Below are 113,589 nucleotides of genomic sequence, written 5' to 3' on the forward strand. Positions count from 1 at the left end.
TTGGGAGGCGTTTTCTTTGCTTCTGTTTCTTTTTCGCCGTTGGAAAAAGAAATGACGTGCCGCCACGCACAGTGGCTAATAGTGATAAATAGAATAACTAACTTAAACCGACCGCAGGCCTAAGCAGCAGCAACCCAGCATCCCCCCGCCCCTTACGCCCCAAAACCCCACCAACCAGCCCCCCGAGTGCGAACGAAAAGAACCTCGTTCATGCACGGACCGCTATCGACCTCAACCGCCCCTTGCCCGCAAACTCTTCAAACCCTTCAATAGGCAACGGCCGACAAAAATAGAAACCTTGATAGGCATGACAACCCGCGCTGGCCAAAAAGTCGCGTTGGGCTTCAGTCTCCACCCCCTCGGCGATCACCCCCAAACCGAGGCTCTGCGCAAGCGCCACAATAGTCCTGGCAATCGCGGCATCATTCGGATCGACAAGCACGTCGCGCACAAACGACTGATCGATTTTCAACTGATCCAAAGGCAGGCGCTTCAAGTACGAAAGCGACGAATAGCCGATACCGAAATCGTCCAGCGAAAAGACCACGCCCCGTGCCTTGAGCGCGACCATCTTTTCAATGATGTCCTGCACATTGTCGACCAGCACGCTCTCTGTGAGTTCCAGCTTGAGCCGGTTCGGGTTAGCACCTGTTCGACTGATCACCATCAGCACCTTGTCCACGAAATCAGGTTCGCGGAATTGCTGCGCGCTGACGTTGACTGCAATCGTGAGATGGGCCATGTCCGGCCGGACGGCCCATAACGCCAGTTGAGCACACGCGTTTTCCAGCACCCAATTTCCCAACGCAAGAATCAGCCCGGTCTCTTCAGCCAGGTGAATGAAATCGGCAGGCGGAACGAGACCGCGCTGGGGATGCTGCCAACGCACCAGTGCTTCGGCACCCATGACCCGGTCGCCGTCGATCACCTGAGCCTGGTAATGAAGCACGAACTGATTGCCCTCGAGAGCCTTGCGCAGACCCGCCTCCATCGCGGCTCGCTCCACCACGACGGTCTGCATGGCCGGGTCGAAGAAACACAGCGCGTTGCGCCCCAGTTCCTTCGACTTGTACATGGCGAGGTCGGCCTGCTTTAGGAGCTCGTCGATGGGCGTCTGATATCCCCTGAACACGGCAGCACCAATACTCGCGGTACTGCGGTAGTCGATCTCGTCGAGCTGATACGACTTGCCAAGCACCGCGAGGATTTTTTCACCCACGGCCTCAGTCTGGCTGGCAGCCTCTTGCCAGGTGTCGTGCAAGCTTCCCAGCACCACCACGAACTCGTCGCCGCCCACCCGCGCCACGGTGTCGCCATCGCGTACGCTGGCCGCGAGACGCTGCGCCACCTGTTGCAGCAGCAAGTCGCCTTTGTCGTGACCCAGCGTGTCGTTCAAAGTCTTGAAGTGATCCAGGTCGATGAACAGCAACGCCCCGCACGCACCGGTTCGAGCGCTGACCGTGATGGCCTGCGTCAGCCGATCCAGCAGCAAGGTGCGGTTGGGCAAACGGGTCAGGGCATCGAAGAAGGCCAGTTCCTTGATTCGTTCTTCCGCGATCTTGCGTTCGGTGATGTCGTGGTGCGTGCCCACATAGTGGCTGACGACCCCGCCCTCTCCCGTGACCGCCGAGATCGTGAGCCATTTCGGATAGACCTCGCCATTCTTGCGCCGCCCCCATATCTCGCCCTGCCAGCCACCCATGCGGTGGATCGTCTCCCACATCCCGGTGAAGAAAGCTTCGTCGTGATGGTGCGAGCGGAGCAGTCTCGGGGTCTGGCCCACCACTTCTTCAGCCGTGTAGCCGGTACATTCGGTGAAGGCCGAATTAACCCGCAGGATGGTGTTGCTGGCGTCGGTGACCATCATGGCTTCGAGCGAATCGAAGGCGACCGCGGCAATACGCAGTTCAGCCTCGACTTGCTTGCGATCGGTAATGTCGCGCCCGCTGGTCCGAAAGCCTGTGAACACGCCTCTCGCATCCGTGATCGGAACCCAGGAAACGGACAGCCAGACCAGCGAGCCGTCCTTGCGGACACAGCGGAATTCAAGGTCCTCGCCGCGAAAGCCCTGAAGGCCCTTCAGGAACTCAGGGGCAACACGAGGCATGTCCTCGGGGTGAATCAGCGTGCCGGCAAAGTCCGGCATGGCCATGCATTCCTCGACGGTATATCCGGTGTAGTGCTCGACCGATGGATTGATCCAGCGTGGCTTGCCGTCCGGTCCCCACCAGACTTCCCAGTTGACCGTACAGTCGGCAATGGCGCGGAATTTTTCCTCGCTCTCGCGCAATTCGCGGGTCATCGTGGAAGCCAGCCGCATGGCGCGGCCGCGGCCAGTCACCATCAACCAGGCAAGTAGCGCCAGCAGCAGGCTCAGGCCCGTACCGGTGACGGCGATCAGCATCTCGGCGTTACGGCCGAAACGGCCCTTGAAGTCGTCCTGGGTGCTCATCGAGAGCGTCCAGTTGTGCCCGGGCACAACCAGGTACTCAACGGCCGAAATGGCCGGAGGCAGGTGCTGCTCGCCTGTGTCGGGGGATCGGTACAGCAATGCCGCCTCGGACGGTTCGACGCCATCGTAAATGGCTAAAGCGAGGCCGGGCAGCGGATCGCCGTAAAGGCTCGCGATGACGTCGTGCATGCGAAACGAGGCGTAGACCCAACCGGCCAGATGCGCCCTGCGCTCGGCGACGCTGTCGTGCGGCTGGCCCCGGGCGTAGATCGGCAGGTACATGATGAAAGCCGGTTTCGCGTCCGGCCCGGTATCCACGCCCAGGCGGACCTTCCCGGACACCGCCACCATGCCGGAATCACGCGCCTTCTCCATGGCGAGCCGCCGCACAGGGTCGGCCCAGGGGTCCACGCCAAGCGGGATGCGATTGCCGCCAATAGGCGGTTCGCGCTGCACGATCGGGGCGTAGTTTTCACGCGAGCCACCCGGCCGGATGGTGTAGCCGGTGAAACCCAGCTGGTGCATCGCGGTGACATGCGCGTCCTTGCGCGCCGCCGGCACCCATTGGACGACCCCGATCGCCTGAATGCCGGAAAAGTTGGCATCGAGATTGAGCGCACGGACGTAGTCGCGAAAGTTGTCTCGGTCCATCATGCCGGTGGCGGCGAACAGGCCCTGCACGCCGCGCAGCATCTGCTCGTAGGTCGACATGCGCTGTTCGACGCGACTCACCGCGTCGCCCAGCGAAAAATTGAACTGGGAGAGCAACTCGTTGCGGGAGGCTTGCCGTTCGTGATCCCAGACAATCCAGGTAACGCCGAGTGCGGCGGACAAGATCAGCAAGGGCAGCAAGACCAGACGCGCCCAGGTCACGGGGGTGCCTGGAAATCGACCATGGATTTAGCCAGGTCGGGTTTGAAGTACTTCTCGAAAATGCGGAGAACGGTTCCATCCGCGCGCATCTCGTTCACCAGCGCACGCCACTCATCCTGCTCGGCCGGCGACAGCGCCTTCTTCGACATGATCAGGCCATGCGGAATGGCGGGATCGTTGAACTCGATGATGGTGGTGACATCGCGGATCTTCTTTTCATCGAGCGCCGGGTAGTCGAACGGCTCCATGATCATGCCCTGGATGCGGCGGTGGATCAGCGCCTCATACAGCGGTGCCAGACCACCCGCCTGGCTGACGCGGTTTTCAGCCGAGAGTGTGTCGACCAGCCGGTTCGCAGAGTCGCTATAGCGAAAGCTGCGGATCACGCCCAGTTGAAACTGGTCGCTACGCTCGAAATCGGCCAGCTGATGCATGCCCGCGTCCTTGCGCACCAGCAAATAGTATTTGTTGCTGAAATACCAGGCGAAGGAGGCAAAGCGGTTGCGATCGGCGTTGGCAATACCGGACAAGCTGAAATCAAGCGCGCCGGATTCGATCAGTTGCCAGATACGAGCGCGCGACATGAGGCTGACGCCAATTTTGCAGCCGCTTCGGCGGATCAGTTCGTCGGCGAAGTCCTTGTCGATGCCTGTGTCGGTATCGGCGGAATAGAGCAGGCCGTGATCGTGCAGCGCGAGCGTAAAGGGGCGTGAGCAATCGGGCCCTGCGGCGACCGCGCGGCCCAGACATGACATCGCCAGCAGCAAGCCGCCCAGAATGTGTCGGATCACAGCGTCGCCGTGGTGGTGGAAGTGACTAAAATACAGCCCTCTTTTTATTAACACCGGTCTCAAAGGCATGTTTAGTCATTTTTGCCTTCGACGACGGGTTATGCAGGGAGACTTTTTATGACGCACCTAATTGCGTACCCGATCTGTCGCTCGGAAAAACGACAGCAAATCCCATCAATCGGGCGGTTCCGGCAGCTTGTTAGTTTGGTAAAAAAATGATACGCCTCGTGAATTAATGGTACCGGACGTGTATTAAAACTGCAACCAAGGCCAAACGTTTGCAAGTCGTGAGGCCGCAATCATTTCATATGCGGCCGTGGGCGCGCTGCCGCGCACTGTACTTGGCGCAGGTGACAGATCCGTGTGGCTGGCAGCGAGCTGGAAAATTCTTATTTCGCGTCTCTCTATCCTCTGATTAAACGCGTGGCCATCATGACGGCAAGGGGCGTTACTCATATAGGAAATACCGTTTGCCCTCGAAATGGAATTAAGCGTTGACTCACATCGGCATATCCGCCTAATGACGTTCGACAATTGATTCTGAAGGAATTTGGCCGATTAGAGCGCCGCAGCAGATATGCGCCCTTGCATGCGCAGCGCCTGCTCTTTGCAGCGAATTTCGATGAAAAGCAATGCAATTGCAATAACAAAAGTTATCGCAATTGCATAAGGCGCGCGGCCCTCACGCGTGGGTGGAAGTGATCGCGCGCCGTATAGACGTCAGGGCGTCAGTTGCCGATTTTCAGCAGCTCGACTTCAAACGTCAGCGTGCTGTTCGGCGGAATCGGACCTACGCCACGGTCGCCGTATGCCGTCGCCGGCGGGCATACAAGCTTGGCCTTGCCGCCAACCTTCATCTTCTGGAGGCCTTGCGTCCAGCACGGGACGACTTGGCCGAGCGGGAATGATGCGGGCGTACCGCGCTTGTACGAAGAGTCGAATTCGGTGCCGTTCGCGAGCGTGCCGCGATAGTTGACGGTCACGGTATCTGCCGCAGTAGGCTGCGGCCCGGTACCTTCTTTGATTTGCGTCACGGTGACGCCGGAAGGAAGCGTTTCTGTCGCTCCCGTAGCGGCATAAGCAGATGACGAAGCGATAAAAGCAAAAGTGAGCAGCAGCGAAACTTTTTTCATAAAGCGTCCAGAGCGTCCCGAAAGTGGGGTGTTGTTAGCAAAATGCGATGTCGATGAAGCCAAGCGCCGAACACATTAGCACGGACGCGCGACGGTATGGCAGACCCTTACTTCGAGGCGGCCTGATGCAGCCGGGCCTTGATGAAATCGATGAACAACCGGGTTCTCGCCGGCAACAGGCGAGTATCAGTAATCGCATGTACCTGGACAGGCGCAAGACTCCAGTCTGGCAGCACCCGCCGCAGCCGGCCCGATGCCACCTCCTCGCGCGCGAGCTCCGTATCGAGTACCGCGATGCAATCACCCAGAATTGCCAACGCGCGGCTTAGCCCGACGCTATTCATCCTGAAGCGGGGCGCAATCGTTACATTGACCACTTCGTCGCCCCGATAAAAGGTCCTCAGGACCTCCTCCTGGTTTTTCGTCCCCTGCACGATGCACACCACGTGATGAATTAGGTCATCGGGATGGAGCAGCGGCGGCGCAGCCTTGAGATAACCGGGCGATGCATAGAGATAACGCGGCAACAGCCCGATCTGGCGTGCGACGAGCGTTGAGGGCGCCGTCGGCGGTGGACCGATGCGAATGGCGAGGTCGAACGGCTCGCTCTGCAGATCCACGCGGCGCGGCGTCAGGTCGAATTCGAAACTGATCAACGGATAAGCCTGGGCGAACTCGCTGAGGATCGGCGCGAAATAGCCAATAGCGAGATCGACCGGCATCGACACACGCAGCGTGCCGCTGGGCCGCTCCACCACATCGACCAGGGATTCGTGCGCCATACGCGCTTCCTCGACAATGCTCTGGCAACGCTTGAAATACACGTCGCCCGCAGCGGTGAGTTCGACCTTGCGTGTAGAGCGATGAAGCAGCTGCAGGCCAATCGTCTTTTCCAGCTCCGCGATATGGCGGGACAGCGTCGAATTGGGCATATCGAGCGCTTCCGCTGCGCGCCTGAAGCTTTTGGTTCGAGCCACCTCCACGAACAAACGCATATAGCTCAACACTTCCACGATGATTGCTCCACTGGTGGATTACTGTTTCCAAGTATAGCTATTTATCCCTTATATGGATCAATGCACTATATCGATACCCCTTCACAAACAAGGAATCGACATGAACCCGCTCTTCAGCACTACCCGAATCGGCCGCTACACGCTTCGCAACCGCCTCGTCATGGCGCCAATGACGCGCTCCCGCGCGGACGACGCCACCGGCGTGGTCGCAGACATGGCGGCGGCTTACTACGGACAGCGCGCCGGCGCTGGCCTGATCATTACGGAAGGCACCTATCCCGCGCCGATGGGCAAGGGTTATGTGCGCACGCCGGGCATTCATTCCGAGTCCCAGATCGAGGCATGGAAGCGCGTCACCGCCGCCGTTCACGCCAAGGGCGGAGTGATCTTCCTGCAGCTCATGCATACCGGACGTATCTCCCATCCGAGCCTCTTGCCGGGCGGCGCAACACCTGTTGCCCCTTCGGCGATCCAGCCGGCCGGCACGGTGTTCACGGCGACGGGACCGCAGGAACTTGTGCGGCCGCGCGCTCTGGAGACTGGTGAGGTGGCGGACATCGTCGAGGAATATCGGCTCGCCACGCGTTACGCGTTGATGGCCGGCTTCGACGGCGTTGAATTGCACGCGGCTTCCGGGTATTTGCCGGAGCAGTTCCTGTCGTCGGGAACGAATCAGCGGACTGATGCGTACGGCGGCTCGCTTGCCAATCGCGCGCGCTTCATTGTGGAAGTGTTGAGTGCGATGTCTCAGGAAGCGGGCAGTGACCGCGTCGGTATCAAGATCGCGCCTGAAATGGGCTTCAACGATGTAAGCGATGCATCGCCGCAGGAGACCTATCACTATCTCGTGCAGAAACTCAACTCGCTCAAGCTCGCGTATCTCCATGTAGCCATGACGGGGAGCAAGTTCGACTATCGCGCGCTGCTGCGGCCGTTGTTCGATGGCCCATTTTTATCGGGCGGCGGGCTGACCAACGAGACCGCGCAAGCGCTGATTGAACAAGGTCACGCCGATGCCGCCGTATTCGGGAGCCTGTATCTCGCCAATCCGGATTTGCCACAACGTTTCCTCGCCGATGCACCGTCCAACACGCCAGACCGGAACACGTTCTTCTCGCCCGGTCCGAGCGGGTATATCGACTATCCCGCACTGGAGAGTGCTCAATGAACCGCGCCCTTCGTATCAACGCCTATTAGAAGCACCGTCGTCCTTCAGCTACGGGCCATCGCCTTGCCGACATGCTCGGCGAATGCTTTGACCTTGGCTGAATGCCGGCGCGCAAGCGGGCTCACCACATGGATCGGGATAGGGATCGTTTCCCAGTCCGGCAACATCCGCTGTACTTCGCCACTGGCCAGTTCATCATCGAACAGCCAGGTCGGCGAATATCCGATACCCATACCCGCGAGCACCGACGCCCGCATCACCTCACTGCTGTTGGTTTGCAAATTGCCTTTGACGCGCACAATGCGCGCAGTTCCCGCCGGATCCACCGCGCCGGGCCCTGCCGTAAAACTCCAGGCGTTGCGCATCGCCAGTTCGGTGTAGACGATGCAATTGTGATCGGTCAGGTCGTCAGGAACGCGGGGCACCTTCGTTCCTTTGGGCAGTGAGCGCACGTAGCTGCGATGCGCCATCAGCATCCGCTGGGTCGTTCCCACGCGACGGGCAATCAGGCTGCTGTCCGGCAGATCGCCGATGCGCACCGCGACGTCGATCCCCTGCTCCACGAGATCGATAAAACCATCGCTAAGACGCAGGTCGATCTTCACGCCGCGATGCTCCGCCAGAAACGACTGAACCAGCGGCATGAGCTTCAGGCGCCCGAAGCCGACCGAAGCCGCAATCCGCAGCCAGCCCGTCAGTTGCTGCTCGCCGCGTCGCAACGCGCCTTCGGCCTCCGCGATCTCCGCAAGCAGGCGCCGCGCCTTTTCGAAATAGTGTTCACCTTCTTCCGTCAGTGCGAGCGAACGCGTGGTTCGCGTCAGCAGTCTTGCGCCCAGCTCGCGCTCCAGCGCCGCGACCTGTTTGCTCACTGCGCTCTGCGTTGTGTCGGACTCGTGCGCGACCGCGGAAAAGCTACCCGCCTCCACCACGCGCACGAAAGTCTTCATTGCCTGAAGCTTGTCCATTTTGCTCAATATATTCCTGCGGGGAATTAGTTATATGAGCATACACCGTCTATATCGTTAATTCGGAATCAGTCAAAGTTCAGTCATCGCTCACGCGATTTCACCCAACCTGAAGGAGCACTGATATGAACCAACCTGTCGTCCTTATCACTGGCGCGCTGACCGGCATCGGCCGCGCCACCGCCCTTGCCTTCGCCCGCGAAGGAAACCGCGTCGTCGTCAGCGGCCGTCGCGAGGAGGCAGGCCAGGCGCTTGCCGCCGAACTGCGCGCCCTCGGCGCCGAAGCCGAATTCCTGCGCGCCGATGTGCGCTTCGAAGCCGAAGTGCGCAGCGTGGTCGAGCAGACCGTCGCGCGTTTCGGCCGCATCGATGTGGCGGTCAACAACGCCGGCACTGAAGGTCAACTGGCGCCGATCGTCGAGCAGACAGCGACCAACTACGAAGACACGTTCTCAGTCAACGTGCTCGGCACGCTGCTGTCGCTCAAGCACGAGATGCGCGTGATGCTGGCGCAGGGTGCGGGCTCGATCATCAACCTCTCGTCGATCGCGGGCCAGGTCGGCATCGCGGGCGCGTCGGTCTACGCGGCCAGCAAGCATGCGGTCGAAGGCCTCACGAAAAGCGCGGCGCTCGAAGGCGCTGCCGCAGGCGTGCGCGTCAACGCCGTAGCGCCGGGTCCTGTCGCCACCGAAATGCTCGACCGCTTTGCCGGCGGCAGCGAAGAGGGCAAGGCAAGCTTCCTTTCCACGATACCGGCACGACGCGCCGCCACCCCGGACGAGATCGCCCAGACGATTGTCTTTCTTGCGAGCAACAAGGCGCGCTACCTCACCGGACAGAACATTGCGGTCGACGGCGCCTACACGGCGCAATAACGCCCGGATTTTTTCAATCAACTTTATTCATCTTTTTTGCCAAGGAGTATCACCATGACCATGATCAATGTCCCGATGCGCGAAGAAGTCTCCCCGGCTAACCAGGCCATCTTCGACAAGCTCAAGAGCAGTCTCGGCACTGTGCCCAACCTGTACGCAACGCTTGCTCATTCGGAGCATGCGCTCGGCAGCTACCTCGCGTTCCAGAACGCGAAGAGCAGCATTAGCGGCAAGGCACGCGAAGTCGTCAACCTCGTGGTCAGCCAGGTGAACGGCTGCGAATACTGCCTGGCGGCCCACACCGTCATTGGCAAGATGAGCGGTTTCACCGACGAGCAGATCCTCGAGATCCGCAGCGGCAGGGCGAGTTTCGATGCGAAGTTCGACGCGCTCGCACGGTTGGTGAAGAACATCGCGGTCAACCGCGGGCACGCCGATCAGGCACTGGTCGATGCGTTCCTCGCCGCGGGCTGGACGAAGGCCAATCTGGTCGACGCGATCGTCGTGATCGGTGACAAGACGGTGACCAACTATCTGCACGGGACAACTCGCGTACCGGTCGACTTCCCCGCTGCTCCTCAACTTCCCGCCTGATGGTTGCAACCGGGTGAGCCACGGACGTAACGCGATGAGCGCGACGTCCGCCTCACCCGGCTAACTGAAACCGACCAATCGGGCGTCTGGTTCAGTTGGGGAAATGCTCGCCGAACATAGGCAGGCCACTAGCAGAACCTTCAGGGGTTGCTTCATCCTGGAGCACGTCCCAATGCTCGGCCAGGATTCCATTCTCAAGCCGGACGATATCTACCGCGACGAAAGCCACCGCACGGCCGTTGCCCGAAAAGCGGCCATGAACCATGACAAAATTACCTTCGGCCATGATGATGCCGTGTTCATAGACCAGTGTGTCAGGCAGGTTCTTGACGAGTTCGAAAAGACCCTCGCGGCCCGGAGCGATGTGCGCACTGTGCTGGACGTATTGAGGCGACCAGAATTTCGCTGCGGCGGCATAGTCGCGCTGGTTGAAGAGCGTGTCGAATGCTTCAAGGACGATGGCCTTGTTTTCCTCTTGAATGTTCATGGTGTTTCCCTTGGCTTGAGTTGATTGGTTCCTGCCCGTTCAGCAAGTCTTTGTCATACCTGACTGGCAGCTGCCAGCCTCGGATAGTCCGTATAACCCTGCGAGCCTCCCGCATAGGCTGTAGCCCGATCGAACCGGTTCAGCGCAGCGCCCCCTCGAATACGCTCTGGCAGATCGGGATTGGCGACGAACATCCGCCCGAACGCGACGGCATCGGCCAGCTTCGACTCGAGCACCTGGACCGCGGCCTCGGGGCTGTAGCCGCCGGCGGTGATCATCGGTCCATCGAATGCATGACGGAACAGCGCGGCGTTGTTGGCGTTGTCGACGCTCGCGTCGTCTCCAAAACCGGCGGACGACGCACGCGGCTCGATCATGTGGAGATACGCAAGCTCGCGTTTACCGAGTTCGCGGATGACGTAGATGAAATGAGGCACTGTGTCGCTGTCGCTCAATCCCCCCAGGTTGCCGTGTGGCGAGAGACGCACTGCGGTGCGATCGGCGCCGATGACGTCGATGATTGCGTCGACGACCTCAAGCAATAGCCGGGTCCGGTTTTCGATCGAGCCGCCATACTCGTCGTTGCGATGATTGCTGCCGTCCTGCAGGAATTGATCGAGCAGGAAGCCGTTCGCGCCATGGATCTCGACACCGTCGAAGTTGGCATCGAGTGCATTCCTCGCGGCGTTCCAGAAGGCCTCGACGATCTCCGGTATCTCATCCGTTTCCAGCGCATGCGGCGTCTCGAAGGGCGCCTGCTGAAACGCTGGCGTATAGGCGAGGCCCGGAGCGGCGATAGAAGAAGGCGCGACGGGCGGGCTGCCGTCGGGGTTGTAACTCGAATGCGACCAGCGCTCATGGTGAACGATCTGGAGTACGATCAGGCCGCCCTTGGCATGGACGGCTTCCGTGACACGACGCCAACCGGCTATCTGGTCCGGCGAATAAATGCCGGGCATCTGCGGATACCCGTGCGCATTGGCGCTGATCGCTGTCGCTTCGGTCACGATAAGTCCTGCCGAGGCACGCTGCGCATAATATTCGGCGCTGATGGGCAACGGCACGCCACCGGGACCTGCACGCATACGGGTAAGCGCCGGCATCACGATACGGTTGGGCAGCGACAACGCGCCCAGTTGGAGCGGCACAAAAAGATAGTCGGCAGACATGGCGAGACTCCCGGTCGAATGCGGTACGGCGCTAAAGACGCGTGGTCTGTCAGCTGAAGGTCAACTGGCCGAAGTCCAGTGAAACGAGCAAGGGCTCGGGCACCTTCTGCATGTTCTCGTCATGGGCGTAGATGCGCCGCTTGGTCGGCATCTTGATGCCCTGGAATTCGCGATAGTCGCTGACGTAATTGGCGCCGCTCGCGCCGCCCAGGATATCGACGGTGTAGTCGTGGCGCCGCATCAGTCCGTCGGGGCCGAAATGGGTGATCTGCGTTTTTGTATGACTATGGATATGAGCGGGGAATGTCACCTTGAGGCGGCGCCATTCCTCGCCATTCTCGTGCCACGGCTCGATCTCTTCGCTCTCGAACCCCGGGTAGGTGTAAAGGAAGGGCGACGTGAGATACGTCCACAGCGCCTCGCTGGCGAAATAGGTGGCGTGGAACTTGTCCCACGGCGTCTCTTGTACATGGCCGGCGTAAGCGGCCTCGGGATCGTAGCGGCTATCGAGCAACTCTCCATCCAGCGTTTCGAGCGACATGCGGCCCGGAACGAACACGCTACGCTGACCGGGTGCCGGGAACGGCGTGATCGTCAGCAACTGCTTATGCGTGTCGATCTCCAGGACCTTGTCCTTGAATACGCCGGGTTGCTGCTTGACGTGCCAGATCGCGCCGTCGATCGATACTTCGGCCTTGAGGCGGGTAAACATGTTCCAGCGATCCAGGCCGCCATGGGCGTCGATAGCGAAAGCAAGCAGGTCGTTCATGGTGGGCAATCTCCTGTGTAAGAGAACAGCATGTAAAGACGATTTGGATTCGTGCTGTCGATGGATGCAGATTACGGCGATCGCCTTCGCACCAGTAGCCGGTCTTTTTCGCTATCACTTATGTGATTTACACACGAGTCCAGTTGAATGCCGCCCGAGGGATGAGTAACGGCCGCCGTGACTTGCGGCAGGTCGATTGGATGGCTGCGCGACCGGTAGCCGATGATTTCGGCTATCTTTTATGTCCGTGGCGCATTAATTACCCTGCCCCGATAGCCAACGCCGGTGCTGCTATTCCGTTCCAAGAGAACCTTGATGAAAGACATATTCGCACTCAAGCTCTACACCCGCGTCGCCCGGCTGGGGAGCTTCTCGGCCGCAGCCCGCGAATGCGGCCTGTCTCAGTCGCAGGCATCGCGCATCATCGCCGAGCTGGAAGCGGGGCTCGGCGCCCGGTTGCTCTCACGCACGACGCGAGCGGTCGTGCCAACTGAAGCGGGTTCCGAGTTCCTCGCCCGAATGGAGCCAATCCTCGCCGCTCTGGACGAGGCGGAACATAGTGTTCGCGAAGGGGGTGAGCTGCGCGGGTTGCTGCGGATGAGCATGCCGACGAGCGTAGCAATCCGGGAAGTGATCCCGCGCCTTACAGCGTTCACCGCGAGGCATCCTCACCTGCAACTCCAGCTTCTGCTCGAGGACCGGCGGCAAGATCTGATTCGCGATGCCGTCGATGTCGCGATCCGGCTCGGCCAACTCCCGGACTCTGGCGCGACAGCGAGGCTCATCGCAACAATTCCCCGCATGATCCTTGCGGCCCCCAGCTATCTCGAGCGCGCAGGCATACCGGTTACACCTGACGATCTCGTTGGACATCAGATCGTGGGGGGGCCTGCAGCATCGGTACCTGGGGCGTGGAAGTTCGAACGCGATGGCGAGACGGTGGTCGCGGACGTCCAGCCGTATTTCACAACGAACGAGAACGAAGGTGCCGTTGCCGCCGCGGTGGCCGGTTTCGGCATCACGTCCACCACTGGATGGGCGTGTCGTCGCGAACTGGACGACGGGTCTCTTGTCCCGCTACTTGTGGACTGGGAAACCGCTGATATTCCCGTACACGCCTACTTCCCAATGGGCCGTGCGACGCGCGCAGCCGGTCGCGCCGTCGTCGAGCATCTCATTGCCGACCTCCGGGCGAATGCGGAAACCACGTGCTCCGTTTCCTGAATCCGGCATGAGTAATTGCATCGGATTCCTCAAAACTTTTACTCTTCGCGTTCAAGTTTTTCCTACATCGCGTCAGATGACGCGATGTAGGAAATGAGACAGGTTAAGGGCACATCAAGGGAACAGCCCGGCCGCCCGATATGCCGTAACCGCCCGGTCGAACAGTGCGATGTCGTCCCGGCCTCTTGCAATGAGCTGAGCACCTTCGATCGCAGCGAAGATTGCAAGCGCCTGGTGTTGAATTGCATCCTTTCCTGCTTTCGATTTTCGAAGCGCAAGGACTTCAGTCAACCATTTAACGTTCACGTTGATGAATCGGTCCACCTCTGCTCGCACTTCCACGGGCAAGTCGTCGTATTCGGCAGACATGAGTCCAACAAGGCACATTCGATTGTCATTGAGCAACACCGAGCGAAAGATGGCCGTATAACCGGTCATGCATTTGTGAGCATCTTTGGAGGTGGCAAGCAATTTTTCGAGTGCTGCGCTTCCATCGTCTGTATAGCGTTGCGCCAGGGCGGCGCCAAGATCACCTTTTGTAGGAAAGTGGTGATGGATGCTCGCGCTGGACACGCCCACCTCTTTTCCGATTTCACGAAAGCTCAATGCGTTGTAGCCGTGCGCTTGCACCATGAGCCGCGCCACACTCATGATTCGTTCTTTGGTGTCTGTGGTGGTCATCGGACGCCTTCATCTACCAATTGAGAGTTGTTGAAAGGTAAGTAGTTTTTTTGAGTATATCTCTACCGATAGATAAGCACAATCGTGCTGCTTAGCTATCGATAGATAGTTATTGACATCGTGACTTTCGCGCTCCATGCTTGGTCCCACGCTTTACCTATCGATAGATAACATGAAGGAATTGATCATGAAAATTTACGACACCCCTGGCTTCCCGAATCCAGCCCGCATTCGCATCGTCCTCGCCGAGAAGGGACTGGATTCCCAAATCGAATTTGTGAAGGTGGATCTGTTTGCGGCCGAGCACAAGCAAAGCGCTTTTCTTGCCATCAATCCGACGGGAACGGTCCCCGTCCTCGAACTCGACGATGGCACGTTTATCTCGGAAGGCGTCGCGATTACCGAGTATCTCGACAACCTGGACGCAAACCCCACACTCACCGGAAAGACACCGAAGGAAAAGGCGGTCATCCACATGATGCAGAAGCGGGCTGATGATCAACTCATCGATGCCGTCGGCATTTATTTTCACCACGCAACACCTGGACTGGGTGCTCGCCTGGAAGCCTACAAAAGCCCCGAGTGGGCGCACAGGAAGGAATGGGGCGACCGGCACCATGAGAAGTTCGTGCGCGGCATGAAGTACTTCGACGGCGTTCTTAAAGTACAGCCCTATGTGGCTGGCGACGATTTCTCGATGGCCGATATCACGGTCTATGCCGCGCTCATGCACGGCAGCGCAGCAGGCATTGCGATTCCGGACGACTGTTCAGCCTTGTCTGCCTGGCACGCAAAGATGTCATATCGGCCGAGCGTGAAGAATCGAAGCGGACAAGTGATGGAACTGCCGGCCTGACACAGCCCGATGCCCTTGTGTACCGGGGCATTGCGGCCGCTAGTTCCGATCGCTGCATTGCTATTCCACGGTGACTGGAGAACTACCATGAAGCATTTCAGCAAGGTGTCCGGCTTTCGTTTGAGTCTTATCGTGGCTGCTTTCGCAAATTACTTATAACTCTTTATTTATCGTTATCATGAAAATCATTAATTATCGAAAATTGTCGGCGGACTCTACTCTGTAATCATCCCCGCCGCACCGTGTGTAGGTCAATGCACTCGATCCTCAAGCGGGGCGAGGGATGAGGTCGAGGAAAGGACCATGAACACCGCCGAGAAGTCCCTGCATTATCTGGTCGAAAAGTGGCTTGCACCCGATCCGACGGCACGAATCCGAGTAGTCCGGTTTGGTCATATACGCGAAGACAGGACCCGCTACGTGCATGTCGAGGCATCAGCTTCGAGCGGTCCGCGTGCAATCTTTTTCTTTCGGCACGACGACGGCTGCTGGTGTGTATTTCCGCCCCGGATCGCGCAACCGTCAATGACCGGTTATCGGCTTGCCGCTTGAGCGGCATCACAGACCCGAAAATTCGTCAGAGAACGCGGTCGAATGTCCGTAGATGCGCCGGCCACCGCCTGTCGACGCTCGATCATTTTTGGCAATGTGCAGACCAGTCGATGAGTGCCGCGAGCGCAATGCGCACGCGAAGTGACGACGAACTCGTCGGGTACTCGAAGAGCTTCATGTCTTCCCTTTTCTTGAAAGGCGCGCACGCGCTGCGTGTGCACCTCGTCGCCCTGCACGAACACGCGAATCAGAAGTAATGCTGCAAGCCGATCCGCAACGAGAGCTGATGATCATTCGACGAAGGCGACAGCGAAGGCAAGTCTGCCAGCGCACCGCCATTCGTCTTCTGGAACGTGACTTCGGCATAAGCCAATGTCCGCTTGGACAGTTGGTACAAATTTGCGAGGCCCACGGTGCTGTATCCCTTGCCCGCAAGCTCGGTGTGGAAGCCACCCAAACTCACGGTGTTGGCGATGCTCGTCTGATAATCCACGCCGAGTTCTTCGGTCAGCGCAGTCTCCGTATCCTGCCGTGTCTGCAGATGCACCTGATCGATCAGGCCGTGAATGCGCCAGCGATCGCCAAGCTTGTAGGTTCCCGCCACGCCGATGATCCGCGTATTGTCCGCCACGAAAGACGCTCCGCCGGCCAGGTTCTGCCCCATGAAGCTCGTGTAGCCCAGCTGCGTATTGAAAGCATACGTGCGATGGTTCGTGTCGCTATAGACGGCGCCGAGCTGCAGCGGTCCCGTCGCATAGAGCACCGCCGCGCCGATGTACCGGCCGAGCGCGGTGTTGGCATCGCTGAACGAATACATGGTGCGAATGCCGAAGCCGCGATAACCCGGGCTCGCATACTTGATCGAATTGCTGATGGGCGTCACCGCCGCATTGTCGATATTGCCCGGGTGATACATGAAGTTGTTGAACTGCACCGCGCCGTTCGCGCTCGGCGTAAAAACTTCGTTTGTCAAATCCCACTGCCGGCCGAGCGTCAGCGTGCCCCACCGCTGGCTGGCAAGACCCACATAAGCCATCCGGCTGAACTGATAACCCGATATCGCAAAGCGGCCGTTGTTCGAAAAGTAGCCGTTCTCCAGCTTGAAGATGGCGCTCAAGCCACCGGCAAGATCTTCCGAGCCGACGAAGCCGAACTTGTCCGGCACCGCGATCGGTCCCATGACGACCGCCTTGCCGCCATTCTGATTGCTGACATAGCCCATCCCTTCGTCGATACTGCCGTACATGGCGAGGCTACTGGTCTGCGCTTCGCATCGATCGATATAGCCGATGCAAATAGCCATCGCAGCAATGAGACTAATATTCTTTAGCATTACTAATCCTGTGGAATATATCAAAAATCGGTCAGTTTTAAACACCGGCCAATGGCGACCTGATCAAGGTTGAATGTCTGATGCCAAACTGGATTGGATCGGCCGTCGCCAAGCGCACGTGGAAGCTCAACGTCCTGCGCAATGCGGTTACGTCAATGGTTCATGCGTCGAAAGCGCCTTCCAGCAGGCTTCCATAGTGCTTCGGCTTTTGCGCGACGTTCAGCGTTTTCAGGCAGTACCAGAGCAATGCGGCATTGCTGGCAATCACGGGCTTGTTCACGAGCGCTTCAAGCTTTTCTATGACATCGGCGAGCCGGATTCCCGCGCAACTGATCACGAGCGCATCGAACGGTCCTTTGAGCGTGGCTGCCAGTTCAAGCCACCGTTGTGGATGCAGCATCCCCTGATCGAACGGCGTATTCTGCGGCAAGCTTTTTTCTGAAACGACACGCAGACCCTGTTTCTCGAAGAACGCAATCTCCGCTTCCACCACTTCACGCCGATAGGGCGTCATCAGCGCGATGCTACTGGCATTCGCCGCCGCCAACGCCGCCATGACCGCCTGAATTGTCGTGACCGACCGGATGCCGGTCGCAGCCTGCACGCGGCGGTTGATCTCATCCGGTCCGGCAACGACGCCCGCCGCGGTGCAGTTGAGCGCAATCAGATGCACGCGGGCATCGGCGAGCAGCATGGCGTGCGATCCGAGATCGTCGATCAACGACTTGTCCGACGCGATCGACGTATCGCGAAACGGCAGCCGCGTAGTAAGAAACTGCACGCCGCCGCGCGCCATCATCTGCACTTCATGGTCGCAAAGACCACCCGATGGATACAGATGCCCAATGCGCACCACTTCGCCCAATCCACAACTCATGGAACGTCCTGTGATGACAGTTTGACTTCGAAGGCACGCATGGCGCAGCGCGCGGTACGGTCAGCGAAGACGCTTCAGCTTTTCAGCGATACTGCGCCGGGCGTCATCGAAGGGCTGCTCCAGTTCGGGTTGCGCGTGAGCGCAATGGCCGCGGCTGCCACCAGCGCCGCGCCGGCGAACGCGTAGAAGTTCCACTGGACATCGGCGCCTTGGGAAGCCAGGTACGCACCGACCATCGGACCGCTCATTGCGCCGAATCGGCCGACGCCCACTGCCCAGCCCGTGGCGCTCGCCCGGGCATGCGCACGGTAATAGTTGGCGATAAAACCAAGCTGCACCATCGCCACACCAATGCTGCCGAAACCCGCGAGCGCCACCAGCACGTAGTTCATGATGAGACCGCTCTTGATCGCGAGACCGGAGATGGCGATTGCACCCACCACGTAGCCGCCCATGATGGTCTTGCGCGTGCCGAGAAAGTCGCTGATACGCCCGATCAGAATGCCGCCCAGCGCTGACGAGAGCATGAACACCGCGAGGAACGAGAGGCTCGGACCAAGCTCGTAGCCCATCTTGCGCATGAGTTGCGGCAGCCACGTGCCGAGGCCGTAGATCACCATGACAGCGGCGACCTGCGCCACCCACAAGCTGACGGTGGCGAGCGCGTTCTGCTTCGAGAACACTTCGCGGAACACGGCGCCAACCGTCGGTTTGGGCAGCGGGTCCTTGACGCGCTGCTCCAGTTCGACGGCCGCAATGCCGAGCTTCCTGGCAAGCGTCGCCGCTTTCGCATGACGGCCGCGTGCAATCAGGAAGTCGAGCGATTCGGGCAGCATATAAAACAGGAACGGCACCGCTAGCAGCGGCGCGGCGCCGAGCGCCACAACGAAGCGCCAGCCATGCGAGCCGAGAAACGCCATGCCCATCACCGCCGAGAGCAACGCGCCGAACGAATAGCCCGAGTACATCAGCGCGAAGTTGAGGTTGCGCTTTTCAGGCGGCGAAAACTCGATCGTCAATGCCGCCGCCGCCGAAATCACGCCGCCAAGGCCCAGTCCGCCGATAAACCGTGCCACCGAAAACACGAAGGGTGTGGGCGCGCAGCCAGCGCCGATCATCGAGAGCGAGAAGAGCGTCACGCAGCCAATCAGCAACAACTTGCGCCCGACCAGATCACTGACCACGCTGATGAAATACGACCCGATGAGCGTCCCGAAAAGCGCGGCGCTGCCCATCGCGCCGATCTCGATGGGCGTGAGTTTCCAGTTGGCGTCGGCGAGAAGGGCGGGAACGATCGTGCCCATCACACCAATGTCGTAGCCTTCGGCCACGATGGTGAGAAAGCACAGGATGAGCACCAGATACGTAGTTCGCGCCGGGGGATGGAACGCGTGGGACGCCGCAGTATCGGATAAAGCCGCCATGAAGGCACCTCAATATTTAGCATAGCAGATGATGTGGACCAGGATCTGCAGGCGCGACCGTTCCGCACGCCCAGACCGGACGCGCCGGATTTCGGGCCGTCGCGAGGTCAGGAACATCGGGTCGATCCGCGTGATGATCTAAATACAGAATGGCATTCTTTATTCGAGCATGTCAAAAGATTTTCAAAAATCCGTTCTGTTTCTTTTTGACGACGCTGAACATGCAACGCGTTCAATGTGCACGACCGCATTGCAGCAAAAAATCAGCGCGTGCGCGGCTCGGTGTCGGGTTCAGTACCGCCCAGCAGGAGATCCGCCATCATGCTGGCGATCTGGTCGATGTCGCGCACGTCGCCAATCCGGTGATTGATCACGAAGCCGTCGAACGCCATCCAGATCACGTGCGCGAGCATGTCGCCCTGCACCACCGATAACCGCTCCGGCGGCAACGAGTCGCGCAGCAATGCGCCGATAAAGGCATCGACGGTATCGATCAGCTTGAACGGCTTGCCCTGGTTCGGCGGCGCGCTTGCGAGTGCGTCGATCAGCGCGTTGGCGAACGTATGGTCGGTGGACGGAATGTCGGACCAGAGGCCGACCAGAATGCGCTCGATGCGCGCCCTCGGCGTATCCAGGCTCATCACCTCGTCGCGCAGCAGGTCGAGCTGCTTCGTCAGCCAGGGCTGGTAAATCTCATAGAGGATGACGAGCTTCGAGTCGAAGTAGACGTACAGATTCGCGACGGTTGTTTTGGCGAGACGAGCGATCTCGGTCATGGTCGTCGCCGAATAGCCCTTGCTGCTGAACGCCGAAAATGCGGCCTTCAGGATGGCCGCCCGCACTTCTGGTTTCTTGACCTGCGGCACTGGGTCTCCTCAAACAGGATGATCTGCGGGTATAGCGGGTATCACCAGACACCGGCGTCCCTACTTTTTCGCCCGCCAAGCCATGCGCGGGTGCTCGCCATTCTAGCAATCCCCCCGTTTCGATCGACAAAGAACGCGTGACGCATAACGCTTGACAAGCCATTTTTTTGAAAACAGAATGCCATTCGTTATTGACGAACATCTGCTTCCCTTTCGAGGACGATCGCATGACTAACATTCCCGCCCCTGAAGGCACGCTCACTGGACGCTACGCCGAACTGGGCTCTGGACTGATTCCTGTCGAGCCGTACATCTCGGCCGACTACTTTGCACGCGAGAAGGCGCACATCTTCAAGAAGACGTGGCTGCAGGTCGGCCGCGTGGAAGAAATTCCGGAAGCCGGCGACTATTTCGTCAAGACGCTGGCCGCGTGCGATACGGAAGTCATCGTCGTACGAAACAGGCAGGGCCAGATTCGCGCGATGCACAACGTCTGCTCGCATCGGCTCAATCAGATTGCTTACGAGAAGACCGGCCACACGCGCAAATTCTTCTGCAAGTTTCACGGCTGGGCGTACGACCTCGACGGCAACCTCACCGGCGTGCCCGACGAAAAATGCTTCTTCGGCCTTTCGCGCGCGGACTATGCGCTCACGCGCGTGTCGTGCGACGTGTGGCAGGGATTCATCTTCGTCAACATGGATCCGAACCCCGCGCTCTCGCTGGACGAATTCATGAAGCCGATGTACGGCGACATCGAAGGCTATCCGTTCGACAAGATGACGGTTGGCTTTGCGTGGGAAACGGTCGTCGATTGCAACTGGAAACTCGCGCTCGACGCGTTCCAGGAGGCGTATCACGTGGCCTACGTGCACGGCAATTCGATTGCCGATGCGATCGACAAGAGCGAAGGCGGCAGCATGCCGCCGCTCGACGCGCTGTGCGGTGACTTTCATCGACGGCTCTCGCTCGCGGGCAACCAGAAGTCCGTCTATGGCAACCCGAAGGCGGTCACCTCGGGCGGCGCGGCGGCGAGCGAAGCCTTGTCCGATGCGAGCGCGAAGCGGCCCATTGCATCAGCGGCGTTGCGCGCGGGCATTGGCAGCGCGCGCCATGCGTTCCCGCTCGACGCGCTGCCCAAGGGCGTGAACTGGACCAAGAGCCCGAACTGGCTCTTCGACATCAATGTCGTCTTCCCGGACTTCTATCTCTCGCTACGCCCGAATTATTGCCAGGCGTACAACTTCCGCCCGATCGCGCACAACAAGACGCTGCTCGAAGCGCGCGTCTATTACCCGGAGATGACGACGCCCGGCGGCCGCTTCTTCCTTGAATACATGAAGGTCGCGTTGCGCGATGTGCTGCTCGAGGATCTGAGCACGCTCGAGCGCACGCAGCGCGCCGCCGAAACCGGCGTGAAGAAGTTCATGGTGCTGCAGGATAACGAACTGCTCGTGCGCCATAGCTATCACGTGATCGAGCGCCTGCTGGCCGAAGCCGAGACGAAGGAACAACCCGTGGCGGCGGCCGACTGAGGAGCATGAACATGGAAGAAAAAATCATCGTAATGGCCGGGCGCAGTCAGATTTCAAGCTCGACGCCCGCAACTTTGCCCGACGCGTTTGCCAACCTCCAGCCGTTCGTCGAACGCTGGGCGCTGGCAACGGAAACCGAGCGCAACACGCAACGTCATGCAGTGGGCATGGACGCGATTCTCGCGTTCAAGGACGCCATGCTGCCGCGCGTGGATGCCGTGATGCAGTGGCTCGACACGTTTCCGCTCAACGCGTTGCCCGATGCAGCGAAGCCGCTGATGTACCTGCTGCTCTCGTTCGCGGAAGTCGCGCCCGCGGTTGAGTTCTACAAGCAGCCGGCGGTCATCGATGGATACGATCCGCGGCGCTTCGTGGCCGACGAAACGTTCACGATGCGGCCCGCCATCTGACGTTGTGCAGCATTCATACAGGAACAGCACCATGCCCAAGTGCCGCATTTTTGGTATCGACGACGGTCTCAAGCAGGTCGTCGCCAACGGCCTTTATATGAAGACCTATATCGGCGAATCGATCAGCGTTGCGGTGATCAAGTTCGTAGAAGAGGCAGGACGCGAACTGCCGGCGAAGGCTCACGACCACGGCGAGGAAGCGTCGTTGCAAGTGAGCGGCGGCTGCTCGATCTTCGAAGTGCGGCCTGGCGAAGCCGATGTCGAGCACGTCATGAACGCGGGCAGCGCGGTGATCATTCCCGCCGGCCTCAGCCACTACGGCGTGAACCGCTTCGAACCGGCTGGCATCAGCATGCGACTGAACGTGGTCACGCCGCCGCGCGCCGAGTATGGCAGCGGCGACGAAACGCCTTACTATCCGCTCGCGGACCGGGAAGGCGCGCGATGACCACCATCAACACGATGCCCTGCCAGCACGTCTCAAGCGACGATCGCGTGGACGGCGCCGCACTCTCCGCCGGCATCCAGACGCTGCGTCAAGACGAAATCATCGATATCGAAGCGGGCACGCTCGGCGAAGAAGTCGGCGCGATTCTCTCGGGCCGCATCGACGTTGTTGCCGCGGGCGAACACTACGTTCTCTGCGCAGGCGAAGCCATCGTGATTCCCGCCGGCGAAGCGCGGCGCTTCACGTGCCTCACCGAGCGCGGCGAGTTGTATCGCGTCACCGTTCGTGCGTACGACAGCGTGCACGGCAACGTGCCGGTGCGAGCATGAACACGCATTCGCACGTGGCGATCGTGGGCGCGGGTCACGCGGGCGGACGCGTGGCGCAACATCTGCGCGCGCTCGGCCATAGCGGCCGCGTGACGCTGATCGGCGCCGAAGCGCATGCGCCTTACGAGCGGCCGGCGTTATCGAAGGAAATGCTGCTTGGCACGACAGCCGGCGAAAACCTCGTGCTCGCGCCGTCGGCATTCTGGATGGACAATGCGCTCGCGGGCATCGGCATCGAACGGGTGCATGCAACGGTTGAATCGCTCGACGTCGATGCACGCCGCGTGCGCCTTCATGACGGATGTTATATCGGCTTCGATCAGCTCGTGGTGGCAACAGGCGCGGCGGCGCGTCGCCTGCCGGTGCCTGGCTGCGACCTGCCGGGCGTACACGTATTGCGCACGCTCGATGACTGCATCGCGCTCAAGGCCGCGTTTCCGGCGTGCCGCGAACTCGCGATCATCGGCGGCGGCGTGATCGGCATGGAAGTCGCGTCGAGTGCAACGAAGCTCGGCATGCGCGTAACTGTGCTCGAAGCGGGCGGCGCGATCATGAACCGTTGCCTGCCGCCGCTCGTGTCCGCGTGGCTCGAAGCGCAGCACGCGGAACACGGCGTCGCGGTAAAGAAGAACGTGCGCGTGGAGAAGATCGTGAAGACGGGCGAGCGGCTGCAGATCGTCGCCAGGTCCGGCGATGGACGCCTGCTGACTGATGCCGATTGCGTGCTGATGGCAACTGGCGCCGACTGCCATCCCGCTTTCCTGCACGGCACGGGCCTGGCGGATACACAAGGCGTGCACGTCGATGCCCATTGCCGCAGCCCGCTCGCCCCGTGGCTTTATGCAGCCGGCGACGTCGCCTGCCTGCGCGACGCTGAATCCGGCGTCGCATTGCGCCAGGAAACGTGGCGCAATGCAGAGAGCCAGGCGCGCGCCGTCGCGGAAATGTTGCTTGGCCGCAGCGAGCCGTATCGCGAAACGCCGTGGATGTGGACCGATCAGCACGGGCACTCCATTCAGGTGACCGGCACGCCCGACGCCGCGCACGAATGGATCGTGCGCGGCAGCCTGGAAGCGGCGAGCGCAACAGTCGTGGGTCTGCGCGACGGCTGCGTGCATGCGGGCGTGACGATCAACCAGAGCCGCGACCGGCGTCACATCGAAGCGCTCGTGACAGGCCGCCAAGCGGTGGACACGCTGCGTATCGCCGATACACGGCATGCACTGAAAACGTTCCTCTGATCATGACGACTACACCGGCTTTGCTTTCACTCGAAGAACGCGTGGCGCGGCTGGAAGCCATCGACGCCATTCGCCGCCTGAAAGCCCGCTACGCCGCGCTCGCCGATGCCAAGTACACAAACGACTACACGCGTCAGCCCGACGCCGTCATGCACGACATCGCGCGGCAACAGGCCGAGTGCTTCACGCACGACGCGGTCTGGGCCGGCGGCTCGGGCTTCGGCAACGATCTGGCAGGACGCGAAGCGCTGCACGACTGGTTCCGTCGTTCGCCTTGGCGCTTCGCCATGCATTACTACATGAGCGAATCGATCGATGTCGACGTTCGCGCGGGCACGGCGCACGCAACCTGGCGGCTCTGGCAACTGGCATTGCGCGACGACGACGCTCACGCCGTTCTCCTCGGCGCGATCACGGAGGAGAAATACGCAGTCGATGGCGCGGGCCACTGGCTCTTGAGCGAGATGCGCTTCGTGCAACTGAAGATGATGGAGCCGAGTGCGATTCCCTTGCCCATCGCTAATGATTTTGGCGCGCTCGCGGCCATGCGAACGCGCGGTACAACCCTCACGGAACGAACATGAACGATTCCCCCACGGCGAGCAAAGTCATTGCGTTTGCGCCGGCCGGCCACGAAACGCACTACGCGTGCCACGTGTGCCACGACGAGGCCTTGCCGATTGCCGAGAACATCTGCACCGTGCGCTCGAACGACTGGGTCAACCCCGAATACAAGCATCTGGTGCTGAGCGCGCCCGCCACGGCGCTGACAGCTGTTGCCGGCCAGTTCTTCCATCTCGCGTGCCCGCCTTCTACCGATGAAGCCGCGTACCTGCGCCGCCCAATGAGCATCTATCGCGTAGAAGCGGACGATGAACGCATCGAGTTCCTCTACAAGGTGCAGGGCGTGGGCACGCGCGGTCTCGCGCGTCTGGCTCCGCGCGACACGCTCGACGCGCTCGGCCCGCTCGGACAGGGCTTCAGGTTGCCGGCCGTCGCGCCGGGCGAACGCGCGCACGTGCTGCTGCTCGCACGCGGCGTGGGTCTCGCGACCATGGCGCCGCTCGCGCAGGAAGCCATCCGCAGCGGCGCGCGCGTGACCGCGATCCTGAGCGCGCGCAGCGCGTCGCTCGTGATGTCGGTGGATTATCTGCGCGAAACGGGGGCGGATGTTTTGGTCGTCGCCGACGACGAACAAACCAGCGACGTCGTCCAGATCGAACGCATGATCCGCCGCGTTCACGCCGGGCAGGCAATCACGTTCGCCACCACGTGCGGGTCGAACCGCCTGCTCTCGACACTGCAGCACCTCACCGCCGAGTTCGGCATTCCCGGCGAGATCGCGCTCGAGCAGCACATGGGCTGCGCGATCGGCGCCTGCTACGCGTGCGTGCGTCCGTTCAGAAAACACAGCGGCTCGGATGAACTCACCTACCGGCGCGTGTGCTGGGACGGTCCCGTCTTCGATCTTCAGGAAACGACATCATGGTAGACCTCAGCGTCAACATCGGCTCGCTTGCGCTTGCGAATCCGGTCATGCCCGCGTCGGGCACGTTTGCCGAAGGCACGGCGCAGGTCTTCGACCTCAACTGCCTAGGTGCGATCGTGACGAAGACGATCACGCACGACATCCGCGAAGGCGTGCCGCCGCCGCGCGTGGCCGAGTTCCGCGACGCCACGCTTTTCTCCATCGGCATTCCCAGCAAGGGCAGCGACTACTACATCAGCGAGACTGTGCCCTTTTATCGACGATACGCACCGCCGCTCGTGGCGAGCATTTCGGCCAATAGCATCGAGGAGTTCGGCGAACTTGCCGCGAAGATCTCGGTGCCGGGCGTGAGAGCGATCGAGGCGAACGTCTCGTGCCCCAATCTCAAGAAGGACGGGCGCGCGTTCGGCATGGACCCGGAAGCCACATACCAGGTCGTGAAAGCGATGAAAGCCGTCACCAGCGTCCCCATCTGGCCGAAGATGACGCCCAACGCGGGCAACGTGGTCGAAGTGGCGCGCGCGGCGGAAGAAGCCGGCGCGGACGCGCTGGTCGTGAGCAACGCCATCCTCGCGATGGCAATCGACGTCGAAACTTTCCGGCCGCGTCTGGCGAACGTCATGGGCGGACTGACCGGATCTGCGACACGCCCCATCATGCTTCGGATTGCATATCAATGCGTGCAGGCCGTATCGATTCCGGTGATTGGTTGCGGTGGAATCGGCAGCGCGTCAGATGCGCTCGAATTTCTACTGGCCGGATGCAGCGCCGTGCAAGTCGGCACCGCGAACTTCGTCTCGCCGACCACCATGCCGCGCCTGATCGACGACCTCATGAAATATTGCGAGCGGCATGGCATCACGCGCATTGCCGACATCATCGGCGCGGTGCGCATGCACGAACTCAACACGCTTCAACAGGCGGCGCTATGAACACTATCGTGATCAGGAATGCATCGGCCATGACGGACTTTTCTCTCGTGGATGGCTGGTACGAGATCGGCGCGATCACCGATATCTTCGCGGAACGCGACTGTCGCGGCGTGGAGCTCGCAGGCGAGAAGATCGGCCTCTTTCACGTCGATGACGAAGTGCTCGCACTCGACGACATTTGCACGCATGGCGCGGCGCTCCTGAGCGACGGCGACATGGAGGACGGCGAAGTGGAATGCCCGCTGCACGCAGGCCTCGTGGATGTCCGCACAGGCCGTGCGCTGTCCGCGCCCGTCACGCGCGACACGCGCCGTCACGACACGAAGATCGTGGACGACCGGCTTTTCGTACGGCTGCAAGCATGATGCAGACGCCCAACACAGCCGCGAAACGCGCGCGGATCGCGGTGATCGGCACGGGCGGCACATTCGCCATGCACGGGCGGCATCGCTTCGACTGGATCGGATATGCCGACAGCGGCGTGATTCATCCTATCGACGATCTGCTTGCCACGCTCGGGGAACTCGCGCCCGATCTCGACCTCGTGCCGATTCCGTTTCGCAGTCTCGGGAGTGTGTCGATTGGACCCGCCGACTGGCTCGAGCTCTCGGCGCTGATCCGGCGCACGGCGGCGGTCGATCCTTCGCTGACGGGTTTCGTCGTCACGCATGGCACGGCGACGCTCGAAGAAACGGCGTGGTTCCTCGACCTGACGCTCGCGCTCGATCAGCCGGTCGTCGTGACGGGCGCACAGCGTCCGGCCAACACCGATGGCAGCGATGCCAGCGGCAACCTGCGCGCGGCGCTCGCGATTGCGGCGTCACCTGCGTCGCGCGGCGCGGGCGTGCTGGTGACGCTCGGCGGGCTCTTCTTCGCCGCGCGCGACGTGACGAAGGCCGCGAGCTTCGAGCTCGGCGCGTTCGAAGCGCCGCCGTTCGGCCCGCTCGGCCGTGTGGATGCGGACGCGAGCGTGGTCTGGCGGCGCCGCATGCCCGAACGCGCGCCTCGCTGCGACCTGCCGCAGGACATGACGACACTGCCGCGCGTCGATATTGCGATGTCCTATGCGGGTGCGGACGGCGTCGCCATCGATGCGTTCGTGGCCGCCGGCGCGCGCGGCATCGTTTCGGCGGGTCTTGCGCCGGGACGGCCGGCGTCGAAGGAAACGAGCGCGCTCGTGCGCGCGGCGCAGGCGGGCGTAGTCGTCGTGCAGGCGACGCGCGCGCCGCGTGGCACCGTGCCCGTGCAGCGCTTCCTCGCCGCCGACGGCCTCCTGGCGGGCGGCGATCTCGCGCCGCCCAAGCTGCGCATTGCGCTGATGCTCGCGATCGCTGCGGACGACGCGAGCGGCGGTATCGACTTGCCGCGTCTTCAGGCGCACCTGCTCGCGCTCTAATGCGACGCGCGGCGCTTTTCCCTCTCAGCCATCGACCCGATCATCATGCAATTTTCCTATCTCGTCACCTTCACGCATCCCGACCCGGACGCGCGCATCAGCGCGCGCGATCTGGAGACGATGACCACACGCATCGATGCCACGCCGAATCTTCGCCGCGCGCGCCTCTACACGCCGCAGCACGCCGACGACTACTACACGAACGACGGTCCTTCGCCCATCTTCGCGCTGCAACTCGACTTCGATACCCTCGCCGCGCTCGAGGCGTCCATTGCCGCCGATGGTCACTTGCAAAGCATCGCGCACCGCGATCTTCCGAGCCTCGCGGCGTGCGCCATCGAACAGCAGGTGATGGCGCGCCGGCCATTCCCGGTGCTCGACCCGGCGCCGCGCGTGCCCGATGGCGCGCTGCCCTGCCAGTTCCTGGTCCACTATCCGGGCCGTGCGGAAAATCTCGACGAATGGCTCGCCTATTACCTCGCGCATCATCCGCAAATCATGAAGTTCTTCGACGGCGTGCGCGAAATCGAGATCTTCACCCGCGTGGACTGGATCGACGCGATGCCGTGGTCACGAGTTCACTATATGCAGCGCAACAAGCTCATGTTCGATAGCGCCGAAGCCATAACCGCCGCGATGAATTCGCCCGTGCGTCATCAGATGCGCGCCGATTTCGAGCGCTTTCCGCCGTTTGAAGGCAGCAATATCCATCATCCAATGTCGGCGCGGACAATCGTGAGGTAAGCCGGGGCTCGAAGCTGGTCGGTCGTAGATCAAACGGCCGGCGTGTTCGATGAACCACCGGCCTTCAAGAAATCGACAAAGACGCGCAACGGGGCCGGCAAGTGGCGCCGCCCCGGATAATAAAGAAATGGCCCCGAAAAGCGCTGCCACCACGGCTCGAGGATCGGCTCCAACGCTCCGCTATCGAGATGCTGGCGCAGCATACCCTCGAAAAGGTGGATGACCCCCACCCCTGCTACAGCCATACTGATCGCAAGATCGACTGCTGCGCCGGGCCTGACCAAAAGCGGTCCCGGCGGATCCAGCCTCACCACCTCGCCGTCTCGCTCGAAATCCCAGCATGGCATCGCGCCTCCGGCAAATTGGCCGCGCAAGCATGCATGAGAAAGCAGGTCGCGCGGGTGCCCGGGTCTCCCGTGCGTGTCGAGATAGGCTGGCGCTGCAGCCGTAGCGAAACGCTGCACACGCGGGCCGATCGGGACGGCGATCATGTCCTGCTCGAGCCGCTCGTCATAGCGAATGCCGGCGTCGCAGCCGATCGAAAGGACATCGACGAAACCGTCCTCAACCACGACCTCCACGCGGATGTCGGGATAAGCCTTCAGGAACGGCGCGATGACAGTTGGCAATACGATCCGCGCGGCGCTCGACGGCACGTTGAGTTTGAGCGTGCCGGTCGGCTTGTCCCTGAACCCGTTCAAAACGTCCATCGCCGCTTCCATCTCGCTGAACAATGGCGTCAGCTTTTCGATGAGACGCAGCCCCGCTTCGGTCGGGGCTACGCTGCGTGTGGTCCGGTTGAGCAAGCGCAGCTCAAGCTTCGACTCGAGGCGACGCACGGCGATGCTGAGGCTAGAGGCGGAGACGCCGCTGATTCGGGCTGCGTCGCGAAAGCCGCCGGCGCGAGCGACCGAAACGAATGCGGCGAGATCGTTGAACTCCATGGCATTGTTCACTTTGTTAAACAACCCGTGCAATTTAGATCGGATTATCTAACAACGCAAACGCTTCCATACTGGCGATCAACCATTCTTCGAGGAGAGCGTCATGCCAAACTTCACTCCCGTGGGCACATTCCCGCTTGGTGGCCGCTCCGTGCATCGTGTGGGCTACGGTGCCATGCAACTTGCCGGACCCGGGGTATTCGGGCCGCCGAAGGATCGTGCCGCAGCCATCGCCGTACTTCGCGAGGCGGTCGCAGCGGGCGTCAATCACATCGATACGAGCGACTTCTACGGGCCGCACGTCACCAACCAGATCATTCGCGAAGCGCTCCACCCGTACCCGGACAACCTTGTGATCGTCACCAAGGTTGGCGCTGTTCGTGGTGAAGACGCCTCGTGGCTACCGGCGATCGAACCGGAAGATATCAAGCGAGGAGTCCACGACAACCTTCGCAACCTCGGTGTCGACACGCTCGATGTCGTCAACATGCGAATCATGGGCAAGGTCCACGCGCCCGCTGAAGGATCGATCGGAAAGCAGGTTGCTGCCCTTGCCGAACTTCAGCGCCAGGGTCTCGTGCGCCACATCGGCCTGAGCAACGTGACCTCGGCCCAGGTCACCGAGGCACAGGGCATTGCGGAGATTGTTTGCGTACAGAACCATTACAATCTGATCCAGCGAGACGACAACGCTCTGGTCGACGAACTAGCGGCCCAGGGGATCGCCTATGTGCCATTTTTTCCGCTGGGCGGATTCACGCCGATTCAATCGTCAGCGTTGTCCAAGGTCGCTCAAACCATCGGCGCGACGCCGATGCAGGTGGCGCTTGCCTGGCTCCTGTATCGCTCGCCTAACATTCTGCTGATCCCGGGCACTTCGTCGCTCGAGCATCTGCGTGAAAACATGCAGGCGGCACAGTGGAGGTTGACGGACGAGGTGCGCGCCGAACTGGACGCGATGGGCCAGGTCAACGGTGAACATTGAAACGCGCAAATGGCAGTATCGGAGGGCGCGTTGCCTGTAGGATCCGCCGCGCCCGCCGTTTGGAATTCAACGCTTCGCGCCCTTCATTCCCTCGGTTTCCATCGCGGCATTTAGCTCTTCGCTCGCCTCTATGGGGTCCATGGTTTCGTCGATGAAAGCTGTCGCGCGTTCAGCGGCCGCCTTCGTTTCGTCGGCGCCGTTGCCGGATTCTTCGTCGTCGTTGCTTGGGGGCATCAGCATGTCTGCGAGCATGGCCTCCAACTCCGGCGTGTCCCACGGCGCGCCATGCTGCTTTTTCTGCTTTATGTAGTGTCTGACTTCTGCGTCTTGTTCCGGAGTCAAGGGAAGACCGCGGAAAGTGCTTTTGGGGTCGGCGTTGTCCATGATACTGCTCCGGGGTTCGTCACTTTTTGAGTGTAGCCCTATTGTCGTCCTGGAGGCTCGGCCGGTGGTCAATGCATCGATGCCAAGGCGGCGCGATGCCAATGCAAATTGCGTCAGGTCATGAAGGGAGTAGTAGTTATGACAAAAATATCCGCGTGAGTTGCGATTGGCCACCCACGCAAAAAAATCGAACTGATTGCAGGCAAATCTCAGCTCTTTTTGGATGTCTTCGCCATGAATTGCGTTGGCAAGTGCTGAACCTTCTCGCTTCCGCACTTCGGACATTGCGGATGAGCAGTTTCATGTTCAGCGAGATGTTGGGCGCGCTCGAACATTTCGCCGCACGCTTCACAGCGGTATTGGTAAGTCGGCATGGCACTACTCCCACACAAGTCCCGCAGATCCATCGATAGATACGATGCAACCACGGAAACAGGCATCGTAGTAACTCATTCTAGTGCAGGAAAAGAACGCATTCTGGACCACCCGTTACCTTCGGGATTTATCTGGCACGATCAAAATGCCCATAGTTGATCGTAAAGGCGTTCGGCACCGTGCTGCCGTCGAAGCCCGTGGCGCCCCGCTCGCCTTCCTTGAAAGCGAACGTGAGCAGGCCCGGCGCTATGTCGGGATTCTCGAACGTCAACAGGAATGTATCGGCAGACCAATGGGACAGCTTCCCGGGAAAATCGTGTGCACCTATTTTCATCGCGAGGCTTGCACCGTTGCGCACCACATTGAGCGGCCCGTACGCGGGGCTGACATAGTGGTTGGCAAAGGCGTCAAGGTCATGTGTGAGCGGCTTGGCGTCGGCCGGCGGTTGAGGCACATCGAGAATCGCGTTCCATCCCTTTTGCTCCTCGTGAATCTGCGCTTGCAAATCTTGCCCTGACGGGCCGAGCTCCCGCTCGAGAAACTCCGCACGGACGGCCTCTGGAAACACAGTCAGCTGCTTGTTGGCGAAGATCGCGATGCCGATGCCACGCTCGGGAATCAGCGTGACGATCGTGCGCACGCCGTTCAGCGCGCCGTTCTTCTCGATCACGCGCCAGCGAAGGAAGTGATAACTCTCGCAGCCGAGCCCGGCCGAGTCATTAGGATCGTGCAGCGGACCACCAGGGCCTTGCACCATGCTCGCCGCGAAGATTTGTGTCACGGTCTCTTTGGTTAAAACCTGCCGGCCCTCGAACATGCCTGCCGCGAGCAGCATCGTCATCCATCGGGCGATGTCGCTGCCGGTCGACACAATGGCGCCCGCACCGCTGAACTTGTCGACGTTTTCGTACGGCATGATCGAGCCGTCGATGTTATGAGCCGTGGCGTGGTTGTCGTCCTTGAAAAGCTCCGCCTGAGTTGGAGCGCTGCGTGTCATGCCGAGCGGCAGGAGCATGGCGGTCGACAGCAGTTGCGGCGCACTCATTCCGGCGGCTCGCGCAGCGCTCTCCTGCCCAAGGAAAATTCCGTAGTTCGAATAGGCCCATTTCGACCGGAAGCTATGGTCGAAATGCACGCAGCGCGCTCGGTGCACAAGTTCGTCGGGGCCGTAGTCGAGTTGATTGAGCAGGTCGCCAGTGTAGGCCGGCAGGCCAGTGCGATGCGCAAAGAAGTCGCGCAATGTGACGTACTGCGAGGCGTAGGGTTCCGCCAGCGCGGTGTCTGGCGAAAAGGTCCTGACTGGCGCATCCCACGAAACAATGCCGCGCTCGACCAATGTCCCGACCGCAGTCGCCGCGATGAACTTGCTCATGGACGCAATCTGGAATCGCGTATTCCCATCGACGGCGGCTGCTTCCCCGCTGCGACGCACACCGTAACCCTTCAGGAACACATTGCCCGCTGCGCTGGACACTACAACAACCGCGCCGGGCACCGCATAGTCCTGAAGCGTTTTCTGTATGAACTGATCAAACGAGAGCTCGTTCACGTCATGTCTCCCAGGGGATCCTTCTGCACACGCAGGCCGCAGCGGCTGTAGCGTCAATGCCAGGAGCAACGGCATGGAGAACCAGCGGTACGATCGAAGTGCAGTTGTTGCGGTCATCGCCCACCACTGAGTCGACTGTGTTCGTCGGTACGATCGCGGACCCGGTGGTCCTGCGACGATACCGCGTTGTTCCAGCTAAGGATCAATGTAGGAACACGTCATCGTCGGCGAAATCAGGGTATTCCGCACTCTGCGGCATTTAAGGTTCGCTAGCTTCTTTTCGCTGGCGGAGTCTGCACGACCGGAGCGGCCGCTCGAAGAATGTCGTCGCGCACGCGCGTGCGGGGCGGATAGATGCGCTCGCAGTTGATCAGCCGCTTGGTATGTTTTGCCTGGTCACCCTGAGAAACAAGATGCCTGTCCCAACCTTCCGTGTACACCGCGCCCCATGGGCCAAGGTCGAGAATGGTCGTGTACCAGTCAATGCGCAGCGGCAGCATCTCAAGGCCCAACAGATCGCAAACGGCATTGTGGCCGGCATAACGCCCCATCGGCCGGCTGTGCTGACACGACATGACAGATGGGTGCTCGCCATCAACAAGAAGCCGTGCGCAATCCCCAGCGGCGAACACGCCACGTAGCGTCTTGACGCGCAGGAACGTGTCGACTGGAAGCCGCCCTAGGCCGTCAAGCGTGACCGGAAACTGTTCAGTCAGAGAGTTCGCCCGCATTCCGCCGCACCAAATGACAGTAGATGCGTCAATCCGATCGCCATTTCCGAGCACGACGCCACCGCCGTCCACCGCTTTCAACTCCACGTTGGGCATCAGTTCGACGCCAAGTTCTTTCATCGCAAATTCGATCACGGGTTGTGCACCACTCATTTCCTGCCCGATCTTCGCTGTACGGTCCGCGAGGATGACACGAATGACATCGCGCTCCCTGTCACCAACGATGCTGCGCAGTCTGGACGGGAGTTCAGCCGCTACCTCTACGCCGGTAAGACCCGCGCCTACGACGACTACCGTATGGCGGCCCGCCGTTGCCGGGATGGAAGATAACGCGGACATGTGCTGCTGAAGTCTTCTTGCACCCTCATAGGTGTCTACGTCGAAAGTATGTTCCGCCAGCCCTGGTATGGCGGGACGGACGAGCTTGCTGCCTGGCGCGATAACAAGCCGGTCATATTCAAGTGACTCCGTTCCAGTCTGCGTGTTGATGGTTACGTTGCCCTTGTTGACGTCTACGCCGGATACGACGCCTTCAATCCAGTTCACACCTGCCGGGCCGAGAACATCGGATAGAGGTACCAGGGTTTCATCGAGGTTCGTCTCGTAGTTCCGCACCCGGATACTGTGATGGTTACTGGCATTGACTGTGACCACCTCGACCTGGTCGCTGGGTATGCGTAGTTCGTCAAGTTTTCGTGCCGCGCCGAGCGCGCTCCATAGTCCGGCAAAGCCGGCGCCAATCACCACAATTCGCTTCACGGTTGCCTCCGGTCAGACGATTTCAATGCGGTCGGTGCATCTACTCAGCGAACACAGAATGCAGTTTCGGCCAACTACTCAGCTACTGCCTGTAAATCTACGGACTTTCAGCCAGACTGCCACGACGTCGCCCGTCCCGAAGGCAATTGATGCTCCCGGAACTAGTCCCTTGGCAGTTGCGAAGCCCTCTTCCTTCGCGCGCCAATAGCCCCAGACGCGGCGGCCCTCACGATACGACGGAAGGTAGGGCATTCCATGTGGCTCGGTGCGGGGCAAGCAGCGGCGTGCCGCAGGCCGTCGCGCATGGCGCTCAGTTTGCGGATCGTCCTGTCCAGCTCCTCCGCCTTGGCCACGAGCATCTGCCGGTCAACGCGCGGCTGCCCTTCCGGCGCGAACATCGGCGCAATCTCATCGAGCGAGAAGCCGGCGGCGCGCCCCAGCGCGATCAGCGCCAGCCGGTCCAGCACGCCTGCATCGAACTGGCGACGCAACCCTCGCCTGCCGCTGGAGGCGATCAGCCCCTTCTCCTCGTAGAACCGCAGCGTCGATGCGGGAACGCCGGATCGCTGCGCCACCTCGGCGATGTCTAGCTTGATCACCTCTTGACCTCAAGTCGACTTGAACTTGCATAGTGTAGCTTCCGCTCCCCAAGGGGCAAGCACAGGACAACGGCCATGGATGTCAATCATCAGACCGAAAGCGAGCAGACGGCGCTTTGGAACGGCAGCGCCGGACACGCCTGGGTGGCGGCGCAGGAGGTGCTCGACCAGATGTTGAAGCCCTTTGAAGACCTGCTCGTCGAGATGATTTGCGCCGGATCCGGACATCGGGTGCTAGACGTCGGCTGTGGCACGGGCAGCACGACGCTGGCCGTGGCGCGGCGGCTCGGCGCGAAGGGTCATTGCACCGGCGCCGATATTTCCGCCCCGATGATCGCCGCCGCCCAGGCACGCGCCGAACGGGAAGACTCGACGGCAAGCTTCATCCGTGCCGACGCGCAGACCCATGCCTTCGAGCCGGCGAGCTTCGACAAGATCATGTCGCGCTTCGGCGTCATGTTCTTCGATAACCCTGTCCTGGCCTTCACAAACCTGCGGCGCGCCGCCAGGGAAGGCGCCGAACTGCGCTGCATCGCCTGGCGGAGTGCCGCGGACAATCCGTTCATGACCACCGCCGAGCGCGCCGCCGCGCCGCTGCTGCCGAATCTGCCAGGCCGTCGGCCGGGCGCGCCGGGGCAGTTCTCCTTCGCTGACCGGCAGCGGGTGTCTTCCATCCTGGAACAGAGCGGCTGGGCCGAGATCGACATCAGGCCGCTCAATGTGAGCTGCAGCCTGCCCGAGAAGGAGTTGGTCGGCTACTTCACCCAGCTCGGCCCCGTCGGTCTGATCCTTCAAGCGACGGACGAACGGACGCGCACGCAAGTCATCGAAACCGTCCGCAGCGCCTTTGATCCCTATGTGCACGGAACCGAAGTTCGCTACACCGCTGCATGCTGGATGGTCAGCGCCCGGGTGCCGTCTGCGCCGGCTGCGTCAGCTTGACATGCGACCGCAGCGCATCTGTCCGGCGGCTAACCATGTAGGACTCCCCGTGATGTCCGTCGCGCTATTCGCTACTGCACTTCAGGAAGGCCGGATGAGTCACCATCGCGCGAGTGTTTTCCAGGATCACTTGCGTGAGCTCAGGGCTGTCCACCGCGCGGGCCATGTTTACCGCGCCCACGATTGCCGTCAGGATGGCAGTGGCTCTTGCGGTGGCCGCCCTGCCTCCACCAAGCGCCTGGGCAATCTGCTCCACGTTCTTCTCGAAGTAACCGGCAATAACCTGGCGCGCTGCAGGTCCGGCGTACCGGGCTTCGCCCGCTAGCGCACAGATCCCGCACCCGTCACCGAGATTCTCGATGTGCTCCGGGTTGAGCCAGACATCCGCGATCTCAGCCACCGACGGCTTCTTCTTGACGCGGAAGAGTTGATCTATGCCCGCCTGGCCATGCTGCATCATCCGGTCGACGGCTTCCGCAAGCATGGCTTCACGCGATGCGAAGTGCGCATAAAAAGCGCCCTTGGTAAGTCCTGCGCTTTGCATGGAGTCCGCAACACTGACGCTGTCCAGGCCGTGCTCGCTGATTTGCCGTGCCGCGGCATCGAGAATTCGCTCCCTGCTGCGCGCCTTGTCTGCCTGCGAATATCCCACGATCCCTCACGAAGAAATAGCTTGACATTGCGAAGTACGATCGCAATACTAATTCTGAATTACGATCGACCTCCAGATTATAGCTCAAACAGAGCGAAGTCTGGCGTGGGTCTGCACACCTCAATTGGGGAGATATTTTAAGTAGTTAGTATTCCAAACATTAACCCACTCAGGCGTCTATCGAAGAGGAGCTTCATCATGAAAGCCGTCGTACTTACCGCATATGGCGACCCTGCAACAGGACTTGAATTCCGTGAATTACCCGAACCCGCCAGTCCGGGCACGGGACAAGTGCTGGTCGGGGTCGAATATGCCCCAGTCAACTTCAGCGACATTCTCGTCGCGCAGGGCTTGTACCCGCTGCATCCCGAATTGCCATCCGTTATTGGTAACGAGGGTGCGGGGCGTGTGCTGGAGGTCGGCACTGGAGTCGACAACGTCAGGGTCGGCGACCGCGTGGCTCTCCCGATGGGCAGCTTTACCTGGCGCGAAAGAATGGTCGTCGATGCAGAAGGCATGGTCGCGCTTCCTGCCGACGCCGACCCCCAGCAGTTGGCGATGCTTAGCATCAACCCGCCCACCGCGCTTCTGTTGCTCGAGACATACGTGCAGTTGCAGCCGGATGACTGGATTGTAATCAACGCGGCCAACTCGGCCATATCGCGCTGGATAGTCAGTTTCGCAAAGCAAAAAGGTGTGAAGACTATCGGTTTGGTGCGCCGCGCCGAAGCTATGAGTGCCGCACGGGAAGCGGGATGCGAGCTAGTCTTGCTGGACGACGATAACGCGCCCAAGAAGATAGTCGAGGCGCTGGGCAAAGAGCGCCTGCAGCTTGTGCTGGATGCTGTCAGCGGCGAGGCTGCCGGCCGCCTGGCCAAGCTGCTGGGGCCTGGCGGCACCCTCGTGTCGTACGCGGCCCAAAGCTTTTCGCCCATGGTGGTTAGCCCGCTCGAGGTCATCTTCAATGACCTGACCATTCGCGGCTTTTCATTAGGGAATCCAGCCTTTGCCGGACAAATTCCCAGCGCCATCATGCAGGCGGCAACGATGGTGGCATCGGGGGAAATCGCAGTTCCAGTAGCCGCGACATATCGGCTTGAGGAAATCGGCGCTGCAATCGCCCATCAGGCGAGAGGCGGAAAAGTTCTTCTGAAAATTGGGGACTAGGTGCAACGTACGAGGCCCTGGCCCGAAGGTCCCGCAGCCCGCTACCACGTCGGAAAACAGGCGACCTGATTTACCGGGTGACGGCGTTTCATTGCCATCCTTCTTGGCACTCATCGATGCAGCAGCTCTAGCTGGATCCAGCAATCAATTCCAGGAGAACGAAAATGACGACCATTCAAGAGCAGAACAAAGCCTTTGTTCAGGAAGCCTTCGACACGCTGTTTAACAAGCGTGACTACACCGCAGCAGAGCGGTTTTGGTCGGCGAACTATATCCAGCACAGTGCGCATATTCCTCCGGGCCGCGAAGGACTCTTCAATCTGGTTAAGTCCGTGCCCGACACGCTCCGCTACGACAACGCGTTGATCGTCGCCGAGGGTGACCATGTTCTGCTGCACGGCCGCTTCTCCGGCATGGGAGCACCCGCTAACTTGATCGTCGTCGATATCCTGCGTATCGAAAACGGCAAGCTGGCCGAACATTGGGACGTCATTCAGGACGAAGCCACCAAGGAAAGCTCAAAAAGCGGGCTGCCGATGTTCGGTTCAAGCTTTCCGGCTTGAGAAGATACGCGCCATGCCGGTCACAGCCGCTTCGTCGAAGATCCGGCTTTCCGGGCCACTATCGATGCCGCGGGTGGACTGGTCTTTTGAACCGTGCACGAAGAACGGACTTACATCGATGCCGGCGTCGTGACTCGTTGCAACATCGTCATCGGGCCGAGTGTCCTGATAGCTCTCATCTGTGCTTCGTCCCGAACGAAGAGGGATCCCGCAAACCCCAACGCGTTGACCGAGACTCCCTCGACATGCTCCATGGACCTCGGCACGAGCAGCATCCATCCGGTGGTGACCAGCAGGTTATACGGCGCCGACTGCTGCGGTTCGCCATTGACATCGATCGCGCGCAAACCGACTGCATCGAGTAAGGCGCGGTAGCGGTCGAATGCGCTGCGTGCCATCTCCAGCGGACGCGTTGCGACCAGCGGATCCAACCGGACGAACGCATGCGGAAAAGGCAGCCCGGGAACGGTACCGACGAGCCCGTCCATGCGTGCAGCAGCAAGGAGCGGCTCGATCGGCAACGGCGGGCCTGATTCGTCGAGCGGCAAGGGCACGATCTGTAGATGTTTATGGCGTTGACTCGCGCCGGCGGCCGGGCCGCCATTGTAGAAACCGAGGCCATCGAACTGCGTTATGCAGTTGAACAGCGCTTCAAAGTCCGCCAGATTGAGCAATGCCTCCTGCAGTTCAAAGCGACGCGTGACGATCAGGAGATGATGGTCGATGACGTTGAACTTGTTGAGCAGGACGATGTGGGTCCCGGAGATATCGGCGACAAAAAGGTCCGGGGCGTAAGGAAGGAAAGGATCAGCCCGGCGACTGTTCGCCGCCTTGGCCATACGCATTTGTTGGTCCTCATCCTTGCGGACAAGACTCGAGACCTGGCGGATGAGGAAACGCACGCCACCATCTTCGATCGTCGTGCGGATTGTCTCGATAGGAAGCAGTGCGCCACAATCCAGCGCATGCGCCGTTTGACGGAGTACCGCGGGCCACAAGGTGCCGCTAATGTCAGGTGGACTCATCAGCCAGCGCCGGTCGTCAGTCGATGACGGAAGGCATGCATTGACGCTCCATCGTGACTCCTCTTGCCAAAAGTAGTGTGGCGCAGCTTCGTTGCAACGCACCAAGTTATTGCGCCGATACCTTGAACACCGGGTTGAAGGGTGTGCCTTCAAGGTGGTGCTTGAGTTGGCGTATCAGGCATCCCCAGGTCGTATTGCGTTCCGCCACCGCTTTCGCCGCTGAGTGTTCGTCTGCGTGCAGGAAAGAGACTTTCGTCTTGCTGGCGTCAACCGCAGCCAGTTCGAAACTGATCGTGGTGCCAACCCAGTCGGGTGGCCCGCCGACGCAGGACCACGCCAGCCGGTGCGGCGGATCCAGCTCGTCAATGCGCATGCGAAAGACAACGCTGCGTTCCATGAAGCCAAATTCGGCCATGCCGCCGGGACGCGCTTCGACAACACTGTCTTCGGTCCACCACGCCCTCAGGCCTTCCTGCGTGGTGAGCGCGGCGAAGACATGTTCAGCCGGTGCCTCGATCGTGATCTGATGGTGGAGATCGGTCATCGCTACCTCCGATTGCGGCTTGCTGATCTGACGTCGCCCCTGCAAACGGGGGCTGCCATTTCCGCGGCGTGGAGCTTTCTTTATACACTCAACCGAAGTCAACCCGCTTCTGCCCTTCAACCAGTTTGAGTAACTCATGGGCAAGCGAGCCGGACACAGCTGAAGCCGATCAATAGTCGGCTGTCCATGTTCACGAGAAAGGATTGCGTCAATTCGGCCGCTCAGCGCTCATGCCCCGGTTTGGACTGACTTGATGAGATTGTTGCGCAGCGTCACGATCGCCTTCTGCACTTTCGCGAACTCGTCCGGCGCCAGGCCAGTCGCCTCGACGAGGTCCATGTTCAGGCCTTTTTCGCGCAGCCGCCGGCCGCTTTTCGTAAGGCTGACCAGCACCTGACGCTCGTCTTCGGGATCGCGCTGCCTTTCCAGATAACCCATTGCCTCGAGCTTTTTCAGCATCGGCGTGAGCGTGTTGGATTCGAGAAACAGCTTCTCGCCCAGACCGCTAACGGTCTGGTTGTCTTCCTCCCACAGCGCAATGATCGTGACGTATTGCGTATAGGTGAGCCCAAGCTCCTCGAGGATCGGTTTGTATGCCTTGCCGAACGCCAGGTTCGTGGAATAGACCGCAAAGCACAGGAAGTCGGAGAGCGTCACGTTCGCGGGCGCCGGTTGGTCCGTGGATTTCATCTGCATCCTCTTTGGCTAAAGATTGATATCTCGCAAGAAAAATTATATATCGCATGCGATTGTATCGCGATGGAGTGAACCCTAGACTGCCGCCGCGTAGAGCGCAAGGCCAGGTTAATTTCAACCCGATGCCGTGACCGACGCGCATCAGAAGCATGATGCGCGACGGCCCAGCGACGGGGGGATGCGCGATCTAGCGATGTGCGAAGAGGCTGTCGCCGTTGTCGCGCAACGGCACGGCGGCACGGCTCCCCGCCTGGGAGTGGCCGGCGACTACACCGCCATACGCCTCTTGCGAGCTAGCAGCGCCGTCGCGCTCGGCGGCGAGGGATTGCACGCTCTGACCGCGTTGCGACACCGGGGCCCCAACCGAGGGCTTGTAAAAGGGGGCCGGGCCATAGCCGCTGGCGAACGCGGGAGCGGCGGCGGAAGCCGAAAATGCGACGAGCAATGCAACGATGAGTTTGGTCTTCATGATGAAATTTCTCTAAAAAATGTTCAATGAGAGGCACGTGTCTTGCCGGATCACGCCGTGACGACGTTCAGGGCGACGTCGATGTTTCCGTGCACAGCTTTCGAGTACGGGCAGATTTGATGGGCCGAGCGCGCGATCGCCTCGGCGACGTCCTGCGCCAGGCCCGGCACGCGGACGGTGAACTGGGCGCCGAGGAACCATCCGGGACCGGTCTGGCCCACGTCTACCTGGATATCCACGGAAGAGTCAGGCGGCAGCGTGACCTTCTTCAGCGAGGCCGCGATCCCGAGCGCGCTGATATAACAGGCCGACCAGGCGCCCGCAAACAACTGCTCGGCGGTCGGGTGCGGCTCGGCGGCGATGAACTCGTGGTTTTCACCGCCGGGCGCCGACAACTTGATGTCGACGACACCGTGATCGCCACGCTGGGCGCTCGGGTCGGGGTTGACCGTGGTGTGGGTCTTGCCCGAAAAGATGACTTTTTCGATCTTGGCCATGATGGATTCCTTGATGAATAAGAGGTGTTGATTGGATTTAAATCGCATGCGCTTAAATCGCATGCGATTCATGATGCACAAAGAAATAAGTGATATCAATCGTATAAGACTTAATCGCATACGATTTTTAATAGAAACGAATGATGATCCAGCGATGACCCCGCGATGACCCATTACGCATCGACGCGCGCAACCCAGCGCTACAACCAGCATTCAAGGGGATTCCAACTTGAAGAGATTGAACGCATCTCCCTATAGGGCGCGTGCGTTTCTTCGATGCCGGCAGTTGGCCGTAACACGCTTCAGCGCGTACCCTGCCCCGCATCCAGCGCGAAATTCCTGAAAAGCATCTGACGGGTCGCGTTCAGTATTTCCTCTCCGAGCTCCGGATTGGCGCCGGCTACCGCCCGCGACAGAATGAGCGCACCGACCATCTCGCTATAGAACGCGATTGCCTCCCGGCGCGCTTCGTCCGTATCTTCGCTGTCGGAGCACTGTTCCGCGATAAGTCCTGTCAACGTTTCAATCATTGTCTGCAGGCCGCTTGCAAAGTGCAACTGTGCCTCATGGCCGAGCCGACGGACGTCCGCGGTGAGGCCGGCTACCGCGCAACCCTGCTCGATATCACTGCAATGCGTGCCGGACAGGTAAAAGTCCACCTGTCGCCTCAGCCGGTTCCCGCCTGGCTCAATCGGTGCGGCAACTGCTTCCTTCAGGTCGCGGTTGGCCTTGTCCATCGCAGTCGCCACGACTTCAGCGGCCAGCACCTCCTTCGATTCGAAGTGGTTGTAGAACCCGCCCTGGGTAAAGCCTGCGGCCTTCATCAGCGCGCTCAGGCCAACTCCGTCGATTCCATGCTCACGGAACAACTTCTCCGAAGCCGCAATGATGGCCTTTCGGTTCTCCGCCGCCTTCTGTTTTGAGACACCCATCGTTCAATGCTCCACGCCGTTGTCAGATCAATTATAGCCGCCTTTGAAAAATACAATGGTGATCGACATTGACTTTTCAGAATCGATCCACCAAACTCAATGTCAGTCACCATTGTGTTTAGATGAATCTCAAACTTCGTAGGAAATTTTCATGAACATCTAAAGCAATCAACCCCTGCTATTCGAAAGCGTAGCGCCCATGTTCGGGAACAGCTTCCCGGGCTAACTTCACCCATCACTTTTATTTGAGGCAATCATGAAACTCACAGGTAACACTATCTTCATCACCGGCGGCGGCTCGGGCATCGGCCGTGGTCTCGCTGAAGCGTTCCACAAACTCGGCAATCAGGTGATCATTTCGGGCCGACGCGCGGAGCGCCTGCAAGCGACCATCGATGCGAATCCCGGCATGCAGGCGGTTGCGCTCGACATCACCGATCCAGCGGATATCAAGGCAGTCGCCGCCAAGCTGATTGCCGACCATCCCGGGCTGAACGTGCTGATCAACAACGCCGGCATCATGCTTCCCGATGGCGCTCAAGGCCCGGTCGACGACGAACTGCTGAGCTCGACCGTCGAGACGAATCTGCTTGGACCAATCCGCATGACATCGGCGCTGATCGAGCACCTGAAGACCCGAGACGGCGCTGTCGTGGCAAATGTCACGTCGGTACTTGGCTTTGTGCCGTTGGCGATCGCGGCGGTGTACAGCGCGACCAAGGCGGCATTGCATTCATACACGCTCTCACAACGCTATCTGCTTCGGGGCAGCAAGGTCTCACTCATTGAGATCGCGCCGCCATGGGTCCGTACCGAGTTGTTGAACAGCAGCGAAGAAGAGCGCGCGATGCCGCTTGATGCGTTCATCGCGGGCGCGATCGAGCAACTGGGCACCGAGGCCAACGAGATACTGGTGGGTCAGGCTGTGGACATGCGCGCCAATCCGGGGCCTGGCGAGCACGCGTGGGTCAACCAGTTTAACGACATGTTTGCTGCCGGTTGAGCACAGGATTGCCTGGCGAGAGAGTCAGGCAATCCGAGTACCGGGTCGCGTCAGTTATCATGCGTCAACAAAATGCGTAACGCCGAGAACCCCCATTAACTTCAGCGCATTCCTCTGCCCCTGATCCTCGTAGTTGGTGTTGAAAACCACATGAGTCAGTTCGACCGCCTTTGAAATCTCGATGATCTGACTAGCGATCGAGCCAAGTTCGTCCTCGTTGTATTCGTACTTGAATCTCGACGACGACGCCAGGCCGCCTTTGATATTCCAGGTCTCCTGATTACGTCCATGCAGACGGATCAACGCCAGCCGCGGATGCGTTGTTTCCCAGATGGCAGGGATGCTGTTACTCGACCCTTGCGGCTCATCCACCACCACGTTCACCAGCCCGCGCTCACGCTCGAGAGCCAGGGTGGAATCCCGGCGCTTTTCATCGAACCAGGTCTGGTTGCGAAACTCGACCGCCATCGTATAGCCATCCATTGCACTCATCACGTCTGCGCAATGCTCGACATGCCGGATGCCGTGGGGATTGCAGATCACCCACGGTGCAAACTGGAAATGCACCGCGCCGAGTTTGCCGGCGGCACGAAGCGGCTCGATGGCTTCCAGATACCGGCACCATAATTCCTGCTGCAACTCGCCCGGCAAATCCTTGTAATACAGGCTTGTCTTGCCGTTCTGCGGCAAGTGCGGCTGTATGTCCGGCGGAAACATGTCGCGCGCAGTCTGATGCCCGGTGAACAAACGAAACGCCTTGATATTGAAGACGAATCCAGGCGGCGTCCGCTCAGCCCACAATACCGAATTTGCGGGGTTCGGCATGGCGTAGTAGCTGGAATCGACCTCCACCAGCGGGAACACGGACGCGTAATGGCGCAACCGGGCCTCCGCGCTCGAACAGCCTGGCGGATAAAAGCGTTTGCACTGGATGAGCGTGGGATCCGTCCACGAAGCCGTGCCAACCAGGATGGTCACCGCGTATTCTCCCTACCATTCCCGCTACATTCACTCGTCATAATTTTCTCCCCGCATTCCTCCCCGCGTTTAAAAAGGGGCAGTTCAGGCTCGATCAATTTCAAGGTAAAGTACTGTACATCCATACAGCTAAATTTACCATGTCAGCCCTGCCGAAACACGTCGAAGAGATTCACCCCGCCTTGTGGCGCGGGTCGCAACTCGCGCGCGCGCAAGGGCAGACAGTCGACACGGGCTACGCCGTGCTGTCGGCTGAACTGCCGGGTGGCGGCTGGCCGCTGGGAACGCTGATCGAGCTGCTGGTGCAGCAGCCGGGCGTGGGCGAAGTCAGGCTGTTACGCCCGGCGCTCGCCGCCGTGAGCAAGCGCCCTATTGCTCTTGTGCAACCGCCTCATATTCCAAATTCTCTCGCTTTCGCGTATCTGGGCGTACCGCTCGACAAACTGCTCCAGGTGCGCGCATCGAAACTGGCTGACGCGCTGTGGTCGGCTGAGCAAATTCTCAAGACCGGCAGTTGCGGCGCGCTCGTCTTCTGGCAGCAATACGCGCGCACGGAATCGCTGCGGCGCCTGCATATGGCCGCGCAATCCTCCGAAACGCTGTTCCTGATGGTGCGTCCGCTCGCGAGCGCGTCGGATTCGTCACCGGCTACGTTGAGGCTGTGCGTGCGGCCGGCCGGCGACGGCATTGCTGTCGACATCATCAAGCGTAAAGGCCCGATTCGCGCCGAAAGACTGTCCGTCATCCTGCAACCCTCTCCCGTCCTGATGAGTCCCCATGCCCGTGTACGTCGGCATACACCTACCCCGGTTGTCGCTGGAAGTGTTCCGTCCACGCTGGTCGCGTAGGCATGAACACGGCTGCGTCGTCCTCGACCGCGACACGGTCTTTATAGGAAACCGGGGCGCTCGCGAGGCCGGCGTGTGCGTGGGCATGAAACGCGGCGGTGTCCTCACACTGTCGCCCGACACCCTCATGTTCGAGCGCGAGCTGAGCCGAGAAAACGACTTGATGCGCGAGGTGGCTTTTTCGCTGATGAAATTTTCCCCCATGGTTGCTCTCTGCGATGAGGAAACCATCGTTATCGATGTCACGGCGAGCTTGCGGCTCTTCGGCGGGATCGTGCGGCTGTGCCATCAGATGCGGGACATTGTCGATGCCATCGGCGTGACGGCGCGTTTAAGTACGGCGCCGACCGGCCAGGGTGCGTGGCTGCTGGCTAAAAGCGCCCACAGCGCTCACCGCGGCAAGCGGCGCGTGCTGAAGATGGCGTCGCTCGAACGCAAGCTCGGAACGCTGCCGTTCCAGGCCGCGCCGGAAGTGCGCGCCTTCACCGACTGGTTTACCGGGCTTGGCTGCAAGACGCTGAACGACATCCGCCGCCTGCCGCGTGCGGGTCTGAAAAAGCGCTGCGGCGTCGAGCTGCTGGATTCGCTGGATCGCGCTTATGGACTCGCGCCCGAGCTGTATGAATGGCTGGCCGTGCCGCCGGCTTTCAGCGCGCGCATCGAGTTGCCCGATCGTATCGAGCATGTGGAAGCCATGTTGTTTTCCGCGCGCCGGCTGATCGTGCAACTGTGCGGGTGGCTGAGCACGCTACAACTGGCGCTCACGCACGCCACGCTTACGCTGGAACATGAACGCGACCGCGATGCCATCGACCCCACCGTTATCCCGATCGCACTCGCCGAGCCAACCTGGCACGAAGAACATTTGCTGCGCTTGTTCAAGGAGCGGCTCGGCCGTACGGAACTCGTCGCCGCGGTGATCGCGATGCGCCTGACCGCGGCAAAAATACAGCCCGCCGAACCACCTACCGAAACGCTCTTTCCCGAACCCGGCGGCTCGCCTGAAGACCACAATCGGTTGCTCGAATTGCTGGTTGCGCGGCTGGGTCCCGAGAACGTGCTGCGCGCGGCGCCATCGTCGGATTACCGTCCGGAACAGGCTAACCGCTGGATCTCCGTCACCGACACCACCCATCCTCAAAAGCCCGAAGCCGTGCCGTCCGATCTGCCGCGCCCGGCGTGGCTGCTCGAAAAGCCGCTGCAACTGATGATGAAAAGCCATCGGCCGTTCTATGGGTCGTCGCTGAAACTGGTGTCGCCGGCTGAGCGTATCGAAGCGGGATGGTTCGACGGCGGGTTGACGAGCCGCGATTATTTCGTCGCGCAAGCCAGCGATCAAAGTTGCTACTGGATCTATCGCGAGCGGCCCGGCAGCGCCGAGGCCGAAGATCCGCGCTGGTTTCTCCACGGTCTGTTTGGATGATACATCGTGGATACCACCTTCTCCATGCTGCCCGCGTATGCGGAGCTTTTCGCGTTTTCCAACTTCACGTTTCTTCACGGAGCATCGCGTGGAGAGGAGTTGGTCGCGCGGGCCGCGCAACTCGGCTATGCCGGTCTGGCGATCACCGATGAATGCTCGCTCGCCGGTGTCGTACGTGCGCATGTGGAGGCGAAGAAACTGAATTTTCCGCTGGTTATTGGCTCGTATTTCAAGCTCGTCAATGCGGATCTTTCGCCGGCCTTCGGACTCATCTTGCTGGCGACGAACCGCGAGGGTTATGGCAATCTCTCCGAGCTCATCACCATTGCCCGCATGCGTTCGAAAAAAGGCGCGTATCTGCTCACGCCGAACGATCTGGCTCGACCCGATAAAGAATTCGCTCATTTGCGCGGCATGCCGAATTGTCTCGCGATCCTGGTGCCCGATTTCCCCGCGAAGCAGACCGCGCTCGATGCCCAGATTGAATGGCTCGACACCACGTTTCCTCAACGGACGTGGGTTGGCTTGACGCTGCACCAGCGCGCACTCGACGACATCCATCGGGGGATCGTCGAGCACGTCGCCGCGTTCCATAAGGTGCCCGTGGTCGCGACCGGCCACGTGGTGATGCACGTGCGTTCGCGTAAGCCGCTGCAGGACACCATGACGGCGATTCGCGTCGGCAAGCCGGTTTCGGAATGCGGTTACGATCTCGCGCAGAACGCCGAACAGCATCTGCGATCCCGGTTGCGGCTCGCGAATCTCTACCCGGAATACACGCTCGGCGAAACGCTCAATGTGCTCAAGCACTGCTCGTTTTCACTCGATGATTTGCGCTACGACTATCCGGACGAAATCGTGCCGGAGGGATATACCCACGCGGCTTATTTGCGGCAGGAAACTTATGTGGGCGCGCATCGGCGTTTTCCGCTCGGCATTTCACATAAGGTGCGGGCTCAGATAGAACATGAACTCGAGTTGATCGAGCATATGAAATACGAGGCGTACTTTCTCACTGTCTATGACCTCGTGCGTTTTGCGCGCAGCCAAAACATTCTTTGCCAGGGGCGTGGTTCCGCGGCGAACTCAGCTGTGTGTTATTGCCTCGGCGTTACCGAAGTGGACCCGGCGCGCGGCAACATGCTGTTCGAGCGGTTCATCAGTAAAGAGCGCGGCGAGCCGCCGGATATCGATGTCGACTTCGAGCATCAGCGGCGCGAGGAAGTCATCCAGTACATTTATCGTAAATATGGGCGTGATCGCACGGCGATTGCGGCGGCGGTGTCGACGTATCGACCGCGTGGTGCATTGCGTGAAACGGGCAAGGCGCTGGGGGTCGATGCGCAGATTGTGGATCGTGTCGCGAAGTCGCATCAGTGGTTCGATAACGGTCAGGACCTGCTGCAGCGCTTCGCTGAATCCGGGCTCGATCCAGAGAATACGTTGATTCAGTCGTGGGCTTCGCTGGCCGCGCAATTGCTGAATTTTCCGAGGCATCTGTCGCAGCATTCGGGTGGTTTTGTGATCAGCCGGGAGAAACTCACGCGGCTGGTTCCTATCGAAAATGCCGCGATGCCGGATCGCAGCGTGATCCAGTGGGACAAGGACGATCTGGAAGCGCTGGGGCTTTTAAAAGTCGATGTGCTCGCGCTCGGCATGTTGTCGGCGATTCGACGCACGCTCGATATGGTTTCGGAGAAGCGCGGCGAGCGCTTCACGATGCAGGACATCCCGTCCAAAGATGAAGCGACCTACGAGATGATCTCGCAGGCGGACACTATCGGCGTGTTTCAGATTGAATCGCGGGCGCAGATGTCGATGTTGCCGCGACTTCGACCGCGTACGTTCTACGATCTGGTGATCGAAGTTGCGATCGTGCGGCCCGGTCCGATTCAGGGCGGTGCGGTACATCCGTATTTGCGGCGGCGTCAGGGTTTGGAGCCGGTTAAATATCCTAGCGAGGGTTTGAGGATCGCATTGGAAAGAACCTTGGGCGTACCGATCTTTCAGGAACAGGTCATGCAGATCGCGATGATCGCGGCAGGGTTCACTGCAGGCGAAGCCGATGCATTGCGAAGGGCAATGGCCGCGTGGAAACGCAAAGGCGGCCTGGAGAAATACTATGACCGGATTGTGAACGGCATGACCGAGCGTGGTTATGAAAATGCCTTTGCCGAAGCTATTTTCGAGCAGATCAAAGGCTTCGGTGAATATGGTTTTCCTGAAAGCCATGCCGCCAGTTTTGCGCTACTTGTGTATGTCAGCAGTTGGTTGAAGCGACATGAGCCGGCGGCGTTTCTTGCGGCTATGTTGAACTCGCAACCGATGGGTTTCTACTCCCCTTCGCAACTCGTGCAAGATGCGAAGCGCCATGGCGTAGTCGTGCTTCCCGCCGATGTGACGGTGAGCGGCTGGGATTCGGTGCTTGAATATCCAGATGAGCGTCGGGGCGATGAGAGCAAACCGGCTGTGCGGCTGGGGTTATCGTTGCTTCGCGGGATGCGGGACGGTGCGGCGGAACGTATTGAATCAGCACGTTGTGTGCGTCAGTTCGAGAGTGTGGGCGATCTCGCGCAACGGGCGCAACTTGATCGGCATGATCTGCAGGCGCTGGCTGCGGCTAACGCGTTGATATCGCTTGCGGGTAATCGGAGGGAAGCGTTATGGCAATCCGCGGCCGCAGTGCCCGACAAGGACATGCTCAACGATGCTCGGGTGGAAGATGCTACGCCGCTGCTTGGGGCGCCCTCGGAGGCTGACGATATTGTCAGCGACTACAAGGCTACGGGTTTATCGCTCGGACGTCATCCGCTTGAATTACTGCGGCCGGCGTTGCTTGAGCATCGGTTGATGTCGGCTGCTACGTTGCGGAGTTACAGGGACGGAAGGCTCGCACGCGGTTGTGGACTCGTGACCGTGCGTCAGCGGCCTGGTACTGCGAAGGGCGTGATGTTCGTTACGCTGGAGGATGAGACCGGCAACGTTAACGTGATCGTATGGCCGAGCCTGCTGGAGAAGCAGCGACGAGAGGCGCTAGGTTCAACGTTGCTGGCGGTGTATGGTACTTGGCAATGTGAGGGCGAGGTTCGACATCTCGTCGCGCAGAGATTGGTGGATATGTCGTATCTGCTGGGTGGGTTGACGAGTGTTAGCCGGGACTTTCATTGACATTTTTTGATCCTTTTTGATCATCAGCACTCCGTTTAATTGCTTTTGTGAAAGGTGATAACGTTCTCATCCAACGTCTCGCGTGAAAGGCACTATATTAGAGGTTGGTTTTAGTCACTGAAGGAGTTCGAGTATGAAAGTCCGCACGTATCGCAGCACCGTTGCAGGCATCGCGATTGCGATGTTGTTACCCATTTCGGCCGCTCACGCGCAGCTTGGTAATTTGCTCAAGGGTGGTGGGAACTCCGATGGGTCGTCGTCAGGCGGGCTCAGTAGCCTGGGTAGCATGGGCAGCGCGTTGACCGGGCAATCAATGACATCGGGTAGTACCAGCAATGTTACGGGTGTGCTGCAGTTCTGTATCAAGAACAACTATCTCAGTGGGAATGGGGCGTCGTCGGTTAAAGACTCGTTGATGAGCAAGCTGGGTGGGACATCGGCTGCGTCGTCGGATAGTGGGTATACCGATGGGGCTAAGGGCCTTTTGAAAAGTGGTGATGGGCAGCAGCTTGATTTGAGTGGGGGTGGGTTGAAGCAGCAGGTTACCAAGCAGGTTTGCGACAAGATTCTTTCGCAGGGGAAGTCGTTGTTGGGTGGGTGATGGTTGGTTTGTTTTTTTTAGTTTTTAACCCGGGTGAGTCCTTCGTTCTTGTTGGGCTTGCCGGGGCTATCGCGATGTATCGCCCTCTTTCGTTCCGATTTCAGTTTCGATGAGCGACCCACTACCCACGTTTGAGACCGATCGCCTGCTGATCCGCCCGCGTACCATGACAGGCAAGACACGCGGTAGATACACCGGATGCATCTTCGCCATCAGATCGTCTTGACCCAGTGTCGTGTCGAAGAAAAACTTCAATCCCGTGATTGCCGCGTTGAGGGAAATTGGCGAAACGCCGTGGTCGACCAGATGCAATTGATAGCGCCGCAAGTCCTCGATGGTCGCGGTGTCCGGCGAGCGACCAAGAAACACGGTGAACTGGCGAACCACCCGCAGATAACCGGCTTGCGTCTTCGGCGCGAGTCGGCGCATGCGCATGTCATCCATCATGCGCTGGCGTTGCGGACTGATAGCTTCGCTGGGGGTTGTCATGGCTCGGCTCCTGTTGAGTAACGAGGCGGATTGCCTCATTGCTCAACATAGGAAACCGAGTGAGTTTCCTATGAAGAACCACCACGTTTAAACGGAGCGAATACCGCGCGAGCGGTTTAGTCCTCCGGGGTCCGGCGGTCATCCTTGCTTTGTTGCCGCCCGGCCAGCGTGGATTTCAGGAGTAGTCGTTGAAATGGCATGCTTGGTCCGCGCCTGCCAGCGACAAAGGTTGGACCGATCGAAGGGAGCAAACGCAGCCGGCCGATGATGGTCTTCACATCGTTGGGAAGGTGATCGCGCATTGCCCGATTTACCAGCGCGAACGCTCTTAGGGTGCGGCGAAATTTAGCTGAGAGCGCCGCGCGTCGGGAAATCGGCCGGATTGCAGACGGTCGGTTTGGAGCGTACCTTGTCAGCTGAGATAGGGATGGCGAGCTGATCACGTGCAGGACGTCCCTTTCGAAGGGTAACCATTTTTCAGCGGAGGACCTTTCCATGATGATTGACCGCTCGGAAATATCAAAGGAAATCGACAGAGAGTGCCGGGACACTCGATATTCGACCAAGGCATGGAGCTTCGCGTACTACGGCTTCATGTTCACGGCCGCGGTACTCAGCGGGGCTGCAGCAGTAATCTTGAAGATCAATGCGCTCTTTGAGCTTGACGAGGCTATTCGGAGCGATCTCGCAGCGTTGTTTTCGATGATCGCGTCGGTGATCGGGGTGGTCGCAACGACCGGCAACTTCGCGAGCAAGTGGAGTGCGAGCCGGATGGCGAGAAGCGCGCTTGAGCAATTGCGCATCCGCATGCTCGACACTGAATGCGATCTGTCCGCGGTGCAAGACAAGCTGATCCAGATCCGCGCAGACAAGGATTATGTCTTCACGCAGCAAGCCACAAATCCATTGCCTAACCGACCGCCAATTGCGCGCGGGTCCGGTCAGGCTGTGTCGGGCGAAATGGAGGCGATCCCGGCCGCGGCTGCGCTGGGGGCTCCGAAAGGAACATCGTGAGTGACGCCAAGCATTGGATCCGACGCCGGGTTAGGCGATCGCGCGGCCCCCGACACGCCGCACGCAACATAAATGCAACGCTTGTCCGGCGTGTTTTGGTTTGGCACGAACAAGCTCCCCGATTAATTGGCGGTCGCAGTTATTGATCGGCTCTCCGCGTATGCGCGTCCTCGCATGAACGAGCCGCTTACTACTCGATTGCGGTGGTCCATCGCCGCCGAGTGGGACGATTTCGTACCGAGCGCAGCCAAATGTTTGCGCTCCTCATCAAACCCGGAGCGGATAGTGGAGATTCGGCCGATGACGCAACGATCGCGAACCGAATGGCCGCTTCCTAGCCGGAACCGACTCCTGAATGTCCGAACGCCGGTGCCGGGGAATGACGCTTTATGGCCGAGCCCGGTCCGACGTTGAACTGGCGGGGTGGGCCGCCATTGATCGATCCGCGTCGGGCAGAAGTCGACCCAAGCCAGCCAGATAGCATGCGACCAACTCTGTCCGACTTAGGGCAAAAAGCGGACGCCCGTTTCCGTGAACGCCCGGGGGCATTTTACAGACCGGTAGCGCTGCGCGTTTCGCAGTGCGAGGGCCTTTAATGATCGTTTGACGAGTGCAGTCGCTTATAGCGATAGACCGTTTTATCCGTGCCGGCACCCATGGGAAGCCACAATAGCGCCATGTGATAGCTCATATGAGTCCACGTGGTAAGCAGAATGTCGCCGTTGCTATCCAGCCTGACTGAACGGCCCGAAAAGGAATAGTTCGGACCAAATTCGGATCGTGACGATTGCTCAGGAGCGATCCAACCAATAGTTCCTGCTTCGCACGATACCTTGACCAGACTGTTGAATCGGGTTGTCATGCTCCCTAGCTGGGACGTGCCGTAGTAAGTCGTAATCGTGTAGTTGCCGTCAACATTCTTCTGGAAGACAGTTGTATCTGGCGCAATTCGACGACCGTTCGCATCCCTCCTATAGCCCGCGCGCATCGCTTCTGCGGCTTCTATATTCTCCGCGTGGAATATTTCGTCGGCTAGAGGTAATACGCTGGGTCCGTAGCCTTCGACGATTTGACGCACCCTGCCTTCGTAAACGCCACTCACGTCGGGGCATTCGGGTGATAGAACGGCTTTCGAATTGTCGTCAGCGTAGTCACGTGGTTCCGGTGCAGATGCACACCCGCAACCCCATTGCACACAAGAGAACGGATGCAATCGTCAGAGACATTGAACGAAACGTCATGCCTCCGGCGCGCCCCGGCGTTTCTCGCATGGCCTCTGCTGCGACCTGGGCGCGATCGGCATTGCGTTGCCCTGAAAACAGATAGCCCTTCGTTTGCTCGAACGTCATGCACTCCCCGCCGTATGATTCGATTATCCGCACATTTTAAAGGGCAAGCCTCCACCATCGGCCGAACTAGAACTGGGAGCAGACGATCGCTCATTAAAGGCGAGTGACCGCAGTTGGCCGATAGCGCCAGCTCAACTGAGGCCCCTGAAGCCGACATTTGCGAAGAGTGGGACGAGCTCGCCAACGGCGGCAAAGGCCGACGAACCGCCCTCCACTTCGCATCGACTATCGGCGGGTCATCGGCCTTTGCCGCCGTTCACCTGCCCCGAATCTGCACCGCAGCGAATGTCGGGTGACGAGAAAGTCGAATGAGTCTTGCCGATCCACATCGGACCTTCAATACAGCGCGGAGACAACAACAGCCTTCAAGTTGCACGGCCATTCGCGCGACCGCTACTCAAGGTCCTGGCGCCTTGTCAGTTCGATCGTTGTCGTCTTCACGCGCCGTGGCGTGCGTCGCTTCTGTTCTGGTTCGTTCACCAACGTGGAGCAACGCGGGCGCAAAGAAGCAGCCCATGACTGCGGACAGGATAATGAAAATCGAGGCCGCATCGACCAGCAGTCCGAAACGAATAAAAATAAAGAAACAGCATAAAAGATTCAGCAAATGCAGGAAGAGGCCGAGAAAGGTGGAACCCTTTGGGACGGCTCTTATGAATACCGCAAACCGCGATTGAGTGCGCGGCACATACCAAATAATGAGCAGCCCGAACATCATGATAAAGCCACTTTCTGCCCATTTCAGCCAGGTCGGGCGGCGCAGGAAACGTCCCTCGAAAATAGTCTCGATAACCTGCGCTTGAATTTCGATACCCGGCACCAGTTCGCCCAACGCGGTCGTGCGCATGTCAGTCACGCCGGTGCCGGTCAGTCCGACCAGCACCAATTTGTTCCGGAACCGTTCCGGATCGACTGTTCCCTGCAGGATGTCGCGTGCCGACACATAGCGGTTCAGCGTCGACCGAATGGACGCGAAGTGCAACCAGATGTCGCCGCCGGGTTGCGTAGGCACCTGCGCATCCGCGACACCCACCGCCTGCACGCCCGACGCGTCGGCAAAGACGTCGATCGCCGATGAACCCGTGGCGAGGCGAAGCATTTCCATCGGCAGACTGGGGACCAGTTTCTCCCCCAAACCCATGATGAGGGGAATATGCCGGACCACGCCTTGTTCGAGCGCCACGCTCAGCATCGCCTGCCCGTGAGCCGCCGCCTGCAATTCCGGCAGGCTGGCGAGCACATAGTCGAACCGTTGCACGCGGCCCAGCGGGTCGGTGCCATGCACGAGGATCGGAGCGCTTCGCAGATCGGTGCTGGCGCCGAAGGTGGGACGATCGAGTGCCGCAGCACCCAGTATGGTCGGTGCCGCGCGCAACGAACTGGCGAGAATGGCTTCGTGACTGGGAAGAGCCCGCAAGCTGGCAGCCAGGGCCGCAGCCGTGCTCGGCAGATTACCGGCCACCTTGTCGGGAGAGGTCTGATCCGGCTCCGGCATGTAAATGTCGAGACCGATAGCCAGCGGTTTCAGTGCTGCAATGGCATCGATCAGGCTCGCGAGTCGATTTCGCGGCCAGGGCCATTGACCGACGGTTGCCAGCGTCTCATCGTCAATCTCGACGATAGTCACGGGCTGAGCAGTCGGAATTCGTGGGAAGCGACGTTGATACTGGTCGAACAGAAGTTGCCGGGCCGTTTTAAAGGAATCAGGAAGCGCCTCGTCAAGCGCGACCACGAAAGCCGGACGTGCTACGTCGCTAGGCCATTCGCTGGACAGGTTGACCAGGCTCAGGCCGAACAACACCACCAGCGCCACTGGACGTCCCTGGGCCGCCTTAAGCAGATTCTTGATCCGGGCAAGCCATAGGTCGTAATAGCGTTTCATCAAAGGAAAGGCCGTTCACCGTCGATGACTCGCGCGGATCATTGGATGGTGATGACTACGCGTCGGTTCATGCGATTGGGAACACCATCTGCGGTGTGGACCAGTGGCTCGCGCTTGCCTCGGGCAGCAGTCTCTATTTGTTGGGCAGGAATCCCTTGCTTGATCAGGAACGCTGCAACAGTCTCCGCTCGCCGCCTGGACAGTCTGTCGTCGAATTCCTGCGAGCCCGCCAGATCGGTGTGGCCGACTACCACGAGCTGTGGCGCAGGCCAGGTAGCCAGGATCGCTTTTAGCTGTTTAACCGTGGCGAACGACTCCGGGGCCAGGTCGGTGGCGGAGTCGAAGAGAAAGAAAATCGTAAATGTCATGGGGCGCGGAGGCCGAGCCGCCAGTAGCTCGGCATATCGTGTCTGCACACTGGACTGGCTATCCATCGTTTTTTCGATGGCACCGCCCTTAGTGACGTCGACCCCGGCGTAAGCCTTGTTTATTGTTTGCTCTCCGGTGGCGCTGTGGACAATGACTGCTCCGACCTTGCCCTCCGGATCTGGCAATAAAATAATCTTGTCCGGGGGCGTGCTGCACCCGGACAGCAAAGCCAGCGTGGCGAATGCCGCGGCAAATGCTTGGCCGTGACGTCGGATTACGGCCTTCAACGTGCACTCTCCCCGTTACCGCCGACTTCGATGATAAATGCAGTGCCGCGCACGCCCAGCGTGGTCGTCGGCGTGCTGAAACGGACGGCATCCGGATTTGCCTTCGCCAGCTTTCCGGAAATCACTGCCAGGGAACCGCGTTTGATCGTGGCATCGAGCATCCCGTCATGGGTCGTGGTATTGAAGGCGAATTTGTTGAGCTCGAGGATGGAATTGGCGCCGGCCGAGAGTTGGGTATCGTCACGCAACGTGATACCAACTGAGGATTCCGGGCCGGTCACTATGCGATCGCTGCCGTAAACCTCGCTGCCGATGGCCGCGCCCGAACTGCTTCCAGCCCGCTCGACCTGCACCGTGCCCTTGAGGGTCTTGACAACGCCTGCAGCATCGGCGGCGAGTGCATCGGTGACAGCCATGCACCCGCAGGCAAAAATCAAGGCATATTTGATCGCTTGGAGACGCATCGGTGGCACCTGATTGCTTAAACGTGCGTAAGCGCTGCTTTGCGCGGGGCAGCGTGGCTCCCCCATGTCGACCCGGTGTTGTAAGGAATCATTCCCCGATTGCTCGTAGAGGTGGGGCTTGTGAAGGACCTGCAGAAATACTGCTCGTGGAAGTCAGGTGGCGACGTTTCTACGGTATCGAACAGAATATGGCTCCGACCCAAATGACTCTGTGCGCTTCCCCGCATATCGCCACGAGACACTTCTTTGGCAGCCGGTTTGCGGCTATCACTTCACCGCGTGTCGGCGATATCACCCCGCTAAGCCGCAGGCCAGACAATAGGAAAAAGCGGGTGGTCCATTAACGCGCCTTCACTCAGCGTCTCCTCGAGGCCCGGAAACTCCGGCGAAGTACGCCAGCGCCTCGGCGCATGCCGAACATCGTCGCCGACAAACCGAATTGAGAACGCACGCCGCCGTGTCTGCCCGCTCACACCACCAGACGCATGCAGAGTCAGCATGTTGAAGCACACCATGTCGCCCGGTTCCAGCTCCCATCCGATGATCGGATACGCCCCGCGGTCAGCTTCGATATCCGGCAGATCCGCGAGACTGCCCTCTGGAAACCATTTAGCTTGATTGTCCATGAACGTACGCGGCATCAGCCACGGCCCGAGATGCGAGCCCACAACAAACTCCAGCCTCGACTCCTGAGAAACGGGATCGACCGGAATCCACATGCTGACGTTGTCGCGGCCGGTGATGTTGTAATAAGGCTGGTCCTGATGCCACGGCGTGCGTTGCCGGGTATTCGGCTCCTTCACCAGCAGATGATCGTGGTAAAGCCGTATCGTCTCGCTTCCCAACAACGCCGCAGCAACCGCGGGCGCTGCCGAGTGAAAAATAAACTGACGATACGCATCGTTCTCCTGCCAATTGCAGAAGTCTTCGAAGAACCAGCCTGGATCGTCGGGACGGCTCGCGACTTTCGCGCGCGGACTGGGCGTTCGCAGGTTGCTATCGATACCCGCGCGCAACAAAGCAACCTCTTCCTGCGTGAATATCTGGCGAATACAAACCGCGCCATCGCGGTGAAAGTCTTCCATCAATTGCGGTGTGACGGCCCGCTCCAGACGGGCGGTTACGGTCTCCAACATACCTGCCTCCCTACGAGAAAGAATGGGCTGAGTCGTGACGCTCAATCGCCGTAAATGTTGAAATTGAAGTACTTCGCAGCGACCTGTTGATACACACCGTCCTGACGTATCGCGGCAATGGCCTGGTTGATCTGCGTTTCCATCGGCGCGTCGCCCTTTCGTATGCCGATGGCCACATCGCCCGCCACGCGGCTGTCCCCCACCGGCTTACCCACCAGCGCGAAATCTTTGCCACGCGGCATCTTCAGAAAGCCGAAGTCGGCTTGCACGGCGGCCTGAAATGCTGCATCGAGACGGTTCGTTACGAGGTCCTGATAAATCTGGTCCTGCGTCTGATATGACACCACCGTCACGTTCTTCGGCGCCCATTCCGCGTTCGCATAGCTCTCCTGGGTCGAGCCCTGCACAACCCCAACGCGTTTACCCTGCAACGCCCGCGCGGTAGGTTGAAGGGTCGAGCCCGCGCGCGCAATCAATGCTGAGCTGCTGTTGTAAAGACGGTTGCTGAAGTCAATCTGCTGACGCCGCGCCGGCGTAGCCGACATCGCGGAGAGTATGGCGTCGAATTTGCGCGCCTTGAGCGCTGGAATCATGCCTTCGAAGTTCTGCTCGACCCACACACACTTCTGATGGAGCTGCGCGCAGATCGCGTTGCCCAGGTCGATATCGAAACCCGTGAACGATTCATCGGGCGCCTTCGACTCGAACGGCGGATAGCTGGGATCGACACCGAAGCGAATGGCCTGTTTATCCTGTGCAAGAACAGCAAGGGGCAACATCGCCAGTGCGCAAAAGGCTGAAAGCGTTACGTGTTTCATGAAGTTCCCCGTCGGTGTTGAATCAATTTGAACGGTCGGTAAGCCGGCCTTCGTTCATGCGATGTCGAGCGGTGCAACGTTGCGCGAGACGATCGCATCACCCGGATACTTCGCCGGCACGGAATTCACATGGATGCGATGACACAATCGAATCATTTCGTCGCGGCTAGCAAGCATGTCGATGGAAATGGTCATTCGCATGGGTCCGTGATTAACGTTAGAACTTGATCGGGTGACGCTACCGTAGCGCGACAGAAAACGAGGCGGGAGAGCTAGAATCGTGAACGTGGCAACCAAAGGTGAACATGCCGCGCGGCCCCGTCTTTATCATTGAGAGCGTATGAAACTTCACCAACTCCGCACGCTTATCGCCATTGCCGAAGCAGGCGGTGTGCGCGGTGCGGCGCGCGTTTTGAAAGCCTCCCAGGCGGCTATTACCAAGAGCCTGCGCCAACTTGAGGAAAGTATGCAGATGTCACTGGTGGTGCGCACGTCGTCAGGCGTCACGCTCACGGAGAGCGGCCAGGCGCTGCTGGTTCACGCCCGATTGATTGCCGGCAGATGACACGCGCCCAGGACGCCATGAACGCCCTGCGGGGCGCCACGCAGGGCAAGCTCACGGTGGCTGTCACCCCGTGGATCGCCATGACGTTCCTGGCGGACACGGTCACGCGCTTTTGCGAGCGCATGCCCGATATCCGCCTGGAGTTCTTCGAAGGATTGTTGTCGGTCGCCAATCCGCGACTGCGCGACGGCAGTCTCGACTTCTTTATCGGCCGGCCGGAGCCTGGAGCATTCGGTGTCGAATTTCAGTATCAGCCATTGTTTTCGTCGACCTGCGCGCTCGTCGCTCGCGAGGGACATCCGCGAGCGAACTGCCATTCACTGGCGGATCTCAGCGATCTGGACTGGGTGTTGACATGGGATCCGTTGAACGAGAATGCCCTTGTCGACAACATGTTCACTCGATACAACGTGCCGGTGCCGCGAAAGATTCACCTGACGCATTCTCTTTCGATTGCAATTGCGTTGCTCAAAAAGACCGACATGATCAGCGTATTTCCGTGGCCGCTCGTCGAGGTCAGTGCGGCCAAAGAAGGACTATGTGCCATTCCGTTACGCGAACAACTGGACGACGCGATGGTCAGCGTCATCTCGCGCAGCGGTCATCCCGCGAGTGCCGCGTCCGAGTGCTTTATAGAATGCATGATCGAAACGATTCGCGAAGGATGCGAATCGAGTTTGCCGGAGACACGTCACGTGCTGCAGTCAGTCGAACTGTTGATCTGATGGGTTACTGCTGCCCCGGCATGCCATAAGAAAAACGGCGCGCACCATTGTTAAGTGCGCGCCGTTGATCCGGAAGTGTCATGCCCGGCGGCAAGCCGGGCAGCCCACATCAGAATATGTTGCGAAGGCCGACCGCGACGCCGGTCTGGTTGTTGCGACCCGGAAAGTCTGCTTGCGCCGCGCCGGTGCCACGGATGAAATCGACCGTGCCATACACTTCCGTCCGCTTGGACAGCGAGTATTCGGCAAGCACCACGCCCGAGTAGCGCACGCCGCGGCTAAGCGTGGTCCCGTTGGCGTTCAGCGCGTTGCGCGAGTGGTCGTAGTAGCCCGCCGCGGTCAGCAGCAGCGGCGTCGTGACCTGCCAGGTGGTACCGACGTAGAAGCCATCGTCGATGCGGTTGGTGTTCGTTACAGGCGCCGCGAAGTTGGCAGCCGGTGAGTTTGCAGCCGACATGAAGATGTCGACCATGCCGGTATTGTCCTGCGAATGCAGCCAGCCCGCAAAAGCCTTGACCGTGTTGAATGCATAGACAGCGCTTACGTTGACAACATTGAACTTGTTGTTGTGCACGTCGCTGTTCTGCTGGAAGCCCGCATCGAGAGACAAGCTGTTGTACGTGTAAGACGCCGTCAAGCCATACATGTTGCTCGCGCCGACGCTGCCGGCCACGTTACCAAAGCCGTACATGGCTTCCACGTTCACGCCGCCAAACTGACCGTTGTACTTGACGGAGTTGTTCTGCCGCAGGCCGTAGCCGAGCGCGCCGGGCAACCAGCCGTCCTGATCGAAGTTACCCACGGTCAGCGGGTCGTAGACGTTCCCTAACTGGTCGAATAGCGGCGTGTTCTGGCGACCCAAGGTGACAGTGCCATATTGCTTACTCGACAGCCCAACGTAAGCCATCCGGTTGAAGAGCGTACCCGAGCTCGCAAGCTGGCCGTTCCAGAGATTGAAGCCGTTCTCGAGCCGGAACACCGCAGACAAGCCGCCGCCCAGATCCTCAGCTCCCTTCAAGCCCCAACGGCTACCGGTGATCGGGCCGACGCCCATCGATACCTGGCTGTCGTTGTTCGCATTGGCGTTGGTGAGATAGCGGACGCTCGTGTCGACAATGCCGTACAACGTGACCGAGCTTTGCGCGAAGGCGGACTGTGCCGCGATGGCGATAAGCGCGCCGCCGATGGCGCTAATGGTTTTCTTCACCAAAGTTCTCCCGTGTTTAGTTATTAGGCAAACCGCAGGTCTATTTGACGGCTGCGGTTCATGCGAGGGCTTTTGGCCCGCGGGTAATAATATTTCCGTCAAATTAAAACAGGATCTGTTTTTGATTGTGTGTCTCCCGTTCACAACATTGGATTGACTTTTGATTCACGGGATATCGCATAAAATTTGAGTCGATTGATGTTTGCTGCAATGCACTTAGATGCCATTTCGTTTTTGAATAATCGTTAACCATAGGAATTTTCGGCATCGCGGATCGGACGTAGGTAATGTGCAGATACCAAATAGCGATGAATGACCGCGTCGGCCGACGTCAGTCCCGAACTCATTGTTTCGGGTCGCGGTAAAATGAAACGTTTATTGCATACGGCCTTGCATCGCCCGCCCGCATTTCTATGTTGCTGCTTGCGCTGCCGTGACGAAACCCCATTCGAGACCACGCTCCAAAATGCATCTCCTGTCCGACGACGAGCTGGAAGAACTCGACCAGTTCCTGATGTCCGATTTAGTATCGGACGCAACATTGCTGATCGACAGTCTGGACGGCTATTTGACCGCCATCGCGATCGGTCCGATCACATTGATGCCTAGTCAATGGCTGCCGGGTATCTGGGGGCCTGAGCCCGACGACGCGCCTGAATTCGGGTCGATGGAACAAGCGCAACGCGTTATGAATCTGATAGTGCGGCACTTCAACAGCATCATCGCGAGCCTGGAGAATGATCCGGATTTTATCGCGCCGATCTTCAGCGAAAACGAGTTTCCAGACGACCCGCACGTGTACCTCGACGCAGAGGCTTGGGCGGTTGGTTTCATGCAGGGTGTCGACCTGTGCCGGTCTGCGTGGAAACCGTTGTTCGATGAAACGCAGGGACAAGCATGGATACGGCCGTTGCACTTACTCGGGTCTAACGACGTGAGCGAGGAAGAATGCGCGCTCGTCCTTAGACCCGATCAACGGGAACAGCTTTCGAAACAGATTCCCGCCAGCATTGCCTCGATCTACCGTTATTGGCTCCCGTTCCGGGCAGCGGTGTTCGAACGCCAACTCGCGACGACGGCTCAGCGCGCCGCGCCGAAAGTCGGCCGCAACGATCCATGCCCATGCGGCTCGGGAAAGAAGTTCAAGAAATGCTGCGGAGCGGGAAGCATTCTTCACTAGTGCGGACGATGATTCTGGAACCGCCGTGCGACTATTGGCAGTGGCAGAACCGGACCGCGATCCCTCCCAGGGCGATTGGACCCGCGGTGGAATCCTCATTTTGAAGTTACTCGACGAAGTCCGTCGCTTCGGATGAGCCTTTCCACGCATCGATGTCGTGTTGGACCGCCGCTGCCTTTTGCGCTGCCAGTTCGTTGGCGATCTTGCTGGCGAACAGGTGCAACGGTGGGGCGGCCACGTCTACGGCCTGCATGATCAGCATGGCCAGCTTTTCCGGATCGCCGGCCTGATGACCGTGCAGCGCGCCAAGGTGAAGATCGAGCGACGCCTTGGCTTCCGTGTATTCATCGATCTGTCGTTTGGCCACTGCCAGCGCGCCGCTCGACAGAAAATCCGTGCGCACCGGTCCCGGATACACCACCGTTGCCTTGATGCCGAACTCGGCCACCTCGGCGGCCAGCGACTCCGTCAGGCCGGCGAGCGCGAACTTGCTCGCCGCATAACTGCCCCAGCCTGCGTATCCGCCTTGAAAACCGACGATCGATGAGATATTTACAACATGCCCGCTGCGCTGTTCGCGCAGATGCGAAAGCGCGTGCCGCAACACGGTCAGGGGCGCGAACAAGTTGATGTTGAAGTTCTCCCGAAGCTCTACGTCCGAGAGGCCCTCGATGGTTCCCTGTTGTGCGTAGCCGGCGTTATTGACGATCACATCGATCTTGCCGAACGTCTTGATCGTTTGCTCGATGGCGGACCGCACGCTCTGGTCGTCGGTCAGATCGACTTGCAGAGGAAGAAACTGCCCGGAGGCGGGGCCAATCGCTTCCGTCAGCGACACCACGGTTCGCGAGGTCGTGGCAACGCGATCGCCACGCGCGAGAAGTTGCCGCACGAGTCGTTGGCCGACGCCTTTCGATGCGCCGGTGACAAACCAGATTTTTGCAGACTTGCTCATGATAATTTCCTTGATAAATAAGCAATCCAAATTTAAACGAGAACGACTTTTCAAAAGAATGCGGCCAAAGGCCTTACTTGAGCGCCACACTCATGCCGCCATCCGCCATCACAACCGCGCCGACGATATAACTGGCTCTCTCGGACGCCAGAAAGGCGATCACTTCAGCGATTTCCCGCGGATCGGCCGCACGTTTGATCGGCGCGTTCTTGCCGTGCTCGGCGAGGAAGGCCGGGCCATCTTCGTGGAGGTGGTTCGTGATGTTGGTCACCGCATCGCCGGACCCCACCGCATTGACACGAATGCCGTGATCGATCGCCTCGAGCGACATGGCACGCGTCAACTGGGCGAGCGCGCCTTTCGACGCCGCGTAGGCGGCGATCAGCGGAAACGCCTGATAACACGCGTATGAACCAACATTGACGATGGCGCCGGTCTTCGCCGGCATCATCGCGCGCATTGCCTCGCGCGAGAACAGGAATGCACCGGTGGAATTGACCGCCTGAATGCCGTTCCAGTCATCGAGCGTCATCTCGACGACCGGCTTGTTAATGATGATCGCGGCGTTGTTGACCAGAATGTCCAGCTTGCCGAAGCGTTCCATCGCGGCGGACACGGCGCGCACAGCGCTTTCCTCATGCGCGACGTCGGCGACGAGTGGGACGATCCCCGGACGGGCCAACGCTTCGACGTTGGCGCGGCGCCCGACGGCGACCACGCTGGCGCCTTGCGCGTGCAGTAGCTCGGTGGTGGCGAGTCCGATGCCGCTTGCCGCGCCGGTGACGATCGCGACCTTGCCGGCGAACGGCTGATTGGCAGATGCATGTGAAGCCATGGTGAATTTCTCCCTAGTCCTAAGAGATGAGGATCGTTAGAAAGGGCTCGCCGTCGGGCGCACGACGATTTCGCTGACATCGACATCCGCCGGCTGTTCGATCGCATAGGCCATCGCGCGCGCAATGGCGTCCGACGTGAGCGCGATGCGGCGAAAGTCGCGCATGGCTGTCCGCGCGGTTTCGTCGGAGATCGACTCGGCCAACTCCGACTCCACGACGCCCGGGCAGATCACGGTCACGCGAATCTTGTCGGTTTCCTGCCGCAGGCCGTCCGAGATGGCGCGCACAGCGAACTTGGTGGCGCAGTACACGGCGGCCGTCGGCGAGACGGACAGGCCGCCGATCGAGGACATATTGATGACCTGGCCGAAGCCCTGGCGCTCCATGGTCGGCAGGACCGCAGCGATGCCGTGCAGCACGCCGCGGATGTTCACGTCGATCATGCGATTCCATTCGTCCACTTTTATCGCGCTCAAGGGCGACAAGGCATCACGCCGGCGTTGTTGACGATCACGTCGATGCGGCCGAAGGCGTCCAGTGCGAACTGGGCGAAAGCGTTGACGTCGGTGGCGGAAGTGACGTCGAGTGCCCGGTAACGAACCGAGCCGCCGCTTGCCTGGATTTCTTCGGCCAGCGCCGCGAGTCGTTCCGTGCGCCGCGCGCCGATCACGAGCTGGTGCCCCTGGGCGGCGAGCAGCCGGACCGTCGCTTCGCCGATACCGCTGCTTGCCCCGGTGATGAGGATGACTTTGGGCTGGTTGGTTTGCGTCGTCATGTTGCGTTCTCCGTTTCGAAAATCTGTTCAGGTTTGTCTGAGGGAGAGGCTACGAAACCTGCGCATGAAGGGGCAAGGCAGTCGCGGCGCGGTCTCTCGGGCGCTTAGGCTGCACCGTGCAGCCGATGACCCATCTTATGAGCCGGGCGCCCGCACGCGAATACACGCGACGATGGCGGTATTGCCTATTCCTATTGAAGTGGGATGCTGCCCGTCGATCGCATCCAGTAGAATTCCTCCGTCTGATCTGGCGAAAGAGGAGCCCCCGTGACCGTTGCCGACAACCCGGTTTCCGCAAGGATGGTGAGCCTGCTTCAGCGTCTGGCGCCGAATGAGGGGTACACCCAGTCCGCGCTGGAGGGCGTGCAGTTCATGCGCTCGAACCGGCCGCTGGGGCGCACGCCCGTGCTGTACGAGCCAAGCATCGTGATCGTGTGTCAGGGGCGCAAGCTGGGTTTTCTGGGCGAACAAGTGTTTGTCTACGACGCGCAGCATTACCTGGTCTTGTCTGTGCCGCTGCCGTTCTCGACTGAAACCGAAGCGAGCGAGTCCGAGCCGATGCTGGCCGTGTCGTTGCGTCTCGATCTGATCGAGTTGACCGACCTGATACTGGCGATCGACCGCTCCGGATGCCATCAACAAGGCACACCGTTAGGGATCCTGTCGACGCCGCTCGAGGGAGACCTCGCCGAAGCGACCTTACGCCTGCTGCTAGCCCTGACGTCACCCCTTGACGCCGAGATACTGGGACCTGCAATCGTGCGCGAAATCTGCTACCGGGTATTGATTGGGGAAAGAGGCGGTGCGATGAGGGCCGCGCTCGCGCATCAGGGCCGCTTCGGCAGGGTGGCGAAAGCGCTGCGGCGAATTCACACCGACTATGCGCAGTCATTGGATGTCAGTCGTCTCGCGGAAGAGGCGGGAATGAGCGTTCCCGCGTTTCATGTCAACTTCAGAACCGTCACGCTGACCTCTCCGATCCAATACATCAAGTCGACGCGTCTGCATCAGGCACGCTTGCTGATGATTCGCGACGGCTTGACGGCCGCATCCGCGTCGGCGCGCGTCGGTTACGAAAGTCCCTCGCAGTTCAGCCGCGAGTTCAAGCGGTTTTTCGGACGCTCGCCCGCTGATGAGGCTCGAGACATGCGGGGATCGTTCGCGCTCTCACCCGCTGCAAAGATCAACGATTTCGCTGCGTCTCACTGACTGATGACTTCGTATGGAACGCCCGTTGATGGCGCGCTTGGATCACCCGGCGGGCTCGAATGAAGCCGCGTCGATTTGCCGGGTCGACGTTGGGCCGATGGTCATGCCCGCAACGCACTCTGGCGATCTCAGACTGACAACGGCGGTGAGCGCGGCCTCGGGCAGGCGGCGCTCACACGAGGTCACGAAGACTTCGCATCTCCGGCATTGCGCGAGGCGCACAGGCGCCACGTGGCCTTTGGCGCAGCGACGGTCTCGACGACCTGGCGCCACCAGCGTTCGCCGCGATGTGGCGCGCTCAGATCCAGCCGCTCGCCCATGCGGGGCGTCGACAGCGCGACACCGCGCGCGAGGGCCAGTCCCGTCACCCTTTCGAACGGCTCCTGCCAGCGGTGCATCGCGAGGTCGAAGGTGCCGTTGTGAATCGGCATGAGCCAACGGCCACGCAGATCGATGTGCGCTTGCACTGTTTCTTCGGGCTGCATGTGAACGTACGGCCAATGCGCGTCGTATGCGCCTGTCTCGACCAGCGTGACATCGAATGGCCCAAGGCGCTCGCCGATAGTCTTGAAACCATCGAAGTAGCCGGTGTCGCCGCTGAAGAACACGCGCAGATCGTCGTCGACGATCACCCACGACGCCCATAACGTACTGTTGCCGTCCAAAAGGCTGCGGCCGGAAAAATGCTGCGCGGGCGTGGCGGTGAACTGCATACCGTCTACCTCGGCGCCTTGCCACCAGTCGAACTGCCGCACCTTCGAAGCGTCGATGCCCCATTCGATCAGCCGGTCGCCGACGCCGAGCGGTGTCAGAAACACGCCGGTGCTCTCCGCGAGCGCGAGTACGGTTTCGCGGTCCAGGTGGTCATAGTGGTCGTGCGACAGGATCACGCCGCGCAGCGGTGGCAAATCGGCGAGCGCGACCGGTGGCGCATGAAAGCGCTTCGGGCCGAGATGCCGAAACGGAGAGGCACGCTCGGCGAACACGGGATCGGTCAGCCAGAACTGGCCACGCAGCTTCAGCAGCATCGTCGAATGACCGAGCCGATAGAGGCTGCGATCGGGCGCCGCATCGAGCTGCGCACGCGTCAGCGCATCGACGGGCAACGCGTTTGTCGGCACGGTGCCGCGCGGCTTGTTGAGCAACAGGTTCCACACAATGGCGAGCGTCTTGCGCAGGCCTTCGACAGGACGCGGCTTGACGTTGCGAAAGCGTTCGCCGTCATGCTGCGGCGAGGAGTTGGACAACGCGCGGCCCCGTTGCGCGGCGGTAACGCCGAGCGCGCGGCTGACTAGAGCAGGAAGCGACGTCATGAGATAGGTCATCCAGAGAGAAATGTACACTCAGCAGTGTAGTTTATCCTCGAAAAAAGTAAACTATCCAGTATAAAATTCGGTCATGGATCCAAGTGCAACCCATCAACGCCTGACTGACCGCAAGCGTGTCGCCATCCTCGGCGCCGCGATCGAGGAATTCCTTGCGGCCGGCTATGACGCGACCAGCATGGACCGTATCGCCGCCCGGGCGAGCGTTTCGAAACGTACGGTCTATAACCATTTCCCGAGCAAGGAAGCACTTTTCGCGGCGATTCTCCATCGGCTGTGGGACGCGAGCCAGACGGGCGATGCTCCCGCCTACCGCACCGACGAACCGCTGCGCGCTCAGTTGCTCGACCTTTTGGGCCGCAAGCTACGGCTTCTGAACGAGGAGTCCTTCCTGTCGCTTGCACGTGTGGCGATCGCAGCCGGAATCCATTCGCCGGAGCGAGCGCGGGACATGGTCAGCCGCCTGGGCGAACGGGAGGAAGACCTGACCGTGTGGATCCGGGCGGCCGTCGCCGACGGCCGTCTCAAAACCGACAATCCGCTCTTCGCAGCACTGCAGTTGCAGGCGCTGGTGAAGGCCTTCGCGTTCTGGCCGCAGGTGGTAATGGGCCAGGCGCCGCTCGGCGAACAGGAGCAAAAGCAGGTCGCAGAATCGGCCGCTGACATGTTCCTCGCACGCTATGCATGAGCAGACATCCGGCGCTTATGTGGCCCGTCACCAAGGAACGGCCCTTCCGAGAAAGTCGAGGTAATGCAAGCCGGAGCGCCCTTCATAAGCCTCCATCGTATTGACCAGGTTCGGAATGCTTTCTTCGATGGTCAAGCGCGCCGTAGGACCACCCATGTCTGTCTGGACCCATCCAGGCGCCATAATCAGCAGGCTCCGCGGATACTTGGCGCTGCGAGCTGCGAAGGTACGCATAAACATATTGAGTGCGGCCTTGCTCCCCCGGTAGACTTCATAATTCGCGTTAGTGGCATTTGTGATACTGCCCTGCCCCGAAGACATGACACCAATAGTCCCAGTCGGCGGGACAAGGTCTTGAAACGCCTCAATGACTCTCATCGGACTCAGCGAGTTCGTTACCATCACCCGTACAAATTCCTCTGTCGAGACGTCCGCTATCGGTTCACGATCGTCGTTTATGACACCTGCGTTCACAAAAAGCACATCTATACGTCGATCTACAAGGCGGGCGCGCAGAGCTGCGACCTGCTCTGGAATCGTGATATCGACAGTTTCTACTTCGAGCGCGCCAGCGGAGGCTTCCGCGACATGCCGAAGCTTTTCTGTCGAGGCAGCTCTCCCGGTGGCGATGACTCGGTAGCCGCGCTTCAAATACTCCTCGACCATCGCAAATCCAAGGCCGCGGGAAGCGCCGATAAGGAGAACAATTTTCTGCGAAGGTGTGTTTTGCATTGACATCCCCGGTAAACGAAGTCGCTCTCAAACCTGAAAGTAACGAGAGCGATCCTCTTAAGTAAATCGCGCAAGCCAATGTAGCGGTACATAAGGGATGGCGGAAGCTGCACTGAATGCAACTAATATATGCATCAGACGCCATATCCCACCTCTGCTTACTACGATCAAGAAATGCCTGAACCGGACCTCAATCTCCTTTTCGCGCTCGATGCGTTGCTTGCCGAGAAAAACGTGACACGCGCTGCCCGGTCGTTGCATTTAAGTGCCTCGGCAATGAGTCGCACACTTACTCGCCTTCGTGCTGCGACCGGCGATCCATTATTGGTCCGGGCCGGGCGCCATATGGTGCTGACTCCGTATGCCGAGGAGATTCGTGAGCAAACACAAAATATTGTTCATGAGGCGCGTTCCCTGCTCCGTCCGTCGCCGGCGGCGCTAGATTTTTCAACGTTGCGGAGAACCCTTAAGATTCGTGCCAATGAAGCTTTCGTGGAAGCCCTCGGTGCAGCATTGATTGCTGAAGTTACGGCACTTGCGCCGCTTGTACGTTTGCACTTTTCGTCCAAAGCGGAAAAGAATCCGGAATACCTACGAAATGGTTCCGCCGACCTTGAGATCGGTGTCCTGGAGGAAATGGGACCTGAAATACGCGTCCAGGCATTGTTTCGAGACCGCTATCTGGGTGTTGTCAGAAAGGCGCATCCCCTCGAAATCAAACAAGAAGTGACACCCTCGCAATATGCAGCATTTGGCCACATAGCCACTCCGCACGGTCGCCAAATAATTCAATCTCTTGACGCTGCGATTAGCCTGTTAGGGTTGGAACGAACGACCGTAGCGATCGTGCCCAGCTTTCCGGCCGCGTTAGCCGTGGCTCGAGCGTCCGATTTGATAGCGCTCCTGCCTGCATCTTTTATGAACACTCAGCACGCCGCATCCGTCACCGTCTACTCGTTCGAGCTTCCTGTGGCGACTGATGGCTTTACGATTTCTCAAATGTGGCATCCTCGTTTGGAGAACGACCCTGTTCATCGTTGGCTTCGGCAGCTAGTTCTCAGAGTATGTCGTCAGCAGGTGCCATTCTGAACGCACATCGTCGGTTTCAAGGGAAAGCGTTGCCTCCTTTAATTGCTCATTCGTCGGTGTCGCCGCAAGAATTTCCGTTGTCCGTTTAAAAAGTGACACCCGAAACTCAACATTCGGGACTCAAGCGTTCTCTAAATGCGCCGTTAATACCACTAACGCACTACCCTGCCGGTAGCGAATTTCAATTGGCAGCACCGTACGCAATCGGAGCTAACAAGCCATGTCCGCAATAACAGTGAAGCACGCTCAACCGCCGAAAGACACGGTCATAGCCGAGTTGACGACGGCGGTCCGCAGGATTTCCAAGGACAAGATCGCGGAAATCGATCTTATTAACCGCGAGGCGACCTATCTTGCAATCAATGCGCTAATCGAGGCGGCACGCGCTGGGGAAGCCGGTCGTGGCTTCGCAGTCGTGGCAAACCAAGTGAAGGACGTTTCTCACCGGATCGGGCAACTTACTGGCGAGCTCGGCACTGAGCTCGCGATGATCAGCGAAACGATGGTGGCGGAGCTGGAACGGCAGCAGGGGCAGCGGCTCACCGATCTGGCGCTGAATATGATCGACGTAATCGATCGCAACCTTTACGAGCGCTCATGCGACGTACGCTGGTGGGCGACGGATGCAGCGATCGTTGATTGCGTGACAAGTGGCCCGGAGGCCGCCGCTCATGCGTCGAAGCGGATGTCCGTGATACTCGACAGCTATACCGTCTACCTCGATATCTGGGTGCTGGATCTCGAAGGGCGTGTTGTCGCGAATGGGCGGCCTTCGAAATTTGCGGTCGCGCGCGTGGTGAACGCCGCGAGCCAGGAGTGGTTCGGCGCCGCGCTCCGTACGCGCTCCGGCGACGAATATGCCACCGCCAATGTGGATGCAGTCGCAGAACTGGACGGAGCGCAGGCGGCGACATATGCGACCGCGATCAGGGAGGGCGGCGCGAGCAACGGAAAGATCGTGGGAGTCCTTGCAGTCTTTTTCGACTGGACAAAGCAGGCATCGGCGGTGCTGGATAACGTGCGTTTGAGCAACGCGGAGCGACCCCGCACGCGTTGCATGATTGTCGACGCCAATGGACAAGTCATTGCGGACTCTGGGCAAACGTCCCGGGATACGAAGCGATACGATCTGCGAAAGGGTAGTACGGATACTGGCGTTTACCGTACCGCTGAGGGATCGTTTGTTGGATATGCATTGACGCCTGGCTATGAAAGCTACCTGGGTATGGGTTGGTTCGGGGTGATCGAGCAAAAGCCGCATCACGCTAAGTAGGTATCTGGTCCCGTCGGTGCACTGCACAGCGCACTTTAGAGCTGGTCGTCGCGCCGAACGGCCCGTCGAGTGTCATTGCGCTCCGGAAAGCCCAATCGGGGTCCCATTTTGGCCGCCACCCACGTCGAGGCGGCTCTGATGGGTCGCCATGCGGACGAGCCGACGAATGAAACGCGTGTGCCCGGCAGCAATCGACAAAGAATCGACCACCGCCGGGCACGTCAAAGCATCTTCACCCCCATATCACGACAAGTGATGCACCTCCTGCAAGCCAAACACCGGCGTCGGAATTCCCTCCATCCTCGCCTTTAACTGCAGCGATAAATACTGCGAATAGTGCCTTGATTGATGCAGGTTCCCGCCATGGAACCACAACGCCTGTTGCTGCGTAGGTTTCCACATGTTGCGCTGCTCGCCTTCCCATGGCCCCGGGTCTTTGGTCGTATCCGATCCCAGCCCCCACACCTTCCCGACCTTATCCGCCACCTCGCGCGAAATCAGATCCGCGGCCCAGCCATTCATCGACCCATACCCCGTCGCATAAACGACCAGATCCGCTTCAAGCTCGCTGCCATCGCTAAGCACCACCGAATGCTCTTTCAACTCCACCACATCCACGCCGCTCTTCAGCTTGATCTTGCCATCCGCGACGAGCTCGGAAGCGCCCACATCGATGTAATAGCCCGACCCACGCCGCAGATATTTCATGAACAGACCCGAGTCGTCATCGCCGAAATCGAGCATAAAACCTCTCTTCTCCAGCCGATCATAAAACTCCGCATCACGCTCCCTGATCGCGTTATAAACCGGTATCTGAAACTCGTGCATGATCTTGTACGGGATCGATGCAAACGTCAGATCGGCCTTCATCGTCGTCATGCCCGCCGCCACTGCGCGCTCCGAGTAAAGGCCGCCGAGCGCCAAGTCCATCAACGAATCCGACTTGACTATGTGCGTGGACGAACGCTGCACCATCGTCACATCCACGCCCGCTTCCCACAGCGCCGCGCAAATATCGTGCGAAGAATTATTCGCGCCGATCACAACAACCTTCTTGCCACGATAAGCATCCGGTCCCGGATGTTTCGACGAATGATGTTGCTCGCCCTTGAACACATCCATGCCCTTGAACTTCGGCATATTCGGCTTGCCCGACATGCCGGTTGCGAGCACGAGTTGCTTCGGCCGAAGCGTCAGCTTTTCGCCGCCACGCTCGACTTCCACGATCCATTCGCCCGCCGCCTCGTCGTATCGTGCGGACGTGCACGTGGTCGACCCCCAGTAGTTCAACTCCATCACCTTCGTGTACATCTCGAGCCAGTCGCCGATCTTGTCCTTCGGCGAAAACACCGGCCAGTTGTCGGGAAACGGCAGATACGGCATGTGGTCGTACCAAACCGGATCATGCAGGCAAAGTGTTTTATAACGAGCACGCCAGGCATCGCCGGGCCGCTCGTTCTTATCGACGATAATCGCCGGCACACCAAGTTGCCGCAGCCGCGCGCCTAGCGCAATGCCGCCCTGCCCGCCACCGACGACCAGGCAATACGGCTGCTTCTCATAACCCAGCGCCTCAAGCTCCGCCTCGCGATCCTCTTTCCAGCTTGTCCGGTCCGTACGCGCGCCGTGCTCGGCGCCCATCGGGCGCTTGAAGCCTTTGGGTTCTTCATGGCCTTTGAGTTCGGTCATCGTGGTGAGCAGTGTCCAGATCTTGCCGTCCTTCACGCGAATAAAACCCGTGCCGCGCGCGACGCCGGTTTCGAACGTGATCCACGCTTGCGTCACGCCATCCCCTTCGGTTGCTGTTTCGTTATCCGCAATCTTCAGCTTCGATGGCTTGACCGTGTTCAACTGCGCCTCCAGCATCGCGGCAATCTGCTCGCGGCCTTCCATCGTCTTGATGTTCCAGGTGAACGCGACCAGGTCGCGCCAATAACCATCGGGCTGGAATAGCGCAACGGCAGCCACCGTATCGCCACTTTTCAGCGCAGCTTCGAATGTCTCCAGAATGTTGGAGATGGTTTCGTTCGGATTACGTTCAGGCATGGTCGCTCCTCCATGAGATACGGATTACTGAATATCGATTGATATCGATCAAAAAAATACGGGTTCTGTGCCCGTTAAAATCGCCAAGTTGCTGCTAACGCCTGTGCGGCGCCACTATTCCAAACTTCGCGATACGTCTATACAACGTCGCCCGCGATATTCCCAACGCCTGCGCAGCGAGAACCGGCCGCCACTTCGCATCGGTCATCGCGGCAACAATGCGGCTGCGTTCGAGTGATTCGCTTTCAGACAACGCGGGTTGCGTCGCCGGTGTATTGGCTTCGCGCGGAGGCATCGGCGTGCTTCGGGACGCACGCATAACAGGTGGCCTCACGCGCGCATGCAGCGGCGCGCCTGAGCCTATCAATCTGAACGAAATGAGATCACGTCCGGGACGGACATCGAGCAGACGTTCGGCGCGGATATCGAAGAGTTCGGAGACGTGACGCGGCAACTGATCCAGTCCCGGCGCACATTCCTTCGCGCGCCGGTTCGCAGCAATCGCATAACCGCGGGCATCGAAGGCTATGAGTATTTCCGGCTGCACTTCCACATAGTGCCGGCTGCGATGCGCAAGCAAGACCCAGCAGTGTGTTGTTGCGTTGAGAAAGAAACCATCCTCGATCAGCAACGCACTTTGCCGCACGATATGGTTAACCAGCCGCTGACTTTCGCGCTCTTCGGGCGAACGCACAGCGGACGCATCGAGCACGCCGATCAACTCACCTTGCACGCCGAAGATAGGCGATGCACTACAGGTCAGCGTAGTAAACGCCGCGCGAAAATGATCGGTCTTATGAACGGTGATCGGCTCGGCGTCGAGCAGCACCGAGGCAACGCCGCATGTCCCTTCTTCACGCTCCGACCAGCACGAGCCGGGATACAAACCTGCGCGCTTGAACTCATGACGGCGATCGCGATCCACCCGATAGTCGATGGTCACGCCCTCCGCATCCGTCAGCATCACGCAGTAGTCGGCCTCGCGCACGGTCTCATGCAAACGCGACAGACATTGACCCGATGCACGCAGCACGGTTTCTTCGCGCTGCTGGACATTGCGTAATTCGGGTACGGTCAGAATGCGCGGGCCAATGGTCGCGCCCGGGTCGAGATGATATTGCTCCAGCGACCTTCTATACGATGACGCCAGCCGCGACGCGTCGGCACCCGGACTGCTCACGCGTCCTTCGATCACATTGCGCACGCGATCGATGTGTCTGGTCTGCGAAACATACGGCATGAAGAGCCTCCGGCGGATTCGGTGCGCTCGCGCCACTCATGACACGTTGCAACCCGAAAACTTTAGCGCATGGTGACGTTTTAGCATGCGTGTTCCGGGAGATCACACCGCAGTGCACCATCGTTGTTGATGAGACGTTTGTCTCATCAACAACGATGTTACCGACGCCGCGTTTCGTCGAGCGCAGCCATCTTCCGGTACAGCGTATTGCGCGATACCCCAAGCATCCGCGCCGCCGCCGAGATGTTGCCGGCATGCGTTTCGAGCGCCGCTGCGACGGCGGACAACGCAAGATCATCGAGTCGCGCGCTGTCCTTGACAGGCGACGACGCGGCCACTTGCACACTCTCGGCCGGGCGGTCGTCATCGAAGAAATCTTGCGGCAGGTGGTCAAGGTCGATGCACGTTTCATCGTCGTCGAGCATCGCGCATGCGGTCCTCAAGACGTTGGCGAGTTGCCGGAAGTTTCCAGGCCATTGATGCCGCGTGAACGCCGCCAGGACCTCGAGTGAAGCCCTGATGGGCGCACCGCTCGTACGCTCGGCGCGCAGGATCTTTTCGACCGTCACTGCAAGATCGGTGCGCTGGCGCAGTGGCGGCAGCGTCACCAGCAGACCGTTGATCCGGTAATAGAGATCCTCGCGAAACTCGCCTCGCGTGACACGCTTGCGCAGATTGCGATTGGACGCACAAATCAGGGCGAAATCGACAGGCACCGCACGCGTGCTGCCCAGCGGCGTCACCGTGCGCTCTTGCAGCACACGCAGCAGACGGCTTTGCAATGAGAACGGCATATCGCCGATTTCATCCAGGAACAAGGTCCCGCCATCCGCCTGCAGAATCTTGCCGCAGGCACCGCGCTTCGACGCGCCGGTAAACGCGCCCTCCTCATAGCCGAACAACTCGGCTTCGATCAGCGTGTCCGGAATCGATGCGCAATTCACCGCAACAAACGGCCCGCTGCTGCGCGGCGAATCGCGATGCACCGCGCTCGCCAGGACATCCTTGCCGGTTCCCGTCTCGCCGCCGATCAGGATCGGAATGTTTTTACCGATCACCTTGCGCACTCGCTCCACGAGCGCGGCGACCTGGGCGTCGCCAGTCATCAGGTAACGCAAACCCGAAAGTTTCGGCTGCGTTTCCGGTACGTGTTTGCGCACGACGACATCGGTGACATTGCGGGTCTCCGCAGAAAGCGCGACAGCGGTCGAGCGCCTCAGGTCCACGCTGGCAAACACGTTGACGCCGCTATGCAGGCGCAGCGAAATCGTGCGGTCGACGGGCGCGTTCGTGCCGCTGCGCATCCGGTCGATCAGCTCGCCACACGAGACGTCGAACAACGACGACAAGGTATGCGCGCGCAACGAAGCGAGCGGCAAACCGAATTGAAATTGTGCGCTGCGATTGGCCGATAGAAACCTGCCATCGGCCCTGAACGCAGCAATGCCTTCCATCAAGGTGCCGATAAACTCGGGCCGTCCATGGAAATGAATTCGTAATGCTTCAGGAAAGGCGCTCGTGAACAAATGGTTCTCGATCATCTGCGCCGACATCTTGGCGAGCGCCATGGTGTGGCGGCTATGACCACGGCAATCACCGGTTACATCGAGAACACCTAGCAGCTCGCCGAATGGATCGAGAATCGGCACGCTCGAACACGCGAGGAACCGGTTCGCGCGCAGGTAATGCTGGTCGCCGAGCACCATGGTGGCATCGCCCGCGGCAATGGCGGTGCCGATAGCGTTAGTCCCTTGCTGCTGCTCGCTCCACAACGCACCGGGCCGCAGCGCGACACGATCGGCACGGGCGAGGAAATCGTCGTCGCCGAGCGAATGCAGGATTAGCCCTTGTGAATCGGTCAGTACGACCATGCTGTGGGTGTTGGCGATCTGCCCGTAGAGCGTTTCTATGACGGGCAGCGCATGTGTACTGAGCGCGCGATTCTGCTCGCGCTTGAGCAGGAGATCGGCTTCAGTGAGCACGCCATAATCAGGCCGCATGGTGTCCGACAGCCCAAAGCTACGGGACCGCTCATGCGATAGCTTGATGATATCCAGCCCTTCCATACGGCCGGCAGGGTCGCTGGCCAACATCGCGGATCGGCTTGATCCACTTGAACGGTCGATAGGAACCGGGTTCATAACCATTGTCTCCTCCGCCAGCATTCGCGGAAGGAGTCGGTCGTCAGCTCCGTCCATCGCGTGGTCGATCGAGACAATGTACCACTGCACCGGTTTTCAACTTGAGACGTGCTCGACCGGATGGCGTTCGAGCCAGGCGGATTCGGCATCGTCGAAAAGACGCGATCGCGTGAGAAAACGCAAACCGCTGGGACGTTCCAGCGAAAACATGCCGCCATTACCCGGCACGCAATCGATGATCAATTGGGTGTGCTGCCAGTACTCGAATTGCGATTCGCTCATGTAGAACGGCACGCCGGCAAGCTCGCCGAGCTTGACATCCGATGAACCGACCATGAATTCGGCGACGGGGAAACACATGGGCGCGCTGCCGTCGCAGCAACCGCCGGACTGATGGAATAACACCTGCCCGTGCTCGGCCTTCAGCGTCTCGATCAAATCTATCGCCGCTGGTGTGGCGACCACACGCGGAACTTCTTCTTCGGTCATAAGGGTTTCCACTGAGCCACAAATACGCAATATGGCGAGCCGCTGAGCGGCCCGCCATGTCGATCAAATGACCGCTTCGATCAGAAGAAACCGAGCGGCTTCTGGCTATAACTCACCAACAGATTTTTCGTCTGCTGATAGTGGTCGAGCATCATCTTGTGATTTTCCCGGCCAATGCCCGACTGTTTGTAACCGCCGAACGCCGCATGCGCCGGATACGCGTGATAGCAGTTGGTCCACACGCGGCCAGCCTGGATGTCGCGGCCGAACCGGTAGGCTCGCGTACCGTCGCGTGTCCACACGCCCGCACCGAGGCCATATAGCGTGTCATTGGCGATTTCCAGCGCTTGCGCTTCGTCCTTGAAGGTTGTCACCGACACCACCGGCCCGAAGATTTCCTCCTGGAAGATGCGCATCTTGTTGTGACCGCGAAAGACCGTCGGCTTCACGTAATAACCGTTCTTCAGCTCGCCTTCGAGCATATTACGTTCGCCGCCGATCAGGCATTCAGCGCCTTCCTGCTTGCCGAGATCGATATACGACAGGATCTTTTCGAGTTGCTCCTGCGAAGCTTGCGCGCCGATCATCGTCTTCGAGTCGAGCGGATGCCCCTGGCTGATCGCCGCCACGCGCTTGAGCGCGCGTTCCATGAAGCGGTCGTAGATGCTCTCTTCGATCAACACCCGCGACGGGCACGTGCAAACCTCGCCCTGATTCAGCGCGAACATGGCGAAACCTTCGAGCGCCTTGTCGAAGTAGCTGTCGTCGGCGTTCATGACATCGGCAAAGAAAATGTTCGGGCTCTTGCCGCCGAGTTCGAGCGTCACCGGAATCAGGTTCTGGCTGGCGTATTGCATGATCAGCCGGCCGGTCGTGGTCTCGCCGGTGAACGCAATCTTCGCAATCCGCTTATTCGATGCCAGCGGTTTACCCGCCTCCAGTCCAAAGCCATTCACCACGTTCAGCACGCCGGGCGGCAATAGATCTCCGATCACCTCGAGCAGCACGAGTATCGAAGCGGGCGTCTGCTCGGCGGGCTTCAGCACCACGCAATTACCCGCAGCCAGCGCCGGCGCGAGTTTCCATACCGCCATCAGGATCGGGAAATTCCACGGAATGATCTGGCCCACCACGCCTAGCGGCTCGTGAAAATGGTATGCAACCGTGTCTTCATCGATCTGCGAAATCGAGCCTTCCTGCGCCCGCGCACAGCCGGCGAAATAGCGGAAATGATCGATGGCCAGCGGGATATCGGCGGCCATGGTTTCGCGCAGCGGCTTGCCGTTGTCGATGGTCTCAGCCACCGCAATGCGCACCAGATTCGCTTCCATCCGGTCGGCGATCTTGTTCAGGATGTTGGCTCGCTCGGTGGACGAGGTCTTGCCCCAGGCGGTCTTGGCCTTGTGCGCTGCGTCGAGCGCCAGTTCGATATCCGCTTCGCGCGAGCGCGGGATGGAGGTGAACGCTTCACCGGTGATGGGCGAAATATTATCGAAATATTCGCCGCCTGCCGGCTTGACCCATTGACCACCGATAAAGTTGCCATACTGCTTTTTGTACGGGAATTCGGTGTTCAAAAATTGCATCTCGGCGTGATTCATGTGCGTGCTCCTCGCATGTCGGTGAGAATGACCGCCGCGGCTATGATTGCCGCGACCGGTGGGAACATGCTTGCGAGATGTGTGCCAAGGAACTGGCCGCGAGCATACACACACGTTGCCCGGGTTTATCGGCTAAGCGCGGATTGGGGCAAGCGTTCCGTTTCGGAACACCCGTGCAAAGAACTGTAATGAAACGGAACAGCGATCTGCGCGTCGAGGACAACGGGTCGCCGTGAACGCCTGCTACTGAGGGGGCGGCTTTTTACCCTCACTACTCAAATTGAAGACACGCGTGGTCAATGTGTCGAGCATCCGGAAAAAACCATCGGCCGCATAGCCTGCAAGAAAAGCAAGTCCAGAAGCCGTGAGAGTAACGACCCCGGCTCCGGAACTCACCTGTGACGCGACCGACGAAGGGCTGAAGAACAAACCGACCGCGACTCCCGCCATCAGCCCTAGCGGCACACGCATCAATGCGAGGGCCTCGTCCCTGGGCGCCAGCAAGTTGTCCGTGATCTTGTTGCCGATGTCGCGCAGCATTGAGGCAATAGTCCCCACTAACGCAAAGAGGATCGGCAACACGTAGCTCGCATAAGCTGACAACACCAGGGTGATGGACTGAATAGCCTCCTGCCGGCTGCTATCGCGCTGCCGCGCTTTAGCGCTCTCAAGCGACGCGTTGGCCTGCGTAGCCTGACTCTGCCACTCACCCCTTCCTACAGCGGTCGGGAAAAACAGCATGAGGACGCTTGAAGGAAAGCTGTTGGCGAAGGTCGTGGCGTCAGCAATGGACATTTCATAACGCGCCTGAATGTAGGACCAGTCGTTGCATAGCAGCCGGATCGAGTTGCTCTCGTTTTCGATTTCCTTGGCGTCGCACCGCTGCGGCACAGTTTTGTGGCTTAAACCGTTTTTGCCCTCGATCGGCACCGCCGCATTCTCCTTGTCGATCTCCGCATAGATGGTTCGCGTTATTTCGGTTGCACGTTTTCCGTCTTCCTCGAAACGCGAAGTGATCTGCACACCGTAAGTCACGAGCCATAGCAGGATGGCGGCAAGCAGGGTAACGAATACGCCTAGACCGGTATACATCTTGTGAACCCAGCGGAACCGCTTGGCACTTCCGACCAGCCCCGGGTAAGCCTCTCTCGCAACGGACGCACGGGTCTGGCCGTCCCTCTCTTCCTTGGTCGAGTGTTGCAGCGGGCGTTGCTCTTCGACAAAAATGTACGTGTACGCGATCGTCAATCCCGTCGCCGGATACGCAAGGCTATTCAGCCTGTCCTTGACATAAAAGAGCAGCGTGGCGTCGTATGCCTTGTCCGTTGAAGGCGCGTTCGGTGGATAGCGGAGCTTGCATACCCACTTGATCGTGTCGAAGGCATCGAGGGTACTTTTACCGTTGTCGAGCGTCGACGTCACTACGGCGGGCGACCAAAGTGTCTTGATCAGTGTCTGTATTGCTGACCCGGGCCTCGGCGCGTCGGTAACCGGATTTGGGATTTTGCCGTCGAGGTCCCATATATGCGCGTTCGGACGGCCGGAAATAAAATCGAGCAGCAAATGCACTTCGTTCAGTTCACGCTTGAAGATCAATTCGTCGAACGTGCCCGGGCTGTTGTTCGAATTCAAAGACTCCATTGCTGACCTCGACTTGTTTTTAAAAAGGGCAGGCACGCGCAGTCATGCTGCCAGCGTCTGACTGCTGGAGATCCGAGCGGGACCTCTCTACCTCAACCGGAGGGCGACGCCGTGAGGACGAGTCGACCGCCGGTCTGCGCGTTGCATGACCCATGCTTTATGGATTGCTGGCTCGCCTTCGTTGAGCCAGTGCATCGGAAAGCTCGCTACGCCCTCCTTGATCCAGCCTTGTCGGGCCAAATGGGAAAGCCAGGTAACGAGTCAAAAAAAACGAACCGCCCGACAGCCGATTCTTCGATTCGCCGAATGCAGTCTTCGGTCTGGCCGTCATAATTTCAGGGAATCAAGACAATTTTAAGAATAGTGTCAAGATTCCTGAATCCAAAGCATTCTGTCGTCATCCTCAACATTAGAATATGTTTAAAAACACGCAGCCACCTTGCCCTTGGTTATGCGGTTTAGCGCACAGTCTCCAGATTCCGAAAATAACTGACCTTTGATGTATACGCATAAATAGGCATCGGACAATGGGTGACTATTTGCTTGTAAATCAGCCTTATTCAAAGTATTTTTCAAAATCAAACTATTAGTTCGTCATCCATATAAGGTGTGATGGCGCACATACGTCTTGGTGCAAAGAGATGATTTTCTAGGCTGGTTCTGAGCGGCGCATGTCCCGGCAAGTGGTGGCCTTGTGCGTCTCGCTGCAGGGCCGTGCCAAGTATCAGGAGGACGTCATGCCCCCTCGCACCGTATGTGATGTCGCAATGAGCCTTGTAAAGCAATACGAGGGTATTCCAGGATTCGGCGATGGCAGCGGGACAATTCGCCCATACCTCGACCCCGTTGGAATCTGGACCATTGGCTGGGGACATGCCATTGAAAGCGGCGGGCACTTTCTCAGGGGAAGTGGAGCGCTTTCCGAAGTCAAGGCGCTGTATCCCAGTGGAATTACCGTCGCGCAGGCAGAAACGCTCTTGCAAAGCGATCTCATGCAGGCCGGTGCAGGTGTCCTTGCATCCGTCTCGGTAGCGCTCAATGACAATCAGTATGGCGCGCTGACCAGCTTCACCTTTAACCTCGGCCTGGGCAATCTTCGCTCGTCCACCTTGCTCACCGAACTTAATGCGGGGAATTTTGCGGGAGCCGCAGACCAGTTTCTTCGCTGGTGCCGCGCAAACGGTTCCGTGCTGCCCGGTCTGCTAAAACGCAGAACGGCCGAGCGAAGCCTGTTTCTTCAAGCGCCTTCCCCACTGCCCGCCTTGCCTGTTCAGCAAGGCAATTTGCAAGCTCAACCGGCCATTGTTGCCGAGCACGCCGGGTAAGCGGAGGCGGTTCGCGCAGCCCATCCGGACTACTCCACGAAGCTGGAGGTTATATGCAGCTACCTTGTCACGGCGCCGCGGCGCTGCTTGTGTCGATACTGCTATGCGCCGCCGCGCAGGCTGGCGCGCAAACCAGTGGCGGCATCAACGGCTCGCTCGGCGATGTCATCAAGGTCCCTATTACAACGCCCTGCCCCCCGCAGTCCGCCGTCCAGAACTATACGCTGACGGTGGATGGCGATAACACCGGTATAACGGCGCAGGGATGCTCCGGGGACTCCAACACCGTGTCGTTTCTCCTGAGCAGGACAACCGACGCGCCGCTGTCAGCAAATACAGCGGCGTGGCACAGACTGACCGGCTTTCCATGGCAAGGCAACGGTTCGGCGCTCATCCGGGAACTGCCGGTCGGCGTGGCCGATGCAAGCGGCAAAGCTGTCGGAGCGCCGAACGCCACGCTGAAATTCCTCTGGTCGCCGGTATGGAGAATTGCGGTGGCCGGCCTCGTTGCCATCGCGACCGTGGCACTTTTCGTCTATCTGGGTGCGACTACAGCCTTGCTGCGCGATGTCGGCGCAGAGACGACTGTGTCCTTCAGAAGCCGCACCTTCAGCCTCGCCCGCACGCAGATGGCGTGGTGGACAGCAGTCATTGTCGTGTCCTATGTGTTCGAGTGGGTGGCGCTAGGAGCGATCCCCTCCTTGTCCGGGCAAGCGCTCGTTCTTATGGGTATCTACAGCGTGCTCGGGGTGACGTCACGGGGCGTGGATCTATCGCGGCGAACAGCGTTTCCCGCAACGACCCCGCACTTTTTCGCGGACCTGACCAGCGACGAAGGCGGCGTCGCCGTGCATCGGCTGCAGATGCTTATCTTCACCGTCGTAGTCGCGCTGATGTTTCTTTATCAGGTATTCACCACCTGCTCGATGCCCTCGTTCGACGCGAACACGCTCGCGCTGCTTGGCATCAGTGGTGCGACTTACATCGGTTTCAAAACCACCGAAGCACAGCCTAAGCCGGAGAGCGCGGCAACAACAGCCGCCATCTCACTGGATGGCCTCAAGTCGGGCTATTCCACTGGCGACGCTCACTCCTGATTCACGGCGCAACGCACTGCCGCATAAATCGAAAGGAAACGTCATGCCCAAGAATATTGTCTTCTGTGCCGACGGCACCTGGAACGGCCCGAACTCGGACGATCAGGACGACGGTCCCGAGACTACGAATGTGTGGAAGCTGTTCCTCAATATCGCGGGCGACCCGCACAACAGTTCCGTTCTCTACGCGAACGAGCAGGAGGTGTCCCTGAGCCTCGGCGGGCAGTGTGTTCAGGTGGCCAAGTACTTGCACGGGGTGGGAGACTCGCGCAATCCGATCATCAAGATGCTCGGAGGTGTCTTCGGCTGGGGTCTGATCGCGCGCATCGTTCGCGGCTACACGTTCATCTCGCGCAACTATGAAGCGGGCGACCTGATATTCATCGTCGGCTTTAGCCGCGGGTCCTACACCGCACGCGCGCTCGGCGGGCTGATTGTGGATCAAGGCTTGCTCAACGCGAAGACACTTGATCTTACTGATCCGCTGGTGGGGTATCGCAACGGCATTGCCGCCTGGCGTGCTCATCGCGCAAAGCGTGTTTCCGCTATTGCCCAAACCTGGAACGCTTCGATTGGTTCGCTGTTCAGAGACGTGGAAAGTTTCCTGACACTCCTGCTATCCATCGATCCGAAGGACCTTATCCCGGGCATTCAGATTCAGGCGATCGGCGTATGGGACACGGTCGGCTCGATGGGTATTCCGCTCTATGTGGAATCGGGAGACTCGCGCGTGGACGTGTTCCGCTTTGCCGACACTGCGCTTAACCCTGCTGTGTTGAATGGCTTTCATGCCGTGAGTGTGGACGAGCAGCGTGGCGATTTCACGCCAACGCTTTGGGATCCGCGCGAGAACGTGACGCAGGTGCTCTTTCCTGGCGCGCACGCCGATGTCGGCGGCGGCTATCCCCCAACCAACAACCAGAATGGCCTGTCCGACGGGGCGCTCGCATGGATGACGAGTTGTCTCAGCGGAACACTCAGCGGAATTTTATTTCGTAATCCTTTTCTGCCGATGACGCCAAGCGCCCTGGGGGTCGCTCACGAACCATGGAATAGCGGGGTGTTCGCCAATCTTCCGCGTGGTCCACGCGATTTTTCAAAGAGCCTGCCGCTCGGTGTTCATCACTCGATTCGTGACAGGCTTGCGGCAGGTCCGGTACAAGGCGATCCGTCGATCACGCCAGGTCCCTATGTACCGTCGACTCTTGCAAATTATTTCGCTACGTCCGTGACGACCTGGATCTGAGCGTTGAGAGCGACAGCGAGTACTACCGCGGCGACGGATCGGCGCGGCAGGGTCGGGCTCGAAAACAGCGCACAGAACAGAACAGCCGGCGCCCTTACTGTCCCCTGTAAAGGGACGTTGTATCCACCGGGACTTGCGGGGCACCTGCTTGCGAGCTGCCACTGGACGACGTCCCGTAGTCGCTGTTTTGCGGAGCGGCTTTTGCCATCGCCTGATTCTGCTCGGCGACCTTCGCTAACGCGATTTGCAGGTCAGTGGGGTACGTCGTGTCGCCGGCGCTTCCGTCATATCCGGCTGCCCGAAGCTGGACGAGTTCAGCGCGCACTTGCTCGCGAGTGATTGGTTCGCTCTGTTGAGCGAACGAAATGATCGGCGCGGTCAGGGCCGAGACAGAGACAGCGAGGACCGCATAGATCGACGATTTCATATTTACCTCCAGAAAGTGTTGTCCTGCGCCTGAGAGCCAGATTCGCAGGGAATATCCCCGGTTTGATAAAAAGTAATCGTCGGTGTTACACCCGATTAATAACGTTTCTTAAATGCCATGTAACGCCGACACAAACATGCGTACGCGGGACCGTGCATCCTTCCCGTCAACCACGCGCTTGAACCGCTTAACCGTATGAAGCGCCCGCTACGCACGCTTAAGTCAAACACTCGACCGATGAAGACAATCAGGAATATTGGTTGGAAGTTCAGAGCTGGCTTCCGTCATTGTCTTTACGAAGGAAGGTCATCGATCGATGACTGTAGTGTCCTCGGCCGCCGTCGAGGCCGAAACCATGCAGATGGGGGATCAGCGAAGCTTTTTGGGAGGGGAAAGGGAGCCCGGCAAAGGGAGGGAGAGACAGGCCCTCACCCGCGCGTGGTTGTGGCCGCACTGCTAGCGGTCGTCAAACCGTCTGACGTTCGACGATATGAAACCCCACATCGATCACGTTCGATTCCTTCACGCCTTTCAGGCGCTCCAGCAAACAGCGCGCAGCGCTCACGCCAATGCGCGTGCCGTCCACGCCCACGGTCGTCAATTGCGGGCTCGTTTCCGAGGCGAATTCCAGATCGCCAAAGCCGCAGATGGCCAGTTGCGACGGCACATCGATATCCTGGCGTTTCGCCTCGCCAAGCACACCGATGGCAAGCAGATCCGAGCCGCAGAATACGGCGTCGAGTTGCGGCGCCTGTTCCAGAAGTTGCGGCAACGCAGTCTTGCCGATGGACACCGAACTGGGCGGCGCGACAATCACCTCGGCTATATCGTGAATCCCCGCGCGTGCCAGCCGCTCGCGAAAGCCGGTGATACGTGCGATCGCGCGGTCGTCGTTGGCCGACACCAGGCCCGGATGCAAAACGCCACGCGCCAGGAACCGCTCGGCCACCGCTTCACCCACCCGATAGTGCGAGAAACCGACGAGCATATCGATCGGCGTATCCGTCATGTCCCATGTTTCCACTATCGGAATGCCCACATTGCGCAGCCGTTCGCGTAACGAATCCGTATGCGCGACGCCCGTCAGCAACACGCCTTCGGGACGGCGGCTCAGGACCGCATCGAGCAGCGTTTCTTCGCTGGAATCGCTGTAGCCGCTCAACGCGAGCAACACCTGATAACCCGCCTTCGACATGGTCTCGCTGAACACCTGGATAGTCTCGGAGAACAGCGAGTGCGCGATGGTCGGGACAATAGCCGCGATCAGCCGCGATTTCGACGACGACAATCCGCCCGCCAGCCGGTTCGGCACATAGCCGAGCTTGTGCACGACCTGGCGCACGCGTTCAAGCGTTTCAGGCGCGACCGATTCCGGATTGTTGAAGACGCGCGAAACCGTGATGGGCGAGACGCCCGCGACAGCCGCGACATCGGTAATGCGCAGCCCTTTGGGACCGCCGCGCGAGCGCTTGACGGGCGCGGGCGGAGCTTCGTCCTGCGAGTCGGTGGGATAAACGGTCGGCTTGTCGTTCGGCATGGTTCTTGTGGTCGTTGAAGGGCCTGACGCAGCTATTGTAGTCAACGCGGCGTAGCTTGCCTTGTCATATGCACGATAGCGCTGCGCCCTACGCCGTTTCCACCCGACGCCCATTGTCCGACTCCCGCATGCCGTCAAGGCGCTTGCGCCGAATCAGGATCAGCGTAACGACACCGAACGTAAAGAGACACGCGGCAGGGATCAACATGGGCGCCTTCGTGCTGCCGCTCACCTGCCGGACCCACGGCACCAGATTCTGCGCGATGAAACCGCCCACGTTACCCAGCGAATTGATCGCAGCTATTCCCGCCGCGGCGCGGGCGCCCGTCAGGAACTTGGGCGGCAACGTCCAGAAGCAGGGGAGCAGCAAATACATGCATGGCGCGCCAAGACTCAACGCAATAAAACGCAACGTGTTGGTCGGCAGGAAGACGCTGCCGAGAAAGAACATCACGCCCAGTACAGACGCGCAGAGCATCGCGGTCATGGTGTGGTCGCTCGCGCGCAACTTCGACGGCAACCACACCAGCACGATAGTTGCGAGCAGCCACGGCACAATGTTGATCAGACCATTGACGGTATTGCTAACACCAAATCCCTTGACCAGCGTCGGCAGCCAGTAACTCACGCCATACACCGACATGGACAGCATCATGTAATACAGCGCCATGCCGATCACGCGCGGCTCGGTCAGCACACTCAGGAAATTTGTCTTGCCCGCTTCGGTTTGCGCCGCGAGCGCACGTTCATTGTCGAGGGTATCGGCGAGCCATTTCTTCTCGGTATCCGTCATAAACTTCGCTTTGAGCGGAGACTCGGGCAAATACAGCAGCACCACAACGGTCAGAAGAATCGACGGTATGCCCGTCACAATAAACACAAGCTGCCAGCCTTGCAGACCGAAGAGTCCGCCCTTGTCGAGCAGCCAGCCGCAAATAGGTGCGCCGACCATGTTGCCGAGACTGCTGCCGACGGTGAAATAGCCGAGCATCCGCACGCGATGCCGCGATGGAAACCACAAGGTTAGGTAATAGATCACGCCCGGATAAAGCCCTGCTTCAGACGCACCCAGCAGGAAACGCAGCACGTAGAACGTCGTGGCGTTTTTCGTGAACGCGAGCAGCACGGTGACAATGCCCCACGTCAGCATGATCCGTGCGATCCAGCGAGGTGCGCCGTACTTGTGCAGCAGCACGTTGCTCGGCACCTCGAATATCAGATAGCCGATGAAAAACAAGGACGCGCCAAGCCCGTACGCCACTTCGCTCAAACCGAGACTGCCCAGCATCTGCAGCTTGGCGAAGCTGATATTCGAGCGGTCGATATACGCGATCAGATACAGCAAGCCCAGAAGCGGCATCAGCCTGAACGCCAGCCTGTTGATCAGCGGTGTTTCATCAACAGCATGTGCGGTGGGATTAACAGCAGTATTCACGAGGTCTCCTGCGCCCGCTGGCTACCAGCGTGCCGTCATATGTCCAACATCAGCGGGTTATTGTTTTTGTGCGCGCCATTGCGCGTAGGCCGCGAGCGTTTCTTCGTTCGGCGGATAGGTGCCGCGCAACGGCCTGCCTTCATCGATACGTTGAGAGATGAAAATTTCCAGTTGCTCCTGCTCGGTCGCATCGCGCGCAACTTCTTCCGCCATTTCGCGCGGCACGATCACGACGCCGTCCACATCGGCGACGACGATATCGCCCGGATACACCGCCACGCCGCCGCATGCTATTGGCACGTTCATGTCCACCGCGTGATGTTTGGCGAGGTTCAGCGGCGCGCTCGCGCCTGCACACCACAGCGGCAGGCCTAGGCCGGAGATCGTGCCGCTGTCGCGCACGGCGCCGTCGGAGACCATGCCCGCCACGCCGCGCTTCGCCAGCCGGAGCGCGAGAATCGATCCCACCGACGCCACCGAACGGTCGCCCCGGCAATCCTGAACCAGCACGCTGCCCGGCGGCGCACTTTCGACCGCTTTACGCTGCGGATGATCGGGGTCCTGAAACACGCCCACGTGATCGAGGTCTTCACGCGCCGGAATATTGCGCAGCGTGAAGGCCGGTCCAACGAGGTTTGGTGCGCCCGGCGCGGGTTTGACGAGCGGCGCGACGCCTTGCAGGAACACGTTGCGCAAGCCGCGCTTGAACAACTGCGTAGTAAGCGTAGCGGTGCTGACGTGGCGCAACAGTTCCAGCGCGGCGTTGCTGAGGGGGGTATCGGATGGGTTCATGGAGCTGTGCTTTGAATAAGGTTAATGAATCTCGGGTTCGTCGCGATTTACGCTTGACGACGCCGCCACCGGTTCTTCAAGGAAATCGAAATCGCAGCCCTTGTTTGCCTGCGTGACATGAAGCTGATGCATCACGCCAAAGCCGCGTTCGAACGGACGCTTCGGCGGCTTCCACGCTTCCCTGCGAGCGGCGAGCTCCTGATCGCTGACATCGAGATGAAGGCGCCGGCCGGGCACATCGAGTTCGATCATGTCGCCGTCCTTCACCAGCGCAAGCGGCCCGCCCACGAACGATTCCGGCGCCACATGCAGCACGCACGCGCCGTAACTCGTGCCGCTCATGCGGGCGTCGGAGATCCGCACCATGTCGCGTACGCCTTGTTTCAGCAGCTTCTGCGGGATCGGCAACTGGCCCCACTCAGGCATGCCGGGCGCACCCACCGGACCCGCATGTTGCAGCACGATCACGGACTCCGCGGTCACGTCGAGTTCTTCGCTGTCGATGCGCGCCGCCATATCGGCATAGTCCTTGAATACAACCGCCGGACCGCGTGCCTTCAGCAGATGCTGTTCCATTGCGGCGGGCTTGATCACGGCGCCATCGGGCGCGAGGTTGCCGGTTAGTACTGCGAGACCGTCGCGCTCCACCAGCGGGTTGGAGAGATTGCGGATGACGTCTGTGTCGAAGATCTCCGCGCCCGCGATGTTCTCGCCGAGCGTCGACCCGCTCACCGTCATCTGCGTACCGTCGATCAACTCGCCCAACTCCACAAGCAACGCGCGCAAACCGCCTGCATAGAAGAAATCTTCCATGAGGTATTTGCCGGCCGGGCGCAGATTGGCGAGCACGGGCGTGATGCGCGCGAGTTCATCGAAGCGCGCGGTCGTCAGGTCGATACCCGCGCGGCGCGCGACCGCCACCAGATGCACGATGGCGTTCGTGGAACCCGACATGGAGAGCACGGTGGTGACGGCGTTATCGAATGATTTCGCGGTCAGGATGTCGGAGGGTTTCTGGTCGGTCCAGACCATCTCCACAATCCGCTGGCCGGTCAGCGAGGCGAACTGCGCGTGACGTGAATCCACTGCGGGTATCGATGAAAATCCGGGCAGCGTCAGGCCTAGCGATTCGGTGGCGGTGGTCATGGTCGACGCCGTGCCCATGGTCATGCAGTGCCCCGGCGAGCGCGCAATGCCGCTTTCAATGCCCTTCCACTCCTCTTCTGTGATCTTGCCGGCGCGCAGTTCCGCCCAGTATTTCCAGGTGTCCGAGCCGCTGCCGAGCGTGCGGCCGTTCCAGTTGCCACGCAACATCGGGCCAGCCGGTAGAAAGATTGTTGGCAGGTCCATGCTGATCGCGCCCATCAGCAGGCCGGGCGTGGTCTTGTCGCAGCCGCCCATCAACACGCAGCCATCGAACTGATAGGACTTCAGCAGCTCCTCGGTTTCCATCGCGAGGAAGTTCCGGTAGAGCATGGTGGTGGGTTTCTGGAACGGCTCGGCGAGCGTCATGACGGGCATCTCGACGGGAAAGCCGCCCGCCTGCCAGACGCCGCGCTTGACCTCTTCCACACGCTGCTTGAAGTGCGTGTGGCACGAGTTGATCTCGCTCCACGTATTGACAATGGCGATGACCGGCTTGCCCATGTAATCGGACGGGTGATAGCCCATTTGCGCCGTGCGCGAACGGTGTCCGAACGAGCGCAGGTCGTTCACGCCGTACCAGCGATAACTGCGTAATTGCTCAGGGGTCTTGCGGGGAGCCTTGGGATTCGAGGACAAACTTATTCTCCTTTGCAGCGATCTCAGACGCTTTTGAATGGGCGAATGGTAACGCTATCATTTGGAGCCGTCCGTAAGGGATTACACGAATGCAGACGATGGCGGGAGTGAGTGTGCAGACCTGCCGCAATGACCGCAGAAGGAGTCAGGCCCGCTAATCGATGACGGCGCGGCCGTTTGCGTCGCTTGCATCGCACCCTGCCGGGCGCGTTTCAGTTTTCCGTTCAGCGCATGGCGTTCTTTCTACCCTCGGCGTTCGTCGCAACAGCGACCGCATCGAGATTCTGCGGATACGGGAAGTTCAAACCGAGCAACTGCCGCATCGTCGGACTGGCGTTTTTCACGAACGCCTCGCCGACCATCGCGCGCAGGTCTTCCATCGGCTTGACGAATTTCGGCAGGTACTGGATCAGCACCGCACTGCGATCCTGCGTGCTGTGGTTAGGCATCGCGCAATGCCAGGTCGCGCCGAAGAAGACAATCGCGTCGCCGGGATCCGCTTCCATACGCTCACAGCGCTCGAAGAAGGCATCGCCCTCGCCGGGATAACGCAACTCATGCTGCGTGTGCGCAACAAAAGCCGTCGCGCCGGTTTGTGGCGTGAAGGGATCGAGCGGAACGGTCACTTGCGCGTTGAGCGGAAAGCTCGCGTTGATGCCGACCGGGAACGTCCCCGGCGCATGAAAATCCCAGTACGGGTAATCGATATGCGGCTCTTGCCCGGGACCGTCCGGGAGGATGCGATTCGCGGCAATCGATCCCATGATGAAGTCTTCACCGAGAAAAAGCCGCATTGCCGCGACAATGGCGGGATGCTCCGCCATCTCCGAAAACACGTCGCCTTTAGCGAGCAGATTCCACACGCGCCGTTGTAGATGCAAGCGCTGATCTTCGGCCGCCTGCCCCTGGAAATGCGTGACCGTCTGCGCGCGGTCCTGCGAATGCGCCATCACCACTCGACGCGCCTCGGCAACCTGCGCCGCGCTGAACAAGCCGCGAATGCGCACCGCGCCCGGCCCGCGCAACAACGCCTCGACTACCCCCTCCGGCGTCACCGCATTGGCTTCCATACTGTTCACAGCTATCTCCTTGACGATCCACGCGGCACTCCGGCCGCTAGTGCTCACTAGCATAGAAGACCGTTTGCGCCAATGCAAAGAATATTTCACGAGTTAAATTCGTGGAATTTAATTTCCATTTCAACAACCCATAGCCGACGTGCTCCCCAGCCATGCCTGATGGAAATCCATCATTTTTTTGAGTGAGCGGCGGGCTCCGCTCATCTATCGTTGTCTCAACAAGAAGGCCACCCGCCACGTTGTACTGACGGGAAGCGCTCAAACATCATCAAGCAGGAGACAACCCTATGTCCTCAACTTCCGACGTCGACGGCAGCGATGCGGCCAAGCCCGGCCTCACCGACCCGACCCTCGACGAGCGTATCGGCCGGCAGTGGTATCAGCCGCGCATCCCGCGCGCCGTGCTGAAGGAACTGATGAAACGCAGCGACGCCGAAGGCCTTCGCAACTTCGGGCCGTGGCTGTTGCTGCTGGTCGCGTCGGGTGTGGTAGCGGCGTTGAGCTGGGGCACGTGGTGGGCGGTGCCGGCCTTCTTTGTCTACGGCACGATCTATTCGTCCAGCGACGCCCGCTGGCATGAACTCGCCCACGGCACGCCGTTCAAGACCCGCTGGCTCAACGACGCCTTCTACCACCTTTCGTCCTTCATGACGATCCGCGAAGCTTACTGGTGGCGCTGGAGCCACGCGCGGCATCACACGCATACTTACTTTCAAGAGCGCGATCCGGAGATCCAGGTCGCGCGGCCAACCCAGGTTCTGCCGATCATCGTCGACTTCTTTGGACTGCTGGGCAGTTCGCTTGAGATAGGCAAGATCGTCCGGCATGCGTTCGGTCGCGTGGATGCCGCTACCGATGCCTTCCTCCCCGCCACCGAAAAACCGAAGATGATCTGGTCATGCCGCGTCTATCTGCTGGTGGTGATCTTCACAATCGGGCTGGCGATCACGCTGCGTAGTTTCCTGCCGCTGATGTTCGTATGGACGCCTCGTTTCTATGGCGGCTGGCTGCATCAATTACTAGGCCTGACGCAGCACGCCGGTCTGGCGGTCAACGTGAAGGATCACCGGCTGAATACACGCACGGTGTACATCAATCCGGTCTACCGCTTCCTGTATCTCAACATGAACTACCACCTCGAACATCATCTCCTGCCGATGGTGCCGTTCCACGCGCTGCCGCGTCTGCACGAGGTCATCAAGGATCAGCTTCCGCCCGCGTATCCGGGTCTTTATGCAGCGTATCAGGAGATGGTGCCTGCGCTATGGAAACAGCGTTCCGATCCGGGTCATGTGATCGAACGCAAGCTGCCGGCTGAAAGCGGGCCGCATGGTCCATTCGCCACCCAGTCGGGTATCTGAACAAGTTTAAAAACACGGAGGCTGCTGTGGCTGTTGAAACGAACGACATCGAATGGGTCGTCGCCTGTGCTGCCAGCGAGATCACCGAAGAAGACGTGATCCGCTTTGACTACGCGGGCGCGAGTTACGCGGTGTATCGGATAGCAGAGGGTTTCTTTGCCTCGGATGGCTGGTGCACGCACGAACGCGCGCATCTCGCCGATGGATTTGTTCTTGCCCGTGAGATCGAGTGTCCACTGCATCAGGGACGCTTCGATATTCCCACCGGCAAGCCCAAGAGCCCGCCGGTATGCGTGCATTTGAAAACCTATCCGGTGCGTGTTGAAGGCGGCGAAGTACTGCTCGGGGTACCGGCGCAAGCACAGGCGGCATCATGAGCAACCGTCCCGCAATGGTGATCATCGGCGCCGGCCAAAGCGGCGCGCGTGCCGCCCATGCGCTGCGCGACAACGGCTGGGAGGGCGCGATCACGCTGCTTGGCAACGAAGGTGTCGCGCCGTATGACCGGCCGCCTTTGTCCAAGGCCGTGCTGCTCGGGCAGAAAACCACCGCGCAATGCGCGCTTTACGACGAGGCGTTTTATCGCGAGCAACGTATCGATCTGCGTATCGATGCAAACGTGCAGCAGATCGACCGGGCAGCGCGGGCCGTTGTTTTGAGGGATGGGCATAGAGTCGGATATCAGCGTTTGCTGATTGCGACGGGCGCTGCGCCGCGGCGGTTGACCGTGCCGGGCGCGACCTTGGAAGGCGTGCATGTTTTGCGCACGGCGGCAGACGCTTTGAACGTACTCGACGAGTTATCGCCGGGCCGAAAGATCGCCATCGTAGGAGCGGGTTTTATCGGGCTGGAGATCGCGGCAACCGCCATTGCACGAGGCTGCGAGGTAATCGTGATCGAGGCGGCTGCCAGGGCGCTGATGCGTGCCGTGCCCGAGATAGTCGCAGCGTACTTGGTGGAACGGCACCGGCAGATGGGCGTGGACGTGCGCTTCGCCGTGCAGGTCGACCGGATCATCGGATCGGCGAAACGTGCCACCGGCGTCAAACTCTCCGATGGCACGAGCATCGCGTGCGATTGCGTGATCGCCGGCATTGGCGTGAAACCGCGCACGGAACTGGCGGAAGCTGCGGGTATCGACGTGGCCGATGGCATCGCCGTGGACGACACGCTGCGCACCAACGATCCGCATATCTTCGCAGCCGGCGATGTCTGCTCGTTCCCGCACCGGTTGTTCCGGCGGCGCATGCGGCTCGAATGCTGGAAGAACGCGGAAGACCATGCGCGCATAGTCGCGCGCAATATGCTCGACCGTGGCGAGACCTATTCCGAAGTCCCGTGGTTCTGGTCCGATCAATACGACATGACAATACAGATCGCCGGCATGCCCGGGTTTGGTGTGACGACGGCGGTGCGCGAGATAAGCGCCACGTCGCGGGTATTCTTTGCGCTGGATCGCGATGGCGTGCTGGTTGGTGCGAGCGGTGTTGGACAGGTAAGCGAAATTGCGCGCGATGTGCGAATAGCGCAAGAGTTGATCGCGCGGCGTGCATGTATAGACCCAACGCTGCTCTCTGATCGCAGCGTCAAACTCAAACCACTGCTTGCCGCGGAGGCGCTATGACGCAGCGGCTGGAAGTCTATCAATCGCTATGGGCGATGGAGCGCCGTCATACCGATGGTTATGAGCGCTCGCTTGAAGACAATATAAGACTCATCGCCGAAGCGGGCTTCGATGGAGTGAGCGCTTCCTATGAATCGCGCGATGACGTGCGTCGGCTTACCGGCTTGCTAACGCCGCTGGGCTTGCATGCCGAAGGCCAATGTTTCCCACGCACGGTAGACGACCTGCAACCGGTCCTTGAAAACGCCACCGAATTTTCCATGGATCACATCGACTTGCAGCCCGATGTACGGCCGCGTCGATTAGGTGATGCGCTCGAATTGATCGATGGCTGGACGAGGCTCGCTGAGCAAGTGGACTTTCCGGTGTATATCGAAACGCATCGGGACCGCATGACGACCGACCTGCATTTCACGCTCGATCTACTCGATGCCCGGCCGGATCTGAAACTGCTCGGCGATATCTCGCACTACCTGGTCGGACGCGAATTCGCCATGCCGGTGTCCGATGAAAACCACGCCGCCATGCATCAGGTTCTCGATCACTCGTGGGCATTTCACGGCCGCGTCGCGAGCCGCGAACAAGTGCAGATCGAAATTTCATTTGAGCCGCACCGGGTCTGGGTGGACCTGTTTCTCGATTGGTGGCGTTACGGCTTTGCATCGTGGAAACGGCGTGCCGGTCCTGACGACACCCTGGTCTTCACGTGTGAGCTGGGACCGAAACCTTACGCGATCATCGGCCGCGATGGGAACGACACGACCGACCGCTGGGCGGAATCGCTGCTGATGCGCGACTGGATCCGCGAACTGTGGAATTCGCTCATGCAGCAAGAAGCGTCAGTCGCTCAGCGGAAGGTTCTCGCGTAACAACACCGTGACCGGAATCTGCTGCGGTAACGCCACGCCGGGATCGCGATGATAGTGCCGCAAGATGATTTCGATGGAACGCATTGCTTCGCCGATCGGGTTCTGATCGAGCACGGCATCGAGCGTTCCTTCAATGAGCAAGCGCCGCGAAATGTCGTTGAGTTCGTGGCCGACGAACACCGTCGAACGAACGCGGTCGAGCGCCTGCAGCGCAGCGCCGACGCCTTCGTCGCCGACTGAAATGTTATAGATGCCGCGCAGATCGGGATAGCGCCGGAAGGCGTCGCGAGTGAGGCTTTCGGTGACCGCCGATTGCTCCCGGCTCTCGACTGTCTCCACGATGTCGCAGTTTGGGAAACGCCGCCGCAGCACCGAGCGAAAACCGCTTTCACGCTCTTCATGGCCGAGGAAATCATGCATGCCCGTCATCACGAGCACCTTGCCTCCCGCATCGCCGAGAAAGCGGCCCATGAGTTCGCCTGCGACCCGTCCTGCGCCGCGATTATCGATGCCCACGTACGCAAGCCTTCCGGTCCCCGGCAGGTCACTGGCGAGCGTGACGACCGGCATCGCGCGGCTGACCTGGCGCAACGCGTCCGTGATGTCGGGATGTTCATACGCGACGATGATCAACGCATCGGCCTTCTGCGTCACGCGGCGGATGGTCTCGACCACGTGCGCCGGTTCGAGGCTATCGAAGTAAGTCACGGCACAGATCACGCGCTGCGCCTCGAACGCCTTCTGAGCGATTTCGAAACCCTGCTTGAGATAGACGTAATACGGTGCGATGGGCTGCTGCAAGAGGATCGCGATACGCAACCAGCGCACCGATACGGCGTCCAGCGCCCGGTCGATCTTCAGCTTGCGCGCCCATTCAAGCACGCGCCGCTCTTTCTCGCGCGAGACGCCGCCGCGACCGTTAAGCACGCGATCGACGGTCGCCTCACTGACGTCGGCGGCCTTGGCGATATCGGCCATGCTCGTTTTACGGCGATTGGTCAGGTCGGGCATGGGCCTTGTCGGTTTGAGAGTACGAACGAAACGATGATCGCATTAACCGCACCAGCCTATCAAGCTGGTGCATGGAACTTCCATAAATCTCCGGCAAAGAACGGAGACAGCAACACCCCGCACGACGGCCCGGCATTCGCACCGCGGATGCAGCCGCGAGCGGGACATAACAGGAGACAAACGATGACACGGAGACTCAGACTCACTTCAAAATTCGCGGTGGCGGCATGCATTGCCTCAACGCTCTTTGCCACGACCGCGGCCCGCAGCGCGGAGCCGCTGAACATCGTGATGCTGACGCACGGCGCGGCGACCAACGCATTCTGGCAAGCCGTGAAGAAAGGTTTCGACGATGCCTGCGTGCGCGTCCAGGCCCATTGCCAGATGGTCTTTACCCAGACCGATGGCTCGATCGAGCAGCAAAGCGCGAACTTCCAGGCGGCGGTCGCGCGCAAGCCCGATGCGATCCTGACGACCATTGTCGACGACAACGCGCTCACGTCGATGATCAACGACGCCCGCGCGAAGCACATCATCGTGATTGCCTATAACGTCGATCAAAGCGGCGGCGCGACGGGCGCTGCAAAACGGCAGGCGTTCATCGGCCAGAACTTTGTCCCGGCAGGACGCAGTCTCGCGCATCAACTCACCAGCCAGTTTCCCAAGGACGGGCCGATCCGCGTGCTGATCGGTGTCAGCGCGCCGGGACAGAACTGGGCCGAGCAACGCGCGAAAGGGGTGATGGATGGCCTCGATGAATGGAAGCGTGCCAATCCGAATCGCGCGATCGTGGTCGACCGGATCGACTCGGGTACGGACCTCTCGGTGACGGGCGAACGCGTCGGCGCGTATCTCACGGCGCATCCCGATACGACGGCGTACTTCGACATGGGTTTCTTCCATGCAGCCGTGGCCCGCACGCTGAAGGATCGTAACGTGCCACCGGGCAAGGTGCTGCTTGCGGGCTTCGACATCGTGCCGCAGGTCCTGCAGATGATGAAGGCCGGCTACATCCAGGCCGAGGTCGATCAGCAGCCGTACGCGCAGGGCTTCATGCCTGTGATGCAGGTCTATCTCGCGAAGTCCTTCGGCTTGGCGCCTACGGATATCAACACCGGCAATTCCCTCGTCATGCCCGCGCAGGCCGACTCGGTGATCGCACTCTCGCAGCAAGGCTTGCGCTAGGAGACTCGCATGAAAAAGCTGCTCAAGATCTACCTGCAAAAACCGGAACTGGCGGGTGTCGTGTTGCTCGCGGTGCTGATCGCTTTGTTCCAGGTGCGCTCGCAGATGATATTTCTCAGCGCCGAAAACATCCGTGGCGTGCTTGGCGTGTTGCCTGAAGTGGGGCTTGTTGCTATCGGCGTGACGCTGTTGATGATCTGCGGCGAGTTCGATTTGTCGGTGGGGTCGGTGTTTGCTCTTACACCCATGTCGATCACCTTGCTCATGAACGCCGGCGTGCCCTTCTGGCCGGCGTTTTTTATCGGGCTCGTGGTGGCCGCGTGCGTCGGGCTCGCCAACGGATTGATCACGCTGGTGTTCAACATACCGAGTTTCATCACGACGCTTGGCATGTTGTTCATCGTGAGATCACTGACTGTCGTGTTATCGGGTGGCTTTCCTCCTAACCTGCCCATAGAACGAATGCCCGCGGAACTGTTCGTTAGCTTTATCGGGCCGGAGGGATTGTTTCGTGCGTCGTTTCTTTGGTTTATCGGCATCGGGGCAGCGGCGGCGTTCTTGTTGTCCGCAACCAATCTCGGTAACTGGATGAAAGCGACCGGCGGGTTTCTTGAAGCGTCCATATCGAGCGGTGTGCCGGCGCGGCGCGTGAAGCTGTTTTCCTTCGTGCTGTGTGCGGTGCTCGCCGGTTTCGCCGGCTTGATCCAGGTGCTTCGGCTTGGCGCGGCGCTTCCATCAATAGGCGATGGTCTCGAACTACAAGCGGTCGCTGCTGCGGTGATCGGCGGGACTGCGCTGTCTGGCGGGATAGGCAACGTACTTGGCGCGGTGGTGGGTGCTCTGCTGATTCGCGTGATTGATAACGGCCTCGTGCTGACGCAAGTCGATGCCAACTGGTTCAAGTTCGCAGTCGGCAGCCTGACCATTTTTGCGGTGGTCGCCAACGCATGGATGCGCCGCACGGCGCGACATCTGAAGGTACAGCTATGAACACGATCTCTTCTGAGGCGCTGCACTCGTACACCAATGACGGCGTGACGGCCGACGCGCTAAGCACATCGACCGCGCTGATGGCCGTGCGCAACTTGCACAAGTGGTACTCCGGCGTGCATGCGCTCAAAGGGGTGAGCCTGGAATTCAAACGCGGCGAAGTCGTGGGCCTGCTTGGCGATAACGGCGCGGGCAAGTCGACGCTCATCAAGATTCTATCGGGCGTGCATCGGCCGGATGAAGGCGAGATCCTGTTTCAGGGCCGGCCTGTGCGCATCCCATCACCCAAAGCGGCGATGCAACTCGGTATCGAAACGATTCATCAGCATAACTCGCTGGTGCCGAATCTATCGATTGCGCGTAATGTGTTTATCGGGCGTGAGCCATTGCTGTTTTCGCTATTCGGCATTGGACCGATGGACCACGCGCGGATGCGCACCGAAGCCGTCAAGGCCATCGCCGATGTAGACCTGCATCTGCGTTCCGCCGAAGCGCTGCTGGGTGAGCTATCGGGCGGCCAGCGCCAGGGCGTGGCGATTGCACGCGCCATGCATTTCAAGTCGAAGCTATTGATCCTCGATGAACCGACCAATCATCTATCCGTCAAGGAAACGGACAAGGTCATTGGATTTGTGCGGGGTTTATCGGCGCAGGGCATCACGGGCGTGTTCATCAGCCACAACCTGCAGCATGTGTTTCACTCGTGCGACCGGATTGTTGCCATGGCGCGCGGAGAGGTCGTGCTCGACCGGCCGGTAGCGGAGACGTCTATCGAGGAAGTGACGGAAATGCTTTGATCGATTACTAGCGGAGACATGAATCGTGGAACAGTTCGGCGACAAGGTGGCCGTGGTCACCGGCGGTACTCAGGGACTTGGCGCTGCGATTGCAGCGCTATTGGTCGAGCGCGGTGCAAGCGGCGTGGTTATTTGCGGGCGTTCGCGAGACAAGGGTGAAGCGAAGGCGCGTGAACTGAGCGAGGCGAGCGGCGTGGACGTGCGTTACGTGCAAGCGGATCTCTCTCAAGTCGAGGATTGCCGGGCGGTGATCGCGGCGGCGGACGCGTGGTTTGGGCGCATTGATGTGCTGGTCAATGCAGCGGCCATGACCGATCGCGGCACGATCCTCGATACCGACCCCGCTCTCTTCGATCGCATCTTCGCGACTAACGTGCGCGCGCCGTTTTTCCTGATGCAGGAGACCGTCCGCGTCATGCGGCGCGAGCGCACTGAAGGGGCTATCGTCAACATTTGCTCGATGTCGGCGATGGCAGGGCAACCGTTCATCGCGGCGTATTGCGCGTCGAAGGGCGCGCTGGCCACGTTGACGCAGAACACGGGGTACGCGCTCTTGCGTAACCGGATCCGCGTGAATGGTTTGAATCTCGGCTGGATGGCCTCCGATGGCGAGGACCGGATCCAGCGGGAATATCACGGCGCGAGTGATGATTGGCTGGCGCAGGCGGGGGCGGTGCAGCCGTTTGGGCGGCTGATCGAACCGGAAGAAGCGGCGCGCGCGGTTGCATTTCTGGCGAGCGGCGAGTCGGGTCTGATGACGGGATCGATGGTGAATTACGATCAGTCGGTGTGGGGTGCGTTCGATGACACGCCACATCCGGGGGCGCCGCTTTAGCAAAATGACTAAAGATTGCTCGCGACCGAACGTGGTTCCATGAACGTGTGGCGGAAGTATTCCCGTACCGCATGCATCCCGGGACTGAACTCGCGGTTCTTGCGCCATGCGAGGCCAACGCTCATTGGCGGAACCGGATCGCGCAGGACCATGGTTTCGATCCGTTTTCCTTCCAGCGACCAGGGGCGGTAGACCATATCCGACAAGATGGCGACGCCACTGCCGTTCGCCACCATGCTGCGCACCGCCTCCACCGACGATGTCCGCAGCTTCACATTGGGCCGATGCGGCGTATCGGCCCAATAGCGCAGCGCGGTATAAGCAGCCTCATCGACAGTCAGCATGACGAACGGTTCTGGAGCGACATCGGCGAGCGTTACGCTTTCACGCTTGAGCAAGGGATGATGCGCACAAAGCCAAAGCCGGCGCGCCGAGTGAATCACGGGTTCCAGTACGAGTTCCGGGTTCGCCACGTTCGATGTCAATAGCACGGCCATGTCGTAGCGTTCGGTGATCAGGCCTTCTTCGATCGACTCGCGATTCAGCTCGTGCAGATTAATGGTGAGCAGCGGATAGAGCGTGCTTAGCCTCTGAAGATGATGCGGCAGGAAGTAACCGATCACGGTATAGCTCGCGGCGATCGTAAGGGTGCCAGTCAGCGTGCTCTCGAGATTCGGGATCCGCATGGCCTCTTCGACGGACGAAAGAATGGTGTACGCCTGATTCAGGAATTTGCGCCCGGTCTGAGTCAGCGTCACGCCGCTCGCCATGCGCACGAATAGCTGGGTGCCAAGGCTGTCTTCGAGCTCCTTTATCGCGTTTGTCACTGCCGACTGGGAAATCGTGAGCTGGATTGCAGCCTGCGATATCTGCCCGAGTTCAGCCGTCGCCACGAAGTATTTGAGCTGCCGCAAAGTCAAAGCCATGATGCCCGCCGAAAAATTGATATTGCACGCCGCCATATCTTATTCGCGCAAAATTACCAGGTCGAGTGACCGCGGCAATAAGGCAAGCGGTTGGCGTCCCATCAAAAAAACAGATACAGGGTCATCTGAAAATAGAACTATTTTGGCGAGCCGCCACACCATAAGGTTCACGTAATCGGCATTGCGGGCGAGCGGTGGTGCACACCCAGGCCGATGAACCAGGAGCGCCAATCGTGAAAAAACGCAGTATCGACCTGAATTCGGACATGGGCGAAGGTTTCGGTCCATGGACCATCGGCGACGGTGTGGACGCCGAGATCATGCCGCTGATCAGTTCAGCCAATATCGCCACGGGTTTCCATGCCGGAGACCCGAACATCATGGCGCGCACGGTTCAATCGGCGAAAGAAGCGGGCGTAGGCGTGGGCGCGCACCCGGGCTTTCGCGATCTGGTTGGATTCGGCCGCCGCACGATCACCGAGTCACCCCAGGCGCTTGTCAACGACATCGTGTTCCAGCTAGGAGCACTGCGCGAGTTCGCGAGGCTCGCAAACGTCGGCGTGCAGCATGTAAAGCCTCACGGTGCGCTCTACATGCTCGCCGCAAAGGATGAAGAGCTGTCGCGCTGTCTGGTTGCGACCCTGCAGAAAATCGATCCGAGCTTGCTGTTGTACTGCATGGAGTCGTCGGTGACCTATCAGGTTGCCCGCGAATTGGGCCAGCCCGTGGTCCGCGAGTTCTACGCCGATCGTGACTACGACGCGAGCGGGTCGATCGTTTTCACCCGCCGCGTCGGCCGGCTCGATGCAGCCCAGGTCGCCGCAAAAGTACTGCGCGCCTGCGTGGAAGGACGCGTGACGACGATCGAAGGTGGCGAGATAGACATCGACTTCGATTCGGTCTGCATCCATAGCGACACGCCCGGTGCACTCGAACTCGTCCAGGCAACGCGTGACACGCTGATTCGCCACGACATTCGCATCGCCGCGCCGCAACCGGCTTTCCCCCAATAATTCCGACACGCCTGAGACAGGAGTACGAGCATGGCCCAACACGACATTGTCAGCCCTTTGCCCGGGACGTTCTATAGGCGCTCATCGCCCGATGCCGCGCCGTTCGTCGAGGTCGGCGTCGAGATTGAGGAAGGCGCGACTGTGGGGCTGGTCGAGGTCATGAAGCAGTTCAGCGAAATCGAATCGACGGCTACAGGCCGCGTGACGAAGATCCTGGCCGAAGATGGCGACCCGGTCGACGCGGGTCAGGTTCTGATGCGAGTCGAGGAATAAGCCGATGTCCTTGGACGCCTTCTATACACCGCGACGCATTCGCACCGTGCTGGTCGCCAATCGCGGAGAGATCGCTGTGCGGATCATTCGCGCGGCGCAGGAACTGGGCATGCGTGCGGCCGTGACTGTCAGCGATGCGGACCGGGACAGCCTCGCCGCGCGCATGGCTGACGTAGCCGTGCCGATCGGGTCGGCGCACGCCGCTAAAAGTTATCTCAATCCAGCCGCCATTCTTGAAGCGGCTCAACAATGTGGCGCGGATGCGATTCATCCGGGCTATGGATTTTTATCGGAAAACGCGGCGTTCGCAGAGAAGGTCGAGACCGCGGGGCTGATCTTCGTCGGCCCGTCTTCGTCAATCATTGCGATGATGGGCGACAAGGCCCGCGCACGTGCCACCGCGCAACGCGCAGGCGTGCCGACCGTGCCCGGCAGCGAGGGCGTACTCGACTCACTCGATCAGGCGCGCGATGTCGCCGGCCGCATTGGTTATCCGGTGATGATCAAGGCCGCTGCCGGCGGGGGCGGACGCGGCATTCGCGTAGCACACGATGCGGCTCAGCTCGATGTGGAGTTACCGCTCGCGCAACGTGAGGCACAAGCAGCGTTCGGCAACGCCGAAGTCTATCTGGAACGCTTCATCGGGCGGGCGCGCCACATTGAAGTGCAAGTACTTGGCGATGGCAAGAACGTCGTCCATCTGTTCGAGCGCGAGTGCTCCCTGCAACGGCGTCGACAGAAGATCTTCGAGGAAGCACCCTCGCCTTCGCTGACGCGTGAACTACGCACATCGTTATGCGAATCGGCTACGCGACTGGCTCAGGAAGTCGGATATCGAAGTGCGGGCACGCTCGAATATCTGTTCGACGAAACACGCGGCGAGTTTTACTTCATCGAAATGAACACGCGTATCCAGGTCGAGCATCCGGTGACCGAAGCCATAACGGGCATTGACCTCGTGCGTGAATCCTTACGCATTGCAGATGGCGAGCCGTTGCGCTTTGAACAAGGCGATATCGTCATGCGCGGAGCCGCTATCGAATGCCGCATCAATGCCGAAGATCCGGATCGCGATTTCCGTCCGAGTCCGGGCCGTATCGATAAACTGGTGTGGCCGGCTGGCCCGGGCGTGCGAATCGATTCCATGCTGTATCAGGGCTACACCATCCCGCCATTCTATGACTCGTTGCTGGCGAAACTTATTGTCTTCGACGAAAGCCGGCCGGCGGCGCTTGCACGACTCGATCGTGCGTTGCGCGAGATGAAGATAGGCGGTGTCAAGACAACCGCGCCGCTGCATCAGGCCATGCTTGCAGACCCGGATATCCGCGCGGGCCGATACCACACGAACCATCTTGAAGCATGGATGGCGCAACGCAATGCAAAACTTGGCGAGAGTGAGGAGGCAGCATGAACGTCCGTTACACATTCGGCGGCGATGAGTTCATCTTCGTCGAGATCAGCGAGGACATGTCGCTCGATGCGTTCTTCAAGGGCACGGCCATCACACGCGAGCTGCAGCGTCGCAACGTGGCGGGCGTGACGGAAATTTGTCCGGCGAACGCGTCGTATCAGGTTCGATACGATCCGGACGTGATCGCGCCCGAGACGCTGCTGGCCCTGCTTAAAGAGATCGATGCAGAAGTGGCGGATGCCCCTCTGGAATTGGAGACGCGCATCGTAGAAGTACCTGTGCTCTACAACGATCCGTGGACCCATGAGACGCTCATGCGTTTTCGGGAGCGCCACCAGGACCCGTCATCGACCGATCTGAAGTACGCCGCGCGCATCAACGGCCTAAGCACCGTCGACGCGTTCATCGCCGCACATTCCGGTGCGCCATGGTTTGTTTCGATGGTCGGTTTCGTCGCGGGCCTGCCCTTCATGTTCCAGATGGTCGAGAGATCGCGGCAACTCGAAGTGCCGAAGTATCTGCGGCCTCGTACCGATACCCCCAAACTCACCGTCGGCCACGGCGGCTGTTTCGGTTGCATCTACTCGGTGCGCGGCGCGGGTGGGTACCAGATGTTCGGCGTGACACCCGCCCCGATCTTCGACCCTCAGCAACGCCTTTCTTACTTGCGTGATTTCATGGTGTTCTTCAAGCCTGGCGATATCGTCAAGTTCAAGCCGATCGACCGGCAAACCTATGATCGCGCCGTTGCCGAGGTCGAAGCGGGCACGTTCGAACTGCGCGTGAAACCCGTGAAATTCGTATTGAGCGAATTCAAGCATGACCCCGATGCCTATAACCGCACACTCGCCGAGGTCCTCGATGCCGACTGACAAAACCTGCGTGATTGAAGTGGTGAAGCCGGGGTTGGCGACCTCGGTTCAGGATACCGGGCGGCAAGGTTACTACTACGTCGGCATTCCGCCGTCGGGTGCGCTCGACCAGTTTTCGTTGCGAGCGGCGAACCTGCTGGTTGGAAATAGCGAAGATGCGGCGGCGCTCGAATGCACGTTGCTTGGACCGCAACTGGTCTTTCATTCAGACACACTGATTGCCGTCACAGGCGCCGAGATGACGCCAAAGATCGATGGCGTCGCACAGGCCTGCAACGTCTCGCTGCGTATCAAGGCCGGCAGCACACTGACCTTCGATCACGTGAAGGCGGGCGCACGGGCGTGCCTCGCGGTGGCGGGCGGTATCGATGTGCCGGTGGTCCTTGGCAGCCGCTCGACCTACACCCTGGGTGCGATCGGCGGACTCGAAGGGCGACGCTTGCAAAAGGGCGATCGATTGACAAGCTTTGCACCCGGTCACCAAGCGAAAGAAGGCCGTGAGCTCCCCGCCGATCTCCGAATGCCTCTCGCCAGGGAAATCGAACTGCGTGTGCTGCCCGGGCTCTATCACCATCGCCTGACCGATGAATCGGCCCACACCTTCTTCGATGACACCTGGGTGGTCGCGCCGGAAGCGGACCGCATTGGCTACCGGTACAAGCAGGGACGTGCGCTGCAATTCCGCGAACGTGTGCAGCCTTTTGGCGCGGGCGCCGACTCTTCGAACATCGTCGATGCGTGTTATCCGATCGGCTCCATCCAGGTGCCCGGCGGTCTCGAACCGATCATCCTGCATCGCGATGCCGTCTCGGGTGGCGGCTACGCCACCATCGGCACCGTGATCAGCGCGGACATGGATCTCATCGGCCAGATGCAGCCGAATCATCGCGCGCGTTTTGTCGCGGTATCGATGGACCAGACGCTCACTGCGCGTCGCGCCGCAAGCGCAAGACTTCTTCGTTTGCGCGACGTGCTGGGTCGTTAGCAACGTACTCTTTTGAATCGAAGCAAACCCGCAGCGTCGTGCTAGTCACGACGCCGCGCGGGAGACGTTCGCCCGCGGTTATTCCAGTCGTGCTTTTTTCTATTTGCGGGCGTTAGCGGGTCGCGCCTGCTTCTTTCACTCTACTGCCTGAAGGAGCAAGGATCATGGCTAACTTGTCGAAGGACCCTGCGGGACACGAACGGGATTTATCGACACACTCCGTTCCCGACAGCGCCCGAATGCCCGCATTTTCGCTGACTATGGCGTGGTGGGCCGTCTGCAGCGCGGTGTTTTATATCGTGGTCGGGGCAGCGCTCGCGCTACAGTACGGCACGCGCAATGCGCTGATCGGCATGGCGCTTTCAGTCATCTCGTATGGCATTGTCAATTCAATCATCAGCCGCTATGCGATCCGCACCGGGTTGTCGGTAGCGCTATTCTCGCGCGTGCTGTTTGGAGGTGCAGGAGCCGCGCTCGCTACGCTGATCTTCTTCGCCACGGCGATCTACTACGCTGTCTTCGAAGGCTCCGTGATCGCAGTCGCGGCGCACAACCTCTTCCCGGCGCTGGACTATAAGTGGGCGGCGCTGATCGTAGTCTGCTACAGCGTGCCGCTGGTGTTCGGCAGCGTCCAGCACTGGCTCGACAAGTTCAACGGTGTGCTGCTGCCCTTCTATCTGCTAGGCCTGCTGGCAGCAGTGCTTCTGACGACCCACGAGTATGGCTACAACGCAGCGTGGCTCGACTTCGGCCCCAAGGGCACGATACCCGCGAACGGCTGGTGGAATTGCTTCGTGTATTACATGGGCGTGTGGGTCCTGATGATGTTCACCTTCGACTATGCGCGCTTCGGCCGCCAGAAGGATGCACCCTATCACGGCCGCTTCAATTTCGGCATGCCGTTCTATCTCGTCACATTCCTGCTGAACGGCGCAGTCGGTATTTATCTGGTCAGCACGATTCCCGGATTGGGGCCGCTCTCGGAAGTATCGGTGGTGCTCGCGCTGCTGAAGCTGATGGGGATATGGGGCCTTCTGTTCGTGTGGGTTACGCAGTCGCGCATCAACACGGCGAACTACTATCTTGCCGCGATCAACATGCAAGCGTTCTTTCGAAAGGTCGCAGGTCTGCACGCGCCGAAGTTCGTCTGGGCACTCGTGGTCGGCGTAGTGGTGTATGCGCTGATGATGGCCGACGTGTTTTCAAAGATCCTGCAAGCACTCGCCTATCAGGGAATCTTTGTGGTAGCGTGGGTTGGCGTTGCGCTTGCCCATATTCTGTCGACCAAGGTCGACACCTTGCTCGGTGCAGAGATCGAGTGTCGCGACTCACACGTACCCGCGTTCAATCCGGGCGGCCTGACTGCATGGTTCGCCGGCGCGTTCGCGGGGTTGCTGCTGATGAACCTTCCGGGTGTGTTGCAATCGTTCTCCGCACCGGCCACGTTCGTCGTATCGTGGGTGACTTACCGGGCAATGCTTGTTGCCGCTAAACGAACGTGGTTCGTACGCGGCTAAGCCATTTCCACCTACGACGTCTACCAAAGCAACGGCCTCGTCATGGCGGTCGACAAGGTTCTGTTGCGGGTCAACGTACGGTCCGCGCAGGAACGACGTCGTGGGGTTGGCCGACCATTTGCGTCGAAACCTCATCGAGCCGTTGCGCTCAGCGCGGTATGCGTGTGTTCGCGCAATTCATCTGGCATAAAAGCCCGCTCAAGACCGCCCTCGCTCAGCCATGCGCGTGTCTTCCCGGCTGCCCGCTCGATCAGGCGGTCGCATTGCGTGTAGTCGTAAGGCGATACATCGAGGGGACACAATGGCGGCACGACAAAGATCTCGGCACGGGACGAGTAAAATTCCAGATCGCGCACAAGTTGCCGTGCGATGACAAGCGTTAGCGCATGCATGGCCTGCGCAATCGGGTTGCCAGGCGGCTTGCGCAGCGCACAAGCAAAACCGGCTGGTAGCACAATGACGCGCGTTGCACCGAGCGCGATGGCCACGGAGATCGGCGTATTGTTGGCCACACCGCCATCGACCAGATCCCGGTCGCCAATGCGCACCGGCGGGAACACGCCGGGAATCGCAGCGCTCGCGAGGACGGCATCCACCACCGGACCGGATGAGAGGATGACTTCGTTGCCCCTCAACATGTCAGTGGCGACTATGTGGAGCGGAATGACCGATTGCTCCACCTGTGCATACGACAAATTATTCTCCAGCAGCATGCGCAGGGCCGTTGCCTCGACGAGATGGGAACGGCCACGCAACATCATCTGGAACAGCCCAAGCATGGTGAGCGGCATGATGTCCCGCCGCCTGATGCGACACCACAGCAATTCGAGCATGGCGACGCCGTCGCTATCAGGCCGGCCAGCAAAATACGCCGCATTGATGGCTCCGGCGGATGCGCCGATCACGCAACCTGGGCGAACGCCTTGATCGAGCAACTCCCGCAGCATGCCCACCTCGATCGCGCCGAGGCTGCCGCCGCCCGCGAATACGAATGCGGTTAATCCTGGGGGAACGGATAGAGTGGGATGATGAAAGGACATGTCTGCCTCCTCTCGTGCGGGGCAATACCGGATGCAGTTTCCGCGGTTCACCGGGCAAATTCACGCGAAATGACGAGCGGCTCTATCAGGACTACGCCGCCCGGGGCTCGCCTTGGTTATCTGGAATCCGGTTACCGAAGCTGCCGCTTGCCGGAACGTCGACATCACGCCCAAGGCAGCCTCGGTAAGTCATTGCCGGACAGGACTTAGTGGCCCTTGAACAGATCCAGCAGTTGATTCTGCATTTGCATCATTTCGTGCTCGTGCTTCATCTCCATCTGAGATATCGCCTCCTGGTGTTCCATCTCCATCTGCATCATTTTCTGCTGGATGGTGATGGCCTGGGTACGTTGTTCGGGCGTCAGCTTGTCCATCATCATTTGGTAGTTCGGCGGCATAAGATACGTGCCGTTGTGCCCGATGCCCTGTGCCTGCGCGAGGCCCGCGACCAAAGAAAGCGGAAGCATTGCGCAGAGGATGACTTTTCGAATCGATTTCATTGGATCTCCAGTTTCAGGTTTGTTTATAAAATATAAGGATTACTATATAATTGGCCTATCTGCTTCCGGTTAGAGTCGACTTCATTCACATTGCAGGCCGTTCCTCACGCCGGGATTCTCCGCTCCCGCCCTACCGTGACGGACTGGTTGAAGCTTGACGCTCGGCTCGTCTTTCTATTTCCTACCCGTCGTTCAATGCCTCGTGAAATTCGGTGTACCGCCGGGTCCGTACGGATCGGGATTTCCGAAACGCGGAATAGTGCCGTCCATGCGAGCGCGGGCCAGTTCCGCGCGCACCTGCTCGCGTGTTTTTGGTCCTTGATTCGCGGCGGCCTGCATTGAGTTTGCGTCCATCCCCTGCACAGGCTGCACAGTTTGCGCGCTAGCCAGCGTCGATACGCTGAGGGCCGCCGCGGCCATGATCATTGTCAACTTGTTCATTTTCATCGTTACTCTCCGAAAGGGTCATTTAGAGACCTGCCGACGCGCCTGCCAATCAGGCATTCCTAAAATTCCACGTCTCCTGGCGCCGGACACTTGAGCGCAAGCTATTGGCCGCGCTTCATAAAGTATTTCGCCCGTTGATCGGCATTGGTTACACGACATCGAAAAGATGGTCTGTGATCAATTAGGTGGCTTCGTGTTCTCGCTCGTGTTATGCGCGCTTGCGCTAGTTCGCGTAAGCACAGCAATGGGCACAGAGTTGGCGGATGTCAGGCGCTGCTCAATCCGGCGCGGTGCCATGACCTTTGAAGGAACGGTCAGCAGGCTGTAAGCAGACGGTCAGGAATTGCTCGTTCGCTAACGCTAGCGGATGCTTTGGTCTGGTCGGGGGTGAGGAAATACGCGTGTTGGCGGGCGGCCAGACAACGAACGCGGAGGCACATAACAAGAATTTACAGTGTCGCGGTTTTCGCAGTGATATTGTCACTGATGATGACGAGTAGAGTCTCGTCATCGGCGCAAGTCATACACCTCGTTGCTAGGGGAAATAGTGTCGCCGGCGGAAGATGCTTCTGAAGATTCCAACCGCGACGTCCTTTGATATTCGTGAAACAGTAAGCGTTCACGTTCAATATATACGGTGATTACCATGGGAATTTTGGATACGGTAGGTGAGATCGTGGGCGCAGTCGCCGCAGTCGAGGCAACCGACAAGGTCGATCCGGATGCGTCACTTCTGACGAAAGGGATTGCTGCAGTCGCCGGTTTTAAAGGCGCCGGCGCTTTGGAATCGCTAGTAGAAAAGAAAGAGGACGAAGGCGGTACGGAAGCGGCTGATAACGCAGCGCCGCAAGCCTGAATCCGGTCGCTCAGGCCAGCCGCTGCGCAAAGGGCTGGCTTGAGCGCAATCGCTAAAGCCGAAACACCTCGACAGCGTCGCTGAGCGTTCTCGCCTGGCTTCTCAGGGACTGCGCCGCAGCAGCGGCTTCTTCAACAAGTGCCGCATTTTGCTGCGTGCTCTGGTCCATGGCCGCAACAGCCAGATTGACCTGCTCTATCCCCTTGCTTTGTTCCCCCGCTGCAGCCGAAATCTCCGTCACGATCTGGCAAACGCGTTCGACCGCGCTCACCACGCCGCCGATGGTCATCCCCGCGCTTTCCACCAGCGTCGAGCCCGCATCGATGTTCGCGCTCGAGTCTTGAATCAGCACCTTGATTTCATGAGCCGCCGATGCACTGCGCTGCGCCAGGCTGCGCACCTCACCTGCCACGACTGCAAAACCCCGGCCCTGTTCGCCAGCACGCGCCGCTTCGACTGCAGCGTTGAGCGCGAGGATGTTCGTCTGGAACGCAATACCGTCGATCACGCTCGTGATCTCCGAAATCTTCTTCGAATGCGCGGCGATGCCTTGCATCGTGGTCACCACGTTGCTGACGACTACGCCTCCCTTCGCGGCCATTTCCGATGCTTGCGTTGCCATCTCGCTCGCTTGCCGGGCGCTCTCGAAGCTGGCTTTTGCCGTCGCTGTGATTTGCTCCATGCTGCTCGCCGTGGTTTCCAGCGACGCCGCCTGTTGCTCCGTTCGAACGGAGAGGTCGTTATTGCCGCTGGCGATTTCCGTCGCGCCGACGTTGATCGATTCGGTACTGGCGCGCACGATCGTCACCGTCTCGACCAGCGATTGCTGCATTTGCTCGAGCGCGCGCAATAACGCGCCCATTTCGTTGTCACGGCCGGTATCGATGGGATTCGTCAGGTCGCCCGCAGCGATCCGCTGAAACTGGTGAATGGCCTGCTTGACCGGCTTGACGATTGCGTTAAGCAGCGCATGACGCGCGAACGTACCGACTACCAACGACGCAACCACCGCCGCGGCCAGCAGCCCCAGCATCGTGTGGAAGCGGTCTTGAGCGCTTGTGTAACGCGCCTTCTGACGCTCGGTCAGGACGCCTTCCAGCGCAGCTACCTGGGCACCGAAATTGTTTGCCAGTGCTTCTGTTTCAGCGCCCTGGAGTGACTTGTAGGCCGAGAAATCGCTTTTACCAAGCGCTTCGAACGATGCCTCCAGTCCGTCGTGCAGATACTTTTGACGCGCGGCGACCAAGCGCGTGCGAAGCGCAGTTTCGGCATCGTCCGCCGACGCAGTCGCCAGGTATGCCCGCACTTCCTCGTCCGAATCGCGATGGTCGCGATGTGCGCCTTCAAGCAACGCCGGCTGAACATCGCCTAATCCGTACAGCGCCGCAAAGCTGCCAAGCGCGAGGCGTGCGTGCATCACATGCTCATAGCTGCTTTTGATTTGAAGAAGCGAATGCGTGTCTTCCGTATACATCTTTTCGATCGCGGAATTGCTGGCCTGGAGCGCAATGGCTGCCAATGCGCTGACCGCAATCAGAAGTGCCGCGAAAACCGTCAGCACTAGCGTAATGCTGGCGCGCAAGCTGACTTTCCTGAAGCGGTCGAGATATCCCGCAGAATGGGATTCGGCTGGCATTTTTAGTATTTTCATCGGGTCGTCTCCTATGGATCGCATACCTTGTATCGAAGGTATATCGGCGGGTGGGAGACGACACTGGAGGGCTCTGCGATGAATAAATCGAACCTGCCCAATTAGCGGGATTTTAGCGTCGTTATAAGCCTTTTATTAGGTTAACGAATCGACGGACCTCGGCCTTCCCCACGCTGCCACCTTGCACTTCCGTTTGCCGGGATGTGCAAGGTGTTCGCTTATGCGCCAGTTAGCGAGACGCCGCGGATCAGCTCCGACGCTCCTTGGAGAGCGTGATTGTCTCGAACAGCTCGTAGTTCGCAGTCGGCGTCTGGTCGGCGCCAGGGGCGTGGTAGTAGTTCATCCTAATCGTGGTCTTGCCGCCCCGCTTGCCCGGATCGAAATCGAACACGGCGATGCCGTAGCCAGTGCCGGTATCGCGCTGGGCCGACCAGATGGCGTCTTCCAGGGCATCGGCAGGCTGACGCACGAACGTGTTCGCCGTGGTCCCGGCCATCGGACGATTGGGCTTGGTGAACACCTTTGCCTGCGGATTGCCGGTCCCGACGTCCAGTCCATAGACATCCAGGGGCGCACTGGTGCCGCCACCGCCCAGGATCAGGTGGATCGTGCCGTGGCTCGTGTCGAAGGCGCCATCGGCAGGATGCGACGTGATGACCGGACGCGGTTGCAAGGTATCCACGGGTTGGCCCGTCGCGGCATCCGTGCCCGCATGATGATTGCACCCACGCACGGGAAAGCTGCGTTCGTAGTCGTGGTCATGGCCGCAGAGCACGAGATCGACGCCGTAGCGGTCGAAAAGGGGCAGCCACGCCTCCCGGATGCCCTTGTCGGAACCGTTGCCGGTCTTCGAAGAAGTCAGCGCGTCCTGGTGCATCTGGACGACGATCCAGTCGATGTCATCGTCCTCCGCCGCCTTGCGCAATGTCTCGCTTAACCAACGGGTCTGCTCGCCGCCACTGTAGCCGCGAATGTAGAACGACGTCCCCGGGGCGATCGGTGGATTGCCGGTGCTCGCGGCCGGCACCAGCGGGCTCGGGCCGGCTACGAAAGCGGCCGCATCCTGATAGACGACGTCGTCGGCGTCGAGCGAAATGAACAGCACCGAACTCACACGAAAGCTGTACCAGCGACCGGGAAAGCGGGTGCCGTTCTCGGGCAACGTATAACGCGCGAGGTAGGAATCCAGGCCTTGCTCGCCGTTGTGAAATTCGACTTCGTGATTACCCGGACAAGGCATCCAGGGGCGATTGGCCGCCGAGGTCTGGGCATTGTTGCCGAAGTCGCGCCATACCTCGGGCTGATGCGTCGGGTTCAGGTTGGCGTAGCAGAGATCGCCGTTCAGCAAATGAAACAGCGGCTGGAAACGCTCCACTGCCTGCACGGCGAAGCGGCTCTGAGGCGACGAGAGCACCCAACCGGTATTGGGCGTGGCAAGGTCGCCGTAGCTGGTCCAGCGGAACGGGGCGTCACCCCGCGGGGCAGTCTGGAAAGTCGCGCTGAAGGGATGAGTTGTGTTGCTGTCGTTGTCGGCGGTGACTTCGTATTCGTAGTTAGTCCCGGGTTTCAGGCCTCGCAGACGCGCGTGATAGGTACAAACAATCTCACCGTTGAGTCCATCGGTATAGGTGCGCTGTATGCCATGCACTGTTGCCTTGGCCTCGCCGGCACGACCAAAGCGCACTCGCGGGTTGACCGCCGCCGCAAGCGACGCCCAGGAGATCACGATCTCGGTCGCCGGCTCGTTGCCCCAGGTCAGGTGGATCTGTTCGGGCGTACCGTCCGGGCTTGCCGCAGCGGCCCTGCTCGTCGAAGCCAGACTGCCTGCAGCCGTGGCCAGTCCGGAAGCTCCGGCCAGCTTAAGAAAACCACGCCGCGAAACGGTTGCAATCTGCTCGGCAAGCGGAATATCGTCAATGTTCTTGTTCGACATGTCTGGTGTTCTCGTCCTTGGGGGGAAAGGCCAGCGCAAGGCTCTCACGAAGACCGGGAGCGCAGACTGGCATGAAACCGGACCGCAGCGTACCGGCCCGAAGAACTCCATTATTGCCAGGCGTGTTACCGGGCGATGACATCGTGGCCGTGATCCACAACATGAAGCGCAGCAGAACCGGTCTGTCCTTAGCATAGGCCGTAGTGCTCAGCACGCAAACGAGGTTATTCTTCGATAAACCCGATCGATCCCCCTTTGGAGTCTCCAGTCATGCAAATAGTCAGTCGTTTCGCGTTCCTGGCTTTGACGTGTAGTGTTATCGGCTTGTCGCATGCATCGAATGCATCGGCGGACTCCGCAGATCAGCGACGCAGCTTCACCCAGGTCGTGTCGTTCGGAGACAGTCTTTCGGATGTAGGCACCTATGCGTATGCCCGGCAATTCGGCGGTGGCGCGTACACGACCAATCCCGGCGCTGTCTCTGTACAGGTTATCGCGGAACACTATGGATCGCGCCTTACGCCCGCGCTGACCGGCGGCTTCGGACAGGCTAGCGTCGTTCATCCGGAAGGATTCGGCTACGCCCAGGGAGGCGCCCGGGTGGCGGGCGCGCCGAACCCTGGCGACGCAACCGGCGATACCGGCGAGCTGCAGACCCCACTGACTTCGCAGGTGGCCGCCTATCTCAAGACGCACACACACTTCACCGCACAGCAGCTCGTGCTGATGCAAGGCGGGGCCAACGACGTTCAGGACGCCTATGGCGCGTGGGCGGGAATGAT

110 protein-coding genes and 3 pseudogenes (1 of these 113 only partly in view) are annotated in these 113,589 nt (G+C 59.8%); 52 read left to right on the plus strand and 61 right to left on the minus strand.

Annotated elements, in window-relative coordinates; all coding sequences use genetic code 11:
* Positions 1-208 precede the first annotated feature (208 nt).
* The 4 genes from M0D69_RS10345 to M0D69_RS10360 form a co-directional block, all read right to left on the minus strand.
* The gene (locus tag M0D69_RS10345) at positions 209-3,325 is read right to left on the minus strand and encodes an EAL domain-containing protein (RefSeq protein ID WP_301781933.1); all 3,117 of its coding nucleotides are present in this window, start codon (positions 3,323-3,325) and stop codon (positions 209-211) included.
* A complete protein-coding gene (locus tag M0D69_RS10350) occupies positions 3,322-4,116 on the minus strand; it encodes an ABC transporter substrate-binding protein (RefSeq protein WP_301781934.1) in 795 nt (264 codons plus the stop codon). The genes M0D69_RS10345 and M0D69_RS10350 overlap by 4 nt, the downstream gene beginning before the upstream one ends.
* Positions 4,117-4,844: 728 nt before the next feature.
* Positions 4,845-5,249, minus strand: coding sequence for an FKBP-type peptidyl-prolyl cis-trans isomerase (locus tag M0D69_RS10355; RefSeq protein WP_122178009.1), 405 nt, complete (start codon positions 5,247-5,249; stop codon positions 4,845-4,847).
* 107 nt (positions 5,250-5,356) lie between these two features.
* Positions 5,357-6,262, minus strand: coding sequence for a LysR family transcriptional regulator (locus M0D69_RS10360; protein WP_301781935.1), 906 nt, complete (start codon positions 6,260-6,262; stop codon positions 5,357-5,359).
* Positions 6,263-6,365: 103 nt separating this feature from the next.
* Between M0D69_RS10360 and M0D69_RS10365 the strand changes: the two genes are divergently transcribed.
* Positions 6,366-7,433 (plus strand): alkene reductase, encoded by a 1,068-nt coding sequence (locus M0D69_RS10365; protein WP_301781936.1) that lies wholly within the window; start codon positions 6,366-6,368, stop codon positions 7,431-7,433.
* Between the two features lie 44 nt (positions 7,434-7,477).
* Here M0D69_RS10365 and M0D69_RS10370 read toward each other — a convergent pair whose 3' ends face one another.
* Positions 7,478-8,398 carry a LysR family transcriptional regulator gene (locus tag M0D69_RS10370; RefSeq protein WP_301781937.1) on the minus strand — a complete coding sequence of 307 codons (921 nt, stop codon included), beginning with the start codon at positions 8,396-8,398 and terminating at the stop codon, positions 7,478-7,480.
* A 125-nt stretch (positions 8,399-8,523) separates the two neighbouring features.
* On the opposite strand from M0D69_RS10370, the gene M0D69_RS10375 reads away from it, so the two are divergent.
* Positions 8,524-9,273, plus strand: a complete 750-nt coding sequence (locus M0D69_RS10375) for an SDR family NAD(P)-dependent oxidoreductase (protein WP_301781938.1) — start codon at positions 8,524-8,526, stop codon at positions 9,271-9,273.
* Positions 9,274-9,327: 54 nt separating this feature from the next.
* Positions 9,328-9,867, plus strand: a complete 540-nt coding sequence (locus tag M0D69_RS10380; RefSeq protein ID WP_301781939.1) for a carboxymuconolactone decarboxylase family protein — start codon at positions 9,328-9,330, stop codon at positions 9,865-9,867.
* A gap of 91 nt (positions 9,868-9,958) precedes the next feature.
* On the opposite strand, the gene M0D69_RS10385 is transcribed toward M0D69_RS10380, so the two are convergent.
* Genes M0D69_RS10385 through M0D69_RS10395 form a run of 3 tightly spaced genes read right to left on the minus strand, consistent with a single transcriptional unit; the run spans position 9,959 to position 12,292 of the window.
* Positions 9,959-10,354, minus strand: a complete 396-nt coding sequence (locus tag M0D69_RS10385) for a nuclear transport factor 2 family protein (protein ID WP_301781940.1) — start codon at positions 10,352-10,354, stop codon at positions 9,959-9,961.
* A gap of 53 nt (positions 10,355-10,407) precedes the next feature.
* A complete protein-coding gene (locus tag M0D69_RS10390; RefSeq protein WP_301781941.1) occupies positions 10,408-11,523 on the minus strand; it encodes an alkene reductase in 1,116 nt (371 codons plus the stop codon).
* Between the two features lie 49 nt (positions 11,524-11,572).
* Positions 11,573-12,292, minus strand: a complete 720-nt coding sequence (locus M0D69_RS10395) for a hypothetical protein (RefSeq protein WP_301781942.1) — start codon at positions 12,290-12,292, stop codon at positions 11,573-11,575.
* A gap of 315 nt (positions 12,293-12,607) precedes the next feature.
* Here M0D69_RS10395 and M0D69_RS10400 point away from each other — a divergent pair, with 315 nt between their 5' ends.
* Positions 12,608-13,516 carry a LysR family transcriptional regulator gene (locus M0D69_RS10400; protein WP_301781943.1) on the plus strand — a complete coding sequence of 303 codons (909 nt, stop codon included), beginning with the start codon at positions 12,608-12,610 and terminating at the stop codon, positions 13,514-13,516.
* Between the two features lie 114 nt (positions 13,517-13,630).
* Here the strand turns inward: M0D69_RS10400 and M0D69_RS10405 are convergent, their stop codons facing one another.
* On the minus strand, positions 13,631-14,197 hold the full coding sequence (locus M0D69_RS10405; protein ID WP_301781944.1) for a TetR/AcrR family transcriptional regulator: 567 nt from the start codon (positions 14,195-14,197) through the stop codon (positions 13,631-13,633).
* 187 nt (positions 14,198-14,384) lie between these two features.
* On the opposite strand from M0D69_RS10405, the gene M0D69_RS10410 reads away from it, so the two are divergent.
* Positions 14,385-15,053 (plus strand): glutathione S-transferase family protein, encoded by a 669-nt coding sequence (locus tag M0D69_RS10410; protein WP_301781945.1) that lies wholly within the window; start codon positions 14,385-14,387, stop codon positions 15,051-15,053.
* A 303-nt stretch (positions 15,054-15,356) separates the two neighbouring features.
* Entirely contained in the window at positions 15,357-15,605 is a 249-nt protein-coding gene (locus tag M0D69_RS10415) for a hypothetical protein (RefSeq protein WP_301781946.1), read from the plus strand.
* Between the two features lie 247 nt (positions 15,606-15,852).
* On the opposite strand, the gene M0D69_RS10420 is transcribed toward M0D69_RS10415, so the two are convergent.
* The 4 genes from M0D69_RS10420 to M0D69_RS10435 form a co-directional block, all read right to left on the minus strand.
* Positions 15,853-16,938, minus strand: coding sequence for a porin (locus M0D69_RS10420; protein ID WP_301781947.1), 1,086 nt, complete (start codon positions 16,936-16,938; stop codon positions 15,853-15,855).
* A 160-nt stretch (positions 16,939-17,098) separates the two neighbouring features.
* Positions 17,099-17,815 carry an arylmalonate decarboxylase gene (locus tag M0D69_RS10425; protein WP_301781948.1) on the minus strand — a complete coding sequence of 239 codons (717 nt, stop codon included), beginning with the start codon at positions 17,813-17,815 and terminating at the stop codon, positions 17,099-17,101.
* A 74-nt stretch (positions 17,816-17,889) separates the two neighbouring features.
* Positions 17,890-19,239, minus strand: coding sequence for an MFS transporter (locus tag M0D69_RS10430; RefSeq protein ID WP_301781949.1), 1,350 nt, complete (start codon positions 19,237-19,239; stop codon positions 17,890-17,892).
* Between the two features lie 263 nt (positions 19,240-19,502).
* Positions 19,503-20,105, minus strand: coding sequence for a TetR/AcrR family transcriptional regulator (locus tag M0D69_RS10435; protein ID WP_301781950.1), 603 nt, complete (start codon positions 20,103-20,105; stop codon positions 19,503-19,505).
* Positions 20,106-20,332: 227 nt separating this feature from the next.
* On the opposite strand from M0D69_RS10435, the gene M0D69_RS10440 reads away from it, so the two are divergent.
* The 11 genes from M0D69_RS10440 to M0D69_RS10490 are packed head-to-tail and all read left to right on the plus strand — an operon-like array spanning position 20,333 to position 28,629.
* The gene (locus M0D69_RS10440) at positions 20,333-21,640 is read left to right on the plus strand and encodes an SRPBCC family protein (RefSeq protein ID WP_301781951.1); all 1,308 of its coding nucleotides are present in this window, start codon (positions 20,333-20,335) and stop codon (positions 21,638-21,640) included.
* Positions 21,641-21,651: 11 nt separating this feature from the next.
* Positions 21,652-22,050 carry a hypothetical protein gene (locus M0D69_RS10445; protein WP_301781952.1) on the plus strand — a complete coding sequence of 133 codons (399 nt, stop codon included), beginning with the start codon at positions 21,652-21,654 and terminating at the stop codon, positions 22,048-22,050.
* Between the two features lie 31 nt (positions 22,051-22,081).
* Positions 22,082-22,498 carry a cupin gene (locus M0D69_RS10450; RefSeq protein ID WP_301781953.1) on the plus strand — a complete coding sequence of 139 codons (417 nt, stop codon included), beginning with the start codon at positions 22,082-22,084 and terminating at the stop codon, positions 22,496-22,498.
* Complete coding sequence (locus M0D69_RS10455) at positions 22,495-22,827, plus strand: cupin domain-containing protein (RefSeq protein WP_301781954.1); 333 nt, start codon at positions 22,495-22,497, stop codon at positions 22,825-22,827. Before M0D69_RS10450 ends, M0D69_RS10455 begins: the two co-directional genes overlap by 4 nt.
* Positions 22,824-24,068 carry an NAD(P)/FAD-dependent oxidoreductase gene (locus M0D69_RS10460; RefSeq protein WP_301781955.1) on the plus strand — a complete coding sequence of 415 codons (1,245 nt, stop codon included), beginning with the start codon at positions 22,824-22,826 and terminating at the stop codon, positions 24,066-24,068. The genes M0D69_RS10455 and M0D69_RS10460 overlap by 4 nt, the downstream gene beginning before the upstream one ends.
* 2 nt (positions 24,069-24,070) lie before the next feature.
* The gene (locus M0D69_RS10465) at positions 24,071-24,652 is read left to right on the plus strand and encodes a nuclear transport factor 2 family protein (RefSeq protein ID WP_301781956.1); all 582 of its coding nucleotides are present in this window, start codon (positions 24,071-24,073) and stop codon (positions 24,650-24,652) included.
* Positions 24,649-25,560: a dihydroorotate dehydrogenase electron transfer subunit gene (locus M0D69_RS10470; RefSeq protein WP_301781957.1), complete on the plus strand. Its 912-nt coding sequence runs from the start codon at positions 24,649-24,651 to the stop codon at positions 25,558-25,560. Before M0D69_RS10465 ends, M0D69_RS10470 begins: the two co-directional genes overlap by 4 nt.
* Complete coding sequence (locus tag M0D69_RS10475; protein WP_301781958.1) at positions 25,554-26,489, plus strand: dihydroorotate dehydrogenase; 936 nt, start codon at positions 25,554-25,556, stop codon at positions 26,487-26,489. Before M0D69_RS10470 ends, M0D69_RS10475 begins: the two co-directional genes overlap by 7 nt.
* Positions 26,486-26,854, plus strand: a complete 369-nt coding sequence (locus tag M0D69_RS10480; RefSeq protein WP_301781959.1) for a non-heme iron oxygenase ferredoxin subunit — start codon at positions 26,486-26,488, stop codon at positions 26,852-26,854. Before M0D69_RS10475 ends, M0D69_RS10480 begins: the two co-directional genes overlap by 4 nt.
* Entirely contained in the window at positions 26,854-27,885 is a 1,032-nt protein-coding gene (locus M0D69_RS10485; protein ID WP_301782075.1) for an asparaginase, read from the plus strand. The genes M0D69_RS10480 and M0D69_RS10485 overlap by 1 nt, the downstream gene beginning before the upstream one ends.
* 45 nt (positions 27,886-27,930) lie before the next feature.
* Complete coding sequence (locus M0D69_RS10490; protein WP_301781960.1) at positions 27,931-28,629, plus strand: hypothetical protein; 699 nt, start codon at positions 27,931-27,933, stop codon at positions 28,627-28,629.
* A gap of 29 nt (positions 28,630-28,658) precedes the next feature.
* Here the strand turns inward: M0D69_RS10490 and M0D69_RS10495 are convergent, their stop codons facing one another.
* Positions 28,659-29,573, minus strand: a complete 915-nt coding sequence (locus M0D69_RS10495; RefSeq protein ID WP_301781961.1) for a LysR family transcriptional regulator — start codon at positions 29,571-29,573, stop codon at positions 28,659-28,661.
* A 103-nt stretch (positions 29,574-29,676) separates the two neighbouring features.
* Between M0D69_RS10495 and M0D69_RS10500 the strand changes: the two genes are divergently transcribed.
* On the plus strand, positions 29,677-30,558 hold the full coding sequence (locus M0D69_RS10500) for an aldo/keto reductase family oxidoreductase (protein ID WP_301781962.1): 882 nt from the start codon (positions 29,677-29,679) through the stop codon (positions 30,556-30,558).
* A 66-nt stretch (positions 30,559-30,624) separates the two neighbouring features.
* Here the strand turns inward: M0D69_RS10500 and M0D69_RS10505 are convergent, their stop codons facing one another.
* From M0D69_RS10505 to M0D69_RS10525, 5 genes are all read right to left on the minus strand, one after another.
* Entirely contained in the window at positions 30,625-30,942 is a 318-nt protein-coding gene (locus M0D69_RS10505; protein ID WP_301781963.1) for a hypothetical protein, read from the minus strand.
* Positions 30,943-31,151: 209 nt separating this feature from the next.
* Positions 31,152-31,316, minus strand: coding sequence for a zinc ribbon domain-containing protein (locus M0D69_RS10510; RefSeq protein ID WP_047849080.1), 165 nt, complete (start codon positions 31,314-31,316; stop codon positions 31,152-31,154).
* A 128-nt stretch (positions 31,317-31,444) separates the two neighbouring features.
* Entirely contained in the window at positions 31,445-32,866 is a 1,422-nt protein-coding gene (locus M0D69_RS10515) for a serine hydrolase (protein WP_301781964.1), read from the minus strand.
* 269 nt (positions 32,867-33,135) lie between these two features.
* Positions 33,136-34,356 carry an NAD(P)/FAD-dependent oxidoreductase gene (locus tag M0D69_RS10520; protein ID WP_301781965.1) on the minus strand — a complete coding sequence of 407 codons (1,221 nt, stop codon included), beginning with the start codon at positions 34,354-34,356 and terminating at the stop codon, positions 33,136-33,138.
* A gap of 161 nt (positions 34,357-34,517) precedes the next feature.
* Positions 34,518-34,955: a helix-turn-helix domain-containing protein gene (locus M0D69_RS10525; protein ID WP_301781966.1), complete on the minus strand. Its 438-nt coding sequence runs from the start codon at positions 34,953-34,955 to the stop codon at positions 34,518-34,520.
* Positions 34,956-35,030: 75 nt separating this feature from the next.
* On the opposite strand from M0D69_RS10525, the gene M0D69_RS10530 reads away from it, so the two are divergent.
* On the plus strand, positions 35,031-35,897 hold the full coding sequence (locus M0D69_RS10530; protein ID WP_301781967.1) for a class I SAM-dependent methyltransferase: 867 nt from the start codon (positions 35,031-35,033) through the stop codon (positions 35,895-35,897).
* Positions 35,898-35,961: 64 nt separating this feature from the next.
* On the opposite strand, the gene M0D69_RS10535 is transcribed toward M0D69_RS10530, so the two are convergent.
* The gene (locus M0D69_RS10535) at positions 35,962-36,549 is read right to left on the minus strand and encodes a TetR/AcrR family transcriptional regulator (RefSeq protein WP_301781968.1); all 588 of its coding nucleotides are present in this window, start codon (positions 36,547-36,549) and stop codon (positions 35,962-35,964) included.
* Positions 36,550-36,747: 198 nt separating this feature from the next.
* Between M0D69_RS10535 and M0D69_RS10540 the strand changes: the two genes are divergently transcribed.
* On the plus strand, positions 36,748-37,716 hold the full coding sequence (locus tag M0D69_RS10540) for a zinc-dependent alcohol dehydrogenase family protein (protein ID WP_301781969.1): 969 nt from the start codon (positions 36,748-36,750) through the stop codon (positions 37,714-37,716).
* 164 nt (positions 37,717-37,880) lie between these two features.
* A complete protein-coding gene (locus tag M0D69_RS10545; protein WP_301781970.1) occupies positions 37,881-38,279 on the plus strand; it encodes an ester cyclase in 399 nt (132 codons plus the stop codon).
* A 110-nt stretch (positions 38,280-38,389) separates the two neighbouring features.
* Here M0D69_RS10545 and M0D69_RS10550 read toward each other — a convergent pair whose 3' ends face one another.
* The 6 genes from M0D69_RS10550 to M0D69_RS10575 all read right to left on the minus strand — a co-directional run bounded on the left by M0D69_RS10550 (position 38,390) and on the right by M0D69_RS10575 (position 42,442).
* Positions 38,390-39,304, minus strand: coding sequence for a phosphorylase (locus M0D69_RS10550; protein WP_301781971.1), 915 nt, complete (start codon positions 39,302-39,304; stop codon positions 38,390-38,392).
* 106 nt (positions 39,305-39,410) lie between these two features.
* On the minus strand, positions 39,411-39,848 hold the full coding sequence (locus M0D69_RS10555; protein ID WP_301781972.1) for an SRPBCC domain-containing protein: 438 nt from the start codon (positions 39,846-39,848) through the stop codon (positions 39,411-39,413).
* A gap of 228 nt (positions 39,849-40,076) precedes the next feature.
* On the minus strand, positions 40,077-40,538 hold the full coding sequence (locus tag M0D69_RS10560) for a MarR family winged helix-turn-helix transcriptional regulator (RefSeq protein WP_301781973.1): 462 nt from the start codon (positions 40,536-40,538) through the stop codon (positions 40,077-40,079).
* Between the two features lie 193 nt (positions 40,539-40,731).
* Positions 40,732-41,013: a hypothetical protein gene (locus tag M0D69_RS10565; protein WP_301781974.1), complete on the minus strand. Its 282-nt coding sequence runs from the start codon at positions 41,011-41,013 to the stop codon at positions 40,732-40,734.
* A gap of 50 nt (positions 41,014-41,063) precedes the next feature.
* Complete coding sequence (locus tag M0D69_RS10570; RefSeq protein WP_301781975.1) at positions 41,064-41,510, minus strand: Ohr family peroxiredoxin; 447 nt, start codon at positions 41,508-41,510, stop codon at positions 41,064-41,066.
* 302 nt (positions 41,511-41,812) lie between these two features.
* Complete coding sequence (locus M0D69_RS10575; RefSeq protein ID WP_301781976.1) at positions 41,813-42,442, minus strand: TetR/AcrR family transcriptional regulator; 630 nt, start codon at positions 42,440-42,442, stop codon at positions 41,813-41,815.
* Between the two features lie 256 nt (positions 42,443-42,698).
* On the opposite strand from M0D69_RS10575, the gene M0D69_RS10580 reads away from it, so the two are divergent.
* Entirely contained in the window at positions 42,699-43,445 is a 747-nt protein-coding gene (locus tag M0D69_RS10580; RefSeq protein ID WP_301781977.1) for an SDR family oxidoreductase, read from the plus strand.
* 57 nt (positions 43,446-43,502) lie between these two features.
* Here the strand turns inward: M0D69_RS10580 and M0D69_RS10585 are convergent, their stop codons facing one another.
* Positions 43,503-44,423 (minus strand): DUF72 domain-containing protein, encoded by a 921-nt coding sequence (locus tag M0D69_RS10585; RefSeq protein WP_301781978.1) that lies wholly within the window; start codon positions 44,421-44,423, stop codon positions 43,503-43,505.
* A gap of 140 nt (positions 44,424-44,563) precedes the next feature.
* On the opposite strand from M0D69_RS10585, the gene imuA reads away from it, so the two are divergent.
* The 4 genes from imuA (at position 44,564) to M0D69_RS10605 (ending at position 50,463) form a co-directional block, all read left to right on the plus strand.
* Positions 44,564-45,271, plus strand: a complete 708-nt coding sequence (gene imuA / locus M0D69_RS10590; RefSeq protein WP_301781979.1) for a translesion DNA synthesis-associated protein ImuA — start codon at positions 44,564-44,566, stop codon at positions 45,269-45,271.
* Positions 45,201-46,694, plus strand: coding sequence for a DNA polymerase Y family protein (locus M0D69_RS10595; protein WP_301781980.1), 1,494 nt, complete (start codon positions 45,201-45,203; stop codon positions 46,692-46,694). The genes imuA and M0D69_RS10595 overlap by 71 nt, the downstream gene beginning before the upstream one ends.
* Positions 46,695-46,700: 6 nt before the next feature.
* Positions 46,701-49,862, plus strand: coding sequence for an error-prone DNA polymerase (locus M0D69_RS10600; RefSeq protein WP_301781981.1), 3,162 nt, complete (start codon positions 46,701-46,703; stop codon positions 49,860-49,862).
* A gap of 133 nt (positions 49,863-49,995) precedes the next feature.
* Positions 49,996-50,463 (plus strand): DUF2501 domain-containing protein, encoded by a 468-nt coding sequence (locus tag M0D69_RS10605; protein WP_301781982.1) that lies wholly within the window; start codon positions 49,996-49,998, stop codon positions 50,461-50,463.
* Between the two features lie 162 nt (positions 50,464-50,625).
* On the opposite strand, the pseudogene M0D69_RS10610 reads toward M0D69_RS10605, so the two are convergent.
* Positions 50,626-50,952: pseudogene (locus M0D69_RS10610) on the minus strand (phage integrase N-terminal SAM-like domain-containing protein); the annotation flags it as partial.
* A 495-nt stretch (positions 50,953-51,447) separates the two neighbouring features.
* Between M0D69_RS10610 and M0D69_RS10615 the strand changes: the two are divergent.
* Positions 51,448-51,966 (plus strand): hypothetical protein, encoded by a 519-nt coding sequence (locus tag M0D69_RS10615; protein WP_301781983.1) that lies wholly within the window; start codon positions 51,448-51,450, stop codon positions 51,964-51,966.
* A 592-nt stretch (positions 51,967-52,558) separates the two neighbouring features.
* On the opposite strand, the gene M0D69_RS10620 is transcribed toward M0D69_RS10615, so the two are convergent.
* The 8 genes from M0D69_RS10620 to M0D69_RS10655 form a co-directional block, all read right to left on the minus strand.
* A complete protein-coding gene (locus M0D69_RS10620) occupies positions 52,559-53,044 on the minus strand; it encodes a hypothetical protein (RefSeq protein WP_301781984.1) in 486 nt (161 codons plus the stop codon).
* A gap of 73 nt (positions 53,045-53,117) precedes the next feature.
* Positions 53,118-53,315, minus strand: coding sequence for a hypothetical protein (locus M0D69_RS10625; protein WP_301781985.1), 198 nt, complete (start codon positions 53,313-53,315; stop codon positions 53,118-53,120).
* A 397-nt stretch (positions 53,316-53,712) separates the two neighbouring features.
* Positions 53,713-55,197, minus strand: coding sequence for a CHASE2 domain-containing protein (locus M0D69_RS10630; RefSeq protein ID WP_301781986.1), 1,485 nt, complete (start codon positions 55,195-55,197; stop codon positions 53,713-53,715).
* 38 nt (positions 55,198-55,235) lie between these two features.
* Positions 55,236-55,853, minus strand: a complete 618-nt coding sequence (locus M0D69_RS10635) for an OmpA family protein (RefSeq protein WP_301781987.1) — start codon at positions 55,851-55,853, stop codon at positions 55,236-55,238.
* Positions 55,850-56,317: a FecR domain-containing protein gene (locus tag M0D69_RS10640; protein WP_301781988.1), complete on the minus strand. Its 468-nt coding sequence runs from the start codon at positions 56,315-56,317 to the stop codon at positions 55,850-55,852. The genes M0D69_RS10635 and M0D69_RS10640 overlap by 4 nt, the downstream gene beginning before the upstream one ends.
* Positions 56,318-56,616: 299 nt before the next feature.
* Positions 56,617-57,453 carry a phytanoyl-CoA dioxygenase family protein gene (locus M0D69_RS10645; protein WP_301781989.1) on the minus strand — a complete coding sequence of 279 codons (837 nt, stop codon included), beginning with the start codon at positions 57,451-57,453 and terminating at the stop codon, positions 56,617-56,619.
* A 41-nt stretch (positions 57,454-57,494) separates the two neighbouring features.
* A complete protein-coding gene (locus M0D69_RS10650; RefSeq protein WP_301781990.1) occupies positions 57,495-58,271 on the minus strand; it encodes an ABC transporter substrate-binding protein in 777 nt (258 codons plus the stop codon).
* A gap of 54 nt (positions 58,272-58,325) precedes the next feature.
* Positions 58,326-58,466, minus strand: coding sequence for a hypothetical protein (locus tag M0D69_RS10655; RefSeq protein ID WP_301781991.1), 141 nt, complete (start codon positions 58,464-58,466; stop codon positions 58,326-58,328).
* A gap of 145 nt (positions 58,467-58,611) precedes the next feature.
* On the opposite strand from M0D69_RS10655, the pseudogene M0D69_RS10660 reads away from it, so the two are divergent.
* Positions 58,612-59,561: pseudogene (locus M0D69_RS10660) on the plus strand (LysR substrate-binding domain-containing protein).
* 109 nt (positions 59,562-59,670) lie between these two features.
* Here the strand turns inward: M0D69_RS10660 and M0D69_RS10665 are convergent.
* Positions 59,671-60,768 (minus strand): porin, encoded by a 1,098-nt coding sequence (locus M0D69_RS10665; protein WP_301781992.1) that lies wholly within the window; start codon positions 60,766-60,768, stop codon positions 59,671-59,673.
* A gap of 466 nt (positions 60,769-61,234) precedes the next feature.
* Between M0D69_RS10665 and M0D69_RS10670 the strand changes: the two genes are divergently transcribed.
* Positions 61,235-61,948, plus strand: coding sequence for a UPF0149 family protein (locus tag M0D69_RS10670; protein WP_301781993.1), 714 nt, complete (start codon positions 61,235-61,237; stop codon positions 61,946-61,948).
* Positions 61,949-62,054: 106 nt separating this feature from the next.
* Here M0D69_RS10670 and M0D69_RS10675 read toward each other — a convergent pair whose 3' ends face one another.
* From M0D69_RS10675 to M0D69_RS10685, 3 genes and pseudogenes are all read right to left on the minus strand, one after another.
* Positions 62,055-62,903, minus strand: coding sequence for an SDR family oxidoreductase (locus M0D69_RS10675; RefSeq protein ID WP_301781994.1), 849 nt, complete (start codon positions 62,901-62,903; stop codon positions 62,055-62,057).
* A 73-nt stretch (positions 62,904-62,976) separates the two neighbouring features.
* Positions 62,977-63,738: an SDR family NAD(P)-dependent oxidoreductase gene (locus tag M0D69_RS10680; protein WP_301781995.1), complete on the minus strand. Its 762-nt coding sequence runs from the start codon at positions 63,736-63,738 to the stop codon at positions 62,977-62,979.
* A 36-nt stretch (positions 63,739-63,774) separates the two neighbouring features.
* Positions 63,775-64,514, minus strand: a pseudogene (locus M0D69_RS10685) (SDR family oxidoreductase).
* 267 nt (positions 64,515-64,781) lie between these two features.
* Here M0D69_RS10685 and M0D69_RS10690 point away from each other — a divergent pair.
* Positions 64,782-65,723 (plus strand): AraC family transcriptional regulator, encoded by a 942-nt coding sequence (locus tag M0D69_RS10690; RefSeq protein WP_301781996.1) that lies wholly within the window; start codon positions 64,782-64,784, stop codon positions 65,721-65,723.
* A 182-nt stretch (positions 65,724-65,905) separates the two neighbouring features.
* On the opposite strand, the gene M0D69_RS10695 is transcribed toward M0D69_RS10690, so the two are convergent.
* Positions 65,906-67,036: an MBL fold metallo-hydrolase gene (locus M0D69_RS10695; protein ID WP_301781997.1), complete on the minus strand. Its 1,131-nt coding sequence runs from the start codon at positions 67,034-67,036 to the stop codon at positions 65,906-65,908.
* Between the two features lie 85 nt (positions 67,037-67,121).
* On the opposite strand from M0D69_RS10695, the gene M0D69_RS10700 reads away from it, so the two are divergent.
* A complete protein-coding gene (locus tag M0D69_RS10700) occupies positions 67,122-67,736 on the plus strand; it encodes a TetR/AcrR family transcriptional regulator (RefSeq protein WP_301781998.1) in 615 nt (204 codons plus the stop codon).
* Between the two features lie 27 nt (positions 67,737-67,763).
* Here the strand turns inward: M0D69_RS10700 and M0D69_RS10705 are convergent, their stop codons facing one another.
* Complete coding sequence (locus M0D69_RS10705; RefSeq protein WP_301781999.1) at positions 67,764-68,468, minus strand: SDR family NAD(P)-dependent oxidoreductase; 705 nt, start codon at positions 68,466-68,468, stop codon at positions 67,764-67,766.
* 174 nt (positions 68,469-68,642) lie between these two features.
* On the opposite strand from M0D69_RS10705, the gene M0D69_RS10710 reads away from it, so the two are divergent.
* Both M0D69_RS10710 and M0D69_RS10715 read left to right on the plus strand, forming a co-directional pair.
* Positions 68,643-69,557 (plus strand): LysR family transcriptional regulator, encoded by a 915-nt coding sequence (locus tag M0D69_RS10710; protein WP_301782000.1) that lies wholly within the window; start codon positions 68,643-68,645, stop codon positions 69,555-69,557.
* A 220-nt stretch (positions 69,558-69,777) separates the two neighbouring features.
* On the plus strand, positions 69,778-70,830 hold the full coding sequence (locus M0D69_RS10715; protein ID WP_301782001.1) for a methyl-accepting chemotaxis protein: 1,053 nt from the start codon (positions 69,778-69,780) through the stop codon (positions 70,828-70,830).
* Between the two features lie 243 nt (positions 70,831-71,073).
* Here M0D69_RS10715 and M0D69_RS10720 read toward each other — a convergent pair whose 3' ends face one another.
* The 6 genes from M0D69_RS10720 to M0D69_RS10745 all read right to left on the minus strand — a co-directional run bounded on the left by M0D69_RS10720 (position 71,074) and on the right by M0D69_RS10745 (position 79,988).
* A complete protein-coding gene (locus M0D69_RS10720; RefSeq protein ID WP_301782002.1) occupies positions 71,074-72,876 on the minus strand; it encodes an NAD(P)/FAD-dependent oxidoreductase in 1,803 nt (600 codons plus the stop codon).
* A 94-nt stretch (positions 72,877-72,970) separates the two neighbouring features.
* Positions 72,971-74,116, minus strand: a complete 1,146-nt coding sequence (locus M0D69_RS10725) for a sigma-54-dependent Fis family transcriptional regulator (RefSeq protein ID WP_301782003.1) — start codon at positions 74,114-74,116, stop codon at positions 72,971-72,973.
* 158 nt (positions 74,117-74,274) lie between these two features.
* On the minus strand, positions 74,275-76,209 hold the full coding sequence (locus M0D69_RS10730) for a sigma-54-dependent Fis family transcriptional regulator (protein WP_301782004.1): 1,935 nt from the start codon (positions 76,207-76,209) through the stop codon (positions 74,275-74,277).
* A 144-nt stretch (positions 76,210-76,353) separates the two neighbouring features.
* Positions 76,354-76,746: a DUF779 domain-containing protein gene (locus M0D69_RS10735; RefSeq protein ID WP_301782005.1), complete on the minus strand. Its 393-nt coding sequence runs from the start codon at positions 76,744-76,746 to the stop codon at positions 76,354-76,356.
* A gap of 80 nt (positions 76,747-76,826) precedes the next feature.
* Positions 76,827-78,347: an aldehyde dehydrogenase gene (adh, locus tag M0D69_RS10740; protein WP_301782006.1), complete on the minus strand. Its 1,521-nt coding sequence runs from the start codon at positions 78,345-78,347 to the stop codon at positions 76,827-76,829.
* A gap of 243 nt (positions 78,348-78,590) precedes the next feature.
* Positions 78,591-79,988, minus strand: coding sequence for a hypothetical protein (locus M0D69_RS10745; RefSeq protein WP_301782007.1), 1,398 nt, complete (start codon positions 79,986-79,988; stop codon positions 78,591-78,593).
* 671 nt (positions 79,989-80,659) lie between these two features.
* Here M0D69_RS10745 and M0D69_RS10750 point away from each other — a divergent pair.
* The 3 genes from M0D69_RS10750 to M0D69_RS10760 are packed head-to-tail and all read left to right on the plus strand — an operon-like array spanning position 80,660 to position 83,656.
* Entirely contained in the window at positions 80,660-81,313 is a 654-nt protein-coding gene (locus M0D69_RS10750; RefSeq protein WP_301782008.1) for a lysozyme, read from the plus strand.
* A 53-nt stretch (positions 81,314-81,366) separates the two neighbouring features.
* On the plus strand, positions 81,367-82,410 hold the full coding sequence (locus M0D69_RS10755; protein ID WP_301782009.1) for a hypothetical protein: 1,044 nt from the start codon (positions 81,367-81,369) through the stop codon (positions 82,408-82,410).
* A gap of 43 nt (positions 82,411-82,453) precedes the next feature.
* Positions 82,454-83,656, plus strand: a complete 1,203-nt coding sequence (locus M0D69_RS10760) for a DUF2235 domain-containing protein (protein ID WP_301782010.1) — start codon at positions 82,454-82,456, stop codon at positions 83,654-83,656.
* Positions 83,657-83,750: 94 nt separating this feature from the next.
* Here the strand turns inward: M0D69_RS10760 and M0D69_RS10765 are convergent, their stop codons facing one another.
* From M0D69_RS10765 to M0D69_RS10790, 6 genes are all read right to left on the minus strand, one after another.
* Positions 83,751-84,083, minus strand: coding sequence for a DUF4148 domain-containing protein (locus tag M0D69_RS10765; RefSeq protein ID WP_301782011.1), 333 nt, complete (start codon positions 84,081-84,083; stop codon positions 83,751-83,753).
* 466 nt (positions 84,084-84,549) lie between these two features.
* Positions 84,550-85,620: a LacI family DNA-binding transcriptional regulator gene (locus M0D69_RS10770; RefSeq protein ID WP_301782012.1), complete on the minus strand. Its 1,071-nt coding sequence runs from the start codon at positions 85,618-85,620 to the stop codon at positions 84,550-84,552.
* Between the two features lie 88 nt (positions 85,621-85,708).
* Positions 85,709-86,980, minus strand: a complete 1,272-nt coding sequence (locus tag M0D69_RS10775; RefSeq protein ID WP_301782076.1) for an MFS transporter — start codon at positions 86,978-86,980, stop codon at positions 85,709-85,711.
* Positions 86,981-87,112: 132 nt separating this feature from the next.
* A complete protein-coding gene (locus M0D69_RS10780) occupies positions 87,113-87,847 on the minus strand; it encodes a ribonuclease activity regulator RraA (protein ID WP_301782013.1) in 735 nt (244 codons plus the stop codon).
* 21 nt (positions 87,848-87,868) lie between these two features.
* Positions 87,869-89,629 carry an L-arabinonate dehydratase gene (araD, locus tag M0D69_RS10785; RefSeq protein WP_301782014.1) on the minus strand — a complete coding sequence of 587 codons (1,761 nt, stop codon included), beginning with the start codon at positions 89,627-89,629 and terminating at the stop codon, positions 87,869-87,871.
* Between the two features lie 224 nt (positions 89,630-89,853).
* Positions 89,854-90,699: a phytanoyl-CoA dioxygenase family protein gene (locus tag M0D69_RS10790; protein WP_301782077.1), complete on the minus strand. Its 846-nt coding sequence runs from the start codon at positions 90,697-90,699 to the stop codon at positions 89,854-89,856.
* A gap of 296 nt (positions 90,700-90,995) precedes the next feature.
* Between M0D69_RS10790 and M0D69_RS10795 the strand changes: the two genes are divergently transcribed.
* From M0D69_RS10795 to M0D69_RS10810, 4 genes are read left to right on the plus strand one after another with little or no spacing between them, the layout of a single operon-like run.
* Entirely contained in the window at positions 90,996-92,069 is a 1,074-nt protein-coding gene (locus tag M0D69_RS10795; RefSeq protein WP_301782015.1) for a fatty acid desaturase, read from the plus strand.
* A 26-nt stretch (positions 92,070-92,095) separates the two neighbouring features.
* Positions 92,096-92,446, plus strand: a complete 351-nt coding sequence (locus tag M0D69_RS10800) for a non-heme iron oxygenase ferredoxin subunit (protein WP_301782016.1) — start codon at positions 92,096-92,098, stop codon at positions 92,444-92,446.
* Positions 92,443-93,693 (plus strand): NAD(P)/FAD-dependent oxidoreductase, encoded by a 1,251-nt coding sequence (locus tag M0D69_RS10805; RefSeq protein ID WP_301782017.1) that lies wholly within the window; start codon positions 92,443-92,445, stop codon positions 93,691-93,693. Before M0D69_RS10800 ends, M0D69_RS10805 begins: the two co-directional genes overlap by 4 nt.
* Positions 93,690-94,562 carry a sugar phosphate isomerase/epimerase gene (locus M0D69_RS10810; RefSeq protein WP_301782018.1) on the plus strand — a complete coding sequence of 291 codons (873 nt, stop codon included), beginning with the start codon at positions 93,690-93,692 and terminating at the stop codon, positions 94,560-94,562. Before M0D69_RS10805 ends, M0D69_RS10810 begins: the two co-directional genes overlap by 4 nt.
* Here the strand turns inward: M0D69_RS10810 and M0D69_RS10815 are convergent.
* A complete protein-coding gene (locus tag M0D69_RS10815; RefSeq protein WP_301782019.1) occupies positions 94,533-95,573 on the minus strand; it encodes a LacI family DNA-binding transcriptional regulator in 1,041 nt (346 codons plus the stop codon). The two genes, M0D69_RS10810 and M0D69_RS10815, sit on opposite strands and share 30 nt — an antisense overlap.
* A gap of 183 nt (positions 95,574-95,756) precedes the next feature.
* On the opposite strand from M0D69_RS10815, the gene M0D69_RS10820 reads away from it, so the two are divergent.
* Genes M0D69_RS10820 through M0D69_RS10835 form a run of 4 tightly spaced genes read left to right on the plus strand, consistent with a single transcriptional unit; the run spans position 95,757 to position 99,380 of the window.
* Positions 95,757-96,758, plus strand: a complete 1,002-nt coding sequence (locus M0D69_RS10820) for a sugar ABC transporter substrate-binding protein (protein WP_301782020.1) — start codon at positions 95,757-95,759, stop codon at positions 96,756-96,758.
* A gap of 9 nt (positions 96,759-96,767) precedes the next feature.
* Positions 96,768-97,748: an ABC transporter permease gene (locus M0D69_RS10825; RefSeq protein ID WP_301782021.1), complete on the plus strand. Its 981-nt coding sequence runs from the start codon at positions 96,768-96,770 to the stop codon at positions 97,746-97,748.
* Positions 97,745-98,545, plus strand: coding sequence for an ATP-binding cassette domain-containing protein (locus M0D69_RS10830; protein WP_301782022.1), 801 nt, complete (start codon positions 97,745-97,747; stop codon positions 98,543-98,545). The genes M0D69_RS10825 and M0D69_RS10830 overlap by 4 nt, the downstream gene beginning before the upstream one ends.
* Before the next feature lie 25 nt (positions 98,546-98,570).
* On the plus strand, positions 98,571-99,380 hold the full coding sequence (locus M0D69_RS10835; protein WP_301782023.1) for an SDR family oxidoreductase: 810 nt from the start codon (positions 98,571-98,573) through the stop codon (positions 99,378-99,380).
* A gap of 8 nt (positions 99,381-99,388) precedes the next feature.
* Here the strand turns inward: M0D69_RS10835 and M0D69_RS10840 are convergent, their stop codons facing one another.
* Positions 99,389-100,306: a LysR family transcriptional regulator gene (locus M0D69_RS10840; protein ID WP_301782024.1), complete on the minus strand. Its 918-nt coding sequence runs from the start codon at positions 100,304-100,306 to the stop codon at positions 99,389-99,391.
* A 233-nt stretch (positions 100,307-100,539) separates the two neighbouring features.
* On the opposite strand from M0D69_RS10840, the gene M0D69_RS10845 reads away from it, so the two are divergent.
* The 6 genes from M0D69_RS10845 to M0D69_RS10870 all read left to right on the plus strand — a co-directional run bounded on the left by M0D69_RS10845 (position 100,540) and on the right by M0D69_RS10870 (position 106,380).
* Positions 100,540-101,319 carry a 5-oxoprolinase subunit PxpA gene (locus M0D69_RS10845; protein WP_301782025.1) on the plus strand — a complete coding sequence of 260 codons (780 nt, stop codon included), beginning with the start codon at positions 100,540-100,542 and terminating at the stop codon, positions 101,317-101,319.
* Positions 101,320-101,349: 30 nt separating this feature from the next.
* Complete coding sequence (locus M0D69_RS10850) at positions 101,350-101,592, plus strand: acetyl-CoA carboxylase (protein WP_301782026.1); 243 nt, start codon at positions 101,350-101,352, stop codon at positions 101,590-101,592.
* Between the two features lie 4 nt (positions 101,593-101,596).
* Positions 101,597-103,006, plus strand: a complete 1,410-nt coding sequence (locus tag M0D69_RS10855) for an acetyl-CoA carboxylase biotin carboxylase subunit (protein ID WP_301782027.1) — start codon at positions 101,597-101,599, stop codon at positions 103,004-103,006.
* Positions 103,003-103,878: an allophanate hydrolase subunit 1 gene (locus tag M0D69_RS10860; protein WP_301782028.1), complete on the plus strand. Its 876-nt coding sequence runs from the start codon at positions 103,003-103,005 to the stop codon at positions 103,876-103,878. The genes M0D69_RS10855 and M0D69_RS10860 overlap by 4 nt, the downstream gene beginning before the upstream one ends.
* Positions 103,868-104,863, plus strand: coding sequence for a biotin-dependent carboxyltransferase family protein (locus tag M0D69_RS10865; protein ID WP_301782029.1), 996 nt, complete (start codon positions 103,868-103,870; stop codon positions 104,861-104,863). The genes M0D69_RS10860 and M0D69_RS10865 overlap by 11 nt, the downstream gene beginning before the upstream one ends.
* 164 nt (positions 104,864-105,027) lie before the next feature.
* Positions 105,028-106,380, plus strand: coding sequence for a cytosine permease (locus M0D69_RS10870; protein ID WP_301782030.1), 1,353 nt, complete (start codon positions 105,028-105,030; stop codon positions 106,378-106,380).
* Between the two features lie 131 nt (positions 106,381-106,511).
* Here M0D69_RS10870 and M0D69_RS10875 read toward each other — a convergent pair whose 3' ends face one another.
* From M0D69_RS10875 to M0D69_RS10885, 3 genes are all read right to left on the minus strand, one after another.
* Positions 106,512-107,420 carry a patatin-like phospholipase family protein gene (locus M0D69_RS10875; RefSeq protein WP_301782031.1) on the minus strand — a complete coding sequence of 303 codons (909 nt, stop codon included), beginning with the start codon at positions 107,418-107,420 and terminating at the stop codon, positions 106,512-106,514.
* A 206-nt stretch (positions 107,421-107,626) separates the two neighbouring features.
* On the minus strand, positions 107,627-107,920 hold the full coding sequence (locus M0D69_RS10880) for a hypothetical protein (RefSeq protein ID WP_301782032.1): 294 nt from the start codon (positions 107,918-107,920) through the stop codon (positions 107,627-107,629).
* Positions 107,921-108,112: 192 nt separating this feature from the next.
* Positions 108,113-108,367: a DUF4148 domain-containing protein gene (locus tag M0D69_RS10885; RefSeq protein ID WP_301782033.1), complete on the minus strand. Its 255-nt coding sequence runs from the start codon at positions 108,365-108,367 to the stop codon at positions 108,113-108,115.
* Between the two features lie 646 nt (positions 108,368-109,013).
* Between M0D69_RS10885 and M0D69_RS10890 the strand changes: the two genes are divergently transcribed.
* Positions 109,014-109,223 (plus strand): hypothetical protein, encoded by a 210-nt coding sequence (locus M0D69_RS10890; RefSeq protein WP_047849011.1) that lies wholly within the window; start codon positions 109,014-109,016, stop codon positions 109,221-109,223.
* Positions 109,224-109,275: 52 nt separating this feature from the next.
* Here M0D69_RS10890 and M0D69_RS10895 read toward each other — a convergent pair whose 3' ends face one another.
* Both M0D69_RS10895 and M0D69_RS10900 read right to left on the minus strand, forming a co-directional pair.
* Positions 109,276-110,874 (minus strand): methyl-accepting chemotaxis protein, encoded by a 1,599-nt coding sequence (locus M0D69_RS10895; RefSeq protein WP_301782034.1) that lies wholly within the window; start codon positions 110,872-110,874, stop codon positions 109,276-109,278.
* Between the two features lie 247 nt (positions 110,875-111,121).
* A complete protein-coding gene (locus M0D69_RS10900) occupies positions 111,122-112,807 on the minus strand; it encodes a metallophosphoesterase family protein (RefSeq protein ID WP_301782035.1) in 1,686 nt (561 codons plus the stop codon).
* A gap of 270 nt (positions 112,808-113,077) precedes the next feature.
* On the opposite strand from M0D69_RS10900, the gene M0D69_RS10905 reads away from it, so the two are divergent.
* On the plus strand, positions 113,078-113,589 hold the 5' end (the start) of the coding sequence (locus tag M0D69_RS10905) for an SGNH/GDSL hydrolase family protein (RefSeq protein ID WP_301782036.1). Its footprint extends 556 nt past the window's final position; 512 of the gene's 1,068 nt are visible here — the first part of the coding sequence; the start codon lies at positions 113,078-113,080; its stop codon lies beyond the right edge, outside the window.

This window comes from Caballeronia sp. SEWSISQ10-4 2 (genome assembly GCF_030464885.1).
GTDB lineage: Bacteria > Pseudomonadota > Gammaproteobacteria > Burkholderiales > Burkholderiaceae > Caballeronia.

Excerpts from the sequence above, each read along its gene's own strand:
- M0D69_RS10355 (WP_122178009.1), bottom strand. The coding sequence starts at position 5,249 with ATGAAAAAAGTTTCGCTGCTGCTCACTTTTGCTTTTATCGCTTCGTCA.
- M0D69_RS10365 (WP_301781936.1), top strand. The coding sequence starts at position 6,366 with ATGAACCCGCTCTTCAGCACTACCCGAATCGGCCGCTACACGCTTCGC.
- M0D69_RS10370 (WP_301781937.1), bottom strand. The coding sequence starts at position 8,398 with ATGGACAAGCTTCAGGCAATGAAGACTTTCGTGCGCGTGGTGGAGGCG.
- M0D69_RS10375 (WP_301781938.1), top strand. The coding sequence starts at position 8,524 with ATGAACCAACCTGTCGTCCTTATCACTGGCGCGCTGACCGGCATCGGC.
- M0D69_RS10380 (WP_301781939.1), top strand. The coding sequence starts at position 9,328 with ATGACCATGATCAATGTCCCGATGCGCGAAGAAGTCTCCCCGGCTAAC.
- M0D69_RS10385 (WP_301781940.1), bottom strand. The coding sequence starts at position 10,354 with ATGAACATTCAAGAGGAAAACAAGGCCATCGTCCTTGAAGCATTCGAC.
- M0D69_RS10390 (WP_301781941.1), bottom strand. The coding sequence starts at position 11,523 with ATGTCTGCCGACTATCTTTTTGTGCCGCTCCAACTGGGCGCGTTGTCG.
- M0D69_RS10395 (WP_301781942.1), bottom strand. The coding sequence starts at position 12,292 with ATGAACGACCTGCTTGCTTTCGCTATCGACGCCCATGGCGGCCTGGAT.
- M0D69_RS10400 (WP_301781943.1), top strand. The coding sequence starts at position 12,608 with ATGAAAGACATATTCGCACTCAAGCTCTACACCCGCGTCGCCCGGCTG.
- M0D69_RS10405 (WP_301781944.1), bottom strand. The coding sequence starts at position 14,197 with ATGACCACCACAGACACCAAAGAACGAATCATGAGTGTGGCGCGGCTC.
- M0D69_RS10410 (WP_301781945.1), top strand. The coding sequence starts at position 14,385 with ATGAAAATTTACGACACCCCTGGCTTCCCGAATCCAGCCCGCATTCGC.
- M0D69_RS10415 (WP_301781946.1), top strand. The coding sequence starts at position 15,357 with ATGAACACCGCCGAGAAGTCCCTGCATTATCTGGTCGAAAAGTGGCTT.
- M0D69_RS10420 (WP_301781947.1), bottom strand. The coding sequence starts at position 16,938 with ATGCTAAAGAATATTAGTCTCATTGCTGCGATGGCTATTTGCATCGGC.
- M0D69_RS10425 (WP_301781948.1), bottom strand. The coding sequence starts at position 17,815 with ATGAGTTGTGGATTGGGCGAAGTGGTGCGCATTGGGCATCTGTATCCA.
- M0D69_RS10430 (WP_301781949.1), bottom strand. The coding sequence starts at position 19,239 with ATGGCGGCTTTATCCGATACTGCGGCGTCCCACGCGTTCCATCCCCCG.
- M0D69_RS10440 (WP_301781951.1), top strand. The coding sequence starts at position 20,333 with ATGACTAACATTCCCGCCCCTGAAGGCACGCTCACTGGACGCTACGCC.
- M0D69_RS10445 (WP_301781952.1), top strand. The coding sequence starts at position 21,652 with ATGGAAGAAAAAATCATCGTAATGGCCGGGCGCAGTCAGATTTCAAGC.
- M0D69_RS10450 (WP_301781953.1), top strand. The coding sequence starts at position 22,082 with ATGCCCAAGTGCCGCATTTTTGGTATCGACGACGGTCTCAAGCAGGTC.
- M0D69_RS10455 (WP_301781954.1), top strand. The coding sequence starts at position 22,495 with ATGACCACCATCAACACGATGCCCTGCCAGCACGTCTCAAGCGACGAT.
- M0D69_RS10460 (WP_301781955.1), top strand. The coding sequence starts at position 22,824 with ATGAACACGCATTCGCACGTGGCGATCGTGGGCGCGGGTCACGCGGGC.
- M0D69_RS10465 (WP_301781956.1), top strand. The coding sequence starts at position 24,071 with ATGACGACTACACCGGCTTTGCTTTCACTCGAAGAACGCGTGGCGCGG.
- M0D69_RS10470 (WP_301781957.1), top strand. The coding sequence starts at position 24,649 with ATGAACGATTCCCCCACGGCGAGCAAAGTCATTGCGTTTGCGCCGGCC.
- M0D69_RS10475 (WP_301781958.1), top strand. The coding sequence starts at position 25,554 with ATGGTAGACCTCAGCGTCAACATCGGCTCGCTTGCGCTTGCGAATCCG.
- M0D69_RS10480 (WP_301781959.1), top strand. The coding sequence starts at position 26,486 with ATGAACACTATCGTGATCAGGAATGCATCGGCCATGACGGACTTTTCT.
- M0D69_RS10485 (WP_301782075.1), top strand. The coding sequence starts at position 26,854 with ATGCAGACGCCCAACACAGCCGCGAAACGCGCGCGGATCGCGGTGATC.
- M0D69_RS10490 (WP_301781960.1), top strand. The coding sequence starts at position 27,931 with ATGCAATTTTCCTATCTCGTCACCTTCACGCATCCCGACCCGGACGCG.
- M0D69_RS10495 (WP_301781961.1), bottom strand. The coding sequence starts at position 29,573 with ATGGAGTTCAACGATCTCGCCGCATTCGTTTCGGTCGCTCGCGCCGGC.
- M0D69_RS10500 (WP_301781962.1), top strand. The coding sequence starts at position 29,677 with ATGCCAAACTTCACTCCCGTGGGCACATTCCCGCTTGGTGGCCGCTCC.
- M0D69_RS10505 (WP_301781963.1), bottom strand. The coding sequence starts at position 30,942 with ATGGACAACGCCGACCCCAAAAGCACTTTCCGCGGTCTTCCCTTGACT.
- M0D69_RS10510 (WP_047849080.1), bottom strand. The coding sequence starts at position 31,316 with ATGCCGACTTACCAATACCGCTGTGAAGCGTGCGGCGAAATGTTCGAG.
- M0D69_RS10530 (WP_301781967.1), top strand. The coding sequence starts at position 35,031 with ATGGATGTCAATCATCAGACCGAAAGCGAGCAGACGGCGCTTTGGAAC.
- M0D69_RS10540 (WP_301781969.1), top strand. The coding sequence starts at position 36,748 with ATGAAAGCCGTCGTACTTACCGCATATGGCGACCCTGCAACAGGACTT.
- M0D69_RS10545 (WP_301781970.1), top strand. The coding sequence starts at position 37,881 with ATGACGACCATTCAAGAGCAGAACAAAGCCTTTGTTCAGGAAGCCTTC.
- M0D69_RS10550 (WP_301781971.1), bottom strand. The coding sequence starts at position 39,304 with ATGAGTCCACCTGACATTAGCGGCACCTTGTGGCCCGCGGTACTCCGT.
- M0D69_RS10555 (WP_301781972.1), bottom strand. The coding sequence starts at position 39,848 with ATGACCGATCTCCACCATCAGATCACGATCGAGGCACCGGCTGAACAT.
- M0D69_RS10560 (WP_301781973.1), bottom strand. The coding sequence starts at position 40,538 with ATGAAATCCACGGACCAACCGGCGCCCGCGAACGTGACGCTCTCCGAC.
- M0D69_RS10565 (WP_301781974.1), bottom strand. The coding sequence starts at position 41,013 with ATGAAGACCAAACTCATCGTTGCATTGCTCGTCGCATTTTCGGCTTCC.
- M0D69_RS10570 (WP_301781975.1), bottom strand. The coding sequence starts at position 41,510 with ATGGCCAAGATCGAAAAAGTCATCTTTTCGGGCAAGACCCACACCACG.
- M0D69_RS10575 (WP_301781976.1), bottom strand. The coding sequence starts at position 42,442 with ATGGGTGTCTCAAAACAGAAGGCGGCGGAGAACCGAAAGGCCATCATT.
- M0D69_RS10580 (WP_301781977.1), top strand. The coding sequence starts at position 42,699 with ATGAAACTCACAGGTAACACTATCTTCATCACCGGCGGCGGCTCGGGC.
- imuA (WP_301781979.1), top strand. The coding sequence starts at position 44,564 with ATGTCAGCCCTGCCGAAACACGTCGAAGAGATTCACCCCGCCTTGTGG.
- M0D69_RS10595 (WP_301781980.1), top strand. The coding sequence starts at position 45,201 with ATGCCCGTGTACGTCGGCATACACCTACCCCGGTTGTCGCTGGAAGTG.
- M0D69_RS10605 (WP_301781982.1), top strand. The coding sequence starts at position 49,996 with ATGAAAGTCCGCACGTATCGCAGCACCGTTGCAGGCATCGCGATTGCG.
- M0D69_RS10615 (WP_301781983.1), top strand. The coding sequence starts at position 51,448 with ATGATGATTGACCGCTCGGAAATATCAAAGGAAATCGACAGAGAGTGC.
- M0D69_RS10625 (WP_301781985.1), bottom strand. The coding sequence starts at position 53,315 with ATGACGTTCGAGCAAACGAAGGGCTATCTGTTTTCAGGGCAACGCAAT.
- M0D69_RS10630 (WP_301781986.1), bottom strand. The coding sequence starts at position 55,197 with ATGAAACGCTATTACGACCTATGGCTTGCCCGGATCAAGAATCTGCTT.
- M0D69_RS10640 (WP_301781988.1), bottom strand. The coding sequence starts at position 56,317 with ATGCGTCTCCAAGCGATCAAATATGCCTTGATTTTTGCCTGCGGGTGC.
- M0D69_RS10645 (WP_301781989.1), bottom strand. The coding sequence starts at position 57,453 with ATGTTGGAGACCGTAACCGCCCGTCTGGAGCGGGCCGTCACACCGCAA.
- M0D69_RS10650 (WP_301781990.1), bottom strand. The coding sequence starts at position 58,271 with ATGAAACACGTAACGCTTTCAGCCTTTTGCGCACTGGCGATGTTGCCC.
- M0D69_RS10655 (WP_301781991.1), bottom strand. The coding sequence starts at position 58,466 with ATGACCATTTCCATCGACATGCTTGCTAGCCGCGACGAAATGATTCGA.
- M0D69_RS10670 (WP_301781993.1), top strand. The coding sequence starts at position 61,235 with ATGCATCTCCTGTCCGACGACGAGCTGGAAGAACTCGACCAGTTCCTG.
- M0D69_RS10675 (WP_301781994.1), bottom strand. The coding sequence starts at position 62,903 with ATGAGCAAGTCTGCAAAAATCTGGTTTGTCACCGGCGCATCGAAAGGC.
- M0D69_RS10680 (WP_301781995.1), bottom strand. The coding sequence starts at position 63,738 with ATGGCTTCACATGCATCTGCCAATCAGCCGTTCGCCGGCAAGGTCGCG.
- M0D69_RS10695 (WP_301781997.1), bottom strand. The coding sequence starts at position 67,036 with ATGACGTCGCTTCCTGCTCTAGTCAGCCGCGCGCTCGGCGTTACCGCC.
- M0D69_RS10700 (WP_301781998.1), top strand. The coding sequence starts at position 67,122 with ATGGATCCAAGTGCAACCCATCAACGCCTGACTGACCGCAAGCGTGTC.
- M0D69_RS10705 (WP_301781999.1), bottom strand. The coding sequence starts at position 68,468 with ATGCAAAACACACCTTCGCAGAAAATTGTTCTCCTTATCGGCGCTTCC.
- M0D69_RS10710 (WP_301782000.1), top strand. The coding sequence starts at position 68,643 with ATGCCTGAACCGGACCTCAATCTCCTTTTCGCGCTCGATGCGTTGCTT.
- M0D69_RS10715 (WP_301782001.1), top strand. The coding sequence starts at position 69,778 with ATGTCCGCAATAACAGTGAAGCACGCTCAACCGCCGAAAGACACGGTC.
- M0D69_RS10720 (WP_301782002.1), bottom strand. The coding sequence starts at position 72,876 with ATGCCTGAACGTAATCCGAACGAAACCATCTCCAACATTCTGGAGACA.
- M0D69_RS10725 (WP_301782003.1), bottom strand. The coding sequence starts at position 74,116 with ATGCCGTATGTTTCGCAGACCAGACACATCGATCGCGTGCGCAATGTG.
- M0D69_RS10730 (WP_301782004.1), bottom strand. The coding sequence starts at position 76,209 with ATGTTGGCCAGCGACCCTGCCGGCCGTATGGAAGGGCTGGATATCATC.
- M0D69_RS10735 (WP_301782005.1), bottom strand. The coding sequence starts at position 76,746 with ATGACCGAAGAAGAAGTTCCGCGTGTGGTCGCCACACCAGCGGCGATA.
- adh (WP_301782006.1), bottom strand. The coding sequence starts at position 78,347 with ATGAATCACGCCGAGATGCAATTTTTGAACACCGAATTCCCGTACAAA.
- M0D69_RS10745 (WP_301782007.1), bottom strand. The coding sequence starts at position 79,988 with ATGGAGTCTTTGAATTCGAACAACAGCCCGGGCACGTTCGACGAATTG.
- M0D69_RS10750 (WP_301782008.1), top strand. The coding sequence starts at position 80,660 with ATGTCCCGGCAAGTGGTGGCCTTGTGCGTCTCGCTGCAGGGCCGTGCC.
- M0D69_RS10755 (WP_301782009.1), top strand. The coding sequence starts at position 81,367 with ATGCAGCTACCTTGTCACGGCGCCGCGGCGCTGCTTGTGTCGATACTG.
- M0D69_RS10760 (WP_301782010.1), top strand. The coding sequence starts at position 82,454 with ATGCCCAAGAATATTGTCTTCTGTGCCGACGGCACCTGGAACGGCCCG.
- M0D69_RS10765 (WP_301782011.1), bottom strand. The coding sequence starts at position 84,083 with ATGAAATCGTCGATCTATGCGGTCCTCGCTGTCTCTGTCTCGGCCCTG.
- M0D69_RS10770 (WP_301782012.1), bottom strand. The coding sequence starts at position 85,620 with ATGCCGAACGACAAGCCGACCGTTTATCCCACCGACTCGCAGGACGAA.
- M0D69_RS10775 (WP_301782076.1), bottom strand. The coding sequence starts at position 86,980 with ATGCCGCTTCTGGGCTTGCTGTATCTGATCGCGTATATCGACCGCTCG.
- M0D69_RS10780 (WP_301782013.1), bottom strand. The coding sequence starts at position 87,847 with ATGAACCCATCCGATACCCCCCTCAGCAACGCCGCGCTGGAACTGTTG.
- M0D69_RS10790 (WP_301782077.1), bottom strand. The coding sequence starts at position 90,699 with ATGGAAGCCAATGCGGTGACGCCGGAGGGGGTAGTCGAGGCGTTGTTG.
- M0D69_RS10795 (WP_301782015.1), top strand. The coding sequence starts at position 90,996 with ATGTCCTCAACTTCCGACGTCGACGGCAGCGATGCGGCCAAGCCCGGC.
- M0D69_RS10805 (WP_301782017.1), top strand. The coding sequence starts at position 92,443 with ATGAGCAACCGTCCCGCAATGGTGATCATCGGCGCCGGCCAAAGCGGC.
- M0D69_RS10810 (WP_301782018.1), top strand. The coding sequence starts at position 93,690 with ATGACGCAGCGGCTGGAAGTCTATCAATCGCTATGGGCGATGGAGCGC.
- M0D69_RS10815 (WP_301782019.1), bottom strand. The coding sequence starts at position 95,573 with ATGCCCGACCTGACCAATCGCCGTAAAACGAGCATGGCCGATATCGCC.
- M0D69_RS10820 (WP_301782020.1), top strand. The coding sequence starts at position 95,757 with ATGACACGGAGACTCAGACTCACTTCAAAATTCGCGGTGGCGGCATGC.
- M0D69_RS10825 (WP_301782021.1), top strand. The coding sequence starts at position 96,768 with ATGAAAAAGCTGCTCAAGATCTACCTGCAAAAACCGGAACTGGCGGGT.
- M0D69_RS10830 (WP_301782022.1), top strand. The coding sequence starts at position 97,745 with ATGAACACGATCTCTTCTGAGGCGCTGCACTCGTACACCAATGACGGC.
- M0D69_RS10840 (WP_301782024.1), bottom strand. The coding sequence starts at position 100,306 with ATGGCTTTGACTTTGCGGCAGCTCAAATACTTCGTGGCGACGGCTGAA.
- M0D69_RS10850 (WP_301782026.1), top strand. The coding sequence starts at position 101,350 with ATGGCCCAACACGACATTGTCAGCCCTTTGCCCGGGACGTTCTATAGG.
- M0D69_RS10855 (WP_301782027.1), top strand. The coding sequence starts at position 101,597 with ATGTCCTTGGACGCCTTCTATACACCGCGACGCATTCGCACCGTGCTG.
- M0D69_RS10860 (WP_301782028.1), top strand. The coding sequence starts at position 103,003 with ATGAACGTCCGTTACACATTCGGCGGCGATGAGTTCATCTTCGTCGAG.
- M0D69_RS10865 (WP_301782029.1), top strand. The coding sequence starts at position 103,868 with ATGCCGACTGACAAAACCTGCGTGATTGAAGTGGTGAAGCCGGGGTTG.
- M0D69_RS10870 (WP_301782030.1), top strand. The coding sequence starts at position 105,028 with ATGGCTAACTTGTCGAAGGACCCTGCGGGACACGAACGGGATTTATCG.
- M0D69_RS10875 (WP_301782031.1), bottom strand. The coding sequence starts at position 107,420 with ATGTCCTTTCATCATCCCACTCTATCCGTTCCCCCAGGATTAACCGCA.
- M0D69_RS10880 (WP_301782032.1), bottom strand. The coding sequence starts at position 107,920 with ATGAAATCGATTCGAAAAGTCATCCTCTGCGCAATGCTTCCGCTTTCT.
- M0D69_RS10885 (WP_301782033.1), bottom strand. The coding sequence starts at position 108,367 with ATGAAAATGAACAAGTTGACAATGATCATGGCCGCGGCGGCCCTCAGC.
- M0D69_RS10890 (WP_047849011.1), top strand. The coding sequence starts at position 109,014 with ATGGGAATTTTGGATACGGTAGGTGAGATCGTGGGCGCAGTCGCCGCA.
- M0D69_RS10895 (WP_301782034.1), bottom strand. The coding sequence starts at position 110,874 with ATGAAAATACTAAAAATGCCAGCCGAATCCCATTCTGCGGGATATCTC.
- M0D69_RS10900 (WP_301782035.1), bottom strand. The coding sequence starts at position 112,807 with ATGTCGAACAAGAACATTGACGATATTCCGCTTGCCGAGCAGATTGCA.